The 112,370-nt window shown below is 72.5% G+C and carries 97 protein-coding genes, 3 tRNA genes, 16 pseudogenes and 1 riboswitch (1 of these 117 running past the window's edge); of the genes and pseudogenes, 59 read left to right on the plus strand and 57 right to left on the minus strand.

Annotated elements, in window-relative coordinates; translation table 11 throughout:
- From ACFW6P_RS13265 to ACFW6P_RS13285, 5 genes are all read left to right on the plus strand, one after another.
- Positions 1-408, plus strand: a 408-nt coding sequence (locus ACFW6P_RS13265) for a flavodoxin-dependent (E)-4-hydroxy-3-methylbut-2-enyl-diphosphate synthase (RefSeq protein ID WP_386423675.1), incomplete at its 5' end; no start/stop codon positions are given.
- A gap of 30 nt (positions 409-438) precedes the next feature.
- Entirely contained in the window at positions 439-2,334 is a 1,896-nt protein-coding gene (gene dxs, locus ACFW6P_RS13270) for a 1-deoxy-D-xylulose-5-phosphate synthase (protein ID WP_386423676.1), read from the plus strand.
- On the plus strand, positions 2,331-3,746 hold the full coding sequence (locus ACFW6P_RS13275) for an aspartate aminotransferase family protein (protein ID WP_386359310.1): 1,416 nt from the start codon (positions 2,331-2,333) through the stop codon (positions 3,744-3,746). The genes dxs and ACFW6P_RS13275 overlap by 4 nt, the downstream gene beginning before the upstream one ends.
- A gap of 72 nt (positions 3,747-3,818) precedes the next feature.
- Complete coding sequence (locus ACFW6P_RS13280) at positions 3,819-4,460, plus strand: helix-turn-helix domain-containing protein (RefSeq protein WP_386359309.1); 642 nt, start codon at positions 3,819-3,821, stop codon at positions 4,458-4,460.
- The gene (locus ACFW6P_RS13285) at positions 4,457-4,576 is read left to right on the plus strand and encodes a DUF6126 family protein (protein WP_386359308.1); all 120 of its coding nucleotides are present in this window, start codon (positions 4,457-4,459) and stop codon (positions 4,574-4,576) included. Before ACFW6P_RS13280 ends, ACFW6P_RS13285 begins: the two co-directional genes overlap by 4 nt.
- 17 nt (positions 4,577-4,593) lie before the next feature.
- Here ACFW6P_RS13285 and ACFW6P_RS13290 read toward each other — a convergent pair whose 3' ends face one another.
- Complete coding sequence (locus tag ACFW6P_RS13290) at positions 4,594-5,391, minus strand: tyrosine-protein phosphatase (protein ID WP_386359307.1); 798 nt, start codon at positions 5,389-5,391, stop codon at positions 4,594-4,596.
- Positions 5,392-6,059: 668 nt separating this feature from the next.
- A riboswitch (cyclic di-AMP (ydaO/yuaA leader) is annotated at positions 6,060-6,220 on the plus strand.
- 4 nt (positions 6,221-6,224) lie between these two features.
- Between ACFW6P_RS13290 and ACFW6P_RS13295 the strand changes: the two genes are divergently transcribed.
- Complete coding sequence (locus ACFW6P_RS13295; protein WP_386359306.1) at positions 6,225-7,148, plus strand: peptidoglycan DD-metalloendopeptidase family protein; 924 nt, start codon at positions 6,225-6,227, stop codon at positions 7,146-7,148.
- Positions 7,149-7,386: 238 nt separating this feature from the next.
- On the plus strand, positions 7,387-8,172 hold the full coding sequence (locus ACFW6P_RS13300; protein WP_386359315.1) for an SGNH/GDSL hydrolase family protein: 786 nt from the start codon (positions 7,387-7,389) through the stop codon (positions 8,170-8,172).
- Positions 8,173-8,301: 129 nt separating this feature from the next.
- On the opposite strand, the pseudogene ACFW6P_RS13305 reads toward ACFW6P_RS13300, so the two are convergent.
- Both ACFW6P_RS13305 and ACFW6P_RS13310 read right to left on the minus strand, forming a co-directional pair.
- A pseudogene (locus ACFW6P_RS13305) lies at positions 8,302-8,902 on the minus strand (TetR/AcrR family transcriptional regulator).
- A 51-nt stretch (positions 8,903-8,953) separates the two neighbouring features.
- A complete protein-coding gene (locus tag ACFW6P_RS13310) occupies positions 8,954-10,132 on the minus strand; it encodes a Glu/Leu/Phe/Val dehydrogenase dimerization domain-containing protein (protein WP_386359305.1) in 1,179 nt (392 codons plus the stop codon).
- A 124-nt stretch (positions 10,133-10,256) separates the two neighbouring features.
- Here ACFW6P_RS13310 and ACFW6P_RS13315 point away from each other — a divergent pair, with 124 nt between their 5' ends.
- The 4 genes from ACFW6P_RS13315 to ACFW6P_RS13330 all read left to right on the plus strand — a co-directional run bounded on the left by ACFW6P_RS13315 (position 10,257) and on the right by ACFW6P_RS13330 (position 15,068).
- Positions 10,257-11,522: an MBL fold metallo-hydrolase gene (locus ACFW6P_RS13315; protein ID WP_386359304.1), complete on the plus strand. Its 1,266-nt coding sequence runs from the start codon at positions 10,257-10,259 to the stop codon at positions 11,520-11,522.
- Positions 11,523-12,064: 542 nt separating this feature from the next.
- Positions 12,065-14,194: an ATP-binding protein gene (locus tag ACFW6P_RS13320; RefSeq protein WP_386359303.1), complete on the plus strand. Its 2,130-nt coding sequence runs from the start codon at positions 12,065-12,067 to the stop codon at positions 14,192-14,194.
- A 68-nt stretch (positions 14,195-14,262) separates the two neighbouring features.
- Positions 14,263-14,694 (plus strand): roadblock/LC7 domain-containing protein, encoded by a 432-nt coding sequence (locus tag ACFW6P_RS13325; RefSeq protein ID WP_386359302.1) that lies wholly within the window; start codon positions 14,263-14,265, stop codon positions 14,692-14,694.
- 2 nt (positions 14,695-14,696) lie between these two features.
- Entirely contained in the window at positions 14,697-15,068 is a 372-nt protein-coding gene (locus tag ACFW6P_RS13330) for a DUF742 domain-containing protein (RefSeq protein ID WP_386359301.1), read from the plus strand.
- On the opposite strand, the gene ACFW6P_RS13335 is transcribed toward ACFW6P_RS13330, so the two are convergent.
- The gene (locus ACFW6P_RS13335; protein ID WP_386359300.1) at positions 15,051-15,380 is read right to left on the minus strand and encodes a hypothetical protein; all 330 of its coding nucleotides are present in this window, start codon (positions 15,378-15,380) and stop codon (positions 15,051-15,053) included. The genes ACFW6P_RS13330 and ACFW6P_RS13335 overlap by 18 nt on opposite strands.
- A 184-nt stretch (positions 15,381-15,564) precedes the next feature.
- Here ACFW6P_RS13335 and tdh point away from each other — a divergent pair, with 184 nt between their 5' ends.
- Genes tdh through ACFW6P_RS13365 form a run of 6 tightly spaced genes read left to right on the plus strand, consistent with a single transcriptional unit; the run spans position 15,565 to position 20,307 of the window.
- A complete protein-coding gene (tdh, locus tag ACFW6P_RS13340; RefSeq protein WP_386359299.1) occupies positions 15,565-16,593 on the plus strand; it encodes an L-threonine 3-dehydrogenase in 1,029 nt (342 codons plus the stop codon).
- 36 nt (positions 16,594-16,629) lie between these two features.
- Positions 16,630-17,835, plus strand: a complete 1,206-nt coding sequence (locus ACFW6P_RS13345) for a glycine C-acetyltransferase (protein ID WP_386359298.1) — start codon at positions 16,630-16,632, stop codon at positions 17,833-17,835.
- Between the two features lie 18 nt (positions 17,836-17,853).
- The gene (locus ACFW6P_RS13350; protein WP_386423679.1) at positions 17,854-18,771 is read left to right on the plus strand and encodes a LysR family transcriptional regulator; all 918 of its coding nucleotides are present in this window, start codon (positions 17,854-17,856) and stop codon (positions 18,769-18,771) included.
- 46 nt (positions 18,772-18,817) lie between these two features.
- Complete coding sequence (locus tag ACFW6P_RS13355; protein ID WP_386359296.1) at positions 18,818-19,390, plus strand: helix-turn-helix domain-containing protein; 573 nt, start codon at positions 18,818-18,820, stop codon at positions 19,388-19,390.
- Positions 19,390-19,914 (plus strand): GNAT family N-acetyltransferase, encoded by a 525-nt coding sequence (locus ACFW6P_RS13360; RefSeq protein WP_386423681.1) that lies wholly within the window; start codon positions 19,390-19,392, stop codon positions 19,912-19,914. Before ACFW6P_RS13355 ends, ACFW6P_RS13360 begins: the two co-directional genes overlap by 1 nt.
- A gap of 30 nt (positions 19,915-19,944) precedes the next feature.
- Positions 19,945-20,307: an MmcQ/YjbR family DNA-binding protein gene (locus ACFW6P_RS13365; RefSeq protein ID WP_386423682.1), complete on the plus strand. Its 363-nt coding sequence runs from the start codon at positions 19,945-19,947 to the stop codon at positions 20,305-20,307.
- A gap of 13 nt (positions 20,308-20,320) precedes the next feature.
- Here ACFW6P_RS13365 and ACFW6P_RS13370 read toward each other — a convergent pair whose 3' ends face one another.
- The gene (locus ACFW6P_RS13370) at positions 20,321-21,190 is read right to left on the minus strand and encodes a transketolase family protein (RefSeq protein WP_386423750.1); all 870 of its coding nucleotides are present in this window, start codon (positions 21,188-21,190) and stop codon (positions 20,321-20,323) included.
- 80 nt (positions 21,191-21,270) lie between these two features.
- A pseudogene (locus tag ACFW6P_RS13375) lies at positions 21,271-21,432 on the minus strand (transketolase); the annotation flags it as partial.
- 136 nt (positions 21,433-21,568) lie between these two features.
- On the opposite strand from ACFW6P_RS13375, the gene ACFW6P_RS13380 reads away from it, so the two are divergent.
- Together ACFW6P_RS13380 and ACFW6P_RS13385 are read left to right on the plus strand one after the other, a co-directional pair.
- Positions 21,569-21,642, plus strand: a tRNA-Pro gene (locus ACFW6P_RS13380).
- Positions 21,643-21,849: 207 nt separating this feature from the next.
- Positions 21,850-22,675: pseudogene (locus ACFW6P_RS13385) on the plus strand (nucleotide sugar dehydrogenase); the annotation flags it as partial.
- Between the two features lie 110 nt (positions 22,676-22,785).
- Here the strand turns inward: ACFW6P_RS13385 and ACFW6P_RS13390 are convergent.
- On the minus strand, positions 22,786-23,313 hold the full coding sequence (locus ACFW6P_RS13390; RefSeq protein ID WP_386423752.1) for an NUDIX hydrolase family protein: 528 nt from the start codon (positions 23,311-23,313) through the stop codon (positions 22,786-22,788).
- A 24-nt stretch (positions 23,314-23,337) separates the two neighbouring features.
- Positions 23,338-23,562, minus strand: a pseudogene (locus ACFW6P_RS13395) (hypothetical protein); the annotation flags it as partial.
- A gap of 23 nt (positions 23,563-23,585) precedes the next feature.
- Here ACFW6P_RS13395 and ACFW6P_RS13400 point away from each other — a divergent pair.
- Entirely contained in the window at positions 23,586-24,182 is a 597-nt protein-coding gene (locus ACFW6P_RS13400; RefSeq protein WP_386423683.1) for a transposase, read from the plus strand.
- A gap of 88 nt (positions 24,183-24,270) precedes the next feature.
- Here ACFW6P_RS13400 and ACFW6P_RS13405 read toward each other — a convergent pair whose 3' ends face one another.
- From ACFW6P_RS13405 to ACFW6P_RS13430, 6 genes and pseudogenes are all read right to left on the minus strand, one after another.
- Entirely contained in the window at positions 24,271-25,083 is an 813-nt protein-coding gene (locus ACFW6P_RS13405; RefSeq protein WP_386359292.1) for an SAM-dependent methyltransferase, read from the minus strand.
- A gap of 135 nt (positions 25,084-25,218) precedes the next feature.
- Entirely contained in the window at positions 25,219-26,046 is an 828-nt protein-coding gene (locus ACFW6P_RS13410; protein ID WP_386359291.1) for a hypothetical protein, read from the minus strand.
- Positions 26,047-26,457: 411 nt separating this feature from the next.
- Positions 26,458-27,109, minus strand: a pseudogene (locus tag ACFW6P_RS13415) (endonuclease).
- An 11-nt stretch (positions 27,110-27,120) separates the two neighbouring features.
- Positions 27,121-27,404: pseudogene (locus ACFW6P_RS13420) on the minus strand (DUF3140 domain-containing protein); the annotation flags it as partial.
- Positions 27,405-27,540: 136 nt separating this feature from the next.
- A complete protein-coding gene (locus ACFW6P_RS13425) occupies positions 27,541-28,017 on the minus strand; it encodes a Dps family protein (RefSeq protein WP_386359290.1) in 477 nt (158 codons plus the stop codon).
- A complete protein-coding gene (locus ACFW6P_RS13430; protein WP_386359289.1) occupies positions 28,014-28,274 on the minus strand; it encodes a WhiB family transcriptional regulator in 261 nt (86 codons plus the stop codon). The genes ACFW6P_RS13425 and ACFW6P_RS13430 overlap by 4 nt, the downstream gene beginning before the upstream one ends.
- Positions 28,275-28,460: 186 nt before the next feature.
- Here ACFW6P_RS13430 and ACFW6P_RS13435 point away from each other — a divergent pair, with 186 nt between their 5' ends.
- Together ACFW6P_RS13435 and ACFW6P_RS13440 are read left to right on the plus strand one after the other, a co-directional pair.
- Positions 28,461-29,648, plus strand: coding sequence for a thiolase family protein (locus ACFW6P_RS13435; protein ID WP_386423685.1), 1,188 nt, complete (start codon positions 28,461-28,463; stop codon positions 29,646-29,648).
- Positions 29,649-29,751: 103 nt separating this feature from the next.
- Positions 29,752-30,525 (plus strand): sulfite exporter TauE/SafE family protein, encoded by a 774-nt coding sequence (locus ACFW6P_RS13440; RefSeq protein ID WP_386359287.1) that lies wholly within the window; start codon positions 29,752-29,754, stop codon positions 30,523-30,525.
- Here the strand turns inward: ACFW6P_RS13440 and ACFW6P_RS13445 are convergent.
- The 3 genes from ACFW6P_RS13445 to ACFW6P_RS13455 form a co-directional block, all read right to left on the minus strand.
- The gene (locus tag ACFW6P_RS13445) at positions 30,511-31,311 is read right to left on the minus strand and encodes an HAD-IIA family hydrolase (protein ID WP_386423687.1); all 801 of its coding nucleotides are present in this window, start codon (positions 31,309-31,311) and stop codon (positions 30,511-30,513) included. The genes ACFW6P_RS13440 and ACFW6P_RS13445 overlap by 15 nt on opposite strands.
- A gap of 319 nt (positions 31,312-31,630) precedes the next feature.
- Positions 31,631-32,401 carry a precorrin-6A synthase (deacetylating) gene (gene cobF, locus ACFW6P_RS13450; protein ID WP_386423689.1) on the minus strand — a complete coding sequence of 257 codons (771 nt, stop codon included), beginning with the start codon at positions 32,399-32,401 and terminating at the stop codon, positions 31,631-31,633.
- Between the two features lie 42 nt (positions 32,402-32,443).
- Positions 32,444-32,983: a DUF309 domain-containing protein gene (locus ACFW6P_RS13455; RefSeq protein ID WP_386423691.1), complete on the minus strand. Its 540-nt coding sequence runs from the start codon at positions 32,981-32,983 to the stop codon at positions 32,444-32,446.
- Between the two features lie 97 nt (positions 32,984-33,080).
- Here ACFW6P_RS13455 and ACFW6P_RS13460 point away from each other — a divergent pair.
- Positions 33,081-33,154: transfer RNA gene (locus ACFW6P_RS13460), tRNA-Pro, on the plus strand.
- 102 nt (positions 33,155-33,256) lie between these two features.
- On the opposite strand, the pseudogene ACFW6P_RS13465 reads toward ACFW6P_RS13460, so the two are convergent.
- Positions 33,257-33,566, minus strand: a pseudogene (locus tag ACFW6P_RS13465) (tyrosine-type recombinase/integrase); the annotation flags it as partial.
- Between the two features lie 1,415 nt (positions 33,567-34,981).
- Between ACFW6P_RS13465 and ACFW6P_RS13470 the strand changes: the two are divergent.
- The 4 genes and pseudogenes from ACFW6P_RS13470 (at position 34,982) to ACFW6P_RS13485 (ending at position 38,814) form a co-directional block, all read left to right on the plus strand.
- Positions 34,982-35,455, plus strand: a complete 474-nt coding sequence (locus ACFW6P_RS13470; RefSeq protein ID WP_386423693.1) for a nuclear transport factor 2 family protein — start codon at positions 34,982-34,984, stop codon at positions 35,453-35,455.
- A 121-nt stretch (positions 35,456-35,576) separates the two neighbouring features.
- Entirely contained in the window at positions 35,577-36,122 is a 546-nt protein-coding gene (locus tag ACFW6P_RS13475) for a TetR/AcrR family transcriptional regulator (protein WP_386359282.1), read from the plus strand.
- 94 nt (positions 36,123-36,216) lie between these two features.
- Positions 36,217-37,662, plus strand: coding sequence for an MFS transporter (locus ACFW6P_RS13480; RefSeq protein WP_386423695.1), 1,446 nt, complete (start codon positions 36,217-36,219; stop codon positions 37,660-37,662).
- 120 nt (positions 37,663-37,782) lie between these two features.
- Positions 37,783-38,814 (plus strand): annotated as a pseudogene (locus ACFW6P_RS13485) (MsnO8 family LLM class oxidoreductase).
- Positions 38,815-39,095: 281 nt separating this feature from the next.
- Here the strand turns inward: ACFW6P_RS13485 and ACFW6P_RS13490 are convergent.
- From ACFW6P_RS13490 to ACFW6P_RS13500, 3 genes and pseudogenes are all read right to left on the minus strand, one after another.
- Positions 39,096-39,947: an alpha/beta fold hydrolase gene (locus ACFW6P_RS13490; RefSeq protein ID WP_386423697.1), complete on the minus strand. Its 852-nt coding sequence runs from the start codon at positions 39,945-39,947 to the stop codon at positions 39,096-39,098.
- Between the two features lie 166 nt (positions 39,948-40,113).
- Positions 40,114-41,111: pseudogene (locus ACFW6P_RS13495) on the minus strand (alpha/beta hydrolase).
- A 183-nt stretch (positions 41,112-41,294) separates the two neighbouring features.
- The gene (locus tag ACFW6P_RS13500) at positions 41,295-42,266 is read right to left on the minus strand and encodes an alpha/beta hydrolase (protein WP_386423699.1); all 972 of its coding nucleotides are present in this window, start codon (positions 42,264-42,266) and stop codon (positions 41,295-41,297) included.
- A 189-nt stretch (positions 42,267-42,455) separates the two neighbouring features.
- Between ACFW6P_RS13500 and ACFW6P_RS13505 the strand changes: the two genes are divergently transcribed.
- Positions 42,456-42,914: a MarR family winged helix-turn-helix transcriptional regulator gene (locus tag ACFW6P_RS13505; protein WP_386423701.1), complete on the plus strand. Its 459-nt coding sequence runs from the start codon at positions 42,456-42,458 to the stop codon at positions 42,912-42,914.
- 203 nt (positions 42,915-43,117) lie between these two features.
- On the opposite strand, the pseudogene ACFW6P_RS13510 reads toward ACFW6P_RS13505, so the two are convergent.
- Positions 43,118-43,424: pseudogene (locus ACFW6P_RS13510) on the minus strand (WhiB family transcriptional regulator).
- Positions 43,425-43,527: 103 nt separating this feature from the next.
- Positions 43,528-43,788, minus strand: a complete 261-nt coding sequence (locus ACFW6P_RS13515) for an SsgA family sporulation/cell division regulator (protein WP_386423754.1) — start codon at positions 43,786-43,788, stop codon at positions 43,528-43,530.
- Between the two features lie 308 nt (positions 43,789-44,096).
- Between ACFW6P_RS13515 and ACFW6P_RS13520 the strand changes: the two genes are divergently transcribed.
- Complete coding sequence (locus tag ACFW6P_RS13520) at positions 44,097-44,924, plus strand: DUF427 domain-containing protein (RefSeq protein ID WP_386423702.1); 828 nt, start codon at positions 44,097-44,099, stop codon at positions 44,922-44,924.
- Here the strand turns inward: ACFW6P_RS13520 and ACFW6P_RS13525 are convergent.
- The 6 genes and pseudogenes from ACFW6P_RS13525 to iolC all read right to left on the minus strand — a co-directional run bounded on the left by ACFW6P_RS13525 (position 44,890) and on the right by iolC (position 51,028).
- A complete protein-coding gene (locus ACFW6P_RS13525; protein WP_386423756.1) occupies positions 44,890-45,624 on the minus strand; it encodes a TetR/AcrR family transcriptional regulator in 735 nt (244 codons plus the stop codon). The genes ACFW6P_RS13520 and ACFW6P_RS13525 overlap by 35 nt on opposite strands.
- A gap of 288 nt (positions 45,625-45,912) precedes the next feature.
- Positions 45,913-46,308 (minus strand): annotated as a pseudogene (locus tag ACFW6P_RS13530) (aldehyde dehydrogenase family protein); the annotation flags it as partial.
- A gap of 43 nt (positions 46,309-46,351) precedes the next feature.
- Positions 46,352-48,223 carry a 3D-(3,5/4)-trihydroxycyclohexane-1,2-dione acylhydrolase (decyclizing) gene (iolD, locus tag ACFW6P_RS13535; protein ID WP_386423704.1) on the minus strand — a complete coding sequence of 624 codons (1,872 nt, stop codon included), beginning with the start codon at positions 48,221-48,223 and terminating at the stop codon, positions 46,352-46,354.
- Positions 48,220-49,113 carry a 5-deoxy-glucuronate isomerase gene (gene iolB / locus ACFW6P_RS13540; protein WP_386423706.1) on the minus strand — a complete coding sequence of 298 codons (894 nt, stop codon included), beginning with the start codon at positions 49,111-49,113 and terminating at the stop codon, positions 48,220-48,222. Before iolB ends, iolD begins: the two co-directional genes overlap by 4 nt.
- A gap of 45 nt (positions 49,114-49,158) precedes the next feature.
- The gene (locus tag ACFW6P_RS13545; protein ID WP_386359796.1) at positions 49,159-50,037 is read right to left on the minus strand and encodes a deoxyribose-phosphate aldolase; all 879 of its coding nucleotides are present in this window, start codon (positions 50,035-50,037) and stop codon (positions 49,159-49,161) included.
- A 13-nt stretch (positions 50,038-50,050) separates the two neighbouring features.
- Complete coding sequence (gene iolC / locus ACFW6P_RS13550) at positions 50,051-51,028, minus strand: 5-dehydro-2-deoxygluconokinase (RefSeq protein WP_386423708.1); 978 nt, start codon at positions 51,026-51,028, stop codon at positions 50,051-50,053.
- Positions 51,029-51,350: 322 nt separating this feature from the next.
- Between iolC and ACFW6P_RS13555 the strand changes: the two genes are divergently transcribed.
- From ACFW6P_RS13555 to ACFW6P_RS13575, 5 genes are read left to right on the plus strand one after another with little or no spacing between them, the layout of a single operon-like run.
- Positions 51,351-52,370: a sugar ABC transporter substrate-binding protein gene (locus ACFW6P_RS13555; RefSeq protein WP_386423709.1), complete on the plus strand. Its 1,020-nt coding sequence runs from the start codon at positions 51,351-51,353 to the stop codon at positions 52,368-52,370.
- Positions 52,370-53,446, plus strand: coding sequence for an ABC transporter permease (locus tag ACFW6P_RS13560; RefSeq protein ID WP_386359790.1), 1,077 nt, complete (start codon positions 52,370-52,372; stop codon positions 53,444-53,446). Before ACFW6P_RS13555 ends, ACFW6P_RS13560 begins: the two co-directional genes overlap by 1 nt.
- 5 nt (positions 53,447-53,451) lie before the next feature.
- Positions 53,452-54,363 carry an ATP-binding cassette domain-containing protein gene (locus tag ACFW6P_RS13565; protein ID WP_386423711.1) on the plus strand — a complete coding sequence of 304 codons (912 nt, stop codon included), beginning with the start codon at positions 53,452-53,454 and terminating at the stop codon, positions 54,361-54,363.
- A 1-nt stretch (position 54,364) separates the two neighbouring features.
- Positions 54,365-55,267, plus strand: coding sequence for a sugar phosphate isomerase/epimerase family protein (locus ACFW6P_RS13570; RefSeq protein WP_386423713.1), 903 nt, complete (start codon positions 54,365-54,367; stop codon positions 55,265-55,267).
- Positions 55,268-55,285: 18 nt separating this feature from the next.
- The gene (locus ACFW6P_RS13575) at positions 55,286-56,305 is read left to right on the plus strand and encodes a Gfo/Idh/MocA family protein (RefSeq protein WP_386423715.1); all 1,020 of its coding nucleotides are present in this window, start codon (positions 55,286-55,288) and stop codon (positions 56,303-56,305) included.
- A 261-nt stretch (positions 56,306-56,566) separates the two neighbouring features.
- On the opposite strand, the gene ACFW6P_RS13580 is transcribed toward ACFW6P_RS13575, so the two are convergent.
- The 3 genes from ACFW6P_RS13580 to ACFW6P_RS13590 are packed head-to-tail and all read right to left on the minus strand — an operon-like array spanning position 56,567 to position 59,558.
- Complete coding sequence (locus ACFW6P_RS13580) at positions 56,567-57,571, minus strand: Gfo/Idh/MocA family oxidoreductase (protein ID WP_386423717.1); 1,005 nt, start codon at positions 57,569-57,571, stop codon at positions 56,567-56,569.
- Positions 57,572-57,615: 44 nt separating this feature from the next.
- Positions 57,616-58,392 carry an SDR family oxidoreductase gene (locus tag ACFW6P_RS13585; RefSeq protein WP_386354673.1) on the minus strand — a complete coding sequence of 259 codons (777 nt, stop codon included), beginning with the start codon at positions 58,390-58,392 and terminating at the stop codon, positions 57,616-57,618.
- Between the two features lie 8 nt (positions 58,393-58,400).
- The gene (locus ACFW6P_RS13590; RefSeq protein WP_386354671.1) at positions 58,401-59,558 is read right to left on the minus strand and encodes a phytanoyl-CoA dioxygenase family protein; all 1,158 of its coding nucleotides are present in this window, start codon (positions 59,556-59,558) and stop codon (positions 58,401-58,403) included.
- A 108-nt stretch (positions 59,559-59,666) separates the two neighbouring features.
- Between ACFW6P_RS13590 and ACFW6P_RS13595 the strand changes: the two genes are divergently transcribed.
- Together ACFW6P_RS13595 and ACFW6P_RS13600 are read left to right on the plus strand one after the other, a co-directional pair.
- Positions 59,667-60,698 (plus strand): LacI family DNA-binding transcriptional regulator, encoded by a 1,032-nt coding sequence (locus tag ACFW6P_RS13595; RefSeq protein WP_386423718.1) that lies wholly within the window; start codon positions 59,667-59,669, stop codon positions 60,696-60,698.
- A gap of 63 nt (positions 60,699-60,761) precedes the next feature.
- Positions 60,762-61,394, plus strand: coding sequence for a TMEM175 family protein (locus tag ACFW6P_RS13600; RefSeq protein WP_386354665.1), 633 nt, complete (start codon positions 60,762-60,764; stop codon positions 61,392-61,394).
- Between the two features lie 165 nt (positions 61,395-61,559).
- Here ACFW6P_RS13600 and ACFW6P_RS13605 read toward each other — a convergent pair whose 3' ends face one another.
- Entirely contained in the window at positions 61,560-62,723 is a 1,164-nt protein-coding gene (locus ACFW6P_RS13605; protein ID WP_386423720.1) for a Gfo/Idh/MocA family protein, read from the minus strand.
- A 111-nt stretch (positions 62,724-62,834) separates the two neighbouring features.
- Here ACFW6P_RS13605 and ACFW6P_RS13610 point away from each other — a divergent pair, with 111 nt between their 5' ends.
- Positions 62,835-63,881, plus strand: a complete 1,047-nt coding sequence (locus ACFW6P_RS13610; protein ID WP_386354659.1) for a LacI family DNA-binding transcriptional regulator — start codon at positions 62,835-62,837, stop codon at positions 63,879-63,881.
- A 27-nt stretch (positions 63,882-63,908) separates the two neighbouring features.
- Here ACFW6P_RS13610 and ACFW6P_RS13615 read toward each other — a convergent pair whose 3' ends face one another.
- A complete protein-coding gene (locus tag ACFW6P_RS13615; RefSeq protein ID WP_386354656.1) occupies positions 63,909-64,253 on the minus strand; it encodes a cupin domain-containing protein in 345 nt (114 codons plus the stop codon).
- Positions 64,254-64,456: 203 nt separating this feature from the next.
- Here ACFW6P_RS13615 and ACFW6P_RS13620 point away from each other — a divergent pair, with 203 nt between their 5' ends.
- The 4 genes from ACFW6P_RS13620 to ACFW6P_RS13635 all read left to right on the plus strand — a co-directional run bounded on the left by ACFW6P_RS13620 (position 64,457) and on the right by ACFW6P_RS13635 (position 65,993).
- Entirely contained in the window at positions 64,457-64,771 is a 315-nt protein-coding gene (locus ACFW6P_RS13620; RefSeq protein ID WP_386354653.1) for a hypothetical protein, read from the plus strand.
- 61 nt (positions 64,772-64,832) lie between these two features.
- Complete coding sequence (locus ACFW6P_RS13625; protein ID WP_386423721.1) at positions 64,833-65,192, plus strand: hypothetical protein; 360 nt, start codon at positions 64,833-64,835, stop codon at positions 65,190-65,192.
- A 72-nt stretch (positions 65,193-65,264) separates the two neighbouring features.
- A tRNA-Pro gene (locus tag ACFW6P_RS13630) sits at positions 65,265-65,338 on the plus strand.
- Positions 65,339-65,495: 157 nt separating this feature from the next.
- Positions 65,496-65,993, plus strand: a complete 498-nt coding sequence (locus ACFW6P_RS13635) for a hypothetical protein (protein ID WP_386423723.1) — start codon at positions 65,496-65,498, stop codon at positions 65,991-65,993.
- A gap of 45 nt (positions 65,994-66,038) precedes the next feature.
- On the opposite strand, the gene ACFW6P_RS13640 is transcribed toward ACFW6P_RS13635, so the two are convergent.
- The 5 genes and pseudogenes from ACFW6P_RS13640 to ACFW6P_RS13660 all read right to left on the minus strand — a co-directional run bounded on the left by ACFW6P_RS13640 (position 66,039) and on the right by ACFW6P_RS13660 (position 72,894).
- A complete protein-coding gene (locus tag ACFW6P_RS13640; protein ID WP_386354647.1) occupies positions 66,039-66,830 on the minus strand; it encodes an N-formylglutamate amidohydrolase in 792 nt (263 codons plus the stop codon).
- A 201-nt stretch (positions 66,831-67,031) separates the two neighbouring features.
- Positions 67,032-69,251 (minus strand): NADP-dependent isocitrate dehydrogenase, encoded by a 2,220-nt coding sequence (locus tag ACFW6P_RS13645; RefSeq protein ID WP_386423725.1) that lies wholly within the window; start codon positions 69,249-69,251, stop codon positions 67,032-67,034.
- Between the two features lie 602 nt (positions 69,252-69,853).
- Positions 69,854-70,954 carry a mechanosensitive ion channel family protein gene (locus tag ACFW6P_RS13650; protein ID WP_386354641.1) on the minus strand — a complete coding sequence of 367 codons (1,101 nt, stop codon included), beginning with the start codon at positions 70,952-70,954 and terminating at the stop codon, positions 69,854-69,856.
- 232 nt (positions 70,955-71,186) lie between these two features.
- Positions 71,187-71,950, minus strand: a pseudogene (locus tag ACFW6P_RS13655) (crotonase/enoyl-CoA hydratase family protein).
- A 44-nt stretch (positions 71,951-71,994) separates the two neighbouring features.
- Positions 71,995-72,894, minus strand: coding sequence for a YbhN family protein (locus tag ACFW6P_RS13660; RefSeq protein ID WP_386423758.1), 900 nt, complete (start codon positions 72,892-72,894; stop codon positions 71,995-71,997).
- A gap of 314 nt (positions 72,895-73,208) precedes the next feature.
- Between ACFW6P_RS13660 and ACFW6P_RS13665 the strand changes: the two genes are divergently transcribed.
- The 4 genes from ACFW6P_RS13665 (at position 73,209) to ACFW6P_RS13680 (ending at position 76,920) form a co-directional block, all read left to right on the plus strand.
- Entirely contained in the window at positions 73,209-75,101 is a 1,893-nt protein-coding gene (locus tag ACFW6P_RS13665; protein WP_386354684.1) for an ABC transporter ATP-binding protein, read from the plus strand.
- Positions 75,102-75,134: 33 nt separating this feature from the next.
- Positions 75,135-75,635, plus strand: a complete 501-nt coding sequence (locus ACFW6P_RS13670; RefSeq protein WP_386423726.1) for a hypothetical protein — start codon at positions 75,135-75,137, stop codon at positions 75,633-75,635.
- 148 nt (positions 75,636-75,783) lie between these two features.
- Entirely contained in the window at positions 75,784-76,485 is a 702-nt protein-coding gene (locus ACFW6P_RS13675) for a response regulator (protein ID WP_386354636.1), read from the plus strand.
- Positions 76,486-76,596: 111 nt separating this feature from the next.
- Positions 76,597-76,920, plus strand: coding sequence for an STAS domain-containing protein (locus ACFW6P_RS13680; protein WP_386354633.1), 324 nt, complete (start codon positions 76,597-76,599; stop codon positions 76,918-76,920).
- 14 nt (positions 76,921-76,934) lie between these two features.
- Here ACFW6P_RS13680 and ACFW6P_RS13685 read toward each other — a convergent pair whose 3' ends face one another.
- The 3 genes from ACFW6P_RS13685 to ACFW6P_RS13695 form a co-directional block, all read right to left on the minus strand.
- Positions 76,935-77,252, minus strand: coding sequence for an STAS domain-containing protein (locus tag ACFW6P_RS13685; protein ID WP_386354630.1), 318 nt, complete (start codon positions 77,250-77,252; stop codon positions 76,935-76,937).
- Entirely contained in the window at positions 77,249-81,388 is a 4,140-nt protein-coding gene (locus tag ACFW6P_RS13690) for a SpoIIE family protein phosphatase (protein ID WP_386423727.1), read from the minus strand. Before ACFW6P_RS13690 ends, ACFW6P_RS13685 begins: the two co-directional genes overlap by 4 nt.
- Before the next feature lie 887 nt (positions 81,389-82,275).
- Positions 82,276-83,340 carry a LacI family DNA-binding transcriptional regulator gene (locus ACFW6P_RS13695; RefSeq protein ID WP_386354625.1) on the minus strand — a complete coding sequence of 355 codons (1,065 nt, stop codon included), beginning with the start codon at positions 83,338-83,340 and terminating at the stop codon, positions 82,276-82,278.
- A gap of 56 nt (positions 83,341-83,396) precedes the next feature.
- Between ACFW6P_RS13695 and ACFW6P_RS13700 the strand changes: the two are divergent.
- Together ACFW6P_RS13700 and ACFW6P_RS13705 are read left to right on the plus strand one after the other, a co-directional pair.
- Positions 83,397-84,035, plus strand: a pseudogene (locus ACFW6P_RS13700) (carbohydrate-binding module family 20 domain-containing protein); the annotation flags it as partial.
- A 384-nt stretch (positions 84,036-84,419) separates the two neighbouring features.
- The gene (locus ACFW6P_RS13705; protein WP_386354622.1) at positions 84,420-84,737 is read left to right on the plus strand and encodes an alpha-amylase; all 318 of its coding nucleotides are present in this window, start codon (positions 84,420-84,422) and stop codon (positions 84,735-84,737) included.
- 125 nt (positions 84,738-84,862) lie between these two features.
- On the opposite strand, the gene ACFW6P_RS13710 is transcribed toward ACFW6P_RS13705, so the two are convergent.
- The 6 genes from ACFW6P_RS13710 to ACFW6P_RS13735 form a co-directional block, all read right to left on the minus strand.
- The gene (locus tag ACFW6P_RS13710; protein ID WP_386423728.1) at positions 84,863-87,034 is read right to left on the minus strand and encodes an alpha-galactosidase; all 2,172 of its coding nucleotides are present in this window, start codon (positions 87,032-87,034) and stop codon (positions 84,863-84,865) included.
- Positions 87,031-87,843 (minus strand): DeoR/GlpR family DNA-binding transcription regulator, encoded by an 813-nt coding sequence (locus ACFW6P_RS13715; protein WP_386354616.1) that lies wholly within the window; start codon positions 87,841-87,843, stop codon positions 87,031-87,033. The genes ACFW6P_RS13710 and ACFW6P_RS13715 overlap by 4 nt, the downstream gene beginning before the upstream one ends.
- A gap of 4 nt (positions 87,844-87,847) precedes the next feature.
- On the minus strand, positions 87,848-89,887 hold the full coding sequence (locus ACFW6P_RS13720) for a beta-galactosidase (RefSeq protein ID WP_386354613.1): 2,040 nt from the start codon (positions 89,885-89,887) through the stop codon (positions 87,848-87,850).
- A complete protein-coding gene (locus tag ACFW6P_RS13725) occupies positions 89,884-90,795 on the minus strand; it encodes a carbohydrate ABC transporter permease (RefSeq protein WP_386354610.1) in 912 nt (303 codons plus the stop codon). Before ACFW6P_RS13725 ends, ACFW6P_RS13720 begins: the two co-directional genes overlap by 4 nt.
- Positions 90,792-91,739 (minus strand): carbohydrate ABC transporter permease, encoded by a 948-nt coding sequence (locus ACFW6P_RS13730; protein WP_386423729.1) that lies wholly within the window; start codon positions 91,737-91,739, stop codon positions 90,792-90,794. The genes ACFW6P_RS13725 and ACFW6P_RS13730 overlap by 4 nt, the downstream gene beginning before the upstream one ends.
- Before the next feature lie 114 nt (positions 91,740-91,853).
- Entirely contained in the window at positions 91,854-93,218 is a 1,365-nt protein-coding gene (locus ACFW6P_RS13735) for an ABC transporter substrate-binding protein (protein ID WP_386354605.1), read from the minus strand.
- Positions 93,219-94,248: 1,030 nt separating this feature from the next.
- Between ACFW6P_RS13735 and ACFW6P_RS13740 the strand changes: the two genes are divergently transcribed.
- A complete protein-coding gene (locus ACFW6P_RS13740; RefSeq protein WP_386354602.1) occupies positions 94,249-97,344 on the plus strand; it encodes a glycosyl hydrolase in 3,096 nt (1,031 codons plus the stop codon).
- Between the two features lie 220 nt (positions 97,345-97,564).
- Positions 97,565-98,404 (plus strand): annotated as a pseudogene (locus ACFW6P_RS13745) (beta-1,3-glucanase family protein); the annotation flags it as partial.
- Here ACFW6P_RS13745 and ACFW6P_RS13750 read toward each other — a convergent pair.
- The 8 genes and pseudogenes from ACFW6P_RS13750 to ACFW6P_RS13785 form a co-directional block, all read right to left on the minus strand.
- A pseudogene (locus ACFW6P_RS13750) lies at positions 98,404-98,505 on the minus strand (DUF4158 domain-containing protein); the annotation flags it as partial. The pseudogenes ACFW6P_RS13745 and ACFW6P_RS13750 sit on opposite strands and share 1 nt — an antisense overlap.
- 470 nt (positions 98,506-98,975) lie before the next feature.
- Positions 98,976-99,335, minus strand: coding sequence for a hypothetical protein (locus ACFW6P_RS13755; protein ID WP_386354599.1), 360 nt, complete (start codon positions 99,333-99,335; stop codon positions 98,976-98,978).
- A gap of 57 nt (positions 99,336-99,392) precedes the next feature.
- The gene (locus ACFW6P_RS13760) at positions 99,393-99,590 is read right to left on the minus strand and encodes a hypothetical protein (protein WP_386354596.1); all 198 of its coding nucleotides are present in this window, start codon (positions 99,588-99,590) and stop codon (positions 99,393-99,395) included.
- A 7-nt stretch (positions 99,591-99,597) separates the two neighbouring features.
- The gene (locus ACFW6P_RS13765; protein WP_386354593.1) at positions 99,598-100,047 is read right to left on the minus strand and encodes a hypothetical protein; all 450 of its coding nucleotides are present in this window, start codon (positions 100,045-100,047) and stop codon (positions 99,598-99,600) included.
- A 162-nt stretch (positions 100,048-100,209) separates the two neighbouring features.
- Positions 100,210-100,536 (minus strand): DUF6087 family protein, encoded by a 327-nt coding sequence (locus ACFW6P_RS13770; RefSeq protein ID WP_386354590.1) that lies wholly within the window; start codon positions 100,534-100,536, stop codon positions 100,210-100,212.
- 76 nt (positions 100,537-100,612) lie between these two features.
- On the minus strand, positions 100,613-101,056 hold the full coding sequence (locus tag ACFW6P_RS13775; protein ID WP_386354587.1) for an NUDIX domain-containing protein: 444 nt from the start codon (positions 101,054-101,056) through the stop codon (positions 100,613-100,615).
- Complete coding sequence (locus tag ACFW6P_RS13780; protein WP_386423730.1) at positions 101,053-101,712, minus strand: dTMP kinase; 660 nt, start codon at positions 101,710-101,712, stop codon at positions 101,053-101,055. Before ACFW6P_RS13780 ends, ACFW6P_RS13775 begins: the two co-directional genes overlap by 4 nt.
- Positions 101,709-103,244, minus strand: coding sequence for a B12-binding domain-containing radical SAM protein (locus tag ACFW6P_RS13785; protein ID WP_386423732.1), 1,536 nt, complete (start codon positions 103,242-103,244; stop codon positions 101,709-101,711). Before ACFW6P_RS13785 ends, ACFW6P_RS13780 begins: the two co-directional genes overlap by 4 nt.
- Before the next feature lie 463 nt (positions 103,245-103,707).
- On the opposite strand from ACFW6P_RS13785, the gene ACFW6P_RS13790 reads away from it, so the two are divergent.
- The 3 genes from ACFW6P_RS13790 to ACFW6P_RS13800 all read left to right on the plus strand — a co-directional run bounded on the left by ACFW6P_RS13790 (position 103,708) and on the right by ACFW6P_RS13800 (position 105,044).
- A complete protein-coding gene (locus ACFW6P_RS13790) occupies positions 103,708-104,154 on the plus strand; it encodes a hypothetical protein (RefSeq protein WP_386423734.1) in 447 nt (148 codons plus the stop codon).
- Entirely contained in the window at positions 104,147-104,362 is a 216-nt protein-coding gene (locus tag ACFW6P_RS13795; protein ID WP_386354579.1) for a hypothetical protein, read from the plus strand. Before ACFW6P_RS13790 ends, ACFW6P_RS13795 begins: the two co-directional genes overlap by 8 nt.
- Before the next feature lie 349 nt (positions 104,363-104,711).
- Positions 104,712-105,044 (plus strand): hypothetical protein, encoded by a 333-nt coding sequence (locus tag ACFW6P_RS13800; RefSeq protein ID WP_386423735.1) that lies wholly within the window; start codon positions 104,712-104,714, stop codon positions 105,042-105,044.
- A gap of 104 nt (positions 105,045-105,148) precedes the next feature.
- Here ACFW6P_RS13800 and ACFW6P_RS13805 read toward each other — a convergent pair whose 3' ends face one another.
- Positions 105,149-106,348: a YncE family protein gene (locus ACFW6P_RS13805; protein WP_386354574.1), complete on the minus strand. Its 1,200-nt coding sequence runs from the start codon at positions 106,346-106,348 to the stop codon at positions 105,149-105,151.
- An 87-nt stretch (positions 106,349-106,435) separates the two neighbouring features.
- Here ACFW6P_RS13805 and ACFW6P_RS13810 point away from each other — a divergent pair, with 87 nt between their 5' ends.
- From ACFW6P_RS13810 to ACFW6P_RS13840, 7 genes and pseudogenes are all read left to right on the plus strand, one after another.
- Positions 106,436-107,413 carry an ABC transporter substrate-binding protein gene (locus ACFW6P_RS13810; RefSeq protein ID WP_386354571.1) on the plus strand — a complete coding sequence of 326 codons (978 nt, stop codon included), beginning with the start codon at positions 106,436-106,438 and terminating at the stop codon, positions 107,411-107,413.
- Positions 107,414-107,517: 104 nt separating this feature from the next.
- Positions 107,518-108,534 (plus strand): annotated as a pseudogene (locus ACFW6P_RS13815) (FecCD family ABC transporter permease); the annotation flags it as partial.
- Between the two features lie 389 nt (positions 108,535-108,923).
- Complete coding sequence (locus tag ACFW6P_RS13820) at positions 108,924-109,931, plus strand: FecCD family ABC transporter permease (RefSeq protein WP_386354568.1); 1,008 nt, start codon at positions 108,924-108,926, stop codon at positions 109,929-109,931.
- 20 nt (positions 109,932-109,951) lie between these two features.
- Entirely contained in the window at positions 109,952-110,773 is an 822-nt protein-coding gene (locus ACFW6P_RS13825; protein WP_386354565.1) for an ABC transporter ATP-binding protein, read from the plus strand.
- Between the two features lie 58 nt (positions 110,774-110,831).
- Positions 110,832-110,945 carry a streptamidine family RiPP gene (gene amiA, locus ACFW6P_RS13830; RefSeq protein ID WP_356437947.1) on the plus strand — a complete coding sequence of 38 codons (114 nt, stop codon included), beginning with the start codon at positions 110,832-110,834 and terminating at the stop codon, positions 110,943-110,945.
- Between the two features lie 92 nt (positions 110,946-111,037).
- Positions 111,038-111,892 carry a hypothetical protein gene (locus ACFW6P_RS13835; protein WP_386354562.1) on the plus strand — a complete coding sequence of 285 codons (855 nt, stop codon included), beginning with the start codon at positions 111,038-111,040 and terminating at the stop codon, positions 111,890-111,892.
- A 14-nt stretch (positions 111,893-111,906) separates the two neighbouring features.
- Positions 111,907-112,370: the beginning of a CocE/NonD family hydrolase gene (locus ACFW6P_RS13840; RefSeq protein WP_386354681.1), read on the plus strand. Its footprint extends 1,000 nt past the window's final position; the window shows 464 of its 1,464 coding nt (coding positions 1-464); the start codon lies at positions 111,907-111,909; its stop codon lies off the right edge, out of view.

A 112,370-nucleotide genomic window follows, 5' to 3' on the forward strand; every position in this document is an offset into this window, starting at 1 on the left:
CTCTCCGCGCCGCCGGTCGAGGAGGTCAAGGTCGGCATCCAGATCCTGGAGTCGCTGAACCTCAAGCAGCGCGGCCTGGAGATCGTCTCCTGCCCGTCCTGCGGCCGCGCCCAGGTCGACGTCTACAAGCTGGCCGAAGAGGTCACCGCCGGCCTGACCGGCATGGAGGTCCCGCTGCGCGTCGCCGTCATGGGCTGCGTCGTCAACGGCCCCGGCGAGGCCCGCGAGGCCGACCTCGGCGTCGCCTCCGGCAACGGCAAGGGCCAGATCTTCGTCAAGGGCGAGGTCATCAGGACCGTCCCCGAGTCCGAGATCGTCGAGACGCTCATCGAGGAGGCCATGAAGCTCGCCGAGCGGATGGAGCAGAACGGCGTGGGGCCGGGGGAGCCGGCCGTCACCGTGAGCTGAGCAGCACGGAAATGCGAAGGGGGCCCGAGCGTGACGACGCTGGAGAGCATCCGGGGACCACGCGACCTGAAGGCGCTGTCCGAGCCGGAACTGGAGGAACTGTCCGACGAGATCAGGGACTTCCTGGTGCACGCGGTCGCCAGGACCGGCGGCCACCTGGGACCCAACCTGGGCGTGGTCGAGCTGACCATCGCCCTGCACCGTGTCTTCGAGTCACCGGCCGACCGCATCCTGTGGGACACCGGCCACCAGTCCTACGTCCACAAACTGCTCACCGGACGCCAGGACTTCTCCAAGCTGCGCGGCAAGGGCGGCCTGTCCGGCTACCCCTCCCGTGAGGAGTCCGAGCACGACGTCATCGAGAACAGCCACGCCTCCACCGCGCTCGGCTGGGCCGACGGGCTCGCCAAGGCCCGCCAGGTGCTGGGGGAGAAGGGCCACGTCGTCGCGGTCGTGGGCGACGGCGCCCTCACCGGCGGCATGGCCTGGGAGGCCCTCAACGACATCGCGGCCGCCAGGAACCGCCCCCTGATCATCGTCGTCAACGACAACGAACGCTCCTACGCCCCGACCATCGGCGGCCTCGCCGACCACCTCGCGACCCTGCGCACCACGGACGGCTACGAGCGGGTCCTGGCCTGGGGCAAGGACGTGCTCCAGGCCACCCCCCTGGTCGGCAACGCCGTCTACGAGGCCCTGCACGGCGCGAAGAAGGGTTTCAAGGACGCGTTCGCCCCGCAGGGCCTGTTCGAGGACCTCGGCCTGAAGTACGTCGGCCCGATCGACGGGCACGACGTCGGGGCCGTGGAGTCCGCGCTGCGGCGGGCGAAGCGATTCCACGGGCCGGTCCTCGTCCACTGCCTCACGGAGAAGGGCCGCGGCTGCGGGCCCGCCCTCGCCCACGAGGAGGACCACTTCCACACCGTCGGCGTCCTGGACCCGCTGACCTGTGCACCACTCGCACCGGCCGGCGGCCCCACCTGGACCTCCGTGTTCGGCGACGAGATGGTGGCGATCGGCCAGGAGCGGGACGACGTGGTGGCGATCACCGCCGCCATGCTGCAGCCGGTCGGGCTCGGCAAGTTCGCCGAGCGGTTTCCCGACCGGGTCTGGGACGTCGGCCTCGCCGAGCAGCACGCTGCCGTGTCCGCGGCGGGCCTGGCGACCGGCGGACTGCACCCGGTCGTCGCCGTCTACGCCACCTTCCTCAACCGCGCCTTCGACCAGCTCCTGATGGACGTCGCCCTGCATCGCTGCGGGGTGACCTTCGTGCTGGACCGGGCCGGTGTCACCGGCGTCGACGGGCCCTCGCACAACGGCATGTGGGACCTGTTGGTGCTCCAGGTCGTGCCCGGCCTGCGGATCGCCGCGCCCCGGGACGCCGGCCAGCTGCGCGCCCAGCTGCGCGAGGCGGTCGCCGTCGACGACGCGCCGACCCTGGTGCGCTTCCCGAAGGAGCCGGTGGGGCCGGAGATCCCCGCCGTCGACCGCGTGGGCGGACTGGACGTGCTGCACCGTGCTCCCGAGCCGCGGGTGCTCCTGGTGGCCGTGGGTGTGATGGCGCCCGTCTGCCTCCGGGCCGCCGAACTGCTCGAAGCGCGCGGCATCGGGTGCACCGTCGCCGACCCCCGCTGGGTCAAGCCCGTCGACCCGGCGCTCCCCGGCCTCGCCGCGCGGCACGACCTGGTCGCCGTCGTCGAGGACAACAGCCGTGCGGCCGGGGTGGGTTCGGCCGTGGCGCTGGCCCTCGGCGACGCCGACGTCGACGTGCGGGTGCGGCGGTTCGGGATCCCGGAGCAGTTCCTCGCGCACGCCAAGCGCCCGGAGGTGCTCGCCGACATCGGCCTGACACCCGTCGAGATCGCCGGACGGATCAGCGCGAGCCTGACCGTCGGGCAGGAGTCGTCGAAGGAGCCGCAGGAATGACAACCGCCGAATCCGCGCCGGAGTCGTCGCAGGCCGGGGACTTCGACCTCGGCAGGCTGCTGGCCGAGCGCGGGGCCGAGCGCTACGAGCTGCACAGCCGGTACCTCAACCACCAGCTCCCGCGCATGCTGCACACCATCGGCTTCGACAAGGTCTACGAGCGCGCCGAGGGCGCCTACTTCTACGACGCGGACGGCAACGACTACCTGGACATGCTCGCCGGGTTCGGGGTGATGGGCCTCGGCCGCCACCACCCCGTCGTCCGCAAGGCCCTGCACGACGTCCTGGACGCGCACCTCGCCGACCTCACCCGGTTCGACTGCCAGCCGCTGCCCGGACTGCTGGCCGAGAAGCTGCTCGCGCACAGCCCGCACCTGGACCGGGTGTTCTTCGGCAACAGCGGCACCGAGGCCGTCGAGGGCGCCCTGAAGTTCGCCCGGTTCGTCACCGGCCGGCCCAGGATCCTGTACTGCGCGCACGCCTTCCACGGCCTGACCACCGGCTCCCTGTCCGTCAACGGCGAGCCGGGCTTCCGGGACGGCTTCGCCCCGCTGCTGCCCGACACGGCGGTGCCGCTCGGCGACCTCGACGCCCTGGAGAGGGAGCTGAGGAAGGGCGACGTCGCCGCCCTGATCGTCGAGCCGATCCAGGGCAAGGGCGTGCTGGAGGCCCCGCCCGGCTATCTGCGTGCCGCACAGGAACTGCTGCACCGGCACCGGGCGCTGCTCATCGCCGACGAGGTGCAGACGGGCCTCGGGCGGACCGGCGACTTCTACGCCTACCAGCACGAGGCGGGCGTCGAGCCCGACCTGGTGTGCGTGGCGAAGGCGCTGTCGGGCGGTTACGTACCGGTGGGCGCGACGATCGGCAAGGACTGGATCTTCAAGAAGGTCTACTCGTCCATGGACCGGGTGCTGGTCCACTCGGCGAGCTTCGGTTCCAACGCACAGGCCATGGCGGCCGGGCTCGCCGTGCTGTCCGTGATGGAGAACGAGCAGATCGTCGCGGGCGTCCGGGCCACCGGGGAGCGGCTGCGGTCCCGCCTTGCGGCGCTCGTGGACCGCTACGAGATGCTCGCCGAGGTCCGCGGGCGGGGACTGATGATCGGCGTCGAGTTCGGCCGGCCCGCGTCGCTGAAGCTGCGCGGCCGCTGGGCCATGCTCCAGGCCGCGCGCAAGGGACTCTTCGCGCAGATGGTCGTCGTGCCGTTGCTGCAGCGCCACCGCATCCTCACCCAGGTCTCGGGCGACCACATGGAGGTGATCAAGCTGATTCCGCCGCTGATCATCGGTGAGCGGGAGGCCGACCGCTTCGTCGACGCCTTCACGGCCGTGATGGACGACGCACACCACGGCGGGCTGGTGTGGGACTTCGGGAAGACGCTGGTCAAGCAGGCGGTCGCCAACCGCTGAGCTCGCCCCTCCGGTTTTTGCCTGAGAGGCAAGAAACTTGCCCGTGAGGCAAGGCCGGGGCTGAATGGAGGCATGAGCTCCTCCGAGATGGAGCCGCCCTCCGGGGCGGACCCGCCGGCCGGGCGGCCCGAGGGGCTGCCCGCCGTCGCGCCGCGGCTGCGGGCCCTGCGGCGCCAGGCCTCCCTGACCCTGGAGGCCGCGGCCCGCGCCGCGGGGCTGTCGCCCGCCCACCTGTCCCGCCTGGAGACCGGGCAGCGCCAGCCCTCGCTGCCGATGCTGCTCACGCTCGCCCGGGTCTACGGTACGACGGTCTCCGAACTGCTCGGCGAGACGGCCGCCGGCCGGGACGCCGTCGTGCGCTCCGCCGACATGGAACCGACCGCGGCCGGCGGCTGGACCTACTGGCAGGCCGGTGCCTCGGGGCGCGGTATGCAGGCCCTGCGGGTGCACGTCCCGTACGGCTCCCAGGGCGACGTGGTGCGCGTCCATCCCGGCGAGGAGTGGCTCCACGTGCTGCGCGGCCGGCTGCGGCTGCGCCTCGGCGACACCACGCACCGGCTGTCGCCGGGCGACAGCGCGCACTTCGACTCGCTGACCCCGCACCGCATCGCCGCCGAGGACCACGACGGCGTCGACCTGCTCTTCGTCCACACCCTGCTGCAGAGCCCCACGGCCGCCCTGTGCCTGGGCCACACCCCTGGAGACCCGTCATGAGCGACATCGAGGACAAGTTCCCGCGCGCCCTGTGGGTGCGGCTGTTCATCTACCTCGTCATGGGGCACGTCTTCGCGGCGTTCGTGTACTTCCTGTTCGAGGCGGGGAGCCGCTAGGTCCGCGACCCGGGCCCTCAGTCGAGGAGCCGCTCGCGCAGCCGTTCCCGGGTCTCCGGGGTGAGCCCCAGCCCCTGCTCCAGGTACACGTCGACACCGCCCCACGTCTCCTCGATGGTCTCGAAGGCCGTCGTCAGGTACTCGGCACGGGCGTCGAAGAGGGGGCTGAGCAGCTCCATCACCTCGGGGGAGTAGGCCGAGGCGTGCGAGCTGCTGCGGTGCACCTTGTAGCGGCGGTGCTTGGCGTTGGACTTCAGGTAGTCGTCGACGATCGCGTCGCGCTCCACGCCCACCGCGAGCAGCGTCACCGCCACGGACAGGCCCGCGCGGTCCTTGCCCGCCGCGCAGTGCATCAGCACCGGCACGCTGTCCTCCGCGAGCGCGTGCAGCACGTGGGAGTGCTCTGCCGTGCGCTCCTTGATGATCATGCGGTAGGAGGCGATCATCCGGGCCGCGCCCTTGCCGTCCGCGAGGATCGAGCGCAGCTGGTCCAGGTCGCCGTCGCGGACCATCTTCCAGAACTCGGCGCCGTCGGCCGGGTCGCTCAGCGGCAGGTTCACATTGCGCACGCCGGGCAGCGCGACGTCCGGACCTTCCAGCTTCTGGTCGGCCGCGTTGCGGAAGTCGAAGATCGTGTGCAGGCCCAGGGTGGTGAGGAAGGCGGCGTCCTCACCGGTCGCGTGCGCCAGGTGACCGCTGCGGTACAGCACGCCCTGCCGGACCCGCCGCCCGTCCACGGTCGGCAGTCCGCCCACATCGCGGAAGTTGCGCACTCCGGCCAGCTGGGGCTCGGTCGACGGGACCTGCTGCGTCACGGGGGCTCCTCCCATTCGGCGCCGCCGCCGCGGCTCGGCGGCGGGCACCACTCGACGATACGACATGCCTGCCTGGGTGCTCCCGGGTCCGGCCGGCAGCTTGAGCTGCTGCGCTTCGGCGGAGTCGGGCTCGCCGTCACGCCGCACCACCCGGACGCCCTCGGCCGCCGATGCCGTCGGGCGCGGAGTGAGCCTGGACGACCGGGGACCGGCCGTCGACTCCTCCCGGACACGGACCGGGACCGAACGCCTTGAAACGGGCTAAGTTCACCGAGGGGGCGTACTGCTCCATCGCGGACTGCGGGTCGGCGCGCGCGGTGACCTCCACGCCATTCTCATCCGGCTTGAGGTGAAGTGGCCCTTCTGTCCGAATGAGGAGCTTCGGTTGCTTCACCACAACCTGCCCCGATCGCGCAGGAGATGGGAGTGAGGTGCGTGACCATCGTCATATCCGTGACGATGTGTTGTCGTCATGTACACGTAATACTGTTGTGGAACAAGGCTTTTGAGGAAGAGTGAAGATCCTTAACTGACGCTCGGTGACGGCGAACACGGCGACGCGTCAAGGGAAAAGGCCGTCACGCGGAACCGCAAGCTTGTCCGGTCGCGTCCTGGTCGCTTACGTTCCACACCAATCCGGACGGACGCCCAATCCTGCCGCCGCCCGGAGCCCGCACCCACTGACCCGTGTACGGCAGGAGCGGGGGACCCACAGGTAAGACGCCTGTTCCGGTTCCCGGAACGGCTTGGGGTTAAGCCGCGCCTCGGCGCGGCCGGGCATCTCCAGTCCGAACCCGACAGCTCACCTCGTAGGCGCCGGAGAGGAATTCGCCATGCCCGCGAAGGGTAAGCACCGTCGTCCGAAAACCCAGCGTTTCACCCGCTCCCTCGCCGTCGCCGGAACCGGCGGCGCCGCTCTCGCCCTCCCGCTCATGGGGGCCGCCGGCGCCCACGCCGCCACCCCGCAGTCGGCTCCGGAAAAGGCCGTCCAGTCCGCTCCGGCCACCGGCAAGCAGACCACCGAGAAGGCCGCGACCGCCCGCACGTACACCGTGAAGGCCGGCGACTACCTCGCGAAGATCGCCGACGACCAGAACGTCAGAGGCGGCTGGAAGAAGCTCTACTCGGACAACCGCGACGCCGTGGGTGACGACCCGTCGCTGATCCACCCGGGCCTGAAGCTGTCGATCGGCAGGAAGACGGCGAGCGCGCCGAAGACCGAGTCGTCCGCGCCGAAGGCGTCGGCGGAGAAGCCGGCGAAGAAGTCGTCCGCCGCTCAGTCGTCCACCCGGGCCGGCACCGCCGCGAAGCCCGCCGCCGCCAAGCCGGCCGCCGACAGCAACGCCAGTGGCTACAGCGCCCCGGTGGACGGTGCCACCGTCGGTACGCCGTACCGCATGTCCGGCAGCATGTGGTCCAGCGGCTACCACACCGGCGTCGACTTCGTCGTCCCCACCGGCACCTCTCTCAAGGCCGTCGGCGCGGGCACGGTCGTCTCCGCCGGCTGGGGCGGCGCGTACGGCAACCAGGTCGTCCTCAGGCTCGCCGACGGCGGCTACGCCCAGTACGCCCACCTGTCCCAGCTCTCCGTCTCGGCCGGCCAGAGCGTGACCGCCGGGCAGCAGGTCGGCCTCTCCGGCGCGACCGGCAACGTCACCGGACCGCACCTGCACTTCGAGATCCGCACCACGCCGGACTACGGCTCGGACGTGGACCCGGTCGCCTACCTGCGCTCGCACGGCGTCTCCGTCGGCTGAGGGGCCGTACGAACCCGACCTGCCCGACCCGCGCACCGAAGGCCGGACCCCGATCCCCGGGTCCGGCCTTCGGCCCGTCCCCAACACCCCTGCCGAGATGTGTATTCCGGAGTTGGCGAACCCTTGGGAAGTGGCTTATCTCACCGACCGTCAACCCCTCCCTACGGTCGCGTAGGTCACATTCCACGGTGAATCATGAACGGCTGTGGCAGACGATTCGAAGAGTGACGACAAAGCAGTGATCGGGTCGTACGTGGCGGTGGGGGACAGCTTCACCGAGGGCGTGGGCGACCCCGGCCCCGACGGGGCGTTCGTCGGCTGGGCCGACCGGTTCGCCGTCCTGCTCGCCGACCGCCGGCCCGAAGGCGACTTCCGGTACACGAACCTCGCCGTGCGCGGGAAGCTCCTCGACCAGATCGTGGCGGACCAGGTGCCGCGGGCCATCGACATGGCCCCGGACCTCGTCTCGTTCTGCGCCGGGGGCAACGACATCATCCGGCCCGGCACCGACCCGGACGAGGTGGCCGAGCGCTTCGAGCGGGCCCTCGCCCCGCTCGTCGCCGCGGCCGGCACGGTCCTGGTGACGACCGGGTTCGACACGCGCGGCGTGCCCGTGCTGAAGCATCTGCGCGGCAAGATCGCCACCTACAACGGGCATGTCCGGGCCATCGCCGACCGGTACGGCTGTCCGGTGCTCGACCTGTGGGCCCTGCGCAGTGTGCGCGACCGCAGGGCCTGGGACGCCGACCGGCTGCACCTGTCGCCCGAGGGGCACACGCGCGTCGCGCTCCGCGCGGGCCAGGTGCTCGGACTCGAGGTGCCGGCCGATCCCGAGCAGGCGTGGCCCCCGCTGCCGCCGCGCGGCACACTCGAGGTCCGGCGCGACGACGTGCACTGGGCCCGGCAGTTCCTTGCCCCGTGGATCGGGCGGAGGTTGCGCGGGGAGTCGTCGGGCGACCATGTGACGGCGAAGGGCGCGCTGTCGCCGGACGACATCAGGATGCGGATCGAGGCGGTGGCGTAGCGCCTGCCGGCTCGGGGGCGGTGCCTTCGGCGGTCCGCGGCCGGTTCGGCGGGAGTGCGCGCAGAGCCTTGCGGCGGTGAGCGCAGGGCCTGTCCGGCAACCGCGGGCACCCGCCTGCCGCAGGCGCGCTCACGGCTCGACCCCGAGTTCCCGCGCCAGCGCCTCCTGCGCCCACTGCTGCGCCCGCGCCTTGGGCAGCGACCCCGGGTACGACGTCACTTGGACGGCGAGGCCGTCCAGGAAGGCGGTGAGGCGGAGGGCCGCGGTGCGGGGGTCCCGGCAGCGGAACTCCCCGGCCGCGACGCCCTCCGCGATGACTTCGGCCAGGGCCGCTTTCCACCGGCGGTCGAGTTCCTGGGCGACCTCCCGCAGCGCGGGCTCGCTCGCGCAGGGCGGCCGCCCAGCCCTCGATCCACAGCCGCCAGCCCTCGGCCCGGCCGGTCGGGGCTTACCACCGGACCGCCGACCGCAACCGGCGCAGCGCCGAGGTGCGGCGGCCGAGGAGCTTGCGCAGCTGTGCGAGGTCGCCGTCGGCCGCGTGCCGGAAGGCGGCGGCGACCAGGTGCTCCCTGGTGGAGAAGTGGTGGAGCACCAGCGCGTTGCTCACCCCGAGCGCCGAGGCCACGTCGGAGATCCGCACCGCCGCCACACCCCGGGCCTCGATCTGCTCGACGGCGGCCCGCAGCAGCTCGCCACGCCGTTCCACCACGGTCAACCGGACTCTCGTCACGCCGTCACCCTACCCACGCCCCCGCGGCGCGCGGATCCGGCCGCCGCCGTCTCAGCGGTACCAGCCGAAGCGTTCCGCCATCACCGGGAGCCGCTCCGCCGCGATCGCGTGCGCGGCGGCCCGCGGGGACGTCCCGTCCGCCTGCGCGCGCGTCAGCATCCGCCCGACCAGGGCCCGCACGGAGCGGCGCGTGTGCGCGAACGCCTCCTCGGCGTCGGGGCCGATGTCCCCGAACAGGGTCCACCACCACCAGGCGTTCGTCCCGGAGTTGACGATGACGTCCGGCAGCACGGTCACGCCGCGCGCGGCCAGCAGCGGCTCCGCCTCAGGCACCACCGGCATGTTGGCCGCCTCGACCACCCAACGGGCGGTGACGCGCTCCTGGTTTCCCGCGTCGATCGCGTACGACACCGCCGCCGGCACGAGGACCTCCGCGTCCGCCGACAGCCAGGCGTCACCCGGCAGTTGGAGGTCGCCGGGGCGCAGCGCGGAGCGGTCGACGGTGCCGTGCGGGTCCCGGGCGGCGAGGAGCGCCTCGACGTCGAGGCCCGCCGGGTTGGCGATCGTGCCCTTGAGGTCGGCGACCGCCACGACCGTGAGACCCGCGCGCGCGAGGAACCGCGCGGTCGCCCCGCCCATGGTGCCGAACCCCTGGAGCGCGACCCGCGTCCCCGCGTACGGCACTTCCGCGCGGTCCAGCGCGGTGAGGGCCGCCTCGGCGACGCCGCAGCCGCCGGCCAGCTCGTCGAGTCCGATGCCGTCCACCTCGACGGCGAAGGCGTCGGCGAGCCGCCGCCTGGCCGCGGCCCCGTCGTCCAGGAGCGGGTACACCGCCTGGATCGAGGAGACCAGCCCCGCCTCTGCGGCGGCCCGGTCGATCAGGTCCTGGGAGAGCCCGAGGTCCTCGCCCGTCGTCCAGCAGCTCTCGACGTAGGGCCGCATGGCGCGCAGGTAGCGCACCAGCAGCGGGTACGCCCCCGGGTCGCGCGGGTCGCAGTCGATGCCTCCCTTGGCGCCGCCGAGCGGGACGTAGCGCGCGGCCGGGTCGAAGTGGAGGGCCTCCTTCAGGGTCATGCCGCGGGCCAGGCCGGTCACCTCGTCCAGGGTGCAGCCGGGGCGCATCCGCAGCCCGCCGCTGGCGACGCCGCGTACCAGCCGGTCGACGACCAGATGGCCCTGCCGGCCGGTGACGTGGTCGGTCCAGGTGAGGGACAGCAGGGGACTGGTCACGGGGCTCCTTCGCCGGATCACTGAATTGCCGATCGGTATCGCGCCGGGTGGTGGGGGTGTGCCCGGGTGATGCCGCGGAGGCGGACCATAATGGAAAACCTGACCGACTCCACCGGGAGGTACCGTGGCCGGCTTCCGTTCCCTGAACCCCGGGCTCCGCGCACTGCGGCCCGAAGCGTTCGGCGCGGACCCGAGCGGTGAGCGCATGGCGCGGATCCGCAGATCGCCCCACTTCAAGGACGGTGTCTTCCAGAACCCCGGCGGTCCCGCACGGACCCGGCCCTCGGGCTCGACCCTGGACTTCGCGAAGGCCTTCCTCGACAAGGACACCCGGCCCCGGCGCGCCCCGAAGGGCCCGGTGCCGCTGCACGCCACCACCCTCGCCGACCTCGCCCGGCCCCCGGCCACCGGACTGCGGCTGACCTGGACCGGGCACTCCAGCGTGCTGGCCGAGATCGACGGCAGGCGTGTGCTGTTCGACCCGGTGTGGGGCGAGCGCTGCTCCCCCTTCTCCTTCGTGGGGCCCCGGCGGCTGCACCCGGTCCCCGTGCCGCTGGCCGCGCTCGGCCCGGTCGACGTGGTGGTCATCTCGCACGACCACTACGACCACCTGGACCTGCCCAGCATCAAGGTCCTGGCCGGCACGGACACCCTGTTCGCGGTGCCGCTCGGCGTCGGGGCGCACCTGGAGCGCTGGGGGGTGGCCGGGAACCGGCTGCGCGAGCTGGACTGGCACGAGTCCACGAAGGTCGGCGGCCTCACCCTCACCGCCACCCCGGCCCGGCACTTCTGCGGCCGCGGGCTGCGCAACACCCAGCACACCCTGTGGGCCTCCTGGGCCGTCGCCGGGGACGAGCACCGGATCTACCACAGCGGCGACACGGGCTACTTCGACGGTTTCCGGGACATCGGCGCCGACCACGGCCCGTTCGACGCGACGATGATCCAGATCGGCGCGTACTCGGACTTCTGGCCCGACATCCACATGACCCCCGAGGAGGGCATGCGCGCCCACCTCGACCTCCAGGGGGGACCGGAGCACGGGCTGATGCTGCCCATCCACTGGGCCACCTTCAACCTCGCCACGCACCCCTGGGCGGAGCCCGGCGAGGGAACGATCGAGGCCGCCCGTTCGGCAGGTGCCCGGATCGCCCTGCCCCGGCCGGGCGAGCCGTTCGAGCCGACGTCCGCGACCGTCCCCTCCGAGCCGTGGTGGCGCGGGGTGGCGCTCGAAGTGCCGGGCGGTGGTGCGGCCGCCGAGGTCCTCACGGAGGCCGTGGTCAAGACAGCCACGGACGCGGCAGCCATGGCCCAGGCCCATACGGAGCGTGACCGCAAGGGGCGTGCGGCGGCGGGCTCCGGGGACCAGGAGTCGCTCCCGACGGGCTGACCCGGAGCGCGAGGCGGACCGACCGCGAGGGCCGGGGAGCGAGAGGCTCCCCGGCCCTCGCCGCAGGGTGTGACCGCTCCTGAACAGGTCTGATCGTTTCGTCGCTCTTCACGGCCGGATGTGTGGCGGGGTTATCGGTCTGTCGTACGAGAGCTCATACCAGAGCGGGACGCTCACCGTATGAGTTTGTCAACTGCCCACCGCACATGATGCGCTGGCGGCTACTGTCAGTGGCCGTCGGGAAGCAGGACGGATCAGGGAGCGGGGGCCGGCACGTGCGGGCGCAAGGCGGACGAGGGAGTCGACGCGACGGGGACCCCCACGGCCCGCGCGCCACCGACGGCGGCACGACCCCTCGGACCGGCCCCGCCGTGGCTCCCGGCTCCGGACGGCACCCGCACGCCGGCCGCACCGGCACCGGCCGGCAGCCGGACGGGTCCGGGGGGACGGCCCGGGACGCACGGAAGCGGCCGCGCGAACCCGGCCGCATCCCGGCGAACCCCTCCGGCAGCCAGGCCCGACGCACCAGTACGAGGACACCGATGTCGCACCTCCGCGCCCCGGCCGCCCGCGCAGACCGCCGTGAGGGCGGGCGGCACGGCCGGCCGCCCGCCCGCACCGCACCCGCGCTGCCCGAGACCCGCATACGGCCCCAGCTGCTGCGCATCGCCGTCCTGCCGCCCGTCGCCGTCGCGCTCAGCGGATGCGCCGCCGTCCTCTACGCGGTCCGCTCGGGCGGAGCCCGGCCCGGTCCTACGCTGTGGGCCGTGCTCGGCGGCGCCGTCTTCGTGACCCTCGTCGGCATCGCCGTCGCGGCGGTGGCGGCGGGCCGGGCGGCGCGGTCCGTACGCGACCGGATCGGCGTCCTGCGCCGCGCCACCGCACGCCGCGAGGCCGACCTGCGCACCCTGGTCGAGACGCTGCGCCGCGGCGACGGCCCCCCGCAGCCCGCCCCGCCCGGCCGGCCCGGTGGCCCCGCCCGGGACGGCGACCAGTTCGACCTCCTGGGCGCCGACCTGGCCCGTGCGCACGACGGCGCCGTCACCGCCGTCCTGCAGGCCTCGCAACTGTCCAGCCAGACGGGCAGCGAACAGAAGCTCGAGGTCTTCGTCAACCTCGCCCGGCGCCTGCAGTCACTCGTCCACCGTGAGATCTCCCTCCTCGACGAGCTGGAGAACGAGATCGAGGACCCCGAGCTGCTCAAGGGGCTCTTCCACGTCGACCATCTCGCCACCCGCATCCGCCGCCACGCCGAGAACCTACTCGTGCTCGGCGGTGCCGTCTCCCGGAGGCAGTGGAGCAACCCGGTCTCCATGACCGAGGTGGTGCGGTCGGCCATCGCCGAGGTCGAGCAGTACCCGCGCGTGAAACTCGTCCCGCCCATCGACGGCACCCTGCGCGGCCATGCCGTCGCCGACGTCATCCACCTGCTGGCCGAACTCGTCGAGAACGCCACGGTGTTCTCCGCCCCGCACACCCAGGTGCTGCTCCGCGTCGGCCTCGTCACCTCCGGGCTCGCCGTGGAGGTCGAGGACCGCGGACTCGGCCTGCCCGCCGAGGAGCAGACGCGGATGAACGCCATGCTCGCCGACCCGGACCAGGTGAACGTCGGCCGGCTCCTCGCGGACGGCCGTATCGGGCTGTTCGTCGTCTCGCAACTGGCCCGGCGGCACGGCATCACCGTCCGGCTGCAGAGCAACATCTACGGCGGTGTGCAGGCGGTGCTGGTCGTGCCGCCGGCCCTGCTGGGGCCGGAGACCGGGTCGGGCACGCGCACGGGCACGGGGCAGGACGAGCGGGCCGCGGGCGGCACGGGGCCGGGAATCCAGGCCGCCCGCGTGCTCCCCGCCGGGCTGACGACGATCCCGGGGAGCACGGTCGCGCCGCCGTCCCCGTCCGGGCCCGCGTCCGGTTCACGGCTGCCCGTCCCGCCCGCCTCCGGCGCACGCCACGCCGCGCCGCCCGCGACGCCCCCCGCACCGGGCACCCGCAGCGGCCGACCCGCCCCGCTGCCCGTGCGCGGGGCCCGCCATGAACGGCCCACCCCGGCCGAGGCGCGGCCCGGCATCAGCCCCGACGACCGGTGCGTCCTCGAAGGGAACGGGACCGCACCGCCCACCCCCCGCAACGGCGCCGTGCGCGGCACCATGGGCAAGCCCGGACTGCCCCGCCGACGTGCCCAGGAGCACATCGCACCTCAGCTGCGCGACGGTCCCCTGCCGCGCCCGGACGCCGACCAGCCGGTCGGCCACGACCCCGGCCTGATAGCGGCCTTCCAGCGCGGCATCAGCCTCGCCCAGACCCGGCAGCACCGGGAGACCGGGGCTTTGGAGTCCCGCCCCGGGCTCCGGCGTGCGGAGGCCGGGCCCATGGAGTCCCGCCCCGGGCTCCGGCGCGCGGAGACCGGGCCTATGGAGCCCTCCTCCATGGGCTCCGCCGCTATGGGCTCTGCCTCCACGGACTCCGCCTCCATGGACTCCGCCCACAGCGACCCCGTCGTCGTGCAGCCGGTCTCCTTCGAGCCGCTCCCCACGGGTCTGCCCTCACCGGCCCTCCCGCCCCGCGGAGACGCCACGGGGCTGCCCGAGGCAGGCGGCACGCACGGCGGCGCGGCCGCGTCCCGCCCCGACCACACCGCCACCCGGCACGACGGGACCTCACCCGCCGGATGACCTCCCTCGTTCCCACCCCCACTCCCAGCCCTCCAGCAGACCTTCGTACCCCAAGGAGTCGATCCACCATGGCGAGCGATGCGCCGACCGCCCATGTATCCGACCTCGACTGGCTGATGACCGGCCTCGTACAGCGCGTGCCGCACACGACCGCAGCCGTGCTGCTGTCCTGCGACGGGCTCGTGAAGTCCGTGCACGGCCTCGACCCGGACAGCGCCGACCACATGGCCGCCCTGGCATCCGGCCTGTACTCCCTCGGCCGCAGCGCCGGTGCCCGCTTCGGCGACAGCGGCGACGTACGTCAGGTGGTGGTCGAACTCGCCTCGACCCTCCTGTTCGTCACCACCGCCGGCTCCGGCACCTGCCTGGCCGTGCTGGCCGGCCGCGAGGCCGACGCGGCGGTGCTCGGCTACGAGATGGCGATGCTGGTCAAGAGCGTCCGACCGTACCTGGTGACCGCTCCCCGGCAGTCCGTCGAATCCCCGGCGACGAGGTCTTGAGCGTGACGGCGGCCGGTGACGGGCCCTGGCTCGACGACGCGGCCGGGCGGCTGGTGCGCCCGTTCACGGTCAGCGACGGCCGCACCCGTCCGACCGTCGCGCTCGACCTCGTGTCGCAGGTGATGGCCACCGGGGCGACCCCTCTCGGCTACCTCGGCCCCGAGCACGCGCAGGCGCTCGACCTGTGCCGCGCGCCCGTCCCGGTCGCCGAGGTGGCCGCCCATCTGAAACTGCCGGTGGCCGTCACCAAGGTGCTGCTGGCGGACCTCGTCGACTGCGGGACGCTGACCACCAAGCCCCCCGCGTTCCACCACAACCCGACGGACCGGGCCCTTCTGGAGGCAGTGCTCGATGGACTACGACGGCAGCCCTGACCACGCCGGCCGGCCGGGCCGCGGCGCCGATCCGTTCCCCACCGCGACGTAGATCCTGGTGGCGGGCGGGTTCGGCGTGGGCAGGACGACCTTCGTCGGCGCGGTCAGCGAGATCGCGCCGCTCAGCACGGAGGAGCTGCTCACGACGGTCAGCGCCGCGACCGACGACCTCGACGGCATCGAGAACAAGATCGAGACGACCGTGGCCATGGACTTCGGCCGCATCACCCTCGACCGGCACCACGTGCTGGCAAGGACCACGCCGCGCCGCTCGTCCTCCATCTGGAGGGGCGGGACGGCCCGCTGCCCCACGGACAGGCGGAGTTCTCGCGGTGACTTGTGGGGGCGTGAAGGAAAGCTGAGGCGGCGCTTAAGAAATCCTCGATGGACCGGGCCGCCGCCGTACGGCAGATTGCGGTGTGATCCCACTCCTCACCCGGCTCGGGGGCTCCTTCGGCGTGCCCGGAGCCGGAACTCACCCCCAGGAGCCGTAGCGGTGAAGGCGCTGGTCAAACAGAAGGCGGAGCCCGGACTCCGGCTCGCGGACGTCCCCGAGCCGGTCATCGGGCCCGGCGACGTGCTGATCAAGGTGCTGCGCACCGGCATCTGCGGCACGGACCTGCACATCCGCGCCTGGGACGGCTGGGCGCAGCAGGCGATCCGCACCCCGCTGGTGCTCGGCCACGAGTTCGTCGGCGAGGTCGTCGAGACCGGGCGCGACGTCGGCGACATCGACGTCGGCGACCGGGTCAGCGGAGAGGGCCACCTGGTGTGCGGCAAGTGCCGCAACTGCCTGGCGGGCCGCCGCCACCTGTGCCGGGCCACCGTCGGACTGGGCGTCGGCCGCGACGGTGCGTTCGCCGAGTACGTCGCCCTGCCCGCCGGCAACGTCTGGGTGCACCGGGTGCCCGTCGACCTGGACGTGGCCGCCATCTTCGACCCGTTCGGCAACGCCGTCCACACCGCGCTGTCGTTCCCGCTCGTCGGCGAGGACGTCCTGGTCACCGGCGCCGGCCCCATCGGCCTGATGGCCGCCGCAGTGGCCCGGCACGCCGGCGCCCGCAACGTCGTGATCACCGACGTCAGCGAGGAGCGGCTGGAGCTGGCCCGCAAGATCGGTGTGAGCCTGGCGCTCGACGTCTCCGGGGCCACCGTCGCCGACGGACAGCGCGTGCTGGGCCTGCGCGAGGGCTTCGACATCGGCCTGGAGATGTCCGGCCGCCCCGAGGCGCTGCGCGACATGATCGCCAACATGACGCACGGCGGCCGTATCGCGATGCTCGGCCTGCCCGCCGAGGAGTTCCCCGTCGACTGGGCCCGGATCGTCACCTCGATGATCACCCTCAAGGGCATCTACGGCCGGGAGATGTTCGAGACCTGGTACGCGATGTCGGTGCTGCTGGAAGGCGGCCTGGACCTCGCGCCCGTCATCACCGGCCGCTACGGCCACCTCGACTTCGAGGCGGCGTTCGAGGACGCGGCGAGCGGCCGCGGCGGCAAGGTCATCCTCGACTGGACCGCGTAACCCCCCTTCTCCGCGAGCATCTTCAGGAGCCTTCCCATGTTCGACTCCGTGCGCGACGACCTGCGCGCCGCCCTCGACGAGATCCGCGCCGCCGGACTGCACAAGCCCGAGCGCGTGATCGGCACCCCGCAGTCCGCCACCGTGAACGTCACCGCCGGCGGCCGCCCCGGCGAGGTCCTCAACTTCTGCGCCAACAACTACCTCGGTCTCGCCGACCACCCCGAGGTGATCGCCGCCGCCCACGAGGCCCTGGACCGCTGGGGCTACGGCATGGCCTCCGTCCGCTTCATCTGCGGCACGCAGGAGGTGCACAAGGAACTCGAGGCCAGGCTCTCGGCGTTCCTCGGCCAGGAGGACACGATCCTGTACTCCTCCTGCTTCGACGCCAACGGCGGTGTCTTCGAGACGCTGCTCGGCCCGGAGGACGCGGTCATCTCCGACGCCCTCAACCACGCGTCGATCATCGACGGCATCCGCCTGTCCAAGGCCCGCCGCCTGCGGTACGCCAACCGCGACCTCGCCGAACTGGAGGCGCGGCTGAAGGAGGCGTCCGACGCGCGCCGCCGCCTGATCGTCACCGACGGCGTCTTCTCCATGGACGGCTACGTGGCCCCGCTGGCGGAGATCTGCGACCTCGCCGACCGCTACGACGCCATGGTCATGGTCGACGACTCCCACGCCGTCGGCTTCGTGGGCCCCGGCGGACGCGGGACCCCCGAGCTGCACGGCGTGATGGACCGCGTCGACGTCATCACCGGCACCCTCGGCAAGGCCCTTGGCGGCGCCTCCGGAGGCTACGTCGCCGCCCGCGCCGAGATCGTCGCCCTGCTGCGCCAGCGCTCCCGGCCGTACCTGTTCTCCAACACCCTGGCCCCGGTGATCGCGGCGGCCTCCCTGAAGGTACTCGACCTGCTGGAGGAGGCGGACGACCTGCGCGTCCGGCTCGCCGAGAACACGGCCCTGTTCCGCGGCCGGATGACCGAGGAGGGCTTCGACGTCCTCCCCGGCGACCACCCCATCGCCCCGGTGATGATCGGGGACGCGGCGCAGGCCGGCCGCATGGCCGAACTCCTGCTGGAGCGCGGCGTGTACGTGATCGGCTTCTCCTACCCGGTCGTGCCGCAGGGCCAGGCCCGCATCCGCGTCCAGCTGTCGGCGGCGCACTCCGGGGACGACGTGAACCGCGCGGTGGACGCCTTCGTGTCGGCCCGGGCGGAGCTGGAGGCCGAAAACAGCCGATGACCTGAGAGAATCGGTTGCATGATCGAGGCGCGGCGGCTCCACATCCTCCGTGCGGTGGCCGACCACCGCACCGTGACGGCGGCTGCCGCCGCGCTGTACCTCACCCCCTCGGCCGTGTCCCAGCAGCTCGCCGCGCTGGAGCAGGAGACCGGCCACCGGCTCGTCGAGCGCGGCGCCAAGGGCGTGCGGCTCACCCCCGCCGGCGAGATCCTGCTCAACCACACCAACGCCGTCCTCGCCCAGCTGCAGCGGGCGGAGGCGGAGCTCGCCGCCTACAGCTCGGGAGCGGCCGGCACGGTCACGGTCGCCTCCTTCGCCACCGGCATCGCCCTGGTCGTGGCGCCCGCGGTGGCCCGCCTGGCCGACTCGGCGCCCGGCATACGCATCCGTGTCCAGGACGCCGAGGGCGACGCCAGCCTGCCGATGGTCCTGGACCGGCAGGTCGATGTCGCCGTCGCCGTCGAGTACCGGGGCGCCCCTCCCGCCGACGACCCGCGGCTGGCCCACGTACCGCTGTACGCGGAGCCCTTCGACGCGGTCGTGCCCGTCACCCACCGGCTGGCCGACGAGCCGGAGGTGCCGCTCGCGGAGCTCGCGAAGGACTCCTGGATCGGCCCCTACCCGGGCAACCCCTGCCATGACGTGGTCGTCCTGGCCTGCGAGAACGCAGGGTTCCAGCCCCGTGTGGAGCACTCCTCGGACGACTTCCGCGCGGTCGTGGCCCTCGCCTCGGCCGACGTGGGCGTGGCCCTGGTGCCGCGCTCGGCGCTGCGCGGCATGGACCTCACCGGCGTCGTCGTCCGCCCCGTCGACGGCACGGCCCCCACCCGGCGGGTCTTCGCCGCGGTACGGCGCGGATCCGAGGAGCACCCCCTGATCCGCCCCGTGCTGGACGCGCTGAGCGCGGCGGCCCGGGCCCAGCCGCTGCCGGGGTGAGCACTCCGTAACACGGGGGTCTCATATCAGGGATGGCGTCCCGGATATGAGAAGCGAGCGCGCGGATTCCGTCGACCCCCGGCTGGCTGCCCGCCTGTCCGAACTGCGGTCCGAACACGGCTGGTCCCTGGGGGAACTGGCCGAACGCAGCGGAGTGAGCCGGTCCACCCTGTCCCGTGCCGAACGGGCGGAGATCAGCCCCACCGCCTCGACGCTGAACCGCCTGTGCGCCGTCTACGGGCGCACCATGTCCCAGCTGCTCAGCGAGGTCGAGGCCGCGCCGGAGCCCGTGGTCCGCTCCGCCGACCAGCCCGTGTGGCAGGACCACGCCTCCGGCTTCGCACGGCGTTCGGTGTCACCGCCCCACTCCGGGCTGCGCGGTGAACTCGTCGAGGGGCGCCTGACCGCCGGCGCCGACATCGCCTACGACCGCCCGCCCGTGGCCGGACTGGAACAGCACCTCTGGGTCCTGGAAGGAGCTCTCGACGTGACCGAGCGGGACACCGAGCACCGTCTCGGCGCCGGGGACTGCCTGCGGATGCGGGTGTGGGGCCCGACCCGCTTCCGGTGCGCGGCTCCCGAGGGCGTGCGCTATCTGCTGGCGGTGGTGCGGCCGTGATGCGCCTGGACGGGACCGGTCTGATCGAACACGCCGGAGAACTCGCGGGCCTGCTGGCCGACACCGTCGACGCGGGCGCCTCGATCGGCTTCCTCGCCCCGCTGGACCGCGCGGAGGCGCTCGCCTGGTGGCGGGAGCGGGCCGCGGAGGTGGCGGCGGGCCGGCTGGCCGTGTGGGTGGCGTTCGACGGCGGCCTGCCGTCCGGCACCGTGAGCCTGGTCTTCCCCGGCAAGGCCAACAGCCGCCACCGCGCCGAGGTCGCCAAGCTCATGGTGCGGCCGCAGGCCCGTGGACGCGGCCTCGGCCGCCGGCTCCTGGCCACCGCGGAGAACGCCGCCGCGGCCGCCGGCGTGACCCTGCTGCACCTGGACACCGAGACCGGCAGCCCCGCTGAGCACCTGTACCGCTCCGCGGGCTGGACCGCGATCGGCACCATCCCCGACTACGCGGCGAGCCCCGACGGGGTGCTGCGGCCGACCACGATCTACTACAAGCGGACCGGTCCCGCCGCGCTCACCGGGTGACTGTCAGCGCCAGCCGCTACGGTGCCTGCCATGCCGGACGCCGAAGACGTACGCCGTATCGCCCTGTCCCTGCCGGACACGACGGAGAAGATCGCCTGGAGCATGCCCACGTTCCGGGTCGCGGGCAAGATGTTCGCCACGCTGCCGGAGGAGGAGACCTCCCTCGCCGTGCGCTGCCCCAAGGAGGAGCGCGACGAGCTGGTGCTCGCCGAGCCGGAGAAGTTCTGGATCGCCGACCACGAGACCCAGTTCGCCTGGGTGCGGGCCCGGCTCGACGCGCTGGAGGACGAGGCCGAGCTGCGGGACATCCTCGCCGACTCCTGGCGCCAGGCGGCCCCCACGCGTCTGCTGGAGGCCCACCCCCGGCTGGGCCTCCCGGGGGACGCGGACTGAGGCCGGCCCCGGCTCACACCGGCGTCGCGGCGCCGACGAAGCCCCCGATGCGCTCCCGCAGCGACCGGGCGTCGAGACCGTGCGCGGCGACATGCTCCTCCACCTGCCCGTACCGGCGCAGTTCACGGCGGCCGACGCCCAGTCCCAGCACCCGGTGCGGCACATCCGCCAGCGCGTCGTTCGCGGCGGCCGTCGAGGTGCCGGCCAGGTAGGGCTCCACCAGGACGACGTCCGTCCCGGCCGCCTCGGTGGCCCGGCGCAGCGCCGCCCCGTCGAAGGGGCGGACGGTCGTCGCGTACAGCACGGTGACATCGAGGTCCTCGGTCGCCGCGAGCACGGCGTCGAGCATCGGCCCGACGGCGACGACGACGCCCGCGCGCCCCTCGCGGACGGTGCGGAAGCGCTCCCCGTCGACGGTCAGCGCCCGCCCGTTGGACCGCAGGGAAAGCCGGACGTACACCTTGTCGTCACCCGCGGCGACCGCGTGTCGCAGCAGGACCTCGGCCTCGTCCGGGTGGCCCGGTACATGGGCGGTCCAGCCGTCCAGGGTGTCGAGCAGGGCCACGTCGCCCGGCGCCATGTGGGTGTAGCCGCCCGCGGGCCAGTCGAAGGAGGCGGCCGCGCTCACCAGCACCGCCCCCGCGTCCTGGTGCCCGAGGTCCAGCGTGACCTGCTCGAAGGGCCGCTCCACCAGGAAGCTGGCGAAGGTGTGCACGACGGGCCGCAGGCCCGTCAGGGCCAGTCCCGCCGCGGCCCCGACCAGGAGCTGCTCGCGGATGCCGACGTTGACGACCCGGTCGGGATGCCGGCGGGCGGCCTCGGTGAAGCCGGCCGCGCCGATCTCGGCGAGGACGACGGCGACCCGGGGGTCCTCGTCCAGCAGCCGGGAGACGACGGGCGCGAAACGGCGTAGTACGCCATCGGCCCGTGCCCCTTCGACAGCAGGAACCGGTCCCGTTCCGGGGCGCCCGGGTGCTCCGGGTCCACTCGGGGCACCGGGTCGTAGAGCACCCACAGCTCGTCCAGTGTGGACGTCGCGGCCGGGCCGTGCTTCTCGTCGCCGGTCATCAGGCCCATGAGGTCCGGCAGGTCGGCGTAGGTGTGCGTGAGCGTCGTGTTCGTCATGGGCACGAGCGTGCAACCTCAAGTATTGTTGAGGTCAAGTGGCTTCCCCGCGGAAACCGGTGCGCGATCACCGGCGCGAGTGCGGTATTGTTTCCCTGCGTGTTCGGCCGGGGAAACTCCCAGGTCAGACGGGCACCGGGACGTGGCGCAGCTTGGTAGCGCACTTGACTGGGGGTCAAGGGGTCGCAGGTTCAAATCCTGTCGTCCCGACGGTGCGAAGGGTCTTCGCGGCAGCGGCCGCGAGGGCCCTTTTCTCGTGCCGGCGGCACTCCGTTCACCGGACGGCACGGAGCGGCACACGCGCGCCGGCGGCAGGGGCCGGGAAGCGAGGGCCTCCCTGGCTGGGCTGAAAGCCCGATCCGCGCACGTCCGCACGGTCGCGCGCCGAGGCCTGCCGCGAGGAAGGGATCTCTCACGATGAAACGCACCGTGGCTGTCTTCGGCGCCGGCTACATCGGCCTGGTGACGGGGGCCTGCTTCGCCGAGCCGGGACACACGGTGATCGTGCGGGACATCGTGCCGGAGCGGATCGATCGCCTGAACGCGGGCGAGGTGCCGATCCACGAGCCGGGCCTGGGCGAGATGACCGGGCGCAACCGGGAGCGCCTCCTCTTCACCCTGGACGCGAGCGAGGCGGTCAGGCGCGCGGAGATCGTGTACGTGTGTCGACACCCCGCCGACGACGTCGGGCGATGCCGACCTGTCCCGCGTCTTCGCGGTGATCGACGAGCTGCGGAGCGCCGCGCACCTGTCCGCCGTCGTCGTGAAATCCACCATCCCGGTGGGCACCGGCCGGCCCTTCCGGGCCGCACTCGACGACGCGGGCCTGGAGCACGTCGGCTATGCCTCCAACCCCGAGTTCACCGCGGAGGGCACGGCGGTCGCGCAGTTCATGCGGCCCGACCGCGTGGTGATCGGGACCTGGGACGAGGTCACCGCTGACCTCGTCGCCGCGCTGCACCGCGGTGTAGACGGGCCCGTCGTGCGGATGGACGTCGCCTCGGCGGAGCTGGCGAAACTGGGCGCCAACGCCGCGCTCGCCACGAAGATCTCCCTCGTCAACGAACTGGCCCACAGCTGCGAGGCGACCGGGGCCGACGTCACCCGGGTCGCCGAGGCGATCGGCATGGACCGCCGTATCGGCCCCCACTTCTTGAAGGCGGGGCTCGGCTGGGGCGGCTCCTGCTTCCCGAAGGACAGCCGGGCCCTGCGCGCCCTGGCGTCCAACACCGGCCACGTCTTCCATCTCCTGACGTCCGTCATCGAGGTCAACGACCTCCAGCCCCGGCGTCACATCCAGCGCCTGGGGTGCCCACCGCCTCGGCCTGCCGCCCGCGGCCCGGACCGGGTGCCTCAGATCGCACACCCCGCGTGCGCCAGCGCCTGCTTCAGCAGGACCCCGTGCCCGCCCGGCATCTCGCTCTGCACCGCCTCCGAGACGGCCTCCCGCGGGTCGAACCACACCAGGTCGAGGGCGTCCTGCCGGGGCCGGCAGTCGCCCGTCACCGGCACGATGTACGCGAGGGACACCGCGTGCTGGCGGGGATCGTGGTACGGCGTGATGCCGTGGGTCGGGAAGTACTCCGCGACCGTGAACGGCTGGAGGGACGCGGGGACGCGGGGCAGGGCCACCGGGCCGAGGTCCTTCTCCAGGTGGCGCAGGAGGGCGTCGCGGACGCGTTCGTGGTGCAGCACGCGGCCGGAGACCAGCGTCCGGCTGACCGTGCCCTCGGGTCCCATGCGCAGCAGCAGCCCGACACTGGTGACTTCGCCGCTGTCGTCGACGCGGACCGGGACCGCCTCGACGTACAGGATCGGCATGCGGGCACGTGTCATCTCCAGTTCGTCGGAGGACAGCCAGCCGGGCGTGGTTTCGGTCATGTCAGACATCGCTTGATCATACTTTCAGCCGTTCGGACTTCCTGGGTAGCCGCTCCGGGGGAACTGTGACCGTCCACACGCCGTCGGGTCGCCTCCCGGCGTGGGATCGGGCAGTCCGTAGACCCGCAGGGCGTTGTCCCGGCCGGCCCACCGCGCGATCCGCAGCGCGTCCGGCAGGGACAGTTCGTCGGCGTCGCCCCGCTCCTGGAGCAGCGCTACCAGCCCCTGCCGGAAGGCGAGCGCCCCGAGGCGGCTGGCTCAAGAACCACGGCGTGCGCACCCTGAACGCCGCAAGGAGCGCCGCCGACGCTGCGGTCACCGCCGCCGAGGCTCAGTTCACCGTCGTCCCCGGGGAGAAGACCGCCGCGAAGATGGTCCACACCCTGGCCAGGGAGGTGATGGCCCTCGATGAGGAGATCGCCCAGACCAACGCCCTCATCGAGGGCCGGTTTCGCGAGCATCCCGACGCCGAAGTGATCACCAGGATGCCCGGCATCGGCATGCCCGGAGCGGAGTTCATCGCCGTGACCGGCGGTGACATGACCGCCTTCGGCAGCCCCGACCGGCTCGCCGGCGTCTCCGGGCTCGCCCCCGCCCCCCGGGACTCGGGCAAGATCGGCGGCAACCTGCGCAGGCCCAGACGCTACAGCCGACGGCTGCTGCGGATGTTCTACCTCTCCGCCCCGGTCGCCACCGTGCACTGCCCCTTCTCCAAAGCCTTCGACCAGCGCAAACGTGCCGAGGGGCAATCCCACAAGCAGGCCGTCCTCGCGCTGGCCAGACGCCGCCTGAACGCGCTCTGGGCCCTGATACGCGACCACCGGACCTTCGAGGCCGTCACGTCCCAGCCCGCTGCCGCAGCGGCATGACCCCGTCACGAGGCGTCACCGTCCCGGCTTGACGACGTCATGGGAAATCCTCCTCGGTCCTCCTCGACGGGCGACGGCCGCACACGGGTCAGGGCTTCACGGCCACCGCGCCGTACTGCGGCACCAGCACGGCCGCGCCGGGCTCGGCGCGCCACTGCCCGCACGACACCAGGCCCGGCTCCAGCACCTCGAGACCCTCGAAGTACCCGGCGATGTCCGCGCCGCTGCGGGCGGTGATCGGGGGAATGGCGTTCTCGTTCCAGAACTCCATCGCCGGGATCTGGCCCGCACCGCCCAGTTCGTCGTCGAAGGTCGGGTGGGTCAGCACCAGGAAACTGCCCGACGGGACCGCGGCCATCACCCGGCGCACGATGTCCCGGGCCTTGTCGGCGTCCAGCACGAAGTTGAGTATGCCCAGCATCATCACGGCGACCGGCTCGGTGAGGTCGAGGATCTGCCCGGCGCGTTCGACGATGGACTCCGGGTCGTGCACATCGGCGTCGATGTAGGCGGTGGCGCCGTCCTGCGTGCCGGTCAGCAGGGTGCGGGCGTGCACCAGCACGATCGGGTCGTTGTCGACGTAGACGATGCGCGCGTCGGGTGCGATCCGCTGGGCGATCTCATGGGTGTTGTCCGCCGTCGGCAGGCCCGTGCCGATGTCGAGGAACTGCCGCACACCGCGCTCGCCGGCCAGGAACGACACGGCCCGGCCCAGGAAGTCCCGGTCCGCCCGGGCGATGTCCCGGATGACCGGGAACATGCCGGCGACGTGCTCGCCGACCTGCTGGTCGACCTCGTAGTTGTCCTTGCCGCCGATCCAGTGGTTCCACACGCGCGCGTTGTGCGCCACACCGGTGTTCAGCCTCGCCGAGCCGCTCGGCGGGGTGTGGCTCTCCCTCACGTCTCTTCCTCTCCTCGCCCGCACCGGCCGCGACCGGCCTTCGCCGCCATTGTGCCGCTCGCTTTATCACGCTGTCCCGGGAATCGGCGGGGTGAGCGGGGCGGTCCGCGGCGGGGGAGAGCCGCGCGGGCCGCCCTAGTCGAACATGCTGGGGTTCGGACTCGGCGTCTTGCCCGCGAGCACGTCCTTCAGGCGCTGGGTGCCCTGCTTCACCGCCTGGTCCACGGAGTCCTTCTGACCGCCGTCGAGTCCGCCTGCCGTGACGGTGATCGCGTCGTCGCCGACCCGTACGGCGGCGATGTCCAGGGTCAGAGTGACGTCCTGGCCCCCGGCCGGCCCCCGCACGGTGACGCGCACTCCCTCACGATCGTCGCCCACATCGGGCAGGGAGGTCTCGACGACCTGGACGGTGCGCTGCCCGCCGTCACCGTTCACGGTGAACTGGTCGCACTTCTCCGGCAGTTTGGCCATCCAGTGCAGGGAGTCCTCCGGGTCGGTCCGCTCGTAGGAGGCGACCTGGTACAGCAGGCGGGAGTCGCCCTGCTCGAAGCCGCGCAGCGCGGAGGCGCCCGACGGCCTGCCCAGCAGGTCGTCGTCGAACAAGGAGTTGATCAGCCGCTGGCAGGAGGCGGCCTGGGCCTTGGCGTCGAGGAAGTCCGCGACGTCGACCGTGCCGACGGGCAGGCTGTCGTTCCAGTTCTCGGCCTCGGTGTCCTTGACCTGGGTCCAGTCGTCCTCGACGTCCGCTTCGGTGATCAGCGCGGCGCGGGCACCCTCCGTGGTGAGGGCGGCGGTGGGCGAGGGGGTCTGCCGTTTCTCTCCGGCGACCTGCTCGGCGGTGACGCGCTGGGCCCGTGGAGCGTCCGTGCCGCCGCCGTCCGAGCAGGCGGCGGTGGTCAGCAGGGTGCCTGCCGCCACGGCGCAGGAGACGGCGCGGGCAAGACGGACGGGACGACGGCTCATCGGGAGTGCCTCCGGGGGACGTGACGCGTGCCCCCAGCGCACCACCGGCACCGGCCGCCCACCAGCGGCGCCGGACCGTTCGGGTGAGCCGCGGAGCGGCGTTCGCGGCGTTCCGGCATCGGCCCGGAGTTCGCGCCCGTGCGCGTCGACGTCGTGCGTGCGAGGTCCGTGGTCGACAACCCGTGCGGGCATGCCGAGCCGCAGAAGGTCCTCCACACGCCGCGCACCCGAGACCCGCCACCGGGCGCCCGGCCACCGTGGCGGACGTCGTGGCCGCGGCCGACTCCCTGGTGCGCAACGGGTCGGTCCATGCGGTCGAACCGACCGCGGACGGTGGGCGGTCGCCGGGCTGAGGGGGAGGGCCACCGGGCGGCGGATGCCGGCACGGCTTGCCCGGCGGGGGCGAGCGCGTCAGCCGGCTCGGCGGAGCGTGTCGTCGGCGACGTCCTGGTCCACCGCCGCCCGCGTCAGCGCGGCGGCGAACACGGCCGGGTCCGCCTTCCCGGCCAGGCCGGCCAGGCGCTCGGGGTCCTTCGGCAGGTCCAGCCGCTCCGCGCCCTGCAGGGCCTTGGCGTCCAGGTAGGGGGCGGCCTCCGCCAGAGGCCCTGGACCTCGCGGACGAAGATGTCGGCTCCGGACGGCCCCATGCCCGGGAACTCCCGCAGCAGCCGGCGCAGTTCGCCCACGGTTCCGTCCGCCTCGCGGGGCAGCCGCCGCAGGTCCCCGTGCCGGCGCTCGGTCAGCAGGCCGGCCGCGTCACCGAGCTGCGTGGCGGTGCGCTCGTCGTAGCGCCGGTGCCGCCCCGCCCGAGAGCGTCCACCCGGTCCTGCCGGCTCGCCCCGGCCATCCGCCGCGGATCGCCCAGCCCCGCCGCGTGCAGTTCACGGGCGGTGGCCAGCGCGATCGATCCGCGGATGCGGACGCTGAGCAGGTGGGACAGCACCAGCAGCCGGTACAGCGGCTGCGGTGTGTCCCGCAGCCGGATGCCCGCCTCCTCGGCGTAGGTCCGGCCGTGCGCGTCGAGCAGTTCCCGTACGACGCGCTCCGCGCCTTCCCCGGACAGAACAGCCAGCCCTTCAGCGGGTCGTGCCCGATCGTCATCAGCCGGTGCCGGCGGCGGGTGTCCGCGTCCGTCGTCTCCGGCTCGGGCTCGTTCTCCAGGTCCGCCTGTTCCGTGACCGTGTCCACGACCTTGCGCATCACGCGCAGGTCGTGGACACGGTCAGATCCGTACGCCGCTTCTGCAGGATCGCCAGGACGTGCTGCCCGGTCCGTGTGCCCGCCTGCTCCGGCAGCGGCTCCGTGGCCTCTTCGGCGTCCCGCACCCGCAGCCAGGCGGCGAGTTCCTGCGAGGTCATGTTCACCACGCGGTGGAAGTCCCCTCACAGCGCGTCGAGTTCGAGGGCGTCGGTCATCGCGTGCCCCTTCCGCGCGTACGTCGGTGCTCTGCGCGGACCCGGTCGTCCCCCGGGCGTGCCGTCCCGGGGGACGGCTTCAGCGGGGAAAGTTCTCGGCGTCGAACATCCAGCGCTGCTTCTCCAGGTCGGCGGTGATGCTGATCAGCAGGTCCTGGGTGACCGGGTCGGCCTCCTCGGTCACCGCGATGCGCTCGCGCAGCCGGCCGATCGCCTCCTGCAGCGACTCCACCATCACCTCGACGGCGTCCGAGTCGCGCACCCAGCCCTCCTTCGGGGCGGGCAGCGTGAAGGCCTTGGCGACGGTCTCCGGCCGGCCGTCCGGCGGCACGCCGAGCGCCGCGGAGCGCTCCGCGACCGTGTCGGCGAACTCCCGCGCGGCCGTGACCACCTCGTCGAGCTGGAGGTGGATGGACCGGAAGCGCGGCCCCACGATGTTCCAGTGGGCCTGCTTCCCGATCAGTGAGAGGCCGAGCAGATCGACCAGCGTGTCCTGAAGAGCCTCGCAGGCCACCTTCCGGGCGTCGTCGGGCAGGGTGCTCCGCACAGCCGTCATGGGGTGCTTCTCCTTCTCACGTCGTACCTCGTCGTCCGGAGCAGTGCGTCGCGCTCCTCCTCGCAGGTGCCGCCCCACACGCCCGGCGAGGCCTGGCCGTTGCTCAGGGCGAAGGCCAGGCAGTCGTCGGCGACCGGGCAGCGCGCGCAGATCCGTTTCGCGGCGTCGACGTCCCGCAGGGCCGGTCCCGCGGTGCCCACGGGAAAGAACAGCTCGGGGTCCTCGTCGACGCAGGCGGCGCTCCGCAACCACTCCATGAACGCGCGGATGCCCCGGGCGGACCGGTGCAAACCCGAAGCGGAACGCAGCCCGCCGAGCCCTCCCGCCTGCGATCGCCCCGTTCACAGGCCCATCCGGCCCTTGGAATCTTCCCAGAGACCGGACGGGAGGCTATAGTCCGAAACTAGCAGTGCTAACCAGCAGGCGGTGTGAGGAGCCCTTCCGTGCGTCCCGTCCACTTCGCGGCCGCCCGCCGCACCCCCATCGGAAAACTGCGGGGATCCCTCTCCCCGGTGCGGCCCGACGACCTCGCGGCGACGGTCGTGCGCGCCCTGGTCGGCGACGTGCCCGCGCTGGACCCGGCCCGCGTCGACGACGTCTACTGGGGCGCCGCCAACCAGGCCGGCGAGGACAACCGCAACGTCGCCCGCATGGCCGCGCTGCTCGCGGGCCTGCCCGAGTCCGTGCCCGGCGCCACCGTCAACCGGCTGTGCGCCTCCGGCCTGGAGGCCGTGACCACCGCCGCCCGCACCATCTCCGCCGGCGAGGCCGACATCGTCATCGCGGGCGGCTCCGAGTCCATGAGCCGCGCCCCCTTCGTGCTGCCCCGCCCCGACGAGGCCCTGCCCCACCGCATGGAGACCCACGACACCCGCCTCGGCTGGCGGCTGGTCAACCCGGCGATGCGCGACCTGCACGGCCTGCTCGCCATGGGCGAGACGGCGGAGGAGGTCGCCGAGCGGTACGGCGTCTCACGCGAGCGCCAGGACGACTTCGCCCTGCGCAGCCACCGGCGCGCCGCCCTGGCCCGCAAGAACGGCCACTTCGACGACGAGCTCCTGCACGTGGAGCGCCCCGACGGCGTGGTCGTCGACGTCGACGAGTGCGTCCGCGAGGACACCTCCCCGGAGAAGCTGTCCCGGCTGAAGCCCGTCTTCCGGCCGGGCGGCACCGTCACCGCGGGCAACGCCTCCCCGATGAACGACGGCGCGGCCGGCCTGCTCCTCGTCAGCGAGGAGGCCCTGAACGACCTGGGCCTCGAGTCCCTCGGCCGCTACGTCGCCGGCGCCTCGGCCGGCGTCCACCCCGACGTCATGGGCATCGGCCCGGTCCCCGCCACCCGCAAGGCCCTCACCCGGGCCGGCTGGAGCATCGGCGACGTCGAGGAGGCCGAGTTCAACGAGGCCTTCGCGGCCCAGGCCCTGGCCTGCGTCGATGAGCTCGGCATCGACCCCGACCTGGTCAACCCCAGTGGCGGCGCCATCGCCCTCGGCCATCCCCTGGGCTGCTCGGGCGCCCGCATCCTGACCACGCTGCTGCACCGCATGCGCCGGACGGGAGCGGGCCGGGGGCTGGCGACGATGTGCGTCGGCGTGGGCCAGGGCACGGCGGTCCTCGTCGAACGGCGCTAGCGGTCGCACCCGCCGCGCTGAGGCCGAGCCGAGAGCCGGACCGGCCCAGCAGGCGAGACGGCGCCCACCCCGTCGGTTCGTTGCACATAGCATCGGTGTTCGCATGAACACCATGACGCTCTGGCACATCACCGGCTGGGAGTTCGCCGCCCTGGCCTTCGCGGCCCTGCTCGTCGGTTTCTCCAAGACCGCCGTCAGCGGGGCCAACACCGTCAGCCTCGCCGTCTTCGCCGCGGTGCTGCCCGCCCGCGCCTCCACCGGAGTGCTGCTGCCGATCCTGATCGCCGGTGACCTGCTCGCCGTCGCCACCTACCGGCGGCACGCGCACTGGCCCACCCTGTGGCGGCTGTTCCCGGCGGTCGCCGCGGGCGTCGTCATCGGCACGGTGTTCCTCATGTGGGCGGACGACGCGACCGTACGGACCTCGATCGGCGCGATCCTGCTGCTGATGGCCGCCGTGACGGTGTGGCGCCGGCGGACGGCTGACCGGGAGGAGGAGCCGGAGGCGGTCACCGGCCGGGCGGGCCGGCTCAAGGCCCGCTCCTACGGTGTCCTCGGCGGCTTCACCACCATGGTCGCCAACGCCGGCGGCCCGGTGATGTCGATGTACCTGCTGTCCGCGGGCTTCCGCAAGCTCGGCTTCCTCGGCACCTCGGCCTTCTTCTTCCTCATCGTCAACACCTCCAAGCTGCCCTTCAGCGTCGGCCTCGGTCTGATCGACGGCCGCTCCCTGCTCCTCGACCTCGCGCTCGTGGTGTTCGTCGTACCCGGCGCCCTGTTCGGCACGTGGGCGGTGCACAGGATCAACCAGCGCCTGTTCGAGCGGCTGGTCATCGCGGCGACCGTCGTGGGGGGCCTCCAGCTACTGCTGCGCTGACCCCCGCAGCAGCGCCGGCAGGTCCGCGAACGAGTCGATCACCTGGTCGGGGGTGCCGTCGGCGGCGCGGAGCGCCTCCGGCCTGAACTTGCCGGTCCGCACGAGGACCCCGGTGATCCCGGCCCGCTGCGCCGCCAGCACGTCGGAGTCGACGTCGTCCCCGACCATCACGGCCGCGTCCGCGCCGACGCCCAGCCGGGTCAGCGCGGACGCGAAGAACGCCCGGGCCGGCTTGCCGGTGATCTCCGCCTCCACCCGGGCGGCCCGCTCCAGACCGGCCAGGAACGCCCCCGAGTCCAGCCGCAGCCCTTCGGCCGTACGCCAGTACAGGTTCCGGTGCATCGCCACCAGCCGGGCCCCGCGCTGCAGATGTCCGAAGACCCGGTCCAGCGCCGCGTACGAGAACTCCGGACCGGCCCCGCCCACCAGCACCACGTCCGGGACGGCACCGGTGTCCGCGGGGTCCACGACCGTCACCCCGTCGAGGTCCTCCACGATGTCGCCGCTGTTCAGCAGGGCGCAGCGGGCACCGGGAGAGTGCTCGGCGAGATGCTCGGCGGTGGCCGCGGGCGCCGTCAGGATGTCCTCGGCCGACACCGTGAACCCCGCGTCCGCCAGCGTCCGGGCGATCGACGCACGCGTACGGGACGTCGTGTTGGTGACCAGCAGGACCCCGAGCCCCACCTCCCGGATCTCCCGCAGTGCCTCCACCGCACCGGGCAGCGGTTCCCACGAGACGGTGAGCACCCCGTCGATGTCGATGAGCACGGCCCGTACGGACTTCATGACTGGACGATAGCCAGGGTGGGCCGTGCCCGCCGCTCCCGTACGGCCGGCCGCGGACATGACGTCCGGGCGGGGGCCGGTGTGTGGCCGGTAGGACCGCGGCCGTCCGTCGCGGCCGACCGGTGGGGACCCCGCGGCCGTCCGTCGCGGCGCGCCCTCGACGTACGCCTCCCGCGGTGCAGGATCACCGGGGTGCCGGCCCCGCCCGGGCCTACGCCGCCGACCCGGGTGCCCGTCGCTCAGGGCCTTCGCGGGCCTCCGTGCGCGGGCCGGAACGCCCGCACGGGTGCCCGGCGATGCGGGCGCCAGTCGTGTCAGGTCAGTCGCGCGGGTGCCGGCGCAGCAGATAGGTGTCCATGATCCAGCCCTTGCGCGCACGCGCCTCGGCACGCAGCCGCTCGATGCGGGGCGCGGCCTCGGCGATCGGCCCGGAGACCAGGATCTCGTCCGGGGTGCCCAGGTAGGCGCCCCAGTAGATGTCCATGTCCTGGTCCGCGTACTGACGGAACGTCCGGTGGGCGTCGAGCATCACCACCACGTCGTCCACGCCCTCCGGGAACCCCTCGGCGAGCCGCCGGCCCGTGGTGATCTGCACCGGCCGGGCGATACGGCTGAGCCCCGTGCGGTGCCGGGCGGCCAGCGCCGCGACACTGCTGACGCCCGGCACGACGTCGTACGCGAACGCCACCGCGCCCCGCTCCAGCACCTCCTCCAGGACCGCGAGGGTGCTGTCGTACAGCGACGGGTCGCCCCACACCAGGAACGCGCCGGTCTGCTCCTCGCCGAGCTCCTCGGCGATCAGCCGCTCGTAGAGGCCGGCCCGGGCGCTGCGCCAGCCCCCGACGGCGCGGGCGTGGGCAGCGCCGTCCGCGGACCGGTCGCGCTCCGGGTCCGGCGCCCCGACGACGCGGTACGTGCCCTCCTCCAGATGCGCCCGGAGCATGTCCCGCCGCAGTCCGGTGAGCTCCGGCGCCGCCTCGCCCTTGTCCAGGACGAAGAACACGTCCGTGCTCCGCAGCGCCCCGACCGCCTGCAGGGTGAGCTGGCCGGGGTCGCCCGCGCCGATGCCGATGACGTGGATCCTTCGCACGTTCCGAGTCTGCCCCACACGACCGCGCCCCCGCCCCGGGGCTCAGTGCCCGGGCGCCGCTCCGCGCAGTCTCGGCGCCCGGGCCGCCGCGTCCACGGGCCGGGCGTCCTGTTCCAGGTCCGCGGCCAGCTCCCGTGCCCAGGCGGCCATGGCCCCGACGTCGACGCCGTGCGGCTGCGGCTGCCCGGAGACGGACACCCACACCTCCGTCGCGCCCGCGCCGCGCCGCAGCAGGCGGGCCCCGCCCGTGAGGTTCCCGCGGGCCGCGTGGGTCAGGCCCACGGCGAGCTGGGCCAGACCGCGCCACAGCTCCCGTTCCTCCTCGGGGCCGGACTTCCAGGCGTCCTCGAAGACCTCGTGCGCGTGGAACGGCCTGCCCTCGTCCAGCAGCCGCTGCGCCTCCGCCACCGTCTCCCGCGGGGTGCGGACCACGCCCTCGGGCTGCCGGGGCACCCCGTCCTCGCCGTAGGGCAGGGGCCTGCCGAGACCGTCCCGGGGGCGGGCGTTGCGTGCCCGTCCCTCACCGTCGCGGTCCCGGGTGCCGCCCGGCCTCTCCGCGCTGCCGCCGCTCGTGCTGCCCATACGCCGATTGTCGCGCCCGGCCCGCTTTCGGCGCGGCCGGGGGTGTGGGGTAAGGTGCTCTTCGCGTGATCACGCCGGGTACGGCGAGGGCGCGCATCGGGACGTGGCGCAGCTTGGTAGCGCACTTGACTGGGGGTCAAGGGGTCGCAGGTTCAAATCCTGTCGTCCCGACTCGTATGAGTCGCAGGTCAGGGCCGGTTTCGGAGGATCCGAAACCGGCCCTTGATCATTCTTGGGGACCAGTGGGAGATCCAGCGTCCTTGACCGAGGTCGACGGGTCACGACGATCGGGCTCGGTAGCGAGCGCGGTGCCCGCAGCACTCTGAGGTGTGCGGAGAGGGCCGCTCCGGCGGCCGTGATCTTGTGTACGTCCGGGTGCAGGTAGCGCTGGGTGGTGGTCGGGGGCCCGTAGCCGGTGATCCTGCGCAGGACGCGCACGTGGACTCCGGCGTCGGCGAACCAGGTCAGTCCGGTGTGCCGGAGGCCATGGCGGCGCAAGTGCTTCGTAGCCGAGCTTGGTGACCACCTCGTCCCAGTGCGTGGCGTCGCGCAGGACGGCGGTGGAGATGCGTCCGCCTCGCGGGACTCCGTGTGGGTGAGCTGGGAGCGGATGACGACGACGGTCACGGAGTGCTCGTGGTCGATCACGCGCATTCTGCGGGCAACTTCCGGATGGTCCAGCTTCTCTCGCAGTGCCTCGATGACTTCTCCGGTGGCTCCGTCGGGATCTGTGGAGGAGCGTCCGGCCTGGAGTTGGTGGCGGTGCTGGTAGGAGGAGCGCAGGGTGTCCAGGTCGTCGGGGGCTGCCAGGCCCTTGCCGAAGCGGCGGGATGCTGCTGCGATGCCGGATCGGTTGTAGATCACTTGTGGCTGGAGTCCGCCGGTCGGCTCGGAGATGATCAGGACGCTGTCTTGGGTTCTGCGGTGGCCTTCGCGGTTGATGCGTCCGGCGGCCTGCTGTTCGGACTCCGGCAGCGACCTGGCGCGGAATCCGTGCGGGAAGTCGAGGTCGACGCCGGCTTCGCGGGCCACAACCGGCAGGGCTCTCGTCGACTCGGGTGTCGACGTATGCCCCGTCCCCGGTCCGCGCATCCCAGGTCTCGCCTCCGCAGCCCTTCCAGCCGGTAGCGCCGCCCGCAGCCGCCGCGCCGCAGCCGCCGCAGCAACGCCATCCAGCATCTCCGTCTGAACCCCTTACGGCGGAGAACAAGCAGACCCCCTCGCAGGGAGAGCCAACCCGCCCCGGCGAGGGGGTCAGCCATGTCCCGACGAGGGGCGGCCACTCTGACTCTGAGGTTGTACTTCCCCCTGTTCACCTGCATCCAGCCTGGCCGAGGGCGCTGCATCACCCTCCTGACCTGGTTCGTCTTCCATACCGCCGCTTCGCACGCCCGGCTCGGGTGATGCACGGTGAGCACCGCTTCCCGGCCAAGCGGGCCGCCACCTGAAGCTCGCCGGGCTCGGCCAGCGGCAGTCGGCAGCCGAGGGTGGCCGCCCCGGCGAGGGGCCTGCAGAAACCCTGTCGACGGGGCTGTACGCACCGGGCAGGGGAGGTCTGCCGGTGCGGGGTCGACCCGAACGCCGGGCTTTCCGGCCGCAGGCAGACCCCACCACGCTCCGCGGCCCGCCGCCCAACGCGGGAGTGCTCTTCGGCAGCGACACCTGGAGATCACCACCTGACGGATGCGTGTCAGTCGGCCTCACCGACGTCCGCCGGCACACGCCGTCGACGAAGGCCGGTCGGCCACGACTGGGCACAGTCGGTCTGCGGGTGGAGAGTGGGCGCTTGACAACCTCAGATGCGAGTGGTTAATTACTTATATCGCCATGGCGAGCAGGAGCAGTAAGAGGCAGAAGTGTCCGCCAGGCTCCTGTTGAGCAGGCAATATGCAACCTGAACGAGGTCGAAGCAAGCAGTTTGATCACTCGGCAAGGCATCCAAAGCCTTCCATGAGGACCAACTATGCGATCGACCGCTTGAAAGATAGAGGATCAGACGTGACTGACACGGTTTCCACCTCGCGGAACACGGACGACATCCGGGCCGGCGCACAGCAGGCGTTCAAGAACCACCTGGACTACCTGTCGTCCGGGCGGATCTCGGAGTGGGTGGATCTGTTCACCGAGGACGGCGTCCTCGAGTTCCCCTACGCGCCCAAGGGCTTCCCGACCAGGACGGTGGGCAAGGAGGGGCTGTTTGAGTACATGAAGAACTTCCCCGAGCACTTCAAGGTGGAGTTCATCGACCTGCACTTCCACGAGACGGTTGATCCGTCGCTGGTGATCGCGGAGTTCAAGAGCCGGGGTGCCGCGCTGGCCACGGGGCGTCCGTACAACCAGACGTACATCTCGGTGGTGGAGACGAAGGGCGGCAGGATCAGCCGTTACGTCGACTTCTGGAACCCGCTGGTGGGCATGGAAGCCCTCGGTGACAGTCCGGCCGACATGGTCGCCGCCTTCAGCAACGACTGAGGCCGCATGTCACTCTCCGGGCGGGCGTGTCGCCCACCCCGACTCCGTCGCGGCGACCCGCCCGCCCGGAGACGGTCCGGCGACTTGACGCCTCGAGTACGGAAAGTGTTTGGTTACTCACATGGAGACGAGGACACGGCAGCGTTCCACTGCCGAGGAGCGCCGGGCCACGGTCATGCGTACGGCGATCAAGACGTTCGCCGAGCGTGGGTACTACGGGACCTCGACGATGGACGTGGCCAAGGCCGCCGGTATCTCGCAGGGTTACCTGTACCGGTTGTTCAAGGACAAGGAGACGCTGTTCGCGGCTCTGGTCGACCACTGCTCCGCCCGCCTGCGGGAGGGTGCCGCCGTGGCGGCCGCATCGGTGCGGAGCACCGACCCGGAAGAGGTCCTCAAGGCGCTGACCGCCTCCTATGACGAGATCATCGCTGACCGGGACGTGCTCATGATCCTCATGCACGCCCAGTGCAGCGCCAGTGAGCCGGTCATCGGTGAAGCCGTGCGCACCTGCTATGCCAAGCAGGTCGAGTACGTCCGCGCCGTCTCCGGAGCCTCCGACGAGCAGCTCCGCCGCCACTTCGCCGCCGGCCTGCTCAGCAACGTCATGATGGCGATCGACGCCACCACTCTCGACGCTCCCTGGGCGCGCGCACTGCGCGCCTAGCCGAAGTGTTTCGCGGGCCGCCCCGGGCGGCCCCTTTTCGCCCTCAAAAGTAAGCGGTCAACCGCTTAATTAATCGCCCAGAGAGGCTCCCCACATGCCACCCCACTCCAAGCCCCGCTCGACCGGGCTGCTGCTGGCCCTGCTCGCCTTCGCCCAGTTCATCAGCGCCATCGACTACAACATCGTCTACGTCGCGCTCCCGGAGATCGGCCGCGAGGTCGGCTTCGACGCGCAGAGCCTGCAGTGGGTCGTCAGCGGCTACGCGATCGCCTTCGGCGGCTTCCTGCTCCTCGGCGGCCGGGCCGCCGACCTCCTCGGCCACCGCCGTATGTTCACTACCGCCCTGGTCCTGTACGGCCTGTCCTCCCTGGCCGGCGGACTGGCCACCGACCCCGGGCTGCTCGTGGCCGCCCGCGCGGTCCAGGGACTCGGCGGCGCCCTCCTGCTGCCCGCCACCCTCTCTCTGATCGGCACCACCTTCACCGAAGGTGCCGAACGCAACCGAGCCCTGGCGATCTGGGGCGGCGCCGGAGCCGTCGGCCTGGCGCTCGGCTCCCTGCTGGGCGGCGTGCTGACGAACTACCTCGGCTGGGAGTCCGTCTTCTACGTCAACGTCCCCCTCGCCCTGGGCGCCGCCGCCGCGGCTTTCTCGATCATCGCCAAGGACGCGCCGCGTGAGCGGGGCCGCAGCTTCGACCTGACCGGTGCGCTGACCGCCACGGTCGGCTTCTCCGCCCTCGTCTTCGGCGTCGTGCAGGGGCCCGAGGCCGGCTGGGGTTCCGCCGAGACCCTCATCGCCCTCCTCGGCGGCGCGCTGTTCATCGGACTGTTCCTGATCGTCGAGTCCCGTACCGCTCACCCGCTGATGCCGCTGCGCCTGTTCCGCAACCGCAGTCTGGTCGCCGCGATGGGCATCACCTTCGTCTTCATGGGCACCTTCGGCGCCCAGTACTACTTCTTCACCGTCTACCTGCAGAACGTGCGCGGCTACGGCGCCCTGGCCACCGGTCTGGCGTTCCTGCCCTCGGCGCTGGTGGGCATGATCGGCACCAAGCTGAGCGAGAAGCTGCTCGGCAAGGTCGGCCCCCGTACGACGATCGTCACCGGTCTGCTCGTGGGCGCCGCCGGCATGGCCGTCCTGGCGCTGGGCATGTCCCCGAACGGCGGCTATCCGGCGCTGCTGCCCGGCGTGATCCTGCTCAGCCTCGGCCAGGGCATCACCTGGACCGCGATGTTCGTCGCGGCCACCAGCGGCGTCGACGCCCGCCACCAGGGCATCGCCTCCGCCATGGCCTCCACCACCCAGCAGATCGGCTCCGCCGTCGGCCTGGCGATCCTGGTCGCCATCGCCAACAGCGGCGTCGAGGTCACCACCGGCCCGGACCTCGTCCCCGGCCTGCGCACCGCAGGGTTCACCGCCGGCGCCCTCACCCTCCTCGGTGTGGCCATCGCCCTGACCCTGCGCCGGCCCGGCACCACCCCTCCGGCCCCCACCGCGACGCAGGCCCCGCAGCGGTCGGAAGCCGGCATCTCCGCCTGAACCCCCTGAGCGGAGAACACACAGACCCCCTCGGCGGGGCGGCCAGCCCGCCCCGCCGAGGGGGTCATCTTGCGTCATCCACAGCTGACGCTCCCCACTCCCACGTTCAGGAGCAGGACGGTGAAGGCGACGTCGGCACGTGCAACCACCGACGAACTGACCAGGACCCGCTTCTCGGTACTGGACCGCTCCCGCACCCGCACGAGCGAGGAACGGGCGGAGACGCTGAGGCCACCGTCCGCTTCGCACAGCAGGCCGAGGCCCTCGGCCACCACCGGTTCTGGGTCTCCGGACACCACAGCGTGCCCGGCGTCGCCGGCTCGGCCCCGACCGTGCTGGCCGCGGCGATCGCCTCCGCGACCTCGCGGATCCGGGTGGGAACGGGCGGCGTGATGCTGCCCGACCACCAACCACTCGTCGTCGCGGAGCAGTTCGGGGTGCTCGAATCCCTCTTCCCCGGCCGGATCGACATGGGACTCGGCCGATAGGTGGGCTTCACCACGGCGTCCGCAAAGCACTCGGCCGCGACGAGAGCGACGCCGACGACTTCACCCGGCAACCGGAGCAGCTGCTGGACTGGTTCACCGGCGAACAGACCGCCCACCCTCAGGTCCACGCCCGCCCGCCGAGGGCCTGCGGCCCGCGCCCTTCATCCTGGCCATGGGCACGGGCGCCCCCATCGCCGCAGAGCAGGGGCTGCCCCTGCTCATCGGTGACCTGCGCGACCGGGACCGGATGCTGCGGGCCATCGACACCTACCGGGTGGGCTTCCTCCCCTCCCGGTGGGCGGAGCACCCGTACGTCATCGTCTCCGGCACCGTGGTCGTCGCCGACACCACGGAACGGGCGCGGCGCCTGCTGATCCCGGAGGCCGGGTCGGTGGCGTACAGGCGCACGCGCGGCGTCTTCCCGTCCCCGTCCTCGGTCGCCGAGACCGAAGCTCGGCCGATGACCGCCAAGGAGCGCACGTGCTACGAGGACGCGCTGCGCGGTCACATCCACGGCACGCAGGACGAGGTCGCCGAACAGTTGTCGAAGGTGGTGGCTCTCAGCGGCGCCGACGAAGTGCTCGTCACCGCCAGCACCCACGACCGCGCGGACATGCTCGACTCCTACCGGAGACCGGCCCGCGCCGTGGGTCTGACTGCATGACCAGTGGCACGGACACGCACGGGGCGAGCAGCGACGCGCCCTCGGAGAGCAGACTCGTTGCCGTCGGCGTACCTCGCAGCGCCGCACAGCACGCCGCTGCCAGCCGGTGAGGCTGATCAGCCCGCGATTCGACGGCGGCTGACGCCTCGCAAAGGTCACCACACCAGCCCCCGTGACCGGCGAGTTCAGAGATCGGGAGACGACGACCGAAGGCGGCCCCCTTGGGGGCCGCCTTCACGTGGTCTTACCGCGGGCCGCCGTTGACCGCGCCCTGCCGTGGTTCAGCGGATGTCGTGGGCCGCGCGGCGGATGAGGTCGGTGACCGCCTTCGGTTCGGAGACCGCGACCGCGTGCGAGGCGCTGTCGACGGTGACGGTGTGCGCGCCGGCACGCTCGGCCATCCACTGCTCGGCCTTGGCCGGGATGTTGTAGTCCTGGCCGGCGACCAGGGCGTAGGAGGGGATGTTCTTCCAGGCAGCCTGTGAAGCCTTCTCCTCCAGGGCGAGGGAGGAGACCGGCCGCTGGGTGGCAGCCATGATCGCGGCGGTCGTGGCGGGTACGTCGGCGGCGAACTGGTGGTGGAACCTGTCCTGCTGGATGGTCAGTTCGGTGCCGGTGCCGCCGTCGGGCAGGGGGTAGGAGCTGGTGCTGAGGGTCTCGCCCAGGGTGCTGCCGGGGAACTTGCCGGCCAGCTCGCCGGCGCTCTCGCCGGCGTCCGGGATGAACGCGGCGATGTAGACCAGCGCCTTGACGTCGGGGTCACCGGCGGCGGCCTCGGTGATCACCGAGCCGCCGTAGGAGTGGCCGACCAGGACCACGGGCCCCTGCACCGTGTCCAGGACACTGCGCAGGTAGGCGGCGTCGCTGTGCAGGCCGCGCAGCGGGTTCGCCGTGGCGACGACCGGGTAACCGTCGTGCTGCAGACGCTGGATGACGCTGGACCAGCTGGAGGCCTCGGCGAAGGCGCCATGGACGAGCACGACGGTCGGCTTGGCCGGGCTGGCCTCGGCCTTGCGGGAGGAGGCGCTGCCGCTGACCGTGCTGGCGGCCAGCAGGGAGCCGGTCACGATCGAGGCCAGGGTCACGGCCGCGACGGTCTGGAGGGTTGAGCGGGTGCGAGGGAAGCGGGACATGGTGTTCTCCTTGAAGGCGGTGGCCGGGCGGAGCGGTCATGGTGGACCACACGCTCGGTGACGGTGTGTTCACGGTTGGGACGGACCGGGGCGGCCGGACGGCGTTGTGCGGCGCGCGGCTGCGGCGTCCGTCCGGAGCTCCGGCCGGGCCGCACTCGGCCGGCGGTCAGGAGCTGCTGTGCAGGCCGGTGCAGAGGAAGCGGTTGGCCTGGTCGACGGCTGCCTTGGCGGCGTTGGTGTCGGCGAGGACGTTGAGCATGGCGAAGTCGTGGATGATTCCGGGGTAGCGGACGGTGGTGACGTCGTTGCCGGCGGCGCGGAGCTTGGCGGCGCATGCCTCGCCCTCGTCGCGCAGGACGTCGGCCTCGTCGGTGATGACCAGGGCCTTGGGGAGGTCCGTGAGCTGGTTGAGGTCGGCGCGCAGCGGGGAGGCGAGGATCTGCTTGCGGTCCTTGGCGTTGGGGGCGTAGGCGTCCCAGAACCACTGCATGGCCTTGCGGGTCAGCCAGGGCCGTCGGCGAACTCCTGGTAGGAGGGGGTGTCGAAGTTGGCGTCGGTGACGGGGTGGAAGAGCACCTGCTCGCGCGGGGCGGGGCCGCGGCGCTGCTTGGCCGTGAGGGTGACGGCGGCGGTCATGTTGCCGCCGACGCTGTCGCCTGCGAGGGCGATCCGGGAGCCGTCGACGTTGATCTCGTCGCCGTGCGCGGCGACCCATGTGGTGGCCGCGTACGCCTGCCCGATGGCGATGGGGTAGCGGGCCTCGGGCGAGGGCGTGTGGTCGACGAAGATGACCGCGGCCCGGGCGCCGTGGGCGATCTGCCGCACCAGCCGGTCGTGGGTGTTCTCGTTGCCGACCCAGCCGCCGCCGTGGAAGTACATGACGGCGGGGAGGTCGCCGCTGACGCCGGCGGGGCGGACGATCCGGATGGTCACCTCACCGGTGGGGCCGACCTTGAGGGTGCGGTGGCTGACGTCGGCCGGCAGCTTGTCGACGGGCCCGGACTGGGCGCCGTCGAGCGCCTTGCGGGCGTCGTCGTGGGACAGCGTGTAGATCGGCGGGTTCTGCGTGGCCGCGTCGGCGAACGTCTGGGCGTCCTGTTCCAGGACCGGGGTGTTCGTGGTGGCGGACGGCGCGGCGGGAGAGGCCGACGCGTTGGCGGCGATCGTCGCCCCGGCAATGAGGGCGCCGGCCGCGGCGACGGCGATCTTGCGGTTGACTCGAACAGGGGTGGCGCGCACGGGGGATCTCCTGGTGGGTGGCGCAGGGGTGCCCGCCACCCGGGTGCGGAGGTGGGACCGGGGGGTCTGGCTGGGGATGGTGCGGGCGCTGGATGCGGCTGAACGTGCTCAGGCGCTGCCGAACGCGGTGCGCAGAGTGGCGATGGCCTGGCTGATGGCGGCTTCGGCGGCGTGGGTCTCGCGCAGGGCGTTGAGCATCACGAAGTCGTGGATGATGCCCTGGTAGCGGACCGAGGTGACCGGGACGCCGGCCCGGCGCAGCTTGTTGGCGTACGCCTCACCCTCGTCCCGCAGGACGTCGGCCTCACCGGTGATGACCAGGGCCGGGGGGAGGCCGGTGAGCTGCTCGGTGGTGGCGCGCAGCGGGGAGGCGGTGATCCGGGCGCGCTCGGCCTCGTCGGTCGTGTACTGGTCCCAGAACCACTGCATGGCATCGCGGCGCAGGAAGTAGCCGGTGGCGAACCGGTGGTACGAGGGCGTGTCGAAGGCGGCGTCGGTCACCGGGTAGAACAGCACCTGCTGCACCAGCGAGACGTCGCCGCGCTCCTTGGCCATCAGGGTCAGCGCGGCGGACATGTTGCCGCCGACGGAGTCACCGGCCACCGCGATGCGGGTGGCGTCCAGGCCCTTGGCGGCGCCGTCGGTGACGATCCAGCGGGCGACGGCGTAGTTCTGCTCGATCGCGACGGGGTAGCGGGCCTCGGGGGAGAGGTCGTACTCGGGGAAGACGACGGCCGCGCGGGCGCCGACGGCCAGTTCGCGCACCAAGCGGTCGTGGGTGTGGGCGTTGCCGAACACCCAGCCCGCGCCGTGGATGTAGATGATCACGGGCAGCGGTCCGTCGGAGTCGGCGTCGGCCGGGCGGACGATGCGGGCCTTGACCGATCCGGTGGGCCCGCCTTGGACAGTCACCCACTCCTCGGCGACCTCGGGCTTGCTGATCTCGCCGGACTGCACCTCGTCGACGGCCTCACGGCCCTTGGCCGGGCCCAGGTCGAACAGGTACGGCGGGTTGGCGGTGGCCTCGGCGAAGGCGGCGGCGGCCGGCTCCAGGACCGGGCTGGTGATGTTCTCGCACATGGGGACTCCTTGAAGGTGATGCCGGGGCCGGTGGCCTCGACGGCTGGTGCGCCCGGCCGATCGGCGGGCACGGATGGAACTATAGCGCTCGATTAAGTCGTGCACAACTTAATCGAGCAATACATGGTCGTGGGCGTCTGGAATGGGTACGATGGACGAGGCTGATCACCGGATGTAAGGACCGCACTCATGGGCCAGAACGAGCGCCAAGACGCCGAACAGGGTTCGCTGCTCCTTCAGGACCAGCTCTGCTTCGCCTTGTATGCCGCCTCGCGGTCGGTCACGACCCGCTACCGGCCCCTGCTGGACCAGCTGGGGCTGACGTATCCGCAGTACCTCGTCATGCTGGTGCTGTGGGAGCAGGACTCGGTCTCCGTCCGGGACCTGGGCAACGCGCTGCAGCTGGAATCCAGCACCCTCTCGCCGTTGCTCAAGCGCCTCGAAGCAGGCGGTCTGATCCGTCGGGAGCGGCGCGCCGAGGACGAACGCTCCGTTGCCGTACGCCTCACCCAGGCCGGCGCCGACCTTTGGGACAAGGCCCGCACCGTCCCCCTGGCCATCGGCGAGGCCATGGGCCTGACCCCTGAGCAGGACGCCACCGCAAAACACCTGCTCCGTCTGCTCACCGCGAACGTCACCCACGGTTGAGGCGCCGCCTCGCGGCCACACCGGCTGAGGCAGGGCCCGCGATTGCTGCTCCTTGTCAGATCTGCGGACGGGGGAGGCCGTGGTGAGCAACTCCTGGAAGCCCGGTCGTGGCCGCAGCAGGCGCGGTCGGCTCGAAACCTCGAAGTCACCTTCCTTCTCCTTCCGTTGGTCATGGGCGACGGAGTGTCAGCTGTCGGAGGCGTCTACGCCGGCATTGTGCTGAGGACCCACGCTGAACTCGGTTGGGGCCGGTTGCGCCTCGCGCGGCGTTTCATCGCACGGCGCTCGTCCTCGCCCAAGCCACTCCACATGCCGGCGTCCTGGCCGGAGTCGAGCGCCCACTGTCGGGCACTGTTCCCTCACAGGGCAGCGATGGCAGAGGGCCTTGGCCTCCTCGCGTTGCAGCAGCGCCGGTCCGGCGTTGCCGACGGGAAAGGACGGCTCGGGATCCTCCTCGCGGCATGCGGCCTTGTGACGCCAGTCATGACGATCCTCTCTGTCATGAGTCATGGAACGGGATGAGGCGGCGAAGCCGCCGCGCGGCGATGCCACGAGTCCCTGAGGTGGGCAGGGGCCTGACGTCGGCGCCAGGACCACGCCGGGTCGGGGGCTGTCAGCCGACGTCCTGGACGAGCTGACGGGCAAGATCGGGGTCGAGGCGACGGTGCTCCGTGCCGAGGGGCAGGGCTTGGCACGTCCGCTCGAGGAAGGCGGCGGTCGTCCGGGCCTGGGCCTCCGGTACGGCGTACGTCTGGCGGGCTTTCAACGTGACCTGCACGGTATTTGCGCCATCGTGGCGCGAGGTGCTGATCTCGACATCGCCGGCGCCGCCGGAGGCCGGCTGCTCGGTCCTGCCGACGATGGAGAAGGTCACGGGCAAGCCGGCCCGGACCTTCGCCCAGTGGGTGCGCGAGAACGCGGCCGCCCCCGGCGGCGCACCACCCCGCGGCTGCCGCGGTGCGCGCACCGGCCGCGGGTGGTGGCGCCCCGCCTGACAGCCGTGGCAGACGACCTTGACAGGCCATCAGGCGATCGGACTCCGCTTCGTCGGCATGACGTGTCGTGCGCGACGGCGACGCGTTCCCGCCGGGCGTCGCGGCAACGCGTTCCGGGCGCGGGTGGTGGCGCCGCGTGGGACCGTGGAGGGGAACCGGCATCCGGACCTCCGGAAGGAGCCCGGCCATGACCACCCACCCGGCCCATCCCGGCGCCGTGTCGATGAGGACCACCCCCGAAGGCCTCCTGTGGGAGCCAAGCGAGCGCTGGGTGCGCGGCCGCAAGGGCGACGTCACCGTCGTCGACAGCCGGCACCCGGTGCTCGTCTGGGAGCCCCACCTGCCCGTGCCGCAGTACGCCTTCCCGCGCGCCGACGTCCGCACCGACCTCCTCCGCCCGGCACGGAAGCCGCCCACCGGGGCCCACACCGGCTCCCGGGTGTTCTACGACCTCGACGCCGACGGCGAGGTGCGCGAGAACGCAGCCTGGACCTTCCCCGCCGGGGACCTCGCCGGCCACATCGCCTTCGAGTGGTTCGCGCGCCCCGACACCGTGCTCGACCACTGGTACGAGGAAGAGGAGGAGATCTTCGTCCACCCCCGTGACCCGCACAAGCGCGTCGACGCGCTGCCCAGCAGCCGACATGTGCGGGTCGAGGTCGACGGGCGGACCGTCGCGGACACCCGGACCCCCGTCCTGCTCTTCGAGACGTCCCTGCCGACCCGCTACTACCTCCCCCGCGAGGATGTCGGCCTCGACCTGTTCGTCGCCACCGACCACCACACCCGCTGCCCCTACAAGGGCATCGCCGCGTACTGGTCCTTGCGTGAGGGCGGCTCGCGGGTGCCGCCGAACCTCCTGTGGGGCTACCCGGAGCCGCTGCCCGCAGTGACGGCGATCCGGGGCCGTCTCGCGTTCTTCAACGAGGTCGTCGACATCACCCTCGACGGCGAGCCCCTGGAGCGGCCGGAGACGCCGTTCAGCCGGATGCTGCGCGGGACGAGCCGCCGGTGAGGCTGTCGAGCAGGGCGTCGAGCCCGGACGCCAGCCCCTCGTGGCCGCCCGGCTCGGAGAGCGCGGCCGCCGTCTCCCGCAGCAGGGGCAGCTCCTTGGCGGACAGCCGGTGCAGCCCGAGCCGGAAGGCCGGGTCGGTCTCGTCCGGGTTGTCCACCGTGGGCCGCAGCTCCACGGACACGTAGCCCAGCACCCAGGCGGTGACGGCACGGAAGACGGCGGCCGTGGCGGCCTCGTCGAAACCGGCGTCCCGCAGCAGGGCGAGCACCCGCTCGTGGTCCCGCAGCACCGCGGCGGGCCGCCGGGCGAGCGGCACCGCCAGCAGCCGCGTGGCCAGCAACGGCACCGCCTGCGGATGGGTGAGGCACGCGTCGTAGGTCGCCCGGGCGATCCGGTGCAGCCCGGCCCGCCAGTCGGAGCCCCGCTCCGGCCCGTTCCCCAGCCGCTGCTCCAGCTCCAGGTACAGCGCCTCGACCAGCCCGTCCAGCAGGGCGTCCTTGCTCGCGGCGTAGCGGTAGAGCGCCATGGCCTCGACGCCGAGCTCCGCGCCCAGCCGCCGCATGCTCAGCGCCGACAGCCCTTCGCGGTCCACCAGGTCCAGGGCACTGGCCAGGACCCGCTCCCGGCTCAGCCGGCCGTAGCGGCCGCGGTCGCTGGCGCGACGCGCCGGCTCGGTCTCCCCGGACTGGTCCCCGGCCATGCGCAGCCTCCCGAACGGTTCCGCCCCGTCCTCGACACGACGTCGCGTCGACTCTACGCACACCTCGGGGAAGTGTGTATGTATACGGCGTAAATATACGATTTCGGGCGGCGACGTCCCCCGCAGACGCTGCCGGACGCGGCCCTGGCGGCTGTCCCCAGGTCGCCGATGAGGGCGTGGGGACGGCTCCGTCGACCGGCCGTGCCCGCCCCCGGGCCCCGCGCCCACCGGCACGGCAGCCTCGGGCCACCGACTGCGTGCCGCCCCGGGCCCGCCCCGGCTCAACTCCTCGACCCGGGTGGAGACCTGGGTGGACAGCTCGCCCTTGAGCTGGATGGAGATGCCGCACGCGAGTTCCACGATCTCCATGCCGCGCGCGACCTCGCCGAGCGCGTCGGAGTGCACCTTGCCGTGCTCGGCGGTGATCAGCGCGGCGATCTCGTCGCGGTGCGCGTCGAGCGGCTCGCGGTACTTGAACAGGATCGCCGTGCGCCTGGTGAGGGAGGAGGTGCCCCAGCTCTCGAAGGCGGCCTTCGCGGAGGCGACGGCGGCGTCCACCTCGCCGGCGGTCGCGAAGGCGACCTGCTTCCCCTGGGCGCCGGTGGCCGGCTCGTAGACGGGGCCGAAGCGGCCGGAGGTGCCTTCCACGGGCTTGCCGTCGATCCAGTGGGTGAGGGTCTTCATGGTGGCGAGGGCCTTTCGGGGCAGCCGGGGTTCGGCAGCGGGTTCACAGGTGGAGGCGGCGGTCGGCGACCTTGCGGTCGTAGCGCGCGCGGGCCTCGACGGCGGCCTCGCGGGAGGCGGTCTCGGCGACCGGCACGTCCCACCAGGCCTCGGCCGGGGGAGCGGTCGGGGCCGGGTCGGTCTCGACGTACACGCACGTCGGCCGGTCCGAGGCACGGGCCGTGGCCAGGGCCCCGCGCAGCTCACCCACCGTCCTGGCGCGCAGCACGTGCATGCCGAGGCTGGCGGCGTTGGCCGCGAGGTCGACCGGGAGCGGGTCGCCGGTGAAGGTGCCGTCGGCGGCCCGGAATCGGTAGGCGGTGCCGAACCGCTCGCCGCCGGTCTCCTCGGACAGCCCGCCGATGGAGGCGTAGCCGTGGTTCTGGATCAGGACGACGTTGAGCGGCAGGCCCTCCTGGACGGCCGTGACGATCTCCGTCGGCATCATCAGGTAGGTGCCGTCGCCGACCAGCGCCCACACCGGCGTGCCCGGGGCCGCCTGCTGGACGCCGATGGCGGCCGGGATCTCGTAGCCCATGCAGGAGTAGCCGTATTCCAGGTGGTACTGGCGCGGGCTGCGCGCGCGCCACAGCTTGTGCAGGTCGCCGGGGAGCGAACCGGCCGCGTTGATCACCACGTCCTCGTCGCCGGCCACCGCGTCCAGCGCGCCCAGTACCTGGGTCTGGGTGGGCACGGCGTTGTCGTCGCCGGCGCGGAAGGCGGTCTCCACGACCTCCGCCCAGTGCTCCTTCCCGGTGCGGTACTCGGCCTCGTAGGCCTCGCTCACGCGGTGCCCGGCCAGTGCCCCGGCCAGCTGCTCCAGGCCGGTCCGCGCGTCGCAGACCAGGGGGCGCGCCGCCAGCTTGTGCGCGTCGAAGCCGGTGATGTTGAGGTTGAGGAACCGCACGTCCGGGTTCTGGAAGAGGGTGCCGGAGGCGGTGGTGAAGTCGGTGTGGCGGGTGCCGACGCCGATCACCAGGTCGGCGGTGCGGGCGAGGCCGTCGCTGACGGCCGTGCCGGTGTGGCCGATGCCCCCGAGGTCGGCGGGGTGGTCGTGGCGCAGCGAGCCCTTGCCCGCCTGGGTGGAGGAGACCGGGATGCCCGTGGCGTCCACCAACGCCCTCAGCGCCTCCTCGGCCTCGCTGTGGTGCACCCCGCCGCCGGCCACGATCAGCGGCCGTTCGGCCGACCGGATCGCCTCGACGGCCGCCGCGAGTTCGACCGGGTCGGGCGCGGGACGCCGGACGTACCAGACGCGCTCGGCGAAGAACTCCTCCGGCCAGTCGTACGCCTCCGCCTGGACGTCCTGGGGGAGGGCCAGCGTCACCGCGCCGGTCTCGGCCGGGTCGGCCAGTACGCGCATGGCCTGGAGCGCCGACGGGATCAGTGCCTCGGGGCGGGTGATGCGGTCGAAGTACCTCGACACCGGGCGGAGCGTGTCGTTGACCGACACGTCGGCCTCCACCGGGTGCTCCAGCTGCTGGAGCAGCGGATCGGGGGCGTGGGAGGCGAAGTAGTCGCCGGGCAGCAGCAGCACCGGCAGCCGGTTGACGGTCGCCAGGGCGGCGCCGGTGACGAGGTTGGTGGCGCCCGGGCCGATGGAGGTCGTCACCGCCTGCGCGGAGAGGCGGTTGAGCTGGCGGGCGTGGCCTACCGCCGCGTGCACCATGGACTGCTCGTTGCGGCCCTGGTGGAACGGCATCACGTCGGCGTACTCGACCAGTGCCTGGCCGACCCCGGCGACGTTGCCGTGGCCGAAGATGCCCCAGGTCCCGGCGATCAGCCGGCGGCGCACGCCGTCCCGCTCGGTGTACTGGGCGGACAGGAACCGCACCAGGGCCTGGGCGGTCGTCAGTCGGCGGGTGCGGGCGCTCATCGGGAGGTCTCCGGGGCGGTGTAGAGGGGGAGGCGGGGGTCGACCGGCTGGCCGGGCCAGGTGGCGCGGATCCAGGCGTGGTCGGGGTGGTCGCGGATCAGCCAGGCGCGCTCGGCCTCCGGGCCCGCCATGACGTTGAGGTAGTACATGTGGTGGCCGGGCGTGGCCATCGACGGCCCGTGCCAGCCGTCCGGGATGAGGACGACGTCGCCGTCGCGGACCTCGGCGAGCACGTCGGTGTCGCGGCCGGGGCCGGAGGGGGAGACGCGCTGGTAGCCGAGGCCGGGGACGCCGTCGTGGGCGGCGAACTCGAAGTAGTAGATCTCCTCCAGCACGGACTCCTCGCCCGGCCGGTGCTCGTCGTGCTTGTGCGGCGGGAACGACGACCAGTTGCCGCCCGGTGTGATCACCTCGACCGCGATCAGCTTGTCGCACTCGAAGACGCCCGCGGCGCCGAAGTTGTTGACCTGCCGGGAGCAGGTGCCGGTGCCCCGCAGCTCCACGGGCACCTCGGAGGCGGGGCCGTAGCGGGCGGGCAGCCGGCGCTCGCAGCGCGCGCCGGTCAGGGCGAACCGGCCGCCGGCGGCGGACGTCACGGTGGTCCGCGCGTCGCGCGGCAGGTAGGCGAAGTCGCTGACCCCGCTGAACACGTCGGGGCGGCCGTGCAGTTCGAAGGTCTCGTGGCCGAAGTCGTCAGCTGCGGCGACCGTGCAGCCGCCGCTGAGCGGGACGACGATCCACTCGCTGTCACCGGTGTCGAAGGAGTGCGAGCCGCCCGGCGGCAGCCGCAGGACCCGCAGGCTGGAGTACCCCCAGCCCGCCGTCTCGGGCGTGACGTCGACGGTGTACGGGCCGCCGGGGGCCTTGCCCGCGGGAAGGTGATGCGTCATCGTGTGCCTTTCGGATCACAGCAGGGCGACCGGCAGCGGACCGGTTCACAGCAGACCGACGGCCGTGTCCACCGCCTCTTCCACACTGCCCCCGGCCGGGTAGAGCAGCGAGCGCCCGACGACCATGCCCTGGACGGTGGGCAGCCGCAGGGCCTTGCGCCAGCGTTCGTAGGCGCCTTCCTGGTCGCCGCCGACCTCGCCGCCGAGGAGGACGACGGGGAGGGTGGAGGTCTGAAGGACCTCGGCCATGTCGTCCGGGTCGTCTGTGACGGGCAGTTTCAGCCAGGTGTAGGCGGAGGTGCCGCCCAGACCGGAGGCGATCGCGACGGACCGTGTCACGGCCTCGGCGGACAGGTCGTTGCGGACCCGGCCGTCGACGCGCCGCGAGATGAACGGCTCGACGAACAGGGGCAGGCGGCGTTCCGCCATGGCGTCGATCGCCCGGGCGGCGGACTCCAGGGTGGTCAGCGAGCCCGGGTCGTCGTAGTCGACGCGCAGGAGGAGCTTGCCCGCGTCGAAGCGGAGCCGGGCGATGTCCTCGGCGCGGTGCCCGGTGAAGCGGTCGTCCATCTCGAACGAGGCCCCGGCGAGTCCGCCGCGGTTCATCGAGCCCATGACGACCTTGTTCTCCAGCACCCCGAGCAGGAGCAGGTCCTCCAGGATGTCGGCGGTGGCGAGCACCCCGTCGACGCCGGGCCGCGACAGCGCGGTGCACAGGCGCTCCAGCAGGTCGGCGCGGTTGGCCATCGCCAGGCGCCGGTCGCCGACCCCGAGGGCGCCGCGCGCCGGGTGGTCGGCGGCCACGATCATCAGCCGGCCGCTCGCACCGAGCAGCGGGCGGCGCGTCCGGGCGGCCGCCGCCTCGGCGACGGCCTCCGGGGTGCGGGCTCTGATCGTGGTGAGGTCGGGGATGCCGATGTTCAAGGAGGGCTCCGTTTCAGTGGCGCGAGAGCGGCGACGACACCCCGGCGAGGAGGTCCTCGACCTCGGACTCGGTCGGCATCGCGGACGAGCAGGCGAGGCGTGCGGCGACATGGGCGCCGGCGGCGTTGGCGTGGCGCATGGTCTTCTCCAGGTCCCAGCCGGCGAGCAGGCCGTGGCAGAGCGAGCCGCCGAAGGCGTCCCCCGCGCCCAGGCCGTTGACCACCTCGACGGGCACCGGCGGCACCTCGGCGCGGCTTCCGTCGCGGTGCACGGCCAGTACGCCCCGGGGGCCCTGCTTGACCACGGCCAGCTCAACCCCCGCCTCCAGCAGCGCCTCCGCACAGGCCTGCGGCTCGCGCACGCCGGTGGCGACCTCGCACTCGTCGAGGTTGCCGACCGCGACGGTGGCGTGGCGCAGGGCCGCGCGGTAGTGGGAGCGGGCCTGGTCGGCGTCGCGCCAGAACATCGGGCGCCAGTCCAGGTCGAAGACGGTGGCGCCCGCCTTGCCGCGGCCCTCGAGGGCGGCGAGCGTGGCGGAGCGGCTCGGCTCCTCGCTCAGCCCGGTGCCGGTGATCCAGAAGACGCGGGCCCCGCGGATCGCGGCGAAGTCCAGCTCGTCGGTGCGGATCTCCAGGTCCGGGGCCTTCGGGCGGCGGTAGAAGTACAGCGGGAAGTCGTCCGGCGGGAAGATCTCGCAGAACGTGACGGGCGTCGGGTACGCCTCGACGGGGGTGACCCAGCGGTCGTCGACGCCGAAGCCCACCAGCTCCTCGTGCAGGTAGGTGCCGAAGGGGTCGTCGCCGGTGCGCGTGATGACCGCCGTACGGCGTCCGAGCCGGGCCGCCGCGACCGCCACGTTGGCCGCGGAACCCCCCAGGAACTTCCCGAACGTCTCCACGCGAGCCAGCGGGACGCCGGTCTGCAGCGGATACAGGTCGACCCCGATGCGGCCCATCGTGATCAAGTCGAAATACGGGGCTGGCCCGGCCATGTGCGACCTCCTGGGGAAGCTGGGGATGCGGGTCCGCTGGCGCCCTGACACGGTCGAGGGGCGTGGATCCACGGACCTGCCGCCTCCCAGGTGTAGGTCCCGGAGGACGGCCATGTCAATAGTTTGTACTTACATTCGGACCTGATTGTGAAATAATGTCTTAACAAAGTATTGACAGCGGCCGCTGTAAAGACTTGGATCCCGTGGCACCGCAACAGTGTGTTTGCGGCATCATGATCCGGACTCCGAAAGGCTCCGGGACCACGGATCCCTCGTGATCCCCTCCCTTTCCCCGCAGTAGCACAGTGAGGTGCCAGGAAAGATGGACCGCTCTTCTCACCCCCGCTCTCGCAGGTTCGCGCCCGCCGTCGCCGTGGCCGCGGCGGCGGCCCTGACCCTCGTCGGCTGCTCCAGCAGTTCCGGGGGCAAGAAGTCCGAGGAAGGCGGCACGAACGCCTCCGCCGGCAAGGCGACCACGCCGCGCATGACCGTCGCGCTGGTCACCCACCAGGCGCCCGGCGACACGTTCTGGGACACCGTCCGCAAGGGCGCCGAGGCCGCGGCCGCCAAGGACAACATCAAGCTGGTCTACTCCGCCGACCCGAACGCGGGCAACCAGGCCAACCTGGTGCAGAACGCGATCGACCAGAAGGTCGACGGCATCGCCGTCACCCTCGCCAAGCCGGACGCCCTCAAGAGCGTCATCGGCAAGGCCGAGAAGGCCGGCATACCCGTCGTCGGCCTCAACTCCGGCCTGAGCGACTGGAAGGAGCTCAACCTGCTGGAGTTCTTCGGCCAGGACGAGTCCGTCGCGGGCGAGGCGTTCGGCAAGAAGCTCAACGAGGTCGGCGCCAAGCACGCCCTGTGCGTCGTCCAGGAGCAGGGCAACGTCGGCCTGACCCAGCGCTGCGACGGCGTCGGCAAGACCTTCGACGGCGAGCTCGACACCCAGAACGTCAACGGCACCGACATGCCGTCGGTGAAGTCGACGATCACCGCCAAGCTCAAGCAGGACCCCTCCATCGACTACGTCGTCACCCTCGGCGCCCCCTTCGCGCTGACCGCGGTGCAGTCCGTCGGCGACGCGGGCAGCAAGGCGAAGGTCGCCACCTTCGACCTCAACAAGGACCTCATCAAGGCCATCAAGGGCGACGACATCCAGTTCGCCGTCGACCAGCAGCCCTACCTCCAGGGCTACCTGGCCGTCGACGGCCTGTGGCTGTACAAGACCAACGGCAACTACAGCGGCGGCGGCGAGCAGCCCGTGCTGACCGGTCCGGCCTTCGTCGACAAGGCCAACGTCGACAGGATCGGGGAGTTCGCCGCGAAGGGCACCCGGTGATGAGCATGACCCAGCAGGCCAAGCCGGCGGTGGACACACCGCCGGCCCCCGGCCCCCGGCAGTCCGACGGCAGGACGCGGCAGCGCTCGCCGGCGCTGCGGCTGCTCGCCCGTCCCGAGGTCGGCGTCCTCCTCGGCGCCGTCGCCGTCCTCGTGTTCTTCCTCTTCGCCGCACCCCCGGTGCGCGACGGCAACTCGATGGCGAACATCCTCTACCAGTCGTCGACCATCGGGATCATGGCCCTGCCCGTGGCCCTGCTGATGATCGGCGGCGAGTTCGACCTGTCGGCCGGCGTCGCCGTGGTCACCTCGGCGCTGACCGCGTCGATGCTCAGCTACCAGCTGACGCTGAACGTCTGGGTGGGGGTGCTCGTCGCCCTGCTCGTCTCGCTCGGCATCGGCGCCTTCAACGGCTGGATGCTGGTCAAGACCGGGCTGCCCAGCTTCCTGGTCACCCTCGGCACCTTCCTGATCCTCCAGGGCGTCAACCTCGCCGTCACCAAGCTCGTCACCGGCAACGTCGCCACCGACGACATCAGCGACATGGAGGGCTTCGCCCAGGCGCAGAAGATCTTCGCCTCGTCCTTCCGGATCGGGGACGTCAACGTCAAGATCACCGTCGTGTGGTGGCTGGTCTTCGCGGCCCTGGCCACCTGGGTGCTGCTGCGCACCAGGTACGGCAACTGGATCTTCGCGGTCGGCGGCAACAAGGACTCCGCACGGGCCGTCGGCGTGCCCGTGACCTTCACCAAGATCTCGCTGTTCATGCTGGTCGGCTTCGGCGCCTGGTTCGTCGGCATGCACCAGCTGTTCTCCTTCAACACCGTGCAGTCCGGCGAGGGAGTGGGCCAGGAGCTCATCTACATCGCCGCGGCCGTCATCGGAGGCTGCCTGCTCACCGGTGGCTACGGCTCCGCGGTCGGCCCCGTCTTCGGCGCCTTCATGTTCGGCATGGTGCAGCAGGGCATCGTCTACGCCGGCTGGAACCCCGACTGGTTCAAGGCCTTCCTCGGCGTGATGCTCCTCGGCGCCGTCCTCATCAATCTGTGGGTCCAGCGCACGGCGACCCGGAGGTGACAGCCATGACCAGCACAGAGACCGGTACCCACGGCGCCGTCCTGGCGGACACCCCGCCCGACGGCGACCGCCCCCTCGTCGAACTCCGCGCCGCCGGCAAGTCCTACGGCAACATCCGCGCCCTGCACGGCGTCGACCTCACCGTCCACCCCGGCAAGGTGACCTGCGTCCTCGGCGACAACGGCGCCGGCAAGTCCACCCTCATCAAGATCGTCTCGGGGCTGCACCAGCACACCGAGGGCGATTTCCTCGTCGACGGCGAGCCGGTGCGCTTCTCCACGCCCCGCGAAGCCCTCGACAAGGGCATCGCCACGGTCTACCAGGACCTCGCGGTCGTCCCGCTGATGCCCGTGTGGCGCAACTTCTTCCTCGGCTCCGAGATGACCAAGGGCCCCTGGCCCGTGCGCCGTCTCGACATCGAGAGGATGAAGAAGACCGCGGACGAGGAACTGCGCAACATGGGCATCGTCCTGGACGACCTGGAGCAGCCCATCGGCACGCTCTCCGGAGGCCAGCGCCAGTGCGTCGCCATCGCCCGCGCCGTCTACTTCGGCGCCCGCGTCCTCATCCTCGACGAGCCGACCGCCGCCCTCGGCGTCAAGCAGTCCGGCGTGGTCCTGAAGTACATCGCCGCCGCCCGCGAGAAGGGCCTCGGCGTCATCTTCATCACCCACAACCCGCACCACGCCTACATGGTCGGCGACCACTTCAGCGTGCTGCGCCTCGGCACCGTGGAACTGTCCGCCTCCCGCACCGACGTCAGCCTGGAGGAACTGACCAACCACATGGCGGGCGGCGCCGAACTCGTCTCCCTCAAGCACGAGTTGGCACAGGTCCGCGGTGTCGACGTCGACGGGCTCCCCGAGGAGGGGAACCTCACCGCTCCCGCAGCCGCGCCGTCGGAAGGAAAGTCCTGACATGGCCCTCGAGCTCGACCGCATCCGGATCGGCTCCGCCCCCGACTCCTGGGGCGTCTGGTTCCCCGACGACCCCCGGCAGGTGCCCTGGCAGCGCTTCCTCGACGAGGTCGCCGAGGCCGGCTACTCCTGGATCGAACTCGGTCCCTACGGCTACCTGCCGACCGACCCGGCCCGGCTCACCGACGAGGTGGCCCGGCGGAACCTCAAGGTCTCCGCCGGCACGATCTTCTGCGGACTGCACCGCGGCCCCTCCGAGTGGGACTCCACCTGGGAGCAGGTCAGCCGCGTCGCCGCCCTCACCCAGGCCATGGACGCCGGGCACCTGGTCGTCATCCCGTCGTTCTGGCGCGACGACAGGACCGCCGAGATCCTGGAGGCACCGGAGCTCACCACCGAGCAGTGGCGCCACCTCACCACGGGCATGGAGCGCCTCGGCCGCGAGGTGAAGGACACCTACGGCCTGGACATCGTCGTCCACCCGCACGCCGACACCCACATCGACACCGAGGAGCACGTCGAGCGGTTCCTCGACTCGACCGACTCCGAGCACGTCAACCTGTGCCTGGACACCGGGCACTACGCCTACTGCGGCGGCGACAGCGTCAAGCTGATCGAGACGTACGGCGAGCGCATCGGCTACCTGCACCTCAAGCAGGTCGACCCGGACATCCTCGCCGACGTGGTGAGGAACGAGGTCCCCTTCGGCCCGGCCGTCGCACGCGGCGTGATGTGTGAACCGCCCGCCGGCGTCCCGGAACTGGTGCCGGTCCTCACGGCCGCGCAGAAGCTCGGCGTGGACCTGTTCGCCATCGTCGAGCAGGACATGTACCCGTGCGAGCCGGACAAGCCGCTGCCGATCGCGGTGCGCACCCGCGCGTTCCTGAGGTCCTGCGGCGCCTGACGACCCGAAAGGACGGCCATGACCGAACGCGCCACCCTCGGAGTCGCAGTCATCGGCACCGGACGGATGGGCGCCGACCATGTGCGCCGCATCCACGAAGTCACCAGCGGTGCACGGGTGGTGGCCGTCGCGGACGTCGACGCGGAGCGCGCGAAGGCCGTCGCCGCCCGCGTCGGCGGCTGCACCGCCCACACCGACCCGGCGGCCGCGCTCGCGACGGACGGCGTCGACGCCGTCCTGATCGCCTCCTCGGGCCCGGCCCACGAGGCCACGCTGCTCGCCGCGTTCGAGCGTGACCTGCCCGTGCTGTGCGAGAAGCCGCTCACCCCCGACGCGGCCTCCGCCCTGCGCGTCGTCGAAGCCGAACTGCGCCTCGGCCGACGCCGGGTGCAGGTCGGCTTCATGCGCCGCTACGACCCCGGGTACGCGCAGCTGAAGGCACTGTCGGCGACCGGCCGGCTGGGCCGCCCCCTGATGCTCCACAACCGGCACCGCAACGTCGCCAGCCCGCCCTTCTTCACCAGCTCCATGCTCATCACCGACTCCGTCGCCCACGAGGCGGACGCGACCCGCTGGCTGCTGGGCCACGAGATCACCGCGGTCACCGTGCTGCGCCCCACCCCGTCCGCCGGCGCCCCGGACGGCCTGCAGGACCCCCAGTTCGTGGTCTTCGAGACCGACGGCGGCGCGATCAGCGACGTCGAGATCTTCGTCAACTGCGGCTTCGGCTACCAGGTCCAGGCCGAGCTGGTCTGCGAACGCGGCACCGCCCGCACCGGCGACGGCCACGACCTGATCACCCACACGGCCGGCCGCTGGGGCGGCACCATCGCCCAGGACTGGACCGAACGCTTCGAGACGGCCTACGACCGCGAGGTCCAGGCCTGGGTCGACGCCACCCGCCGCGGCGAGGTGACCGGCCCGAGCGCCTGGGACGGCTACGCGGCGTCGGCGGTGTGCGAGGCGGGGGTGCGGGCGCTGGAGGGCGCGGGACGGGTGGAGGTCGAACTCGCCGGGAGGCCCGCGCTGTACGCGTGACGCGTGGTGCCGGAAGGACCCGGGGCTCGCCCCCGGGCCCTTCCGGCGTGCGTCTCGGATCCTCCTCGTGCCGCGTCCGTCGTCCTGCGGCAGCGGGGCGTGTGCGCCGCGCCCGTCCCGTGGACGCTCACGCCGCGGGGGGCAACGCCTCGGTGCGGGTGCGGCGACGTCCGGCCACCGCCGCGTGGCCGGTGGCCGCACGAACGGGCGGGGACCTTCAGCGGGCGTTCCGTGCTCCGCGCCGCTCCCGGCCCCGGCCGATCAGGCCTGCCGTACCTCCTCGATCGTCACCGGCCGGTGCTCGCGCAGCGACAGCGTGCACGCGTCCGCGATCCAGCCCGCCTCCAGGGCGTCCTCGATCGTGCAGGGGGAGGGCCGGGCGCCGGCCACGACCTCGGTGAAGGCGGTCAGTTCGGCGCGGTAGGCCTCGGCGAAGCGGTCCATGAAGAAGTCGTGCGGGGTGCCCGCCGGGAAGGTCACGCCCGGCTCCACCGACCGGAGCGGCAGCTGGTCGTCCAGGCCGACGGCGATGGAGTCCTTGAAGCCGTGGATCTCCATGCGCACGTCGTAACCCCGGGCGTTGTGACGGGAGTTGGAGACCACCGCGAGGGTGCCGTCGTCGAGGGTGAGGATCGCGCCGGTGGTGTCGGCGTCGCCCGCCTCCTTGAGGTAGTCGGCGCCGCGGTTGCCGCCGACGGCGTACACCTCGGTGACCTCGCGGCCGGTCACCCAGCGGATGATGTCGAAGTCGTGCACCGAGCAGTCGCGGAAGATGCCGCCGGATGCGGCGATGTAGCCGGCCGGCGGCGGCGCCGGGTCCAGCGTGGTCGAGCGGACCGTGTGCAGCGGGCCCAGTTCGCCGCTGTGCACGGCGGCCCGGGCGGCGGCGAACCCGGTGTCGAAGCGCCGGTTGTAGCCGATCTGGAGGGGCACGTCCCTGCCCTGGACGGCCTTGAGCACCTCGACGCCCTCGCTCATCGTCCGGGCGACGGGCTTCTCGCAGAAGACCGGGACCCCGGCCTCGACACCGGCCAGGATCAGCGCCGGGTGGGCGTCCGTGGCGGCCGCCACGACGATGCCGTCCACACCGGCGGCCAGCAGCGCCTCCGGCGAGTCCGCGACGTCCGCCCCGAACCGCTCGGCGGCGGCCTTGGCGGCGTCGGCGAACGGGTCGGTGACGACGAGGGAGTCGACCGCGTCGAGGCCGGAGAGGGTCTCGGCGTGGAAGGCGCCGATGCGGCCGAGGCCGAGGATTCCGATACGCATGGGGTGTTGCTCCTAGAGAGGGGGAGGGGGTCCTGCGGGACGTCTCAGTCGAGCCCGCCGAGCACGTTCTGGTCCCAGTCGATCACCGACCCGGTGACCACCCCGGACCGGTCCGACAGCAGGAAGACCACGAAGTCGGCGATCTCGTCCGGCTGGCCGAGCTTGCCCATGGGCAGTTTCGCGGCGGCCTCGTCGCGCCAGTCGTCCCCGGCCCCGTGGAAGGTCTTCTGGGTGGCGTCCTCGCCCTCGGTCGCCGTCCAGCCGATGTTGAGGCCGTTGATCCGGACCCGGTCCCAGCGGTGGGCGTGCGCGGCGTTGCGGGTCAGGCCGATCAGACCCGCCTTCGCCGCGACGTACGGCGCGAGGAACGGCTGCCCGCCGTGTGCCGAGGACGTGATGATGTTGACGACGGTGCCCGGCGCCTCGCGCGCGACCATGTCCGCGACCGCGGCCTGCATGGCGAAGAACGGCGCCTTGAGGTTGATCGCGATGTGCTGGTCGAACAACTCCGGCGTGGTGTCCAGCAGCGTGCCCCGCGAGGTCAGCCCCGCCGAGTTGACCAGGCAGTCGATCCGGCCGTACGCGCCGACGGCCTCGGCGACGGCCGCCTTCGCCTGCCCGGCGTCCGCGAGGTCGGCCCGGACGAACAGCGCCGTGCCCCCGGCGGCGGCCAGTTCCGCCACCAGCGCCTCACCAGGCCCGGGGCGCCGCCCGGTGACGGCCACGACCGCACCCTCGCGGACCGCAGCCCGCGCGACGGCGGCGCCCACACCCTGGCTGCCGCCGTTGATCAGGACGGCCTTGTCGTCGAGAAGTCCCATGACGTTCCTCAGCTCTCTCGCCGTTCGGCACCGGCCCGCAGCCGTGCGCGCAGCGCCTCGGGCGTCCACTCCTCGCGGACCGCCCGCCGGACGATCTCCGCCTGCGAGGGCGGGGCCAGACCGTCGACCGGCGGGTCGCTGTCGAGGTTGGTGGGGAAGGGGTAGCCCTCGGTGCTCGCGGCGATCACGTGGTCCAGCCACTCCTGGTCGGCGCCCTCGGCCTTGCGCCTGAGCAGGACGGGATACACCGCGTTCGCGACGGCCTCCCGGTCCACCGTCTCCATCGCCCGCCCGAACGCGGACGACACCTGCAGCAGGTTGGCCATGCGGCGGACGTCCGCCGAGCGGTTGGTGCCGGCGGCGTGGAAGAGGGCCGGGTTGAAGAACACCGCGTCGCCCTTGGCGAGCGGCAGCTGCACGTGCCGCGCCTCGAAGTACGCCCGGAACTCCGGCAGCCGCCAGGCCAGATAGCCCGGCTCGTACTTCTGCGAGTGCGGCAGGTACAGCGTCGGCCCCGACGCGACCGGCATGTCGCAGTGCGCGACCGCGCCCTGGAGGGTCAGCACGGGGGAGAGGCGGTGCACGTGCGCCGGGTAGGCGGCGGCCACCTCGTTCGACAGGAAGCCCAGGTGGTAGTCGCGGTGCGCAGTCTGGGCGGCACCGCCCGGGTTGACCACGTTGAGCTGGGAGGTCACCTGGTAGCCCGGACCCAGCCAGGCGGTGGACACCAGGGCGAGGATGTCGTTGGCGTAGTAGTCGGCGAACGTCTCCGCGTCGTACAGGGCGGCCTTCTCCAGCGCGTTCCACACCCGGTCGTTGGCGCCCGGTGCGGCGAAGTGGTCACCGGCCGCCGCACCCGAGGCGCGCTGCTCGGCGATCAGCGCCTCGAAGACGACGGTGGCCCGGTCCACGACGTCCGGGTCGGGGAAGGCACCGCGGAAGACGACGATGCCGGGGCCGTCGGCGAGGGCCCGCACCAGCTCGGCCTGGACCACGCGGTCCCCTTCGAGCAGCGCGGAGTCGTAGACCGGCACGTTCCGCTCCACGGCGGAGGCGTGCGGATAGTCGGCGGGGTCTGTGGCCTGCTCGACCAGAGCGCGGAACGCGTCGAGATCGCAGTCCTGTTCGGACAGCCAGGCACGGTGGGTCAGGGAAAGGAAGGACATCGTCGTCCCTTCGGGGTCACGGAGCGACGCAGCCCTGCCATTCTTGTCAGTACAAACCCCTCGAACAACCGGCAGCGAGCCATCAAAAACCCCTCAAGGAGGCGGCGCATGGGCCACCCCTTCCCCATCCGGGAGATCGCACGACAGGCGGGGCTGAGCGAGGCCACCGTCGACCGTGTCCTGAACGGCAGGGGAGGCGTGCGCGAGAGCACCGCGCGCGAGGTCCACCAGGCCATCGCCGACCTCGACCGGCAGCGCACCCAGGTCCGGCTCGTCGGCCGGACGTTCATGGTGGACATCGTGATGCAGGCGCCCGAGCGCTTCACCACGGCGATCCGCGCCGCCCTGGAGGCCGAGCTGCCCGCCTTGCATCCGGCGGTGCTGCGCTCCCGCTTCCACTTCCGCGAGACCGGCCCGGCCGGGGGGCTGGTGCGGATCCTGGACCGGATCGCCCGGCGCGGTTCGCAGGGCGTGATCCTCAAGGCCCCGGACGTCCCCGAGGTCACGGCCGCGGTCGCCCGGCTCGCCGCGGCCGGCATACCGGTCGTGACCCTGGTGACCGACCTGCCGGCCAGCGCCCGGCTCGCCTACGTGGGCATCGACGACCGGGCGGCGGGCGCGACGGCCGCCTATCTGACGGGCCAGTGGCTGGGCGACCGCCCGGGCAACGTCCTCACCAGCCTCAGCAGCGGCTTCTTCCGCAACGAGGAGGAGCGGGAGATGGGCTTCCGCGGCGCCATGCGCGCCCGGCACCCCGAGCGGAGGCTGGTGGAGATCGCCGAGGGGCAGGGCCTGGACGCCACCCAGTACGACCTCGTCCGGGCGGCTCTGGAACGCGACCCGGGCATCCGCGCCGTGTACTCGATCGGCGGCGGCAACATCGCCACGCTGCGGGCGTTCGAGGACCTCGGCCGCGAGTGCGCGGCGTTCGTCGCGCACGACCTCGACCACGACAACACCCGGCTGCTCCGCGAGCACCGGCTGTCCGCCGTCCTCCACCACGACCTGCGCCAGGACGTGCGCGAGGCCTGCCACACCGTCATGCGCGCGCACGGCGCCCTGCCGCCGGCGGGCCCGACGCTGCCGTCGGCGATCCAGGTCGTGACGCCGTACAACATGCCTCCGCAGGCGGCCGTGTGATCCGGGCGCGCGACCGGGCGTGGGTCCCGGTGGGGTACGGCCGCGGCCCCTACCGTCGGGCCCATGTTCACCTCGCGCCCGGACGGCGGACCTGAGCGGCTGGTGGCCCTGGTCGACGGCGTCTTCGCCATCGCCCTCACCCTGCTCGTCCTGGACCTCTCCGTGCCCCGGGAACTCGATCCCGCCGCGTACCGCGCGGCCCTGCGCGAACTGCTCCCGGACCTCGGTGCGTACGCGCTGAGCGTCTGGGTGCTGGGCAGCTACTGGCGCGACCACCGCCGCATCTTCCAGGACGTCCGCGAGATCGACGGACAGGTCATCGGCCTCTCCATCGCCGGCCTGGGCGTCGCGGCCCTCGTGCCCTTCCCGACCCGGCTGCTCGCCGAGTACGGCGACCTGCCCGTGTCGGTCGCCGTCTACGCGGGAGCGGTCGCCGCGCTCGGCGCCTGCCATCTGGCGGTGGCCGCCGTCCTGGCCAGACGCCCCTGGCTGCGCCACGACAGGCCCTCCCCGGCGGCGACCACGCTCCACCTCCTCGACAGCGCCGTGATCGTGGTGGTCTTCCTCATCACGGTCCCGCTGGTCTTCGTGACCGGCCCGGCCCTCATGTGGATGTGGCTCGTCCTCATCCCGGCCAAGGCCTATCTGGGCCACCGCCTGGAAACCGCACCGGCTGGAGGGGGCCCCGCACGGTAGCCCGGAGACGGGGCCCGGTCCGCGACTGGTCCGGGGCAGCGAGTACACCGACACCTGGCTCCCCACCGACGCCCCCGGACCTGGCCGGCCGACCCCGGGCGCCGCGCCACGTCACGGCAAGACGCGTCAGCGCACCGCCCCGGCGTGGCACCCCCCCGGCCCGCCTCACGCCGGGGCGGGCACCTCCGCCCATGTGCCGCTCCCCACCGACCGCGCCATCGCGTCCAGCACCGCCGCGCTGCGCACCGCGTCCGTGAGCGTCGCGCCGTGCGGGGCGCCCTCGGCGACCGACCGCAGGAAGCGGTACGCCTCGACGACCTTCAGGTCGTCGTACCCCATGGCGTTGGCCGCGCCCGGCTGGAACGCGGCGAACTCGCCGTCGCCCGGGCCGACGTAGACCGTGCTGACGGCCTGGTCCTGGTACGTCGTGCCGCGGCTGACACCCAGCTCGTTCATGCGGCGGAAGTCCCAGAACACGGCGCCCTTCGTGCCGTGCACCTCGAAGCCGTAGTTGTTCTGCTCGCCGACGGAGACCCGGCAGGCCTCCAGGACCCCGCGTGCCCCCGAGGCGAAGCGGAGCAGACAGCTGACGTAGTCCTCGTTCTCGACCGGGCCGAGTTCCCCGCCCGCGGCGCGGCTGTGGCCCTCCGTCGCTCCGGTCGGACGGGCCCGCTCCGGCAGGAAGATCGCCGTGTCAGCCGCGAGGGACGTGATGTCGCCGAGCAGGAACCGGGCCAGGTCCACGCCGTGCGAGGCCAGGTCGCCCAGGACCCCGCTGCCGCCCCGCTCCCTTTCGTAGCGCCATGTCAGCGCGCCCTCGGGATGGGCGGCGTAGTCGCTGAACAGCCGGACGCGGACATGCGTGACCCTGCCCAGCTCTCCGGAGGCGATCAGCTCGCGGGCGGTCTCGACGGCGGGCGCGTTGCGGTAGTTGAAGCCGACCGTGCCCTGCACGCCCGCCCTCGCCACCGCGTCCGCCACGGCACCGGCGTCCCCGGCGGTCAGGCCCACCGGCTTCTCGATCCAGACGTGCTTGCCTGCCTCGGCCATGGCGACGCCCATCTCGCGGTGCAGGAAGTTCGGCGCGGTGATGCTGACCGCCCGCACCCGGGGGTCGGCGGCCACCTCGCGCCAGTCACGCGTCGTCGAGGCGAACCCGAACTGCGCGGCGGCCTCCTCCGCCCGGCCCGGCACCTCCTCCGCGACCGTCACCAGCTCCGGGACGAGGGGCAGCCTCGGATAGTGGTGCCGCACGCGCGCGTACGCCTGGGTGTGCACCCGCCCCATCCAGCCGAATCCGATGACGGCGACGCCGAGCGTGTCCACCATGAGAGCCCCTCTTTGGACCGTTCCACAACTTGTCCAGCCCACCCTGGGCGCGGTTTCACCGGGCTGTCAAGCCTTTGACAAGCGCCCGGCTCCCATGGAACGGTCCATGCCATGACCAGACCGCCGACGATCCGGGACGTGGCCGAACGGGCCGGTGTCTCCAAGTCGCTGGTCTCGCTGGTGCTGCGCGGCTCCGATCAGGTGCGCCCCGAGAAGCGGGACGCCGTGATGCGGGCCGCCGAGGAGCTCGGCTACCGGCCCAACGCCGCCGCCCGCAGCCTCAGCGAGCGGCGCAGCCTCCCCCGAGCTCTCGGCTCCGCTCGCGCAGGGGGGACCCCCATGGTCGGCGTCCTCCTCAACGACCTGCGCAACCCCTGGTTCGTCGACCTCCTGGACGGCCTCGACTCCCTGCTGCACGCGCACGGCCTCCACATGCTGCTGGCCGACGCCCGCCTCAACCGCCGCACCGGCCAGAGCCCGGCCGATCCGCTGCTGCACCTGCGCGTCGACGGCCTGGTCGTGGTCGGCACGCTGCCCGACCCGGCGGCCCTCGGGCCGGTGGCCGAGCGGATCCCGGTGGTGCTCGCGGGCTCCCGCGAACCAGCCCCGCCCGGCGTCGACGTCGTCGCGGGGGACGACGAGCGGGGCGCCGGGCTGGCCACCGAACACCTGATCGGACTCGGGCACCGCCGCATCGCGCACATCGCGGGCTACGGCGTCGTGGGGGAGCTGCGGCGCCGCGGTTTCGAGGCGACGATGCGCCGGCACGGGCTCGCCGACCGGGCGGTGGCCGAACCGGGCGACATGACCGAGGAGGGCGGCTACCGGGCGACCGTCCGGCTGCTCAGCCGCCCCGAACGGCCCACCGCCGTCTTCGCCGTCAACGACATCACCGCGATCGGCGTGCTCTCGGCGGCCGAGGAGATGGGGCTGCGCGTCCCGCGCGACCTGTCCCTCGTCGGCTACGACAACACGAGCATCGCCCGTCTGCGGCACGTGTGGCTCACGACGGTCGACAACACGAGCCACGAGATCGGCCGCCGCGCGGCCCGCTGCCTTCTGGAGCGTCTGGAAGGCGGCGGCGGAGCGGGACGGCTCGACCTGACCGCGCCCACCCTGGAGACCAGGGGGTCGACGGCGTCTGCGCCCGACCGCTGAGCGGATCCGTCCCCAGCCCGCTCTCCGTCAGAGGTTGATCGCGTACGCCTTGCGCAGGGTCTCGTGCACCGTCCAGGTCGTACGGTCACCCTCGCGCAGGACGGCCATGTCGCCGGGCCGGACCGTGAGGGTCGGGCCGCCCTCGACCTCGATCGTCGCCGACCCGCTCATCACGACGAACAGTTCGTCGGCCTCGGTGTCGGTGACCACGCCGGGCGTGATCTGCCAGACGCCCCGCACCTGTCGGCCGTCCTCCGACTCCCAGACCACCTTGCCGGTCACCTCGGGCGTCCCGGAGACGATCTGCTCGGGCGCGAGAGGCTCCGGTTCGAGCTCGGCGTCGGGGATGTGGAGTACGAAGCTGTGCGTCATACGGCCGACCCTAGCCGGGGGGAGCGGGGGAGCGGCCCCGACAGAGTGTGGGGCGCCGACGGGGCCGGGCGGACACAACGTCTCGCCGGACGCCGCGGCCGGCCACGCACGCACCGACGGCCCGCATGCGGCGAACGAAATCGCTGACAATCTTGTGTGGCTGGATCTGGGTTCGACAGGCACTCATTCAGGGAGGGCAACGCATGCCGACTCAAGCCCGTCCGGGCACCGGGGAGCAGGCCAAGCAGCACGCGCTCGCGCAGCTGCGGCAGACGATCCGGGGCTTCACCGCCTTCGCCCTGGCGGGCGTGTCCCGCATGGTCTTCATCGGCCTGGCCGCCCTCCGCGGTGCGCGCGGGGCGCCGGAGGACAGCGCGGGGCGGGCCCTCGTCGGCGCGCACGGAACGAGCGCGCCGTCCCAGGGGGGCGTGTACGGACACCGGCCGGCGCATCCGCGCGCGACCGGTGTCCAGGCGTGCGGTACGCCCCTGCCGGACGCGCCCCTGGAGCCCGCTTAGGGTGTGTGGCATATGCCGGGGAAGCGGAGGCCCCGGGCCATGAGCGCGACAGGGGTCAGAGGTGAACAAGGCGGGGGAATGGTGCGGCCGGCGGACCGAGGCGGTCAGGGGTGGCGTCACGGCGCTCCTCGCCGTGGCGGCCTGCGCCGGACACGCCACCAAGGCGGACCTGCCCTGGTGGGCCGTCCTCGCGGTCGCCGTGTCGACGACGGGCCTGGCGGGCTGGAAGGGGGCACGCACCGGCGGACCGGGCGCACGGCGCCTCGAACCCCCGGACTCGATCCTCGGCGCGTGCGAACCCTCGACTCCCGCGGACCGGATTCTCGGCGCGTGCGAACCCTCGACTCCCGCGGACCGGATTCTCGGCACCTGCGCGCCCCCGCAGCCCCCGGCCGGGCACCCGCCGTCCCCAGGGCGCTGAGGCCGAGTGGCCGTTCGCCCATGCGGTAGGCTTGACCTGCGTGATCACGCGGGTCTCCCGCGCGAGCCACATCGGGACGTGGCGCAGCTTGGTAGCGCACTTGACTGGGGGTCAAGGGGTCGCAGGTTCAAATCCTGTCGTCCCGACAGATGAGGCAGCAGGCCGGAGGGCCGTACCGGACGGATCCGGTACGGCCCTCCGCCGTGTGGCGCGGGGACGCGCCGCTCGTGCGCGCGTGGCGTGGCCGAGGACGTCACCCACCCCCATGGGCGACGTCCTCGACCGCTCCCCCGGTGCCGGACTGTGGCTCAGGTGTCCGTGCGGCGGGACCGTGCCGTCACCAGCACACACCGCCGCCGTCTCGCCGGGACTCCGGGCGGAGTTCAGGCGGACACGGACGTGGTAGCGGCGGCCCTTCACGAGCCGGGCGCTGGTCGTGGCATTGTGCGGAGTCCCCCCGTCGTCCGGGCCGGCGAGGTAGCGCGGCTCCCCCTCGACCCGCTGGTCGACGCCCTGCCGGTCCGCGGCGCCACCGACGTGCCCCGGATGCTGACCTTCCGGGCGGGCGAGGTGACCGTGGACGTCGAGGTGACGGCGCATGGCCTGATGGGCCAGCTGCTGCCGCCGCAGCCGGCCAGGATCGAGGTCCTCGGCGGACCCCGCCCCGGCGCCCCGCTCACGGCCGACGACCTGGGCCGCTTCACGGGCGGGGCGCCGCCGTCGGGCCCGTTCGCGCTGCGGCTGCGCACGGGCGGGGACGTGGTCGTGACGGAGTGGCTGCGGGCCTGGGTCCACACCTGACGGACGGGGGCGCGCCCGGCCCGGCGTCCTCCGGCCGGTGCCGCCTCAGGTGGACACCGCGTCGACCAGGCCGGCCAGCGCACCGGCGAGTCGCTCCAGCCCGGCTCCGGCGGGACCGCCCGGCTCGGTCATGTAGGTGTCCCGGCGGATCTCCACCATGAGCGCGTGCACCTCGCGGCGCTGTCCGTGGAACTCCAGCGGCACGTACGCCCCGCTGAACGGGCTGTCGAGCCCGGTCTCCCCGAACGCCCCGCGCGCCGCGGCCAGCAGTCCGGCCGGGGTGTGGAAGGGGTCCGTGCCCAGGCAGACCGCGGGCCGGGGCCCGTCGCCGTGGAGTTCGTAGGGCAGCCGCCTGCTGGGGTACGAGTGCACGTCGATGATCACGGCCCGCCCGGTGGCCGCCAGCCGGTCCGCCACGGCCCGCGTCATCGCCCGCGCGTACGGCAGGAAGAAGCGCTCGACGAGCGGGCCGGCCTCGAAGTCGCCGGGCCGCAGCACCTCGCCGTGCGTGGTCCGCGTGTACACCGCGCCCATCCCGACGGCCCGCATCTCCTCCCGCTCGTCGGGGAACCGCTCCGGGTCGACGACCAGCCGCGACAGCCGGTTGACGAACCGCCACGGCGTGACGCCGGCCAGGCCGGCCGCAGCCCCGGCGATCCGGGAGGTGTGTGCGTCGGTGATGTGGTCCAGCTCCCGCGCCAGTTGGTCGTCGTCGAGCACGATCCCCGCGCGGACGTCCCTCGGTATCTCCCACGCGGAGTGCGGCACGTGCAGGATCACCGGGGAGTCGGCGGCACCCGGCAGGAGTGCGAAGGACGGATCGTCGGACGTCGGCATCGGGTGGCTCCGGGGGTGTCGTCCAGAGGGTGGGTCGGAGGATCCCGCCCGCGTCCGCCGGCTCGCGGGCGCGGACGGGGAGGAACTGGTCACCACGCGGGAGGGGCGAGGGCGGCCCGGGGTGCGCCCGGACACCGCTCCGCCCCGGCCGGGCGTGCTGCCGGCCGGGGCGGAGTCGGTGGACCGAGGGGGTCCGGAGCGTCAGCTCAGGGACGCCAGGGCCTCGTTCCACGTGGTCGACGGGCGCATGACCTCCGCGGCCTTCGCCGGGTCGGGCTGGTAGTAGCCGCCGATCTCGGCCGGCTTGCCCTGGACGGCGGCCAGCTCCTCGACGATCTTCTGCTCGTTCGCGGCGAGCGTCTCGGCGAGCGGGGCGAAGGCCTTCGCCAGGTCCGCGTCGTCGGTCTGCCTGGCCAGCTCCTGCGCCCAGTACAGGGACAGGTAGAAGTGGCTGCCGCGGTTGTCGATGCCGCCGACGCGCCGGGTCGGGGACTTGTCCTCGTTGAGGAAGGTCGCCGTGGCGCGGTCGAGGGTGTCGGCCAGCACCTGGGCGCGGGCGTTGCCCGTCACCTTGGCGAACTGCTCCAAGGACGGCACCAGCGCGAAGAACTCGCCCAGGGAGTCCCAGCGCAGGTAGTTCTCCTTGACCAGCTGCTGCACGTGCTTGGGCGCCGAGCCGCCGGCCCCCGTCTCGAACAGGCCGCCGCCCGCCATCAGCGGGACGACCGACAGCATCTTGGCGCTGGTGCCCAGCTCCAGGATGGGGAACAGGTCGGTCAGGTAGTCGCGCAGCACGTTGCCGGTGACCGAGATGGTGTTCTCGCCGCGGCGGATGCGCTCCACCGACAGCTTCGTCGCCTCGACGGGGGACAGGACGCGGATGTCCAGGCCCTCGGTGTCGTGCTCCGCCAGGTACGTCGTGACCTTGGCGATCAGGTTGGCGTCGTGGGCGCGCGTCTCGTCCAGCCAGAACACCGCCGGGTCGCCGGTGGCGCGGGCGCGCGTGACGGCCAGCTTCACCCAGTCCCTGATCGGGGCGTCCTTGGTCTGGCAGGCGCGGAAGATGTCACCGGCCGAGACGGCCTGCTCGATCAGCGCGGTGCCCTTCTGGTCGACCAGACGGACCGTGCCCGTGGTGGCGATCTCGAAGGTCTTGTCGTGGCTGCCGTACTCCTCGGCCTTCTGCGCCATGAGGCCGACGTTCGGCACCGTGCCCATGGTCGACGGGTCGAAGGCGCCGTTGGCCTTGCAGTCCTCGATCACGGCCTGGTAGACGCCCGCGTAGGAGGAGTCCGGGATGACCGCGAGGGCGTCGTGCTCCTGGCCGTCCGGGCCCCACATGTGACCCGAGGTGCGGATCATCGCCGGCATGGAGGCGTCGATGATGACGTCCGACGGGACGTGCAGGTTGGTGATGCCCTTGTCGGAGTCGACCATCGCCAGCTCCGGGCCCTCGGCGAGCTCGGCGTCGAAGGAGGCCTTGATCTCGGCGCCCTCCGGCAGGGCGTCCAGGCCCTTCCAGATGCCGCCCAGGCCGTCGTTCGGGGTCAGGCCGGCCGCGGCGAGCTTGTCGCCGTACCGCGCGAACGTCTTCGGGAAGAAGGCGCGCACCACGTGACCGAAGACGATCGGGTCGGAGACCTTCATCATCGTCGCCTTCAGGTGCACCGAGAACAGCACGCCCTGGGCCTTGGCCTCGGCGACCTGCGCGGTCAGGAACTCGCGCAGCGCGGCGACGCGCATCACGGAGGCGTCGACGACCTCACCGGCGAGGACCGGCACGGACTCGCGCAGCACGGTGGTGGTGCCGTCGTCGCCGACGAGCTCGATGCGCAGCGTGCCGTCCTCGGCGATCACCACGGACTTCTCGGTGGAGCGGAAGTCGTTCTCGCCCATCGTCGCCACGGCCGTCCCGGACTCGGCGGACCAGGCGCCCATGCGGTGCGGGTGGGACTTGGCGTAGTTCTTGACCGAGGCGGGGGCGCGGCGGTCCGAGTTGCCCTCACGCAGGACCGGGTTCACGGCGGAGCCCTTGACCTTGTCGTAGCGGGCGCGGATCTCGCGCTCCTCGTCGGTCTTCGGGTCGTCCGGGTAGGCGGGCAGTGCGTAGCCCTGGCCCTGCAGCTCGGCGATCGCGGCCTTCAGCTGCGGGATGGACGCCGAGATGTTCGGCAGCTTGATGATGTTGGCGGCGGGCGTCTTGGCCAGCTCGCCGAGCTCCGCGAGGGCGTCCGGGATGCGCTGGTCCTCGGTCAGGTACTCCGGGAACACGGCGATGATGCGTCCGGCCAGCGAGATGTCGCGGGTCTCCACAGGTACGCCCGCCTGCGAGGCGTACGCCCGGACCACCGGCAGGAAGGAATACGTCGCCAGTGCGGGGGCCTCGTCAGTGTGCGTATAGATGATGGTCGAGTCAGTCACCGGGTGCTCCGCTCCACGTCTGCAACATTGCTCGACATCAAGATATCTCGTGGGCGACCTCGTCTCGACAGGGGTCCGCGACCGGTTTCACGCAACCGATCGACCCGGCGTGGCCGGTGGCCGTCCGGTACGCACCGAGCGGCTCGGCGGCGACCGGGCCGGGTACACCTGCCGCCCCCGCTCGCCCATCGCCACGAGGTGGTGCGGATCACGGTCGGCGACTACGCGATCGAGGAGCGGCAGGGCCCGCACGGCCTGCCGCCGCGGGACGTCGTCCCCACGGCCCGGGCCGCCGACGCTGGCGCCCGCGCTCCCCCCGGCCCCGGTGGAGTGGGTCGAGCAGCGGCTCGGGGTGTACCCCTTCGAGACGTACGGCCTGCTGCCCTGTCGCCTCCGGGGTCTCCGGCCAGGACCTCACCGGCTTCCTGCGGGAGGGGCTGTACGCCACCAGGACGCCGAGGATGCCGGGGCACCCGGACGGGACCGTGACACCGGCGACGGCGTCCCCGTCGGCACCGCGTGACCGCAGGGACGCCCGCCCGCACGACAACTCCGCGACGCTGTAACGCCGCCGGGTCCGGTGCGGCTCAGTCGAGTGCGGCTCAGTCGAGCCGGGCGGAGCTGAACTCGCCCGGCTCGACCCCGCCGGTCCGTTGCTGAGGGATCACCGAGACCCCGCCCTGCTGGAGCGTCACCGTCCGTGCCGGGGCGGGGATGCGGATGCCCTCCGCGCGGTAGCGCCGGTGCAGCCGCTTGATGAACTCGTGCTTGATCCGGTACTGGTCGCTGAACTCGCCGACGCCCAGGACGACGGTGAAACCGATGCGGGAGTCGCCGAAGGTGTGGAACCGGATGATCGGCTCGTGGTCCGGTACCGCGCCCTCGACCTCGGTCATCGTCTCGGCGATGACCTCGTTGGTCACCCGCTCCACGTGCTCCAGGTCGCTGTCGTAGGCCACGCCCACCTGCACCAGGATCGTCAGCTGCTCCTCGGGGCGCATGAAGTTGGTCATGTTCGCCTGCGCGAGCTGGCCGTTGGGGAGCACGATGAGGTTGTTGGACAGGTTGCGGATCGTCGTCTGACGCCAGTTGATGTCCTCGACGTAGCCTTCCTCGCCGCTGCTGAGCTTGATGTAGTCACCGGGCTGGACGGTCTTGGAGGCGAGGATGTGGATGCCCGCGAAGAGGTTCGCGAGGGTGTCCTGCAGCGCCAGCGCGACCGCCAGGCCGCCGACGCCGAGAGCGGTGAGCAGCGGGGCTATGGAGATGCCCAGCGTCTGGAGCACCACCAGGAAGCCGATCGCCAGGACCAGGATCCGGGTGATGTTGACGAAGATCGTGGCCGACCCGGCGACCCCCGACCGGGACTGGGTCACCGAGCGCACCAGCCCGGTCACCACGCGGGCCGCCGACACCGTGGCGACGAAGATGAGCAGCACGGTGAGCACCTGGTTGGTGGTGTGCTGCACCGTGCGCGTCAGCGGCAGCGCCGCCGCAGCGCCCGCCGCGCCGCCCACGACCGCGGCCCAGGGCACCACGGCCCGCAGCGCGTGCACGATGACGTCGTCGCCGCTCCAGCGGGTGCGGTCGGCGTGCCGGCCCAGCCAGCGCAGCAGGACGCGCAGCGCGAACGCCGCCAGCAGGCCGGAGCCCAGGGCGATGCCGGCGAACAGCAGATCGTCCACGGTGAGTGCCCGGTTCACCGGTCACCTCCCGGGATCGCGACCGCGGCGAACGCCGTCGCCGGCCGCCGGATGTGAAGTTTCGTCACGTCGTCACCTGCTTGTCTCCGGGATGTCCGTCGGTGCCCGACCACCCTGACCAGCGGCCGACACGGTCGTTCATCCTGCCGCATCCCGCACGGAGTTCCGTACCGGAGCGGACGGTGTGCGCCCCGTGGGGTGCTGCACACCGTGTGTGGTCACCCCGCGCGCGTCACGGGTCCGTGAACGTCCCGTGCCGGCCCGCGCCGGAGGCGAACCGGGCGGCGCCCCGCAGGCTTTCGGCCAGGACGGCCGAGCCGCGCCGGAACTCGCCGTCCAGCGGGGCCGGTTCGTCCAGGCCGTCCTGGTCCAGGACGGAGGCCCGGTCGGCGCGCAGGCAGGACTGCGGGAACCGGGCGAGGGCGGCGGCCGGTTCCTCCGCCGCGGCGCGGGCCCGGCCGGGCTTACGACCCGGTCGACCAGCCCCATGGCGTGGGCCTCGGGGGCGGCGACGGGGCGGCCCGTGAGGATCAGGTCGAGCGCGCGGCCCGTGCCGATGAGCCGGGGGAGGCGTACCGTGCCGCCGTCGATCAGGGGCACACCCCAGCGGCGGCAGAACACGCCGAAGACGGCGTCCTCCTCGGCGACCCGCAGATCGCACCAGAGGGCCAGTTCCAGACCGCCGGCCACCGCGTGCCCGGCGACGGCGGCGATCACGGGCTTGGACAGCCGCATCCGGGTCGGTCCCATCGGGCCGTCGCCGTCCGGCTCGGCCCGGTTGGCGCGCTCGGTGCCGAGCGCCTTGAGGTCGGCCCCCGCGCAGAACGTGCCGCCCTCGCCCCACAGCACCGCGGCGAGCGCCTCCTCGTCCGTCTCGAACTCCCGGAAGGCAGAGGCCAGTTCCGAGGCGGTCGGGCCGTCCACGGCGTTCCGCGCCTCCGGGCGGGAGAGCACGACCGTGGTCACGGGTCCCTGACGCTCGACGCGCACCGGCATGGTGAAGTCCCTTCCGGGTGAGGCACCCGGCACGCTAGGCCCGGTCAGATCACCTTCAGCCGCACCAGGGCCGCGAGCGTCAACGCGCCCGGCAGCAGCGGCAGCCAGACCGTGACGACCCGGAACGCCAGCACCACGGCCGTGGCCACCGCGGCCGGGCCGCCCGCCGCCACCAGCGCCACGACCAGGGCCGCCTCCACCGAGCCGATACCGCCCGGCGTGGGCACCAGCGCCACCGCGACCGTCGCCGCCAGGTATGCCACCGCCATGTGCGCGGCCGGTACGTCCAGTCCCAGCGCCCGGCCCACCAGCACCAGCACGGACGCCTGCAGCGCCGGGAAGGCGAGCGAGCCGCCCCACAGGGCCAGCGCCCGGCCCGGGCGGGTGTGCACCGAGCGCGCCTCACCGAGGGCCGTGCGCAGGAAGGACACCAGGGCCGAGCGCACCCGCCGCACGAGGACCAGCACGGCCACCGCGGCCACGACCAGCACGCCCGCACCGGCCAGCAGCGGGCCGAACGCCGCCTCCGGGACCAGCGCGCCGAGCCGCAGCGCCCCGGGGAACGCCAGCAGCAGAGCGCCCAGCAGGGCCACCCGGCCCACGCTCTCCGCCAGCAGGTACAGCGCGAGGGCGGCCGAGGAGCGGGCCAGCGGCAGACCGCACACCGTCATGAACCGCAGGTTGACGGCGCTCGCGCCCAGCCCCGTCGGCAGCAGGTGGTTGGCCGCGCCCGCCGCGAACTGCGTGGCCAGCAAACGCCGTCGGGGCAGCCGCTCGACGACCGCGCCCTGCCGGGTGCAGGACGCGGCGACCCACGTCAGACAGGTCGTACCGGCCGCGGCCAGCAGCCACGGCCACTCGGCGGTGCCGAGGTGCGCGAAGCCCTCGGCGAGCACCGAGCGGTGCCGCACCGCGACCACGGTGACGAGCAGGAGCGGAAGCAGGCACAGGATCCGCCGCAGGAGGCGGACCGGGACGCGGCGGGGGAGTCGTCCCGGACGGACGTCGGGCCGGATGCTGTCGGGGAGTTGGACCGCTGTCACGTCCGCAGAGGATGCCCGGCCCGCGCCAACGGCGGGTTGCGGGAGCGGGGCCTGCGGATTGCACGCGGTGAGCGGCTGCGTGGGAAGCGTCATCGGGGCCTTTGCGCGGGAAACGGGGAGAGGGGGATCGGGCTGATTGTGCGGTATGGCGGCGAAATGTGCGAGAGCGCCTTGACCTCGACGTCGCTTGAGGTCTTACGTTCGCTCCCATGAGCATGGAGACCACAGCGTGGACCCAACTGCACAGCGTCATGAACGCCCAGTCGGAACACCGCCCCTTCGCCCTGGCGACCCTGCGCCGCATCGGCGCGTTCGCCCGCCCGCACCGGCGCCGCATCGCCCTCTTCGTCCTCCTCGGCATCGGCACCGCCCTGCTCGCCGTGGCGACGCCCGTCCTGGCCGGGCGCGTCGTGGACGTGATCGTCTCGGACGGAGACGAGGCCACCGTCGTACGCCTGGCCCTGCTCATCGCGCTGATCGCGGTGGCGGAGGCGGCGCTCGGCATCCTCGGACGCAGGCTCTCGGCGACGCTCGGCGAGCACCTCATCCTCGATCTGCGCACCGCCGTCTTCGACCATGTGCAGCGCATGCCGGTGGCGTTCTTCACACGTACTCGTACGGGCGCCCTCGTCTCCCGACTCAACAACGACGTCATCGGCGCCCAGCGCGCGTTCAGCAACACCCTGTCCGGAGTGGTCAGCAACCTCGTCACGCTGCTGCTCACCCTTGCCGTGATGCTCACCCTGTCCTGGCAGATCACCCTGCTCGCGCTGGTGCTGCTGCCGGTGTTCGTGATCCCGGCCCGGCGCATGGGCAGCCGGATGGCCCGGATGCAGCGGGAGGCGGCGACGCTGAACGCGGCGATGGGCACCCGGATGACCGAGCGCTTCTCCGCACCCGGCGCCACCCTCGTCAAACTCTTCGGACGGCCCGAGGAGGAGTCGCGCGAGTTCGCCGAACGAGCCCGCCGGGTCGCCGACATCGGCGTGCGCACGGCCACCGCCCAGGCGACCTTCATCACCGCCCTCACCCTGGTCTCCTCCCTGGCTCTGGCCCTGGTCTACGGCCTCGGCGGCTACCTCGCGCTGCGCGGCACGCTGGAGGCGGGCGCGGTGGTGTCGCTCGCGCTGCTCCTGACCAGGCTGTACGCGCCGCTGACGGCGCTCGCCGGGGCGCGCGTCGAGGTGATGAGCGCCCTGGTGAGCTTCGAGCGGGTCTTCGAAGTGCTCGACCTCAAGCCGCTCATCGAGGAGAAGCCGGACGCCCGCGCGGTGCCCGAGGGGCCCGTGGCGGTCGAGTTCGACGGGGTCCGCTTCGGCTACCCCGCCGCCGACAAGGTCTCCCTGGCGTCCCTGGAGGAGGTCGCGACCCTCGACGGGCGGGGCGGCGAGGAAGTCCTGCACGGCGTCTCCTTCCGCGCCGAACCGGGCCAGACCGTGGCGCTCGTCGGCTCCTCCGGCGCCGGCAAGTCGACCGTCGCGCAGCTGCTGCCACGCCTGTACGACACCGACGAGGGCGCCGTCCGCGTCGGTGGCGTCGACGTCCGCGACCTCACGGCACGGTCCCTGCGGCAGACCCTCGGCATGGTGACGCAGGACGGGCACCTCTTCCACGACACCGTCCGCGCCAACCTGCTGCTCGCCCGGCCCGGCGCCGCGGAGGCCGAGCTGTGGGACGCCCTGCGCCGGGCCCGCCTCGACGACCTCGTCCGCTCCCTGCCCGACGGCCTCGACACCGTCGTCGGCGAGCGCGGCTACCGCCTGTCCGGGGGCGAACGCCAGCGCATGACCATCGCCCGCCTGCTGCTGGCCCGCCAGCGCGTCGTCATCCTCGACGAGGCCACCGCCCACCTCGACAACACCTCCGAGGCCGCGGTCCAGGAGGCCCTCACCGAAGCCCTCGCGGGCCGCACCGCGATCGTCATCGCCCACCGCCTGTCCACCGTCCGGGCGGCCGACCAGATCCTCGTGGTCGAGGCCGGCCGGATCGTGGAACGGGGCACGCACGAGGAGTTGCTGGCGGCGGGGCAGCGGTACGCGGAGCTGTACCGGACCCAGTTCGCCGGAGAGCCGGCCGCCGCGGCGGAAGAGGTCGCGGAGCCCGCGTGAACACCCGCCCGGGCCGGCCCGTATCCCTCTCGAGTGCTCCAGCCCGCAGCCCGCCCCCGGAGAGGCGACGCGTCCCAGCAGCAACCGCTCGTACGATCCAGCCGCCGGACCCCCACCCGCCGGCACCGTGCCGCCGCCGCGGCCGGCGCCCTGGCCGTGCTTCCCCTCCTCACCGCCTGCGGCGGCGGTGCCGCGTCACCGAGCGTGTCCGCCGCTCCCGCCGCCGGGGTCGTCGCACCGGCGAAGGTGGAGGTGATCGCCGGCCTGACCGGCTGCACGGCGAGGATCCGCACCGAGGCGGACGAACTGCGCGAGGGCGTGTGCCGCACCCCGAAGGGCGACTACCTCATCACCACCTTCCCCGAGGAGAGACTCAAGGAGACCCGGCTGGAGTCGGCGGCCGTCAACGGCGGCACGTACCTCGTCGGCATGCGCTGGGTGGTCAGCGCCGAGCCGGACCTGCTCGAACCCCTGCGCGCGCGACCGGGCGGCACGATCCGGAAGCTGCGGGGCGTCGGGCCCGGGCCGCGGTGACCACGGCCTGCCGGCTCCCTTTCGGTTTCCGCTGGTGGACGTCATGATGGTGCGACCCGGCACATGACCCGCCCCACCGTGTGCCGGCATGGAGGAGCGGGTTCACAGTCCCAGGGACTGCGGTGACGGTGGCGGAAGGAGCGGCCCCATGACCGCAGGCAGCGACACCCCGGGCGCGATCGAGGTCCTCGTGGTCGACGACGACTTCAGGGTGGCCGGGGTCCACCGCGCGTTCGTCGAACGCGTCGAGCCGTTCCGCGTCGTCGGCGTGGCGCACACCGGCGCCCAGGCGATCGAGGCCGTGGAGGCGCTGCGTCCGGACCTCGTCCTGCTCGACCTGTACCTGCCCGACCTCTTCGGCCTCGACGTCATCCCCCGGCTGCGCGCGGCCGGCCACGACTGCGACGTCATGGTCATCAGCGCCGCCCGGGAGACCGACACCGTACGCGGTGCCGTGCGCCGCGGCGTGGTCGACTACCTCCTCAAACCGTTCGACCTGGAGGCACTGCGCTCCCGTCTGCAGCGCTACGCCGCCCGGCGCGGCCGGCTGCTGACGACGGTGGTGCGCGGCCAGGCCGACATCGACCGGGTGCTGACCGGGGCGTTCGCGCCCGCGCCGTCCGCCGCCCTGCCCAAGGGCATGAGCGTGGAGACCGCCGAACTCGTCGAGCGGGCGCTGCGCGAGGCGGAGGGCACGCTGTCCGCCTCCGAGTGCGCCGCACTGACCGGCGTGTCCCGCGTCAGCGCCCGCCGCTACCTCGCGTACTTCCACAGCACCGGCAGCGCCGAGGTGTCCCTGCGCTACGGGGCCGCCGGGCGGCCGGAACGCCGGTACGGCTGGCGGGCGTGACCTCACGGCCGACGCCCGGCGTTCGAGGGCGGCCGTCCGGGCCGCGGCAGCCCACCCGGTAGCCTGGGTGCTGAACGCGCCGGCCATCGCACGGGACGGGGAGGCACCGGGGTGCTGCACATCATCGAGCGTGAGGGCGACCGCGTCGTGGCGCAGCTGCCCGAGGACGTCGACCTCTACACCACGCCCTCGGTGGTCACGGCGGTGAACGCGATCATCGACTCGGGGTGCCGCCACCTGGTGCTGGACGCGTCGCACACCCTGCACATGGACTCCACCGGCGTGAGCGCCCTGGTGGGCTGGTACCAGCGGCTGGACGCGCTCGGCGGCTCGGTCAGCGCCGTCGGACTCCACGACGGTCTGCTCCGCATGTTCGGTGTGCTCGGGCTCGACACCGTCATGTCGCTCAAGCCCGGACCGACCGCGACGGCCTGACCCCCGAGTTCCCGTCACCCCGCGGGGGTGTCGCGCGCCGCGTGCTCCGGCTGGTGCACCGGGACCAGCGCGGCGAGGCCCGAGACGGTGAGCACCGGCGCCAGCAGAGGCGGCACCACCAGTTCCAGACCGGCGCTGCGGGCGAACAGGACGTTCAGGCCCGCGCTGTCGAGATACTCCACCCCCGTCAGATCCAGGACGACGGTCCCGCGGACCTCGTCCAGGGCCTTTGCCAGCTCGTGGGCGTTGCTCTGGTCGATCTCGCCGACGACTGTCAGCACGGCCGTGCCGTCGGCACGCCGAGCGGGGGAGAGGGTGAGTGGACTGGTCATCGATCGGTCCTCGTCTGCATCTCGACGACGGTGCCGTCAGGGCCCGGCGTAATGGTGACCTGCCGCATCAGCGCCCGCATCAGCTTCACGCCGCGACCGCGGTGCAGGTTCTGCTCGGGCCGGGGGTCCTTCCAGCGGCCGGTGTCGGCGACGGTGACACACAGGTCGTGGGTGTGGGCCCGGCCGCTCAGCCGGATCGTCCCCCCGGGGCTGTCGCGGTGCCCGTGCTCTATGGCGTTGGCGCACGCCTCGCCCGCCGCGACCAGGACGTTCTGGACGATGTGCCGGGGGAGCGCGCACTGGTCCAGCCAGTCCCGCAGCGCCTTGCGCACCACGCCGAGCTGCGCGGATCGAGCCGGGAACTCGACCTCCAGCGGCACGGGGTGGTGGTACAGCAGAAGCGCCACGTCGTCGGTGTAGCCGCCCTCGGGTTCGAGCTGCCGCATGATCCGCGAGGCCAGTTCCTCCACCCCGGCGTCCCGGCCTTCCTGCACGGCCCGGCCGGCCTCTTCCATGCCGTCGGCCAGGGAGCGGCGGCGCCGCTCGACCAGACCGTCCGTGTACAGCAGCAGGGTGCCGCGGCCCGGCACCGTGCACGAGGCCTGCGGCCGCTCCCGCCCGGGGCGGACCGCCAGCGGCAGGGCGCGGCCCTCCTCCAGCAGCCGGACGGTGCCGTCCGGCAGGGCGAGGATCCCCGGCGGGTGCCCCGCGCTCGAATAGACCAGCCGCCCGGTGGCCGGCTCCAGGACACCGCAGAACACGGTCGTGCACACGGCACCGGGAACACCCGCGGCGAACTGGTCCAGCGCCATGAGGGTGCGCGCCGGGTTCGGCTCCTGCAGCAGCAGCGCCCGGCACGCGCTGCGCAGTTGCCCCATGACGCTGGCCGACTCCAGACCGTGGCCCACGCAGTCGCCGACGACGATGCCGATGCGGCCGTCGGGCAGGCTCACCGTGTCGTACCAGTCACCGCCGACCTCCAGCGGCCGGGTGGCAGGCTCGTAGCGCACGGCGAAGCCGGCGGGCAGCCGGGAGGGGCCCAGGATGGCGCGTTGCAGCGCGATGGCCGTCTCGCGCTGCTGGTCGATCTGGTGGACGCGGACCAGCCCCTGCGCGAGGTGACCCGCCAGCAGGGTCAGCAGCAGCTGGTCCTCGCCGGTGAAGGGCCGCCGTTCGCCCAGGTCCACCCAGAGCGCCAGCGGACCCTCGGGGTGCCCGAGGAGGATGCCGGCCCCGCCCTTGGTGGTGACGGGTGCCAGCATCGGCTCCCGCCCCAGCTGTTCGAGGAAGCGCCGCCCGCCGTCGGGGAGGGACGTCCACGTCACGGACGGATCGGTGGCGGTCACCACCGGTTCGCCGCGCGGGCCGAGGACCGCCGCCAGCACGCTCCGCGCCCGCCACAGCTCCTTGAGCTGGAACAGCGCGCCGACGAGCGCCTCGGTCAGACCTGCGGCCTCCGACAGCCGCGTGCTGAGGGCCGCGAGCGCGGTGTCCCGCTGGACGGCGAAGTGCTCCGCCGTCACGTCCCGGAAGGTGCCCACCGCCCTGTGGCGCCCGGTGTCGGAGTCCTCCACCGTGTTGAACGTGGCGCTCACCCACAGCCGATGACCGTCACGGTGCCGCACGGGTATCGTGAGGTTCTTCCGCGCCCCGCTCGTCATCGGGTCGAAAGCGGCTCTGACCTGCTTGTACGCATCGGGGTCCGTGTCCGCGTCGGGCCACCACGGATGCACGGGGCCGTACGGAAGGCCCTCGACGGAGTAGCCGAGCATCTCGCTGAACGCCGTGTTGATCTCGATGACCGCCCCTTCCTCGTCACAGACGAAGAAGGCCTCCTGCAGCGAGTCGATCAGGGCGGTGCGCCACCGCAGGTGATGGGTGCGCAGCCGTGCCAGTCCCACGTTCGCGCGGACCCGGGCCAGCAGCTCGGCGGCGGCGAACGGCTTCACGAGGTAGTCGTCCGCTCCCGCCTGCAGGCCTTCGATGGACGCCTCCTGACCGGCGCGGGCCGACAGCAGCAGCACGGGTATCGACGCCGTGCGCGGTTCCGAACGCAGTGCCGCGACCAGCGCGAGGCCGTCCAGGCCCGGCATCATCACGTCGCTGACCACCAGCTCGGGCGGATCGGCCCGTACGGCGTCCAGAGCGCTCGTCCCGTCGGTGACGGTCGTCACCCGGTATCCGGCCCCCGTCAGCAGACGCTGCAGGTACTCGCGCATGTCGGCGTTGTCGTCCGCGACCACCACCCGCGCGTCACCCACGACGGCCAGAGCGCCTTCGGGCGCCTGCCGCGCGGCCGTCACCGCGGGGGACGAGCCGTCCGGCAGCCAGCGCAGCGCCTCCTGCACGAACGGGTCCGGGGACGAGACGGGAGCCGGGTCCGCGGGCACGTCCCCGGTGGGCAGGGGCGCGGCGGCGAAGGGCAGCCGGACGGTGAACGAGGAGCCCCGCCCCTCGGTGCTGTCCGCGGTGATCGTCCCGCCGTGCAGGCCCACCAGCTCCTTGACGAGGGCCAGGCCGATCCCGCTGCCCTCGTGGGACCGGGACCGCGCGCTCTCGATCCGGTGGAACCGTTCGAACAGTCTCGGCATCTCCTCGGCGGGCACCCCGATACCGGTGTCGGAGACGGTGACCTCGGCCCGGCCGTCCTCCGTGCGCACGGCGACGCGGATCGTGCCGTCGAAGGTGAACTTCAGCGCGTTGCTGAGCAGGTTCAGCACCACCTTCTCCCACATGCCGCGGTCGAGGTGCACGGGCCGGTCCAGCGGCGGGCAGTCCACCTCGAAGGCCAGCCCGGCCTTCTCCACGGCGGACCGGAAGACGCTCGCCAGCTCGGCGGTCACCGCGGCCAGATCGACCGGTTCGTAGACCGCCCGCATACGGCCCGCCTCGATGCGTGAGAAGTCCAGCAGCGCGTTGACCAGCCTGCCCATCCGCAGCCCGTTGCGGCGGACGGCCTCCAGCTCCGCCCGCAGCCCCGGGTCGTCGCCCCGCCGGGCGAGCAGCTCCTCCACCGGCCCCATGATCAGGGTGAGCGGGGTGCGGAACTCGTGACTGATGTTGGAGAAGAACGCGGTCTTCGCCCGGTCCAGCTCGGCCAGTTCCTCGGCCCGGCGCTGCTGCGCCGCGTAGCTGCGAGCGCTGCCGATACCGGCCGCCAGATGATGGGCGACCAGTTCGACGAAGCCCCGGTAGGTGTCGTCCGGCGGACGGTACCGGTTGAGGCCGGCCACCAGGAAGCCGTACGGCGAGTCGCCCTGCCGCGGCAGCGGCACCACCAGAGCCTGAGCCGGGGGCCGTGGCCAGGACCCGGCGGGCAGGTCGTCGAACGCAGGGCCGTCCAGGTCCACGAGCACGTTCTCGCCCCGGGCCGGCCGCCCCGCCGGCCACACGGCCGCGGGGTCGTCGCTCCGCACGACCGGCGGCGCGGCCGGATGCCCGGCCGCGATCCCGGTGGAGACGGACAGGCGCGCCGAACCGTCGTCCTGGAAGAGGTAGGTGCAGGTGAACGGCAGGTCCTGCGGATTGCGCGCGAGCTGGCGGGCGGCGAAGTCCAGCGTCTCCGGCTCGGTGCGCGCCACACCCGGGTCGGAGCCCAGATCGCGCAGGGTGGCCATACGCCGGTCACCGACGATCCTCGTGGTCTCCTCGCTGACCACGCACAACATCCCCACCACCACGCCGCAGTCGTCCCGCAGCGGACTGTAGGAGAAGGTGTGGTACGTCTCCTCCGGGTATCCCGACCGTTCCAGGAACAACAGCAGACCCTCGTCCCAGGTGGCCTGTCCCGTGGCCAGCACGGTGGCGATCCGGGGGGCGGCGTCGTCCCAGACCTCGGCCCACACCTCGCGGGCGGGTCGGCCGAGCGCCCAGGGGAACTTGCGGCCCAGGGTGTCGCGGCGGTAGGCGTCGTTGCAGAAGAACGTCAGCTCCGGTCCCCACGCCATCCACATGGCGAAACGCGACGACAACAGGGTGCTCACGGCCGTTCTCAGACTCTGGGGCCAGCCGTCCGGCGGGCCCACGGGGGTGCCGGTCCAGTCGACGGCGGCGAGCGCCGCGCCGACCACGTCGTCGGCGGAGAAGACGTCGGCACGGGCCGGGGGTCTGCGCTCCGCGTCGTCCCGTCCGGCCATGAACAGCTCCCTCGCTCCCGGTGCCCACCGGACCGCGCTCACGCGCGCGGCCCCGCACCTCCTGCTGGTGCCCGCGAGACCGGGGCCTGCACCTCCTGACGAGCACGTCGTCGCGCCCGGCCCCTCGGCGTGGGCCAAGGGTACGGGTGTCCGCCGGGGAGCGAGCGGCCATGGTGACCGACGGACCGTCCGTCACGTACGGTGCCACTCCGGGCACCGGCCCCCGGACCGGCCGGCAGCGACCCGCGCCGGAGCGGCGCGTGACCGGGGCCGACCACGTCTCCGCGGCCCACCGGCCGGGTCGGCATGCTTGCGCCGGGCGCTTTCGGGACATACGACGGGCGGGGAAGGGACCGTGGCCGGGCCGCGGGTGCCACCCGGACCCGGCCCGCCCCGACTCCACGAGCCTGTGCCGGCGGGCGCAGAGGCCGACATGACGGCAGAGGTGAACGACGTGTGACGCGGGAGACGCACGGCCGGGACGGGGCGGGGTGCCGACGGCACCCGCACCGGCGGCAGGGCGACGGCACGACCCGGCGCGGCGGATCGGCGCGGTCCTGCACTCCCGGGAGACCGACTGAACCCGCCGGCGTACGCGCACCGGCCGTGATGCGCCCGGTGCATCCGATCGCGGGCACGGGACCGAAGTGCCGGTATCCGCCCTGTCGGCCGATCGGCATCCGGAGGTGTGACCATGACCGAAAGCTGCTCCCGCCGGGGTGGGGAGGGGGAGCTGCCGTGCGGGGCGACGGCGGAGACCGGGACGCACCTCGAGGCCTCCTGCGCCCGCGCTGCGCTGCTGCCGCGTATCGGAAAGTTGCAGCAACTTGCAGGCATGGTGGAGATTACTCGTGCATGACAAGTGTAAAGAGTGTGCGCGCTCCCCGTCACTCCGCGGCCGCCACCGTCCCCGGCCGGCGCCGGTCGGCCGGCCGCCGACCGGCCCGGGGGCCGGCGGCGGTCGATCCGCGGACCACCAGCTCCGGCATGAGGACGAACTCGGTGCGCGGCGGCGGCGCGCCGCCCATCTCCTCCAGCAGCGCGTCCACGGCGACCTGCCCCATCGCCCTGACGGGCTGTCTGACGGTGGTCAGGGGAGGGTCGGTGAAGGCGATGAGCGGTGAGTCGTCGAAGCCGACGACGGAGAGGTCGCCGGGAACCGCGAGACCTCTCTGCCGTGCGGCCCGGACGGCCCCGAGGGCCATCATGTCGCTGGCGCAGACGACCGCCGTGCAGCCCACGTCGAGCAGTGCGGACGCCGCGGCCTGGCCGCCCTCCAGGGAGAACAGCGAGTGCCGCACCAACCCCTCGGACTCCCGCGCCGGCAGTCCGAGGAACTCGCCGAGGGCCGCGCGGAAACCCTCGATCTTGCGTTGCACGGGCACGAAGCGCTCCGGCCCGAGCGCGAGCCCGATCCGGTCGTGCCCCAGCTCGGCCAGGTGCACCACCGCCAGACGCATGGCGGCCCGGTCGTCCGGAGAGACGAAGGGCGCCTCGATCCGGGGGGAGAACCCGTTGACGAGCACGAAGGGCACGCGCCGCTCACGCAGCCGGTCGTACCGTGCGGTGTCCGCGGTGGTGTCGGCGTGCAGGCCGGAGACGAAGACGATGCCGCACACCCCGCGGCTCACGAGCATCTCCGTCAGCTCGTCCTCGGTCGAACCGCCCGGTGTCTGCGTGGCCAGCACGGGGGTGTAGCCCTGGCGCGTGAGCGCCTGCCCCATCACCTGGGCCATCGCGGGGAAGATGGGATTGTCCAGCTCCGGTGTGATCAGGCCGACCAGTTCCGTGCGGCGCTGCCGCGGCGGGTGCGCGTAGTCCAGCGCGTGGAGGGCGGTGAGCACGCAGTCGCGGGTGTCCTTGGCCACGCCGCGGCCGCCGTTCAGCACGCGGCTGACGGTGGCCTTGCTGACGCCCGCCCGGGCTGCGATGTCAGCGAGCCGCGTGGTCATGGCAGCGTACTTTACCGGCCATCCGCCGCCGTGCCCACCGCGTGCGGAATCGCCGGGACGGGCGGAAGTGCCAGCACCCCTGGCGTGAGATCGCCGGCGTGGTCGGGTTCCACAACACCGCGGGCGGTGCGGCGGTGAACGACTGGTGGGACGACCTCAACACCGCCATCGCCTTCGGCCGCGGCGGCAAGCCCTACGTCGTGATCAACCGCGAGTCCGGCTCGCTGAACCGCACCTTCCAGACGTCGCTGCCCGTCCGCACCCACTGCGACCCAGAGCGGCAAGCCCGTCACGGTGAACGGCTCCGGGCAGTTCACCGCCACCCTCGACGCCGACACGGCGCTCCTCCTGCAAGCTGGGGCGGCCAGCCGCACCGACGCGGGCGTGGGCAGTCCGGCTGAGGACCCGGCGCCTCGTTCGGCGTCAGCGCCTTCACGGCCTGGGGCGAGAACATCTACGTCACCGGTGACAAGGCCGCGCTGGGCAACGGGAACCCGGCCGACGCGCTCAAGCTCGACCCGGCGGCCTACCCCGTCCGGAAGCTCGACGTCGCCCTCCCGGCCGGCACCTCCTTCGCGTACAAGTACCTCCGCAAGGACGCCTCCGGCAAGGTCACCTGGGAGAGCGGAGCCAACCGCGCCGCGACCGTCCCGACCGCTGGCGGGACGCTGCTGAGCGACGCCTGGCGCAGCTGAACCACCACAGCGCCCTGCCGTAGCCCCCACTCCGCCCGGTTCGCCCCACGAGGGTGAACCGGGCGGTCCGCTGTGTGCCCTGCTCCGGGAAGGCCTGCTCCGCGGAGGCCTGCTTCCCTGAAGGGCGGCTGCTTTTCGCCGTTTCACGGCCCGCCACCCCCACCGGCTCGCCTTCGTCTGCCGACGGCAGGACGCGCCGGTGTCAGGAGTAAGTCCAGCCACTTCATCCGGGCGAAACCGGCCCAGGCTCGGCTCAGACGCCCGTGAAAGCGGTTGTGCAAGGGTCTGAAACTTTCCGCAAGTCTTTTCATGGCGTGTCGAGCCCGGCATACGCTGTGGGCGTTCGTTCACCAAGTGAAGGGAAGCGGTGCGATGAAGCCGTTCATGCGTTCAACTGTCATGGCATGTGCGGTCGTTCTGGCCGTGGCGACACCCGGCGCGGCGGCCCGGGCGGAGACGCGCGAGGTTCCGGAGGACCGGCGGAGCGCGCCCGAGTGCGTCCACTTCACCACGGGCTGGCGCTACACCTTCGTCACCAACGACTGCGCCGACCCGCACACCGTGAAGGTCGAGTACCGCGACGGAACCGCCGTGCCCTGCCGCATCGCGCCTCCCGGGGCCGTGATCACCTTCCCGGGGTACGGAACCCAGGGCAACGAGATCCTGGGCGTGGTCCTGTGCGACACCGGTGAGGGCGTCTGATCCCGGCGGCGACGCGGCGGACCGGTCGCGGCGTCGCGGATGAGACTCGGCCCGACTCGGTCACTCGGCGACATCGCGCCTTCCAGGACGCCGCCCGCTGCGGGGTCGGCCTCGCCCGGACTCCGTCATCCCCGGGTCCCGACCCGCCGCACCTCGATCAGCGCCAGGCTCTCCGGGTGGAGCGTCGGTGCCTGGACGCCGAGCACGGACAGGACGCGGCCCGGCAGTTCGACGCCCTCCGGTGTCCACCAGGGCAGCGGGCTGGTGACCGGGCCCCGGACCGCGTCCCCCGGCGGCAGCGGGGTGACGGCGTAGAGCGCGTCCTCGGCCAGACCGGGCAGGCGCACCCGGCCCGCCGGCACCTGCACGCTCGTGGCCTTCTGCACCACCGCGTACACGGCACGGGACCGGTCGGGGGCCACCACACCGTGCACCAGGACCGCGGGATCGTGGTGGTCGGCGTGGACCACCGTCCCGCCGTGCAGCAGCGGCCGGAGCCGCTTGTGGGTCTCGATCCACTCGGCGAGCCGGCGGCGCTCCTCGGACGTCGCCCGGGCGAGGTCCCACTCGATGCCCATGTGGCCGAAGAGGGCGGTCCCGGCGCGGAAGTCGAGGCCGTGCGTGCGGCCCGTGGTGTGCGCGGCGGGGGAGCCCACGTGCGCACCCATCAGTTCGGGAGGCAGCAGCATCCCCGTCCAGAGCTGGATCTGCTGCCGTTCCAGGGCGTCGATGCAGTCGCTCGTCCACACCCGGTCGCTGCGTTCGAGGATGCCGAGGTCCACCCGGGCGCCGCCGGAGGAGCAGGACTCGATCTCCAGCCCGGGGTGGCGCCGGCGCAGCTCGTCCATCAGCGCGTACACCGCGGTGGTCTGGGCGTGCACCCCGCCGACGCCATAGGGGCCGCTGCCCGCGTCGACCAGATCGCGGTTGTGGTCCCACTTGAGGTAGTCGACGGCGTACTCGCCGACCAGGGCGTCCAGACGTTCGAGCACGTACGCGTACGCCTCCGGGCGGGCCAGGTCCAGCACCTGCTGGTGCCGGGCCTCGGGCGGCATGCGCCCGGCCGCGGACAGGATCCAATCCGGATGGGCCCTGGCCAGGTCCGAGTCCGGGTTGATCATCTCCGGTTCGACCCACAGGCCGAACTGGAGCCCGAGGCCGCGGACGTGCTCGACGAGCGGATGCAGCCCCTGCGGCCAGACCTCGGGGTCGACGTACCAGTCCCCGAGGCCGGCCCGGTCGTCGCGGCGCCCGCGGAACCAGCCGTCGTCCAGGACGAACCGCTCGGCCCCGACCTCCGCCGCCGCGTCCGCGAGGGCGGTGAGGGTGTCCAGGTCCTGCCGGAAGTAGACGGCCTCCCAGGTGTTCAGCGTGACGGGCCGCGGCGTGGCCGGGTGGTGGGGGCGCTGCCGCAGGTGGGTGTGGAAACGCCCCGCCATGGCGTCCAGGCCCCGGCCGTACGCGCCCAGCAGCCACGGCGTGGCGTACGCGGCGCCGGGCGCGAGGCGGATCTCGCCCGGCAGCAGCAGCTCACCGCCGCCGAGGAGCGAGACCCCGGCGTTCGTCCGCTCGGCGAAGGTGCGGTGGTTGCCGCTCCACGCGACGTGCAGGGCCCACACCTCGCCCTCACGGAAGCCGAAGCCGCGCTCGCCCACCGCGTGCAGCAGCGTGGCGTCGACGCCGGTGCGTCCGCGGCGGTTCTCCCGCAGGTGCGTGCCGAGCGTGAACTCGTGCCGCTGCGGGGAACGTTCGCGCAAGTGACGGCCCGTCAGGTCAAGGACCTCGGTGGCGTGCGCCGGTACCGGGAGGGTGAGCTGCAGGGCGTCCACCGTGTAGGGGCCGGTGCCCTCGTTGGTGAGCTCCGCGCGCTGGCGCACCAGGCCCGACGCGGTCAGCTCCAGCTCCCACCGCAGGGTGAGCCCGGCCTGGTCGTCCACGGCCTCGACCGCCAGGGAGCGAGGAGCCGGGACGCGCACCTCCCGGACGGTGAACGCGCCGGTGAAGTCGGCGCCCTCGCGGTGGCCGGACAGCCCCGGGGTGCCCAGCCAGCCGGCCGACTGCTCGGGCAGCACGCTCACCGGCACCGGGACGTCGGGAACGCTGGTGCCCAGCTCGGCGCGGCTCGCCAGGGCGAGCGAGGCGAGGCCGCCGGGGCCGCCGGGCGCCGTGTCGCCCGGGTCGCCGAGTTCGCCCAGGTCGGCTCCCCAGTGCAGGATCCGGGGCAGCCGGGGGCCCGAACAGTCGAGCACGAGGCTCGTGCCTCCGGCGCGGAAGTGGAGGAGGTGCTCGGTGATCACGTACCTAGGCTTTCGACGGGTCGGGTGGGTGCGGCAGGGTCCACGACGGTCAGCTCGCCGACGCCGGCCTCCAGTGCGTCCCGGGCGTGCGCGTCGATGCCCGAGTCGGTGATGAGCAGGTCGGCCGTCCCCAGCGAGGCGATGGCCGCCAGGCCGGGCGTGTCCCACTTGGTGTGGTCGGCGAGCACCACCACCCGCCGTGCCGAGCGGCACATCGCCCGGTTCGTCTCCGCTTCCTCCAGGTTGGGCGTGCTGAAGCCGGTCCGGGCGTCCATGCCGTGGACCCCCATGAACAGTACGTCGACCCGCAGCGAGGCCAGTGCGGCGACCGCGACCGGCCCCACCAGGGCGTCGGAGGGGGTGCGGACGCCGCCGGTGAGGACGACCGTCTGCTTCTGCCGCCGGCGGGCCTCCAGCACCTGCGCCGCCCGGACGCTGTTGGTGACCACCGTGATGTCCGGGACGTCGAGGAGGCGTCGGGCGAGGGTCCATGTGGTGGTCCCCGCCGTCAGCGCGATCGCGGAGCCCGGCGCGACGAGCCGGGCGGCCGCGGCCGCGATGGCCTCCTTGGCGGTGACCGCACGGGAGCGCTTCTCCCCGAACGCCGGCTCCGTGGTGGTGCCGCCGTGCTCCGGTGTGACCGCGCCTCCGTGGACCTTGTCGAGCCGGCCCCGGCGCGCGAGGGACTCCAGATCGCGCCGGATCGTCATGTGGGACACGCCGAACCGCTCGGTCAGAGCGCCGACCCGGATCGAGCCGTGCTGCCGGACGAGTTCGGCGATCCTCTCCTGCCGCTGCCTTGCCAGCATCCCGTCACCGCTCCGACGGCGGGGTGCCGTCCTCGCGCAGCACCACGACGTCGCCCGCGCGGACGACGGTCTTGCCGTCGGCGACGGTGCCGCTCAGCAGATCGGTGCCCACCGCGGGGACGAGAACGTCACGGGAGGTGTGGTTGATCAGGAAGAGGTAGGTGCCGTCCGGGCCGTGCCTGCGGACCGCCTCCACCCCGGCCGGGACCTCCGCCGGCGCGGTGACACCGGCCTCCCGGCAGACCCGGGCCAGCAGCGCGCGCAGGGCGTCCGCGTCCGGCCGCGTCGCCACGTACCAGGACACCCCGGCGCCGTAGGAGCTGCGGGTGATCGCGGGGTGTCCCGCGACCGGGCCGCCGTGCGAGGGGTCCGCGTCGAACGACACGATCGTCTCGGCGCCGCGCGGCTCCACGAGCTCACTCCACACGGTGGCCCGCGAGCCGTCGGAGAGCCGCACGGTCTCCGCCTCGCGCAGCGGGAAGAACTCGTCGACGCGGACCCCGAGCAGGTCCCGGTACGCCCCGGGGTGGCCGCCCAGCCGCACGTGGTCGTTCTCGTCCACGACACCGCTGAAGAAGCCGACGGCCGCGTGACCGCCCTCCCGTACGAAGGCGTCCAGCCGCGACGCGTCCGCGTCGGACGTCAGGCAGAGGCTGGGCACCAGCACCAGCCGGTGCCCGCTCAGATCGCTCGCGGGGTGCACCAGGTCGCAGGTGACGCCCAGCGACCACAGCGCCTCGTACCAGGCGCGCACCAGGTCGAGGTAGCGCACGTCACGCGAGGGGGTGGCGTCCGTCTCCAGCGCCCACCAGGCGTTCCAGTCGAAGAGCAGGGCCACGTCCGACTCGACGCGGCTGCCGCGCACCTCGGCCAGGGCCTTCAGGTCCTGCCCGAGGGCGGTGACCTCGCGCCAGGTCTTGGTGTCGGTGCCGCCGTGCGGGAGCATCGCCGAATGCCACTTCTCGGCGCCCGCCCGGGACTGGCGCCACTGGAAGTACAGGACGCCGTCGGCGCCGCGCGCCACGTGCGCGAGACTGTTGCGCCGCATCTGCCCCGGGGTCTTCGCCACGTTGCGCGGCTGCCAGTTCACCGCGGAGGTGGAGTGCTCCATCAGCAGCCACGGAGCGCCGCCGCCCATGCCGCGCGCGAGGTCGGCGTCGAGCGCAAGCCCGATGTGCGCCTCGGGGTCCGCGGCCGTGAGGTACTGGTCCACGGAGACGAAGTCGCACTCCCCTGCGAAGGAGAACCCGTCGACCTTCTTCTCCAGTGTGACCAGCAGGTTGGTGGTCAGCGGCACACCGGGGGACAGGCGGCGCACGATCTCCGCCTCGCGCCGGTGCAGCGCCAGCAGCGCGTCCGAGGAGAACCGCCAGAAGTCCAGCTGCTGGGTCGGGTTCGGCACGGCGGCGGTGGCGCGCGGCGGCATGACCTCCGCCCAGTCGCCGTACCGCTGGCTCCAGAACGCCGTCCCCCACGCCTCGTTGAGGCCGTCGAGGTCCCCGTACCGCTCCCGCAGCCAGCCCCGGAACGCCTCGGCGCCGGCGTCGCAGTAGCAGTGCGCGTTGTGGTTGCCCCACTCGTTGTGCAGGTGCCACAGCGCGAGCGCGGGATGATCGCGGTACCGCTCCACGAGCCGTTCGGTGAGCCGGCCGGCCGCCTCGGCGTACGCGGGACTGCTCGGGCAGAACGTCTGCCGCGAGCCGTGCGTGAGCCGGACGCCGTCGGCGGTCACCGGCAGTGCCTCGGGATGCCGCAGGGAGAACCACGGCGGCGGGGACGCCGTGGCCGTCGCCAGGTCGGCGGCGATGCCGTGCGCGTGCAGCAGGTCCAGCACCTCGTCGAGCAGCCCGAACTCGTACTGCCCGGGCCGCGGTTCGAGGAACGCCCAGGAGAAGACACCGACGGTGACGAGGTTGACGCCGGCCTCCCGCATGAGGCGGACGTCCTCGTCCCACACCTCGCGCGGCCACTGCTCCGGGTTGTAGTCGCCGCCGTAGGCGATGCCGCCGAGCCGGTCGGACAGGTGCTTCAGCCCGTCGGTCACGACTTCACCGCTCCTGCCGCGAGACCGGCCTTCCAGTACCTCTGCAGGACCAGGAAGGTGATGACGATCGGCACCACCGACACGAGTGAGCCGGTGAGGCTCAGGATCTGCAGCGAGGGGTCGCGGCTGACCTGGGACTGCCAGGTGAACAGCCCGAGGGTGACCGGGTAGAGGCGGTCGTCCTGGAGCATCACCAGGGGCAGCAGGAAGTTGTTCCAGATGACCACGAACTGGAACAGGAAGATCGTGACCATCGCCGGGGACATCAGCCGCAGCGACATGGTGAAGAACGTCCGCAGCTCGCCCGACCCGTCGATCCGGGCCGCCTCCAGCAGCTCGTCGGGCACGGACGCCGCCGCGAAGATCCGCGACAGGTAGACGCCGAAGGGGCTGACGACGCTGGGCAGGAAGACCGACCAGAACGTGTTGGTGGCGTCCACCTCGGCGAACAGCAGGAACAGCGGCAGCGCCAGCGCGGTGGCGGGCACCAGCACACCGCCGAGCACCACGGAGAACAGGAACTCCCGGCCCCGGAAGCGGTACTTGGCCAGGGCGTAGCCGGCCATCGCGGACAGCAGGGTGCCGACGGCCGCGCCGGCTCCCGCGTAGAGCAGGCTGTTGAGGAGCCAGGGCAGGTACACCCCGTCCTGCTTGGCGAACAGCGCCCGCAGGTTGTCGAACAGGTGGAAGTCGGAGAACCACAGGCCGAACGAGTCGACCAGGTCGCCCTGGCTCTTGGTCGAGGAGACGATCAGCCAGAACACCGGCAGCAGCATGTAGACGGCGATGACGACCAGGAATCCGGTGGCCGCGATCACCGCCAGGCGGCTCTCCCGGGGGCCGCGCGGTGCGGTCGCGGAGGTCTGACGGGGCGCGTGGGCGCCCGCGGTGTCGGTGAGGAGGCTCATGACTCGCCCTTTCGGCCCGTGAGCTTGAGGAATCCGAACGACAGGACGAACGTGGCCAGCGCCAGCGTCACGGACATGGCCGCGGCCTCGCTGTAGTTGTTCGCCGAGGCCAGCGAGTAGGCCGCCAGGTTGGGGGTGTAGGTGCTGGTCACGCTGGTGGAGATGGAGCGCAGCACCTGCGGTTCGGTGAACAGCTGCAGCGTCCCGATGATCGAGAAGACGCCCGTCAGGATCAGGGCCGGACGCAGGATCGGCACCTTGATCCGCCAGGCGATCTTGGCCTCGCTCGCGCCGTCCATCCGGGCCGCCTCGTAGATGTCGGACGGGATGGCCTGCAGGGCGGCGTAGATGATCAGCATGTTGTAGCCGGTGTACGTCCAGGTCACGACGTTGCCGATGGACCACAGCATCATCGACGAGCCGAGGAAGTCCGGCGCTGAGCCGGACTTGTCGAGCAGGTCCACGATGGGCGACAGCCGCGGGTCGTACAGGAAGGCCCACATGAGCGCGGCGATCACACCCGGGATGCCGTACGGCACGAAGTAGGCGATCCTGAAGAACCGCTTGAGGCGGGCCACGGTCGAGTCGAGCAGCAGCGCGAGCACCAGCGCCAGCAGCAGCATCACCGGGATCTGCACCAGCCCGAAGACCAGCACCCGGCCGACGCTGCCGAGGAACTCGGCGTCGCCGAGGACTTCCTTGTACTGGTCGAGACCGGCGAACACGGTCGCCTTGCGGCCGAAGGTGCCGCCGGTCCGCTCGGTCTTGAGCAGGCTCTGGTAGAAGGCGTAGCCGACCGGTAGCAGGGTGAACAGGACGAACGGCACGAAGAACGGCAGGAGAAAGAAGACGGGCGCCCAGTTCCGTCTGCGGCGGGCCGGGACGCGGGCGGGGGCGGTCTGCGCCGGCGGCGGGGCTGTGGCCGCTATGGGGTCGGCGGTCATGTCGTGGTCTCTTCCTGGGGTGGGCTGTGCTGGCGAGGGGGAACGGGCCGCGAGCGGGACCCGGCGGTCGGGGCCGGGGCCGCGGGTCTCACCCCGGCCCCGGCCCCCTGCCACCTACTTGGCGACCTCCAGGGACTGCTTCTCCAGGGAGTCGACCGTCTTCGTGTCGGTCGAGCGCAGCGCGTCCTTGAGGGTGCCCTTGCCGCCCAGTGCCCCGGCGATGCCGTCGCCCATGAAGCGGTAGGTGTCGGTCATCGTCGGACCGAACGTCCAGTCGGTGGTGACGTTCTTGGAGGCGTCCGCGAAGACGTCGAAGATCTTCTGGCCGTCGTAGAAGTCCACCGGCTTCTTCAGCGCCGCCAGCTCGAGCCCGGCGGTGGCCGCGGGGTAGAGACCGCCCTCACGGTTGAGGATCTCCAGCGCCTTCGGGTCGGTGTTCAGCCACAGCGCGAACTTCGACGCCTCGTAGGGGTGCTTGCTCTTGCCGAGGACCGCCGTGGTGGAGCCGCCCCAGTTGCCGGCCTTGTTCTCGCCCGCGGACCACTGCGGCATCGGGGCCACGGCCCACTTGCCGGAGGTCGCCTTGGCGTTGTCCCGGATGGTGCTGTACCCCCAGGCGGCGCTGACCCAGGTCGCCACCTCGCCGTTGTTCCACGCCTTGTAGAGCGCCGGGGAGAAGCCCTGCAGATCGGTGGCGACCAGCTTCTCGTCGATCATCTTCTGCCAGTAGTCGGCCACCTCGCCGGCGGCCGGGCTGTCGACCTCGACCTTCCACGTGTCGCCCTCCTGGGCGAACATGTTCGCGCCCTTCTGCCACAGCAGACCGCTGAACCAGTTCGGGTCCGTCTGCGAGAAGTGCGTCATGTACGCCTTGGGGTCGGCCTTCTTCAGCTTCTTGGCCGCCTCGTAGTACTCGTCCCAGGTCTTCGGCACGGCTATGCCGTGCTTCTCGAAGAGGTCCTTGCGGTAGAAGAGCGCCATCGGGCCGGTGTCCTGCGGCACCGCCCAGACGCCGTCCTTGCCGTCGGCGCCGAAGGTCACCTGGGACCAGGTCCAGTCGACGAAGTCGCCCTGGGCCTCCTTGACGCCCGCGCACGAGGCGATGTCGGTGAGGCCCTCCTGCAGGCGGAAGCTCGCCAGGGAGTCGTACTCGATCTGCCCGAGGTCGGGGGCCTTGCCCGCCTTCAGGGCGTTCGACATGTTCTGGTAGGTGCCGGCGTTACCGGCAGGGGTCGACTTGACGGTCACCTGGATGTCGGGGTTCTGGCGGTTCCACTCGGCCACCGCCTTGTCCACGCCGGGGATCCAGGACCAGTACGTGAGCTTGACCTTGCCGTCGCTCTTCTCGCACTTGCCCTGCTCACCCGACGCACTGTCCTCGGTGCCCGAGCCGCCGCACGCCGCGGTGGCGAGCAGGGGGAGTGCGGCAAGGGCCACCAGGGCCCGGCGAAGCGCGGGGCGATGGGTCCGCAGTGACATGGCGTCTCCTCGGGTACGTGCCGCTCCGCTACGTGTCCCGGAGTGGCGGGGTGCGCACACATTGACTGTTAACTACGCGTAAAGTCAACACACTCCATCGCTAGATAACGGAATCAAACATGAACCGTTATCCGGCTGCCTGGTCGTTCGAGGATTGGTCTCTACCTGCGGGGATCGGCTTTGCCGATCACCGGACGGGATGGTCGAACGTTGCCAGAAGACGTTTCAGTGAATATGCGGGAGTGAAGCCGGATGGGGAGGGGCGAGGCCCGCCGGACGGCCCCCGGCCCTCCGGTGCCCGGCGGTGCTCGGCCGGGTTCGATGCCTCAAGGGGCCTTGTCCGACGGGCTGGACGAGGAATCGGTACGGCGGCGTCGTTCGGTTGGCCGGACGGTCCTCGGCTGCCGTCCCGAGCCCGACTCGGCATATGCGGGCGCATACGCGCCTTGGCCCCGTCCTGGGCCCGCTGTGTGCGGGGGCGGGGGCTCGCTGCGTCGGCGTCGGGTGCGGGAGGCCTGGAAGGTCGTCGCTTCCGCCACCGGAGCGGGCGAGCCCTCGCGGCGTCCGGACGGTGGCCCGCGTGAAGCGAAGGCCGGAGTCGTGGGCGCGGGGGCGCCGGCGATGCCGTCGGCGCGCCCGGTGCGCGGCATGGCCGCCCCCGGTGCCCGGCGCGGTCGGCGGAGTCTGTCGCCGAGGGGGTCCGGGGTTGGGGTGAGGTGCGGGGAGGTCGGGAGGGCTGGGCCTGGGGTGAGGTGGGGAAAGCGTCCGTGAGAGCGCTCTCATGATGCGCCGCCCGTATTGGTGTGCAGTGGCGGGGCACCGCCCGCCAAAAACGCACATCCGCGCACACGTACCCGTGCGGTCGGCGAGGCCGGTCCCCGATTCACCAGCGCCGTAAGCGACTTGAGTCAATACCCGTCGGCGGCGAACTTGGTCCCGTACGTAACAGAACCCTGCTTGATGTGTTGACCGTTCGTTGACGTGAGCCTACGTTGACGGCGACTTGAGAGCGCTCTCAGAAGGGTTGCGCATGAGATTCCGCAGACGTCTCGCACTCCTGTCGACGGCCGCCCTGGCCGCCACGGGTCTGGCGTCCACCGTCGGCAGCGGTGTCGCCTCCGCCGCCACCATCGACGTGGGGAAGGGAAGCTACAGCGACGTCCGGCCGGCCGGGAGGCAGGGGCCGTCGAACAACGGCGGCCAGGCGGTCAAGCCGAAGGTCACGTCCGCCATGGCGGACAAGCCGGTGCCGACCAACGACTGGTGGTCCTCGCTGATCTTCCAGCGGTTCGCCTCCAATCCCTGGTCGGAGAACATGTACGGCCACCCCCTCACCTACAAGGCGGTGTCCGGGGGTCTGGAGGTCGGCTATCCGACGGACCATCAGATCGTGGGCGGCGGACGGCAGTACGAGTTCGCGCACAAGGCCGACCTGACCCTCGGCCTCGCGGGCCTCAACTCGCCCGACGCCAAGGCGGACGGGTGGAGCGACTGGACCGTCACCCCGTACTGGAAGGACTCCGCGCGCACCCTGCGGGCGACCATCGGCCACGGCCTGCCGTACGTGTACGCGGAGGGCACCGGCGGCGCGGCGCAGATCAGCGCCGCAGCACCGCCGACGGTCTTCGCCGACCAGGGCAACGTCCTCGGCGTCACCATCTCCGGACACCACTACGCGCTGTTCGCCCCGAGCAGCAGCGACTGGACGGTCTCCGGCAACGCGATCCGCGCCGACCTCGGCTCCAAGGACTACTTCTCCCTGGCGGTCCTGCCGAGCAAGGAGGCGCTCGCGGACTACGAGAAGTACGCCTTCAGCTTCGTGACCGGCTCCAAGGTCGACTGGGACTACCGGGAAGGCGACGGCGAGGTCAAGGCCACCTACTCGCTGACCACCGAGGCGAAGGAGGGCGAGGAGACCGGAACCCTCCAGGCTCTGTACCGCCACCAGTGGCTGCACACCTCCGACCCGCTGACCGACTACAGCTACGTCTCCTCGCGCGGTGAGATGAAGGTCCGCGAGGGCAAGTCGTTCACCACCACGCAGAAGGTGAACGGCGTCCTGCCCGGGCTGCCGAGCGCCGCGGGCGTCGACAAGGCCAAGCTGAAGACGTACATCAACGACGTGCTGACGCAGGGCGATCCGTTCAGCGGCGCCATCGACACGTACTGGACCGGCAAGGCCCTGGGCAAGCTCGCCCAGCTCGTGCCCGTCGCCGACCAGATCGGCGACACCGCCGACCGCGACAAGCTCCTCCAGCTCATCAAGGCCCGGATGGAGGAGTGGTTCACCGTCGGCGGACCGTCCGAGTTCTCCTACGACAAGGACTGGCGCACCCTCATCGGCTACCCGGCCTCCTACGGCAGCGACCAGGAGCTCAACGACCACCACTTCCACTACTCGTACTACGTGATGGCCGCGGCGATCGTGGCGCAGTACGACCCGCAGTGGGCCGCCGACTCCGAGTGGGGCGGCATGGTGAAGGAGCTCATCAAGGACGCCGCCAACCCGGCCAGGGACGACACCGAGTACCCCTTCCTGCGCGGCTTCGACGCCTACGCCGGTCACAGCTGGGCCGCCGGTCACGAGGCCTTCGCCGCCGGCAACAACCAGGAGTCCTCCTCGGAGTCGATCAACCTCAGCGCCGGCCTGATCATGTGGGGCTCGGCCATGGGCGACAAGGCGCTGCGCGACCAGGGCGTCTACATGATGATGACCGAGTCGGAGTCGATCGCGCAGTACTGGTTCGACGCCGACCAGAAGGTCTACCCCGAGGACTTCACCCATGACGTCGTCGGCATGGTCTGGAGCAGCGGCGGCGCCTACGCCACCTGGTGGACCGCGAACCCCGAGGAGATCCACGGCATCAACTTCCTGCCCGTGACCGGCGGTTCGCTGCACCTGGCGCGGGAGAAGGAGATGCTCCGACGCAGCGTGACCGAGATGGAGAAGGAGAACGGCGGCCCGGCCGTCGAGTGGAAGGACATCTTCTGGCAGGTCCAGGCCCTCTACGACCCCGGCAAGGCCATGCAGTACTGGAACCAGTGGAACGGCGGCTACGTCCCCGAGGCCGGCGAGACCAAGGCCCACACCTACCACTGGGTCGCCACGATGAACTCCCTCGGCGCGCCGGACATGACGGTCACGGCCAACACGCCGACGGCCGTCGTCTTCGGCAAGAACGACACCAAGACGTACGCGGCGCACAACTACGGCGCCGAGGAGTGCTCGGTGGTCTTCTCCGACGGCGGCGTGCTGAACGTCCCGGCGAGGTCGACCGCGTCCGGAGCGGGCGACGACACCAAGCTCGCCGCCCTGTGCGGCGCCACGGGCGGCGGCGAGGACCCGCCGCCCGCGGACGGGAAGCCCTCCGCGCCCGGCACCCCGGTGGCCTCCGGCGTCACCGAGACCTCGGCCAAGCTGAGCTGGGACGCGGCGACCGACGACAAGGGCGTGAAGAACTACGACGTCTTCCGCGGCACGACCAAGGTCGCCACCGTCACCGGGACCACGCACACGGACACCGGGCTGACCCCCGGCACGAAGTACACCTACACCGTCAAGGCCCGCGACACGGCGAACCAGGTCGGGCCGGCCAGCGGCAGCGTGACCGTCACCACCGCCGGCGATCCGCCCCCGCCGTACGTCACGGGCGACACCTTCTACCTGCGCTCCGGGGGATCGCTCGCCACCGAGGCGACCGCTACGGGCTCCTCGGACACCATCCCGGCCGCGGGCGGCACCACCCACGACGGGGCGCCGAAGAACCCGGTCGTCTACGAGGTGAAGAACGTCAAGGGTGCCCTGAAGGCGGGCGCGAGCACCGCCTTCACCTTCAAGGTGGACGCCGGCGCCAACGTCGGGTACGCCCAGCAGGCCCGGGTCTCCTACGACCTGACCGGCGACGGCACCTTCGACCGCGTCGAGACGTACCGCTACTTCGCCACCGACCCGGTCCCCGGCTGGGAGGACTACTCCTCGGCCCGGCAGGGGCTGCACTCGTCCTCGGGCACCCTGGGCGACCTGAACGGCGGCACCGTCCGCGTCGAGCTCTGGAGCGCGCTCGGCAACGGCCCGTCGACCGTCGAGGTGGGCAAGGGGTCGGTCCTCACCATCCCGTTCGCCTGACGACGTCCGGCCAGGCCGGCGGGACGTGCCCACCGGCCTGGCCGGGGCGGCCAACGGCGGCCGCAGGCCCGCCGGCCGGTGCCTGCGGCGGTGCCTGCGGCGGTGCCTGCGGCGCGCGTCCACGCGGAGCGGCCCGAGCCGCACCTCCCTCCCGTCCCTCCCGCGCCGAACAGCCGCTCCCTCCCGCGCCGAGCCCGATGACCCCCCCTGGAGGCACCACATGCCCATGTCCCGAAGAAGCCGGGGCTCTCTCGGCTCCTGGTGGCTCGCTCCGCTGGCCGCGGCGGTGCCGGCGGTGGCAGGCCTCGCCGCCGCCGGCACCGCGTCCCACGCGGAGGCGGCGGTGCCGGACACCATCCCGCTGACCCTGACCAACAACTCCGGCACCGGCCGGCAGATCCACCTCTACAACCTCGGGACCGAGCTCACCACCGGACGCCAGGGCTGGGCCGACGCCGACGGCACCTTCCACCCCTGGCCGGGCGGCGGCGTCCCGCCCGTGCCGGCGCCCGACGCCTCCTTCCCCGGCCCGGCCGACGGCGAGTCCATGACGATCCGGCTGCCCAAGTTCTCCGGCAGGCTCTACTTCTCCTACGGCGAGAAACTCGACTTCCGGCTGGCCACCGGCGGCCTGGTGCAGCCCGCCGTGCAGAACCCCACCGACCCCAACCGCGACATCCTCTTCAACTGGTCCGAGTACACGCTGAACGACTCGGGCCTGTGGCTGAACAGCACGCAGGTCGACATGTTCTCCGCCCCGTACGCGGTGGGCGTGAAACGGCCCGACGGTTCGGTCACCACCACCGGCCACCTCGAACCCGGCGGCTACCAGGGCTTCTTCGACGCGCTGGAGGAACGGGGAGGCGGCTGGGAGGAACTGATCCAGAGGCGTGCCGACGGCAGCGTCCTGCGCGCCCTCGCCCCCAGCCACGGCATCGAGGCCGGCGCCGCGCTGGAGGACTCCCTGGACGACTACATCGACCGCGTCTGGCACAAGTACTCCACCGAGACGCTCACGGTGACGCCGTTCTCCTACCGGCCCGACATCACCTACCACGGCGGGTCCGGCATGAACCGGCCCAGGTACCGCACACTCGTCAGCTGGACCGCGAACCCGAGCCGGTTGTGCGCCCGCCGCTGAACCTGCACCTTCTCCAGATCCGAAGCGCCAAACAGGGCCCCGAGGGCTCAGCGCACGATCCGGATGAACCGCGCCTTGCGGGCGATGGCTTCCCAGAACTTCGCGTCGGTGGACCGCTCGGTGGCGTACTGGAAGACCGCGACCTCGGCGTTGGCGTTGCCCTGCCGGATGACACGGCCGTTGCGCTGCTCGACGTCGGCCGGCCGCCCCAGATCTGGTCATTGCCGTCCTCCGGCCGCAGATGCCGCCAAATGCGGTCCTTCAGCGGGGCTGGCATCTCACTGCTCTTACGGTCCGAGTCGACCGCCTCAGCTGCTTCACGCGGCGCAGGGCAGACCAAGCCCAATCAGATCGGCTCGTACGTGGCGGTCTGGAACATCGCGTAGGTGGTGCCCCCTGTGCCGTCCCGGTCGGGGCGGCACAGGGGAGACAGGACCCGGCGCGGGGCGGTGACTCGCGCAGAGCAGGGAACCAGCGGCGTCGTGCCATGTCACGCCTCCCCGCCGCTCAGCCATACCGCGAGGGCCAGTAGGGCACCGAACAGCACGGACCAGGGATTGAGGCAGTACGCCGCCGCGGTGGCCAGGGTCAGGCCGGTGGTCAGGGCCAGATAGCCGGCGATCTGCGCCCGGCGGGCGGCGGCCGGCTCGTCGTAGAGGATCCCGCCGCCTGCTGTCGCGGTGACAAGGCCGACCAGGAGCAGCGCGACGGGCGGGGACGCTTGGTAGAGGGCTCCTAGCAGGCCGACCGTTCCGACGCCGACCAGGAGGAGGCCGAGCAGATCGCGGGCGAGGCGCCGCCGCGGTGTCCGATGGCCGGGGGACGGTGGGGGCTGCGTTGGAGGATTCACGCGGCGGACCGTAGGAAGGCCGGCCCGTTTGCGTCGCGGGCTACGCGCCGCGCGCGATCACCAGGGCAGCCAGTCGCCCGCGTCGGCCCGGCCGTGGGAGGTGTCGCGGGCTATGACGATGCTGGCCACGCCGAGCCAGGTGGCGACGGCAACGAGGATGAAGACGATCGTGGAGAGCTGGCCGTGGCCGGTGCCGTGGTAGGTGAGGCCGCCGGACACCGCGCCGAGGACCAGGCCCAGGAGGAGGATGCGCACGGGGGTCCTATCGGGCGGGGCGCGAGACGCCGGAGACGTAGGCGCTGATGCCGCGCCGCTGGATGTGGCCGCCGGGCACGAGCTTGGTGCTCGGGGGCGGCTGGGGGATCTTCCGCTTGGCGCGCACCGTCTGGTCGCCGCCGATGAGGTGCCGGTTGTCGATGAGGGCTTCGCAGTCCCGGCCGGCGACGTCCTCGTAGGGGCGGCGGCAGGAGCGGCAGTAGACCTCCAGCGCATCGACGCGGGTGTCGCCGGGGGCGGTGAAGGAGCCGCGGAAGTCGGCTTGCTTCGCGATCCGGTCCTCGACCTTGATCTCCGCGGCGACGATCCACACGTGCGCGAGCGAAGCGACGGGGGCGGGCGTGGGTTCGGCCGGCGGGGGCGGTGCCAGCGGCTGGTCGAAGAGATCGGCGAAGAGTTCGATCTCCAGTTGGTCCCGTACTACCGCTGTCGTCACCTGAAAGTCCTCCGAGTATCTCAGTGGCCCCCCAGCGTCAACGCCTCGATGCCATATGGACGGAGTGACTGGCCAAGGCGTTACACCTGAAGCCTTGAGAGAGGCGAGAGACACAGAAACCCCCGCCGGTGGCGGGGGCTTCTGGAGGTGTCGGAGAACGGGTCAGGTGGCGTCAGGACGATGCCACGGCTGTGTCGGCCGCCAGGGCTCCAGCCGCGGAGGCAGCTTGCTGAACGTGGGCAGAGGAACCCGCTCGGCCTGGAGCGCCTCGTCCCGCCCCGTCTCGTTGGCGGCCGCGGCACGGTCTTCGGCGACGCTGACCGGTGTCCACTGGTGTCCGTCCCATTCCTGGATGCCGCGCGGCGCGCTCGGGGCGACGTGGGCCCCCTGCTCCGCCTGCTCGCCGAGCCGGACCGCCCGACGCTCCCCGGGCTTAGGGCGGCGCTCCTCGCGGCGCGCTACCCACTCCTCAAGAGATTCGTCTTCCACCGGTGTGCTCCCTCCCCTGTCTTGGTTCAAGCCACCGTCACTGCATTTGTTCGAGCATGTCGTACAAGCGGGGCTGCTACTGCCAGCCGTGCAGGGTCAGGGCGCCGGCCTGCTTGAGGCAGCCATGCAGGCCCGCCTCCGGGTACTCGATGAGGTCCTCGGGCAGGTCATGGTCGGCGAACCACTGGAGCGTGAGGCACTTCTCGGGCTCCTTGTTGGTGGGAGTGCCCTCCCACTCTGTGGCCGTGAAGAAGAAGCCGATCCGTTCGGAGCCGTCGCCCTGGTGGTGGTGCACGACGTGAAGGAGCCGCAGATGAGCAGGGTCGACCCTGACGCCGGTCTCCTCGAACAGCTCACGGGCCGCCCCGGCGGTCAGGGTCTCGCCCTGGTCGAGCTTGCCGGACGGCAGGTGCCACCGGCGGTAGCCGTAGGGGCCGCCTCTCTGCGAGAGGAGGATCTTCTCGCCGTCGCGGAGAAGGACGTGGGTGTCGATGATGGGCTGTGCTGGCTGTCCGCTCATGTTTCCTGGGGGGTCGGGGAGGTGGCTGAGGCCTCCGACGGTAGCGGGAGCGTGAGGATCGCGTCCGCGATTCGCTGCGCGACGTGCGGCGGGGAGATCTCGGTGGTGTCGATCGCCAGCACCTTCGCGCCCAGGCCCTCGATGTAGGCCGCGGCGTCCTGGTACAGCTCCACCTCCCGAGCCGGGGCCGTCGGGTCTGCGCGAAAGCGATGCGTCACGCCGGCTGCGGCGATACGGCGGCCGATCGTGTCGGGGGCCGCGGTGAGGACCACCGCCAGGTCGGGCGGTGGTGCGTAGGCGTTGAGGAGTTGGAGGAAGTCCATCGGCACGCCGTCGAGGCGCTGAAGCACGAACGTTGACGCTACGTACCGGTCGGAGACGAGCAGGTCACCGCTGGCGAGGGCCGGGGCGATGGTCGTCTCGACGTGCCGGTACCGGGCGGCTGCCACCAGGCAGGCCAAGGCCATGCCGTGGAGCTGACCGCCGTGCGTGCGGGTGAAGTCGCCGAGGAAGTCCCCCGAGGGCGGCTCAACCGTCCACCGGGCGGCCGCACCGCGGGCGGACAGCTCCTTGCGGAGTTCCCGGATGGTGGTGGACTTCCCCACCCCGCTCGGCCCGTCGATGCTGACAAAGAGCCCCTTGCGCGCGCCGGTCATGCGGCGACCTCCAGCCCGTCGACCTGCTTCCGCTCGTGCTGTTCCCGGGTGAGCACGGCGAGCGTGGACCGGATCTCGTCCAGAGGGACGCCCCCGAACTGGATTCCGACACTGAAGTTGAACTCGTCGCGCTGGCGCATGGACTCGTTCGCACCGTCCTGGGTGAGGTCCACGTCGCCGTAGGAGAGGAGTTCGTCTGCCTTGTAGCCGTCCTTGATGAGGGTCTGCCACACCGGAGTGCCGGGGTAGGGCCGGAACTCGAACACGCTGGCCCGGATGTCGCCGGGGTGCTGGTCGGCGATGGCCCACAGGGTGCGGATGTGCTGAACCGTGGCCGCGAGGTCTTCGTGGGACTCGCCGGGGAAGCCGAGGATCAAGTAGCCCTTCACGCCGATGCCGTGGGCGACGAGCCGCCGAGCCACGCGTTCGGTCATCTCGGCGCTGATCCGCTTGTCCATGGAGGCAAGGATCCGGTCGCTGCCGGACTCGATCCCCAGCGCGACCTCCCGCAGACCGTTGGCGACGAGCATCTCCAGCTCTCGGTCTGTGCAGCGGTCGAGGACGTTGATCCGTCCGGTGGCGTCCCACACGTACCGCTCGCCGATCCGGTGCCGGGTGAAGACCTCCATCTGTTCGTCGATGACCCGCTTCGCCCCGAGCAACAGGTCATCCACGAACCGGAACGCAGTCACGCCGTACTGGGCGTGCAGAGACTCCAGTTCGCCGATGATGTTCTCGGGGGAGCGGACCCGGATCTTCACATCCGGGTTGGCGCTCCAGGCGGCCCCGCAGAACGTGCAGTTGTACGGGCAGCCGCGGCTTCCCACGATGTTCTCCTCAAGGTGCCCGTGTGCGGCGCCGGCCGCCAGCCAGTCGGCCGCGCGGCTCGCAGCGAGACGGCGATCAGTAGGCGTGGGCGCGGCCCGGTAGGGGTCCTGCGGCAGGAAGGCCCGGTTCACGTACGGCAGGGTGTTGATGTCGGGCCCGAGCAACTCCGCGCTGGTGCGTGCGTCGGCTACGCCGCCGGCCCGGCTGCCGATGAGCGGATCCCGCCAGAGCACTCCGGGCAGCTCCCGACGACGCTGCTCGTCCTCCAGGAGGGCCGCGACGCGCAGCTCTCCCTCGCCGAGAACCAGGGCCTTGAGGTGGCGCATGCGGGGATCGGCGAGGACACGGTCCGGCATGGCCTTGGCATGGTGCCCGCCGACCATGAGCGCGATCTGCGGGTTCAGCTTCTCGGCGATCCGCGCGGACATCTCGTACGTGGGGGCGAGGAGGTTCATCGCGGCCCAGCGCGGCGCCATGTCGTTGACGAGCTGCGCCGTCTCCTCGATGCCCAGCCCGTGCGCTTCGGCGTCGAGGACACCGACGTTGAAGCCCTGGCGCTGCGCGTAGGTGGCGATGTACGCCATGCCCAGGACGGGAAGGGTGTAGTCGTTGGTCCGGGGTCGTTCGGCGTAGTCGCACCGATCGCCTGGAGCGGGGTGCGTTCCGTCCAGTGGTACGTGCGCGGGGGCGGCACGTGCGCCCACGCGTCAGCAGGACGCTGGGGCGGCGCCTTGCCCGGCTCCATCCGGTGGACGAGCAGGTCGGCGTTCACATCCCGCTTCGGGTCGACTGGCCGTCCCGCTTGCTCCACGACGTAGCCCAGCGACCGCAGGCCTGTGGCCACGGCCTCCAGGCGCGTATCCCAGTCCGATCCGACGCGGTGGTCTGGATGCCACTGGACCAGCACACACAGGTGCGCGCCGCGCGGCCAGGCGCACTCCGGTGCGTACACGGCCCTGGCCCAGACGTCGCCGGGCGCGATGTCCCGGTCGTGGAGGGCGGTGCCGTTCTGGTAGCCCGTCACCACCCAGTTCTCCCCAACCTTGAGCTGGTCCAAGTCGTAGTTGACCACCAGGGGCCCGGTCCGGTTCGGGTCCTCCCTGTCGTAGACGGGTGGTCTCGTCCAGTAGCTGCGCACGGTGTCCTTTTCAGGTTCGGAAGGTCGAGGTGCAGAAGGCTCCGTCACGGGACTCGCAGGCCAGGGGCAGGTCACCTGATCACAGACCCCTACCAGGCGCAACCCCCGAGCTCCCCGAGATCGAGCTCATCAACGCCAACGACCGCCCACACTGGACCAAGAAGGCGAAGATCACCGCGGCGATACGCGCGGCCACCGCGGCGGCGGCACGTGACGCGCGGGTGCTGCGGCTGGCCCGGGCGCGGGTGCTGTACCTGGTCCACCCCACGGCGCGCACGCGGATCTTCGACCCCTCAAACTGGTCGCTGTCGGCGAAGGCCGCCGTGGACGGCCTGTCGGACGCCGGGGTGTTAGAGGACGACAACGCCGCGGTGGTGACGGGAGTTGACCCCCGTGCAGGAGCGCGCCAGAACGGCGCGACCGTCAGAATGTCGCTGGTCGTCATCGACCCGGGGGAGGAGAAGCAAGGTGACTGAGCAGAGAACGGCCCGGCAGCACGCCATCGACCTGTACGAGGAGGCGGGGGTAGGGCCCGCGCTTGGCTCCACGTACGCGGACGCACTCCTCGCCCTGCGCGACACGGAGACCGCAGCCAACCTGCGCGCCGCTGGGTTCGAGCGGGCGGCAGCACTGATCCAGCCCGACCCGGACCTGATCGACGCTGCATGGGGAGAGGACCAGTGACCGCGAAATCGCCGATGGAGCGGCGGCCGTCGCCCGTCGACAACGGCGTGGACGCTCGACCCGTTCTCGGGCGACACCGGCCCCGGTCCGACGTCCAGCCCCACCGGCGACCCGTCCCCGTCCCCGAGCGAGACCGGCCCCGGAGAGCCGACCTCCCCTCCGCCGTCGAGCCCCACCCCGACCGTGACACCGACGCTTCCCCCCCTCCGGCGACACCTTCTTCCTGCGCTCGGGCGGCCGACTCGGCACCCGGACGGGGGCGGACGCGAAGGCCGACACCGTCCCGTCCGCCGACGGGACCAACCACGACGGCACACCGTACGCACCGCTCGTCTACGAGGTGCGCGACGTGGTCGGCACCCACGACCCCGCGCGTGCCACGGACTTCACCTTCCGCACGGACGCCGGGACGCGCGTGGGTCTCGGCCGGCAGGCCCGTGTGTCCTACGACCTGACCGGTGACGGAACGTTCGAGCGGGTGGAGACCTTCCGCTACTTCGCGACCGACCCGGTCCCGGGCTGCGAGGAGTACCGGGGGTCACGAGCCGGGTCGCACTCCGCGAGCGGGAGACTCGGGGACATGTCCGGGGGGACGATCCGGGTCGAGGTGTGGAACGCCCTCGGTGACGGTACGGCCGCTCTGGAGGTGGACTCGGCCTCCGTCCTCAAGGTTCCGTTCTAGCCGGCGCGGCACCCGCTCGACGACTCGTCAGGGCCGGTTCTCTCCAGCAACCGCCCTGCGAGTCCCGCGGATCCACGCTTCGCCGACGACACCCGCCGGGACCGTCACCGGCCCACGGGATCACCGTCGGCCCCGTCGTTGCGGGCGTACAGCGCCATGTGGCCGCCGTGGTGCAGCGGTGAGCCCGGCCGCAGCCGGGCCGCCTCGCGGCCCGTCGCCGCGTCGACGATGTGCACCTCCCCGTGGCCGCCGCGGGTGACGGCGATCCAGTCGGAGCCCGGTGAGGCGGCCACCGCTCGCCGCTGGACGCCCTCCCAGGGTGTGCCGCCGCGCCGCGGAGCGCCGTCCATCGCGGGCAGCGGGACGCGGCGGACGCTGCCGTCGGCGCCCAGCAGAACCAGCTCGTCGCCGTCGGGGTGGATCCGGGTGAACGCGGTGTGGCGCCGCGCGAGGGCCAGCCGGAAGACGAGCCCGGGGCCGAGCTCCGTGAGCCGCGTGCGGCCCGCCTCCAGGTCGTGGTGCCATGCCTGGTTGGTCCACTCCGGCCAGCGCAGCGGGTCCGGGTCACCGCCGCGCAGCGTGCTCCACAGCGCCGGCCGGCGGGTGTCGAGCCGCAGGTACCAGCCCCGGGCGGGGGACTCCCAGGGGATGACTTTCTCGGCGGCGAGGCCGTCGCCCTCCCTCCGGGCCCGGTGCACCCCCTCGCCCGTGGCCGCGAACACCCGTCCCGCTCCGGGTGCCTGGGCGTCTCCGTGCCCGTCGTCCGGGAGCGGCAGGAGCGCGTGCGGTGTGACCGCGGGGCAGCCGGGCGCGGCCGCGAGGAGGTCCGCGAACCGGTGCACGGCCAGCGCCCCGGGCTCCCGGTGACGCAGCACGACCAGCGGGTCGCCGTCGCCCAGCACCGTCACACCCGGCTCGCCGGAGCGCGTACGCACCCGCGCCGCCTCTCCGGTGGCCAGGTCAAGGACCGTCAGCAGGTCCGACCAGGGCTCGGTGTTCCTGCCCAGGCCGGTGGTCACGGCCAGGTGGCGACCGGACGGGTCGCAGGCGAGGTGCTCGGCGGGTACGGCGACCGGGACCGTGCGCTCCACGAGCCGCTCGGCGAAGGGGGCGAGCACCAGCAGTTCGCCGCGACGGTCGTCGACGCAGGCCACCCGCCCTCCCGGCAGCGCCAGGAACCCGGCGTGCTCGGACAGGTGTCGCCCGGTGAGCCGTCCTACGACGGCGCCGTCCGGCACGGACAGCACATGGACGCGGCCGTACCCGTGGTCGGAGACGAGCAGGACGGCGGGGGCAGCAGGCATGAGGTCCTCCGGAAAGCAGACTGTTGAAAACGATTATCATGTATCTTCGGTGCGTTCCCGGTACCTGAGAAGAAGCGAGGGCATCAATTGCTGCGCTCACCGTCCACGTTCGTCCGCAGTTGGATCACCGCAGCGTTGGTGGGTTCCGTCCTGGTCGGCTGCGGCTCGTCGTCCGAAGAACCCGCGAGTGACAAGGCCGAGCCCGCGACGAGGACCGAGGTCACCGTCGAACCCATCAAGGCGGCGACCGAGCTGACCGACACGAACGGCGTCGAGGTCTCCCTGAAGAAGAAGCCCGAGCGCATCGTCTGCCTGTTCGCGCTGTGCGACGACATCCTGACCGAACTGGGAGTCGTCCCGGCGGCCACCAACAGCACGCTGCTCGCCCACCCTGACTTCCTCGGGAAGGAGAAGGCCGGGGACGTCGACGTCATCCCCGGCGGATTCATCGCCCCGGAGGTCGAGGCGATCCTCTCCCACAAGCCCGACCTGGTGATCGGGCTGGGGGACACCCACGGCAAGCTCGCCCCGGCACTCAAGGGCGCCACCACGTTCTGGGCCATGCAGCCCGAGACGTGGCAGGACAGCGTCGGGTACCTGCGCGACGTCGCCGCGCTCACCGGCCGGACCGCCGAGGGGGAGAGGGCGGAGCGGACCTTCCGGACCAAGCTCGCCGCGGCCGAGAAGACCCCGAGCGGAAAGACCGCGCTCGTCATCTACGGCAGCGACGAGAACTTCGGCGTCGCCACCCCGGAGGGCGACGTCACCGCCAGCCTGTTCCCGAAGATCGCCCAGTACCCGTGGAAGTCCCGCGGTGTGGAGGGCAGTTACAGCCTGGAGGAGATCCTCGCCCAGGGCGTCGACGTGCTGTTCGTCGAGACGATGAGCTTCGGTGAGGCGGACGGCAAGCTCTCGGAGAAGCTCGCCGGCAATCCGCTCTGGGGCAAGATCCCGGCGGTGAGGAACGGTGACGTCCACGAGGTCAACTCCGAGGTGTGGGCCAAGGGCCGCGGCACCCGTTCGCTGGGCATCGTCCTCGACGAGGCCACGGCCGCGCTGCGGTGAGGACGCCCCTCTCGGCGCCCGCCGCGGCCGATCACGCCGCGGCGGGCGGGCAGCGGCCGAAGCCCGCCGCGCGCAGGTGGCAACCACCTCTGGTGGGCGTGCTCCTGGCCGTCTCCGCGCTCTGCGCCCTCAGCCTCGGCACCCCGTACGTCCCCCCGCACCGCCTGGCCGCCGCGGTGACCGACGGCGACGGCACCGGTCTCGCCGGGATCGTCGTCACCGAACTCCGCGTGCCCCGCCTGCTGCTGGCGCTCGTCGCCGGAGCGTGTCTGGGAGCGGCCGGACTGGTGCTCCAGGAGGCGCTGCGCAACCCCCTGGCGGTGCCCGAGATGCTGGGTGTGTCCTCCGGGGCCGCGCTGGGGGTGGCCGCGCCGCTGGTGCTGACCCTGTCCCTGCCCGCCGCAGTTCAGCCCCTGCCGGCCATCGGCGGCGCCGCGCTGGGCGGCGGACTGACGCTGCTGGTCGCGGGACTGGGCCGCAGTCCGTCCGCCGTGCTGCTGACCGGCGCCGCGGTGGCCGCCGCGCTGCAGGCCGCGCTGCTCGTCCTGATGGTGATGGCCGACCAGCTCGACCTCCAGCTGATCTACCGCTACCTGCTCGGCTCCCTCTCCGCCCGGACCTGGGACGACGTGACGGGCCTGTGGCCGTGGCTGCTCGTCGCGCTACCCGCCCTCGTGCTGTGCGCGCCCGTGCTCTCGGTGATGCGGCTCGGCGACGAGGACGCCGAGGCGCTGGGCGTGCGCGCCCATCGCGCACGGCTGGTGGCGCTGGCCATCGCCGTGGTCCTGATCGCCCCCGTGACGGCGGTGTGCGGGCCCGTCGCGTGGGTGGGGTTCCTCGCCCCGCACCTGGCCCGCAGCTTCGACCCCGCGGCGGGCCCGGTGCGCTGGCTCCCGTGGTCCGCCGCCTGGGGCGCCGTCGTCGTGACGGCCGCCGATGTCCCGGCCAGGCTGGCGCTGGCGCCGGTGGAGACACCGGCCGGTGCCTGGACGGCGTTGCTGGGGGTGCCGGCGGGGGTGGTGCTGATGCGGTCGGGCCGCCGGGGCGGGGCCGCCCGGCGCGGCCGGACCGCTTCGGCCGCCGTGCGTGCGCTGCTGCCCGGAGCGCGCCGCCCGGCACCGGGTGCGGCGGGCGACGTGTCCGGCACCCGGGCGTCGGGCCACGCCGCCGCGGAAGAGCCCGGCATTCGGGCGTCGGACCACGCCCATCCGGACGCGCCCCGCACCCGGGCGTCGGATCGAGCCGTCGCGGACGCGCTCCCCACCCGCGCATCGGCCCAGGGCCACCCGGACGAACCCCGCACCCGCCCCCCGGCGCAGGCGGACCCGGGCAGGGCCTCCACCCACCCCCCGGCGCAGGCGGACCCGGGCAGGGCCTCCACCTGCCCCCCGGCCCACGCCCACCCGAACGAGCCCTCCACTCCGGCATCGGGTCAAGCCCGCCCGGACGAGCCCGGGTCCGGCGGCGAGGGTCCGCCCCCAGTCGACACGACCAGAACGGAGGAAGCGTGGTGACCCGGCGTTTCGCGGCGCTCGCGGCACTGGCCGTCGTATGCGCCGGTGCGGAGCTGGTGGCCGGGCGCGGTATGTCGCCCGATGTGGTCTGGGACGTGCTGAACGGGGGCGGTGACGCGACGGAACGCTACATCCTCCTCCAACTGCGCCTGCCCAGGATGCTGGTGGCCCTCGGCGCGGGAGCGTGCCTGGCCGTGGCGGGGCTGGTCCTGCAGTCCGCCCTGCGCAACCCCCTGGCCGGGCCCGAGGTGACGGGTGTGACCCCGGGGGCCGTGCTCGGCGCCGTCACCGCCACCGCCCTGGGGCTCGCGGGGTGGGACTCGCCGCTGGCCGTGGTCCTCGCCGCCTGTGCGGGCGGGTGCGGCGGAGCGGTCCTGCTGTGGCTGCTGGCAGGCCGAGGGCGCGGTGATACCGCGCAGACCGCCGTGCACGGGGTGCTGGTGTCGGCGGTGCTCGGCGGCCTCACCGCCATGGTGCTGCTGGTGGAGCCAGGTGAACTCGGCAGCGTGGTGCAGTGGTTGGTGGGCACCACGGAGGGCCGGGTATGGGAGCACTGGCACCTGCTGTGGCCGTGGGGACTGGTCTGGGGGATCGCCGCCTGGCTGCTGGCCGGGCCGCTGACCCTGCTGCGCTGCGGGGACGACATCGCCCTCGCCGCCGGCCTCTCCGCCCGCCCGGCCCGGACCCTGGCCCTGCTGTGCGCGGTGGCCTTGACGGCGGGCGCGGTGGCCGCCGTGGGGGCGCTGGGGTTCGTCGGGCTCCTCGTGCCGCATCTGGCCGTCGCCGTCTTCGGCGCGGACCTGCGGGCGAGCCTTGCCGGTGCCGCCCTGGTGGGCGCGGTCGTGGTGTGCGGGGCGGACGCGGCGGCGCAGCTGTCCTCGCGGCTGCTGGCGGCGGCGCTCGACTCCGGGCGGCTCACGCTGCCGGTCGGGGCGCTCACCGCCTGTCTCGGCGCCGCGCTGCTGCTGGTCGTCGTGCGCCGCACGCCGAGCCGTACGTTCTGAAGTCGACCGGAGGACAGAGCATGACCGAGTCCGTGGGGATCCACGTCGAGGGGGTCCATTTCGGCTACCCCGGACGACCCGTGCTGCGGGGCGTCGACATGACCGTCCGGCCGGGCGAACTGACCGCCCTCATCGGCCTGAACGGCTGCGGCAAGTCGACCCTGCTGCGGCTGGCCGCCGGGCTGCTGCGGCCCGGCGAGGGGCGCGTGCTGCTCGGCGGGGACGACCTCGCCCGCCTCTCCCGGCGCGCCACCGCACGCAGGGTGTCGCTGCTGCACCAGTCCGCCCCCGCCGTCCCGGGGATGACGGTAGGTCACCTGGTCCGTCAGGGGCGGTACGCGGCCCGCGGCCCGCTGGGCATGCTGCGCGAGGGCGACGACCCCGTGGTGCGCCGGGCGCTGCGGGACGTCGGGGTGGAGGAGTGGGCCGACCGCGACGTCGACGCGCTGTCCGGCGGGGAACGGCAGCGGGTCCGGCTCGCGATGGCGCTCGCCCAGGACACCCGCGTGCTGCTGCTCGACGAGCCGACCACCTACCTGGACCTGCACCACCAGCTCGACGTGCTGCAGACCGTGGTGCGGCTGCGCGAGGAACGCGGGCTGACGGTGGTCATGGTGCTGCACGACCTGGCCCACGCCGCCCGCTTCGCCGAACGCATCGTCGCCCTGCGCGACGGCCGTGTGGTCGCCGACGGCACGCCCCAGGAGGTCGTGACGCCGGGGCTGCTGGCGGACGTGCTGAAGGTGGGGGGCCGGGTCGGCCGGGACCCCGAGGGGGGCTGGCCGGTGTGTTATCCAGATCACCCCCTCCCGGCACTAGAATATGAAAATCAAATTCATTAAGGTCTGTGTCACGGCGCTCAACCGAACGCCGTATCTCCCTGAAGATGAAGGAGAGTTCATGGACCGCGAGCAGGTCTTCGCGCCGATCGCCGACCCGGGTCAGCTGGCGCACGACTCGGCTTCCCACTCCAACGCCCTCGTCGAGAACCCCTTCGAGGACACCGAGGAGTAAGCGAGGGACCGGCCACCCTCGACCGTGGGCCCGCCCGTTGCCTTCCGGGCGGGCCCCTTCTCGTCCCACCCCACGTCGTCAGGAGGATCCCCGTGTCCCGCAGCCGGCTCGTCCCCGGTGCCGAGGTCGTCGCCGTACCCGGGCGAGGGCTCGCCGTCCGTACCCCGGAAGGGGAGTTCCTCAGCGTCCGGACCGGGGGCGCCGACGAGGAGGCCCTGCTCTCCTTGCTCACGGGCGCCGCCACCGGTCCGATGGACGACGACCTCGCGCGTGTACTGATGGCGTTCGAGGAAACCGGCTACCTGGCGGAAGGGCCGCCCGGCAGGGAGTGGCCAGCTGCCCGCCGGGACATCCGCCTCCTCGGCGACCCGGTCCTGACCGCACCGCTCGCCGAGCAGCTGACCGCCCTCGGCGCACGGCCCCGCACCACCCCGGTGACCGCCTCCGGCACCACCCCGATGACCCTTGACGACCTGCTCGAGGGGGACCCCACCGCCGTCGTGTGGTGCCTCGACGGACCCGGGCCGGACGGGCTGTGGGACGCCGCCGACAGCCTGCCCCGGCACGGCGTCGCATGGCTGCGCTGCCACCGCGAGGGCTGGCAGGCGTACGTCGAACCGGTGGCCGCCGCACCCGGCGACGTCACCTCGGCACACGTCCGCTCCCGCCGGCTCGCCGCCACCCCCGCCCACCGCGAACTGGCCGCCTACTGGAGCGGACCCCGCACCTCCGGCGCTCCGGTGCGACTCGCCACCCCCGCCGCCACACTGCTCGCGGCCCTCCTCGCCGACGACCTCGCCCGATGGGCCACCAACACCCCCGATGAACCGGCCGCTCTCCCGGCCCGCCGCCGGCTCCGGCGCGTGGACCTGCGCACGCTGACCGTCACCGAGCACCCCGTCCTGCCGGTGCCCGACGTCGCCCCGATGCCGAAGAGGGACACGTGACGGCGTTCAGCGCGATGGTGGGGGAACTCGCCACCGACGTTCAACTCCCGCACGGGATCGGCCCTTTCCCGGCCGTCCTGCTGCGCACCCCCTACGACCGGACACGGCACCGCGCCGAGGCGCGCGGCTGGGCCCGCCGCGGGTTCGCCGCCGTCGTCCAGGACGTACGCGGCCGGCACGGATCACCGGGGGAGTGGCACCCGTACGCCCACGAGACGGCCGACGGCGCCGCGACCGTCCGCTGGATCCGCCGACAGCCGTGGAACGACGGCCGGCTGGTCGCCGCCGGCGCCTCCTACGCGGCCCACTGCGCCCTCGTCCTCGCCCTCGACGCGTCGGAGGAGTCACGGCCCGACGCCGTCATCGCCGCCGTGCCCGCCCTCGGCGCGGCCGAGACGGCACGCGAGGCGTCGGGCGTGGAGCGGCTGCTGTCCCGCGCCGGTTGGTGGGCCGCCCACGGTGACCGCCGGGACTCCGA

Source organism: Streptomyces sp. NPDC058741, from assembly GCF_042746715.1.
In the GTDB taxonomy this organism is placed as follows: Bacteria; Actinomycetota; Actinomycetes; order Streptomycetales; family Streptomycetaceae; genus Streptomyces.

Excerpts from the sequence above, each read along its gene's own strand:
- ACFW6P_RS13275 (WP_386359310.1), top strand. The coding sequence starts at position 2,331 with ATGACAACCGCCGAATCCGCGCCGGAGTCGTCGCAGGCCGGGGACTTC.
- ACFW6P_RS13280 (WP_386359309.1), top strand. The coding sequence starts at position 3,819 with ATGAGCTCCTCCGAGATGGAGCCGCCCTCCGGGGCGGACCCGCCGGCC.
- ACFW6P_RS13285 (WP_386359308.1), top strand. The coding sequence starts at position 4,457 with ATGAGCGACATCGAGGACAAGTTCCCGCGCGCCCTGTGGGTGCGGCTG.
- ACFW6P_RS13295 (WP_386359306.1), top strand. The coding sequence starts at position 6,225 with ATGCCCGCGAAGGGTAAGCACCGTCGTCCGAAAACCCAGCGTTTCACC.
- ACFW6P_RS13320 (WP_386359303.1), top strand. The coding sequence starts at position 12,065 with ATGTCGCACCTCCGCGCCCCGGCCGCCCGCGCAGACCGCCGTGAGGGC.
- ACFW6P_RS13325 (WP_386359302.1), top strand. The coding sequence starts at position 14,263 with ATGGCGAGCGATGCGCCGACCGCCCATGTATCCGACCTCGACTGGCTG.
- ACFW6P_RS13345 (WP_386359298.1), top strand. The coding sequence starts at position 16,630 with ATGTTCGACTCCGTGCGCGACGACCTGCGCGCCGCCCTCGACGAGATC.
- ACFW6P_RS13350 (WP_386423679.1), top strand. The coding sequence starts at position 17,854 with ATGATCGAGGCGCGGCGGCTCCACATCCTCCGTGCGGTGGCCGACCAC.
- ACFW6P_RS13355 (WP_386359296.1), top strand. The coding sequence starts at position 18,818 with ATGAGAAGCGAGCGCGCGGATTCCGTCGACCCCCGGCTGGCTGCCCGC.
- ACFW6P_RS13360 (WP_386423681.1), top strand. The coding sequence starts at position 19,390 with ATGCGCCTGGACGGGACCGGTCTGATCGAACACGCCGGAGAACTCGCG.
- ACFW6P_RS13365 (WP_386423682.1), top strand. The coding sequence starts at position 19,945 with ATGCCGGACGCCGAAGACGTACGCCGTATCGCCCTGTCCCTGCCGGAC.
- ACFW6P_RS13390 (WP_386423752.1), bottom strand. The coding sequence starts at position 23,313 with ATGACCGAAACCACGCCCGGCTGGCTGTCCTCCGACGAACTGGAGATG.
- ACFW6P_RS13410 (WP_386359291.1), bottom strand. The coding sequence starts at position 26,046 with ATGAGCCGTCGTCCCGTCCGTCTTGCCCGCGCCGTCTCCTGCGCCGTG.
- ACFW6P_RS13425 (WP_386359290.1), bottom strand. The coding sequence starts at position 28,017 with ATGACGGCTGTGCGGAGCACCCTGCCCGACGACGCCCGGAAGGTGGCC.
- ACFW6P_RS13430 (WP_386359289.1), bottom strand. The coding sequence starts at position 28,274 with ATGGAGTGGTTGCGGAGCGCCGCCTGCGTCGACGAGGACCCCGAGCTG.
- ACFW6P_RS13440 (WP_386359287.1), top strand. The coding sequence starts at position 29,752 with ATGAACACCATGACGCTCTGGCACATCACCGGCTGGGAGTTCGCCGCC.
- ACFW6P_RS13445 (WP_386423687.1), bottom strand. The coding sequence starts at position 31,311 with ATGAAGTCCGTACGGGCCGTGCTCATCGACATCGACGGGGTGCTCACC.
- ACFW6P_RS13455 (WP_386423691.1), bottom strand. The coding sequence starts at position 32,983 with ATGGGCAGCACGAGCGGCGGCAGCGCGGAGAGGCCGGGCGGCACCCGG.
- ACFW6P_RS13475 (WP_386359282.1), top strand. The coding sequence starts at position 35,577 with ATGGAGACGAGGACACGGCAGCGTTCCACTGCCGAGGAGCGCCGGGCC.
- ACFW6P_RS13480 (WP_386423695.1), top strand. The coding sequence starts at position 36,217 with ATGCCACCCCACTCCAAGCCCCGCTCGACCGGGCTGCTGCTGGCCCTG.
- ACFW6P_RS13490 (WP_386423697.1), bottom strand. The coding sequence starts at position 39,947 with ATGTCCCGCTTCCCTCGCACCCGCTCAACCCTCCAGACCGTCGCGGCC.
- ACFW6P_RS13500 (WP_386423699.1), bottom strand. The coding sequence starts at position 42,266 with ATGTGCGAGAACATCACCAGCCCGGTCCTGGAGCCGGCCGCCGCCGCC.
- ACFW6P_RS13505 (WP_386423701.1), top strand. The coding sequence starts at position 42,456 with ATGGGCCAGAACGAGCGCCAAGACGCCGAACAGGGTTCGCTGCTCCTT.
- ACFW6P_RS13520 (WP_386423702.1), top strand. The coding sequence starts at position 44,097 with ATGACCACCCACCCGGCCCATCCCGGCGCCGTGTCGATGAGGACCACC.
- ACFW6P_RS13525 (WP_386423756.1), bottom strand. The coding sequence starts at position 45,624 with ATGGCCGGGGACCAGTCCGGGGAGACCGAGCCGGCGCGTCGCGCCAGC.
- iolD (WP_386423704.1), bottom strand. The coding sequence starts at position 48,223 with ATGAGCGCCCGCACCCGCCGACTGACGACCGCCCAGGCCCTGGTGCGG.
- iolB (WP_386423706.1), bottom strand. The coding sequence starts at position 49,113 with ATGACGCATCACCTTCCCGCGGGCAAGGCCCCCGGCGGCCCGTACACC.
- iolC (WP_386423708.1), bottom strand. The coding sequence starts at position 51,028 with ATGGCCGGGCCAGCCCCGTATTTCGACTTGATCACGATGGGCCGCATC.
- ACFW6P_RS13555 (WP_386423709.1), top strand. The coding sequence starts at position 51,351 with ATGGACCGCTCTTCTCACCCCCGCTCTCGCAGGTTCGCGCCCGCCGTC.
- ACFW6P_RS13560 (WP_386359790.1), top strand. The coding sequence starts at position 52,370 with ATGAGCATGACCCAGCAGGCCAAGCCGGCGGTGGACACACCGCCGGCC.
- ACFW6P_RS13565 (WP_386423711.1), top strand. The coding sequence starts at position 53,452 with ATGACCAGCACAGAGACCGGTACCCACGGCGCCGTCCTGGCGGACACC.
- ACFW6P_RS13570 (WP_386423713.1), top strand. The coding sequence starts at position 54,365 with ATGGCCCTCGAGCTCGACCGCATCCGGATCGGCTCCGCCCCCGACTCC.
- ACFW6P_RS13575 (WP_386423715.1), top strand. The coding sequence starts at position 55,286 with ATGACCGAACGCGCCACCCTCGGAGTCGCAGTCATCGGCACCGGACGG.
- ACFW6P_RS13580 (WP_386423717.1), bottom strand. The coding sequence starts at position 57,571 with ATGCGTATCGGAATCCTCGGCCTCGGCCGCATCGGCGCCTTCCACGCC.
- ACFW6P_RS13585 (WP_386354673.1), bottom strand. The coding sequence starts at position 58,392 with ATGGGACTTCTCGACGACAAGGCCGTCCTGATCAACGGCGGCAGCCAG.
- ACFW6P_RS13590 (WP_386354671.1), bottom strand. The coding sequence starts at position 59,558 with ATGTCCTTCCTTTCCCTGACCCACCGTGCCTGGCTGTCCGAACAGGAC.
- ACFW6P_RS13595 (WP_386423718.1), top strand. The coding sequence starts at position 59,667 with ATGGGCCACCCCTTCCCCATCCGGGAGATCGCACGACAGGCGGGGCTG.
- ACFW6P_RS13600 (WP_386354665.1), top strand. The coding sequence starts at position 60,762 with ATGTTCACCTCGCGCCCGGACGGCGGACCTGAGCGGCTGGTGGCCCTG.
- ACFW6P_RS13605 (WP_386423720.1), bottom strand. The coding sequence starts at position 62,723 with ATGGTGGACACGCTCGGCGTCGCCGTCATCGGATTCGGCTGGATGGGG.
- ACFW6P_RS13610 (WP_386354659.1), top strand. The coding sequence starts at position 62,835 with ATGACCAGACCGCCGACGATCCGGGACGTGGCCGAACGGGCCGGTGTC.
- ACFW6P_RS13615 (WP_386354656.1), bottom strand. The coding sequence starts at position 64,253 with ATGACGCACAGCTTCGTACTCCACATCCCCGACGCCGAGCTCGAACCG.
- ACFW6P_RS13620 (WP_386354653.1), top strand. The coding sequence starts at position 64,457 with ATGCCGACTCAAGCCCGTCCGGGCACCGGGGAGCAGGCCAAGCAGCAC.
- ACFW6P_RS13640 (WP_386354647.1), bottom strand. The coding sequence starts at position 66,830 with ATGCCGACGTCCGACGATCCGTCCTTCGCACTCCTGCCGGGTGCCGCC.
- ACFW6P_RS13665 (WP_386354684.1), top strand. The coding sequence starts at position 73,209 with ATGGAGACCACAGCGTGGACCCAACTGCACAGCGTCATGAACGCCCAG.
- ACFW6P_RS13675 (WP_386354636.1), top strand. The coding sequence starts at position 75,784 with ATGACCGCAGGCAGCGACACCCCGGGCGCGATCGAGGTCCTCGTGGTC.
- ACFW6P_RS13685 (WP_386354630.1), bottom strand. The coding sequence starts at position 77,252 with ATGACCAGTCCACTCACCCTCTCCCCCGCTCGGCGTGCCGACGGCACG.
- ACFW6P_RS13690 (WP_386423727.1), bottom strand. The coding sequence starts at position 81,388 with ATGGCCGGACGGGACGACGCGGAGCGCAGACCCCCGGCCCGTGCCGAC.
- ACFW6P_RS13695 (WP_386354625.1), bottom strand. The coding sequence starts at position 83,340 with ATGACCACGCGGCTCGCTGACATCGCAGCCCGGGCGGGCGTCAGCAAG.
- ACFW6P_RS13705 (WP_386354622.1), top strand. The coding sequence starts at position 84,420 with ATGCGTTCAACTGTCATGGCATGTGCGGTCGTTCTGGCCGTGGCGACA.
- ACFW6P_RS13715 (WP_386354616.1), bottom strand. The coding sequence starts at position 87,843 with ATGCTGGCAAGGCAGCGGCAGGAGAGGATCGCCGAACTCGTCCGGCAG.
- ACFW6P_RS13725 (WP_386354610.1), bottom strand. The coding sequence starts at position 90,795 with ATGAGCCTCCTCACCGACACCGCGGGCGCCCACGCGCCCCGTCAGACC.
- ACFW6P_RS13730 (WP_386423729.1), bottom strand. The coding sequence starts at position 91,739 with ATGACCGCCGACCCCATAGCGGCCACAGCCCCGCCGCCGGCGCAGACC.
- ACFW6P_RS13735 (WP_386354605.1), bottom strand. The coding sequence starts at position 93,218 with ATGTCACTGCGGACCCATCGCCCCGCGCTTCGCCGGGCCCTGGTGGCC.
- ACFW6P_RS13740 (WP_386354602.1), top strand. The coding sequence starts at position 94,249 with ATGAGATTCCGCAGACGTCTCGCACTCCTGTCGACGGCCGCCCTGGCC.
- ACFW6P_RS13775 (WP_386354587.1), bottom strand. The coding sequence starts at position 101,056 with ATGAGCGGACAGCCAGCACAGCCCATCATCGACACCCACGTCCTTCTC.
- ACFW6P_RS13780 (WP_386423730.1), bottom strand. The coding sequence starts at position 101,712 with ATGACCGGCGCGCGCAAGGGGCTCTTTGTCAGCATCGACGGGCCGAGC.
- ACFW6P_RS13805 (WP_386354574.1), bottom strand. The coding sequence starts at position 106,348 with ATGCCTGCTGCCCCCGCCGTCCTGCTCGTCTCCGACCACGGGTACGGC.
- ACFW6P_RS13825 (WP_386354565.1), top strand. The coding sequence starts at position 109,952 with ATGACCGAGTCCGTGGGGATCCACGTCGAGGGGGTCCATTTCGGCTAC.
- amiA (WP_356437947.1), top strand. The coding sequence starts at position 110,832 with ATGGACCGCGAGCAGGTCTTCGCGCCGATCGCCGACCCGGGTCAGCTG.